This window comes from Undibacterium sp. Jales W-56 (assembly GCF_025548535.1).
In the GTDB taxonomy this organism is placed as follows: Bacteria; Pseudomonadota; Gammaproteobacteria; order Burkholderiales; family Burkholderiaceae_D; genus Undibacterium.
The window spans coordinates 688,382-803,724 of record NZ_JAJLQW010000001.1 but is presented as its reverse complement, the minus strand read 5'-3'; the positions used below and the strand labels follow the sequence as shown (position 1 = coordinate 803,724).

General features: G+C 51.8%; 103 protein-coding genes, 1 other RNA gene and 1 riboswitch (2 of these 105 running past the window's edge). Of the genes, 37 read left to right on the top strand and 67 right to left on the bottom strand.

What is annotated here, in order from left to right; genetic code table 11:
- From LPB67_RS03595 to fliL, 17 genes are all read right to left on the bottom strand, one after another.
- Positions 1 to 1,808, bottom strand: the 5' portion of a protein-coding gene (locus LPB67_RS03595; RefSeq protein ID WP_262835693.1) for an alpha-amylase family glycosyl hydrolase. 178 nt of this gene lie to the left of the window's left edge; the window shows 1,808 of its 1,986 coding nt (coding positions 1-1,808); it begins with the start codon at positions 1,806 to 1,808; its stop codon lies beyond the left edge, outside the window.
- 103 nt (positions 1,809 to 1,911) lie between these two features.
- Positions 1,912 to 4,215, bottom strand: coding sequence for a TonB-dependent receptor (locus tag LPB67_RS03590; RefSeq protein WP_262835692.1), 2,304 nt, complete (start codon positions 4,213 to 4,215; stop codon positions 1,912 to 1,914).
- A gap of 582 nt (positions 4,216 to 4,797) precedes the next feature.
- Positions 4,798 to 5,793 carry a LacI family DNA-binding transcriptional regulator gene (locus LPB67_RS03585; protein ID WP_262836152.1) on the bottom strand — a complete coding sequence of 332 codons (996 nt, stop codon included), beginning with the start codon at positions 5,791 to 5,793 and terminating at the stop codon, positions 4,798 to 4,800.
- Between the two features lie 520 nt (positions 5,794 to 6,313).
- Complete coding sequence (gene ureG / locus LPB67_RS03580) at positions 6,314 to 6,955, bottom strand: urease accessory protein UreG (RefSeq protein WP_262835691.1); 642 nt, start codon at positions 6,953 to 6,955, stop codon at positions 6,314 to 6,316.
- 64 nt (positions 6,956 to 7,019) lie between these two features.
- Complete coding sequence (locus LPB67_RS03575; RefSeq protein ID WP_262835690.1) at positions 7,020 to 7,700, bottom strand: urease accessory protein UreF; 681 nt, start codon at positions 7,698 to 7,700, stop codon at positions 7,020 to 7,022.
- 6 nt (positions 7,701 to 7,706) lie between these two features.
- Positions 7,707 to 8,255, bottom strand: coding sequence for an urease accessory protein UreE (locus tag LPB67_RS03570; protein WP_262835689.1), 549 nt, complete (start codon positions 8,253 to 8,255; stop codon positions 7,707 to 7,709).
- Between the two features lie 36 nt (positions 8,256 to 8,291).
- Positions 8,292 to 9,992: an urease subunit alpha gene (gene ureC / locus LPB67_RS03565; protein ID WP_262835688.1), complete on the bottom strand. Its 1,701-nt coding sequence runs from the start codon at positions 9,990 to 9,992 to the stop codon at positions 8,292 to 8,294.
- Positions 9,989 to 10,342: an urease subunit beta gene (locus LPB67_RS03560; protein WP_262835687.1), complete on the bottom strand. Its 354-nt coding sequence runs from the start codon at positions 10,340 to 10,342 to the stop codon at positions 9,989 to 9,991. Before LPB67_RS03560 ends, ureC begins: the two co-directional genes overlap by 4 nt.
- 8 nt (positions 10,343 to 10,350) lie before the next feature.
- The gene (locus LPB67_RS03555) at positions 10,351 to 10,653 is read right to left on the bottom strand and encodes an urease subunit gamma (protein ID WP_262835686.1); all 303 of its coding nucleotides are present in this window, start codon (positions 10,651 to 10,653) and stop codon (positions 10,351 to 10,353) included.
- 151 nt (positions 10,654 to 10,804) lie between these two features.
- A complete protein-coding gene (locus LPB67_RS03550; protein ID WP_262835685.1) occupies positions 10,805 to 11,689 on the bottom strand; it encodes an urease accessory protein UreD in 885 nt (294 codons plus the stop codon).
- 7 nt (positions 11,690 to 11,696) lie between these two features.
- Positions 11,697 to 12,395, bottom strand: a complete 699-nt coding sequence (gene urtE, locus LPB67_RS03545) for an urea ABC transporter ATP-binding subunit UrtE (RefSeq protein WP_262835684.1) — start codon at positions 12,393 to 12,395, stop codon at positions 11,697 to 11,699.
- A gap of 140 nt (positions 12,396 to 12,535) precedes the next feature.
- Positions 12,536 to 13,390 carry an urea ABC transporter ATP-binding protein UrtD gene (gene urtD, locus LPB67_RS03540; protein WP_262835683.1) on the bottom strand — a complete coding sequence of 285 codons (855 nt, stop codon included), beginning with the start codon at positions 13,388 to 13,390 and terminating at the stop codon, positions 12,536 to 12,538.
- On the bottom strand, positions 13,387 to 14,517 hold the full coding sequence (gene urtC, locus LPB67_RS03535) for an urea ABC transporter permease subunit UrtC (RefSeq protein WP_262835682.1): 1,131 nt from the start codon (positions 14,515 to 14,517) through the stop codon (positions 13,387 to 13,389). The genes urtD and urtC overlap by 4 nt, the downstream gene beginning before the upstream one ends.
- Positions 14,514 to 16,118 (bottom strand): urea ABC transporter permease subunit UrtB, encoded by a 1,605-nt coding sequence (gene urtB, locus LPB67_RS03530; protein ID WP_262835681.1) that lies wholly within the window; start codon positions 16,116 to 16,118, stop codon positions 14,514 to 14,516. Before urtB ends, urtC begins: the two co-directional genes overlap by 4 nt.
- Before the next feature lie 257 nt (positions 16,119 to 16,375).
- A complete protein-coding gene (gene urtA / locus LPB67_RS03525; RefSeq protein ID WP_262835680.1) occupies positions 16,376 to 17,629 on the bottom strand; it encodes an urea ABC transporter substrate-binding protein in 1,254 nt (417 codons plus the stop codon).
- Positions 17,630 to 17,915: 286 nt separating this feature from the next.
- The gene (locus LPB67_RS03520) at positions 17,916 to 18,776 is read right to left on the bottom strand and encodes an HDOD domain-containing protein (RefSeq protein ID WP_262835679.1); all 861 of its coding nucleotides are present in this window, start codon (positions 18,774 to 18,776) and stop codon (positions 17,916 to 17,918) included.
- A gap of 250 nt (positions 18,777 to 19,026) precedes the next feature.
- The gene (fliL, locus tag LPB67_RS03515; RefSeq protein WP_262835678.1) at positions 19,027 to 19,713 is read right to left on the bottom strand and encodes a flagellar basal body-associated protein FliL; all 687 of its coding nucleotides are present in this window, start codon (positions 19,711 to 19,713) and stop codon (positions 19,027 to 19,029) included.
- 253 nt (positions 19,714 to 19,966) lie between these two features.
- Between fliL and LPB67_RS03510 the strand changes: the two genes are divergently transcribed.
- Positions 19,967 to 21,037 carry an acyltransferase family protein gene (locus LPB67_RS03510; RefSeq protein ID WP_262835677.1) on the top strand — a complete coding sequence of 357 codons (1,071 nt, stop codon included), beginning with the start codon at positions 19,967 to 19,969 and terminating at the stop codon, positions 21,035 to 21,037.
- 99 nt (positions 21,038 to 21,136) lie between these two features.
- Entirely contained in the window at positions 21,137 to 21,598 is a 462-nt protein-coding gene (locus tag LPB67_RS03505; protein ID WP_262835676.1) for an OsmC family protein, read from the top strand.
- Positions 21,599 to 21,641: 43 nt separating this feature from the next.
- Here LPB67_RS03505 and LPB67_RS03500 read toward each other — a convergent pair whose 3' ends face one another.
- The 10 genes from LPB67_RS03500 to LPB67_RS03455 all read right to left on the bottom strand — a co-directional run bounded on the left by LPB67_RS03500 (position 21,642) and on the right by LPB67_RS03455 (position 31,651).
- Positions 21,642 to 22,253 carry a ParA family protein gene (locus LPB67_RS03500; RefSeq protein WP_262835675.1) on the bottom strand — a complete coding sequence of 204 codons (612 nt, stop codon included), beginning with the start codon at positions 22,251 to 22,253 and terminating at the stop codon, positions 21,642 to 21,644.
- Positions 22,254 to 22,272: 19 nt separating this feature from the next.
- Positions 22,273 to 22,989 (bottom strand): pseudouridine synthase, encoded by a 717-nt coding sequence (locus tag LPB67_RS03495; RefSeq protein WP_262835674.1) that lies wholly within the window; start codon positions 22,987 to 22,989, stop codon positions 22,273 to 22,275.
- A gap of 65 nt (positions 22,990 to 23,054) precedes the next feature.
- Complete coding sequence (locus tag LPB67_RS03490; RefSeq protein WP_262835673.1) at positions 23,055 to 25,028, bottom strand: ATP-binding protein; 1,974 nt, start codon at positions 25,026 to 25,028, stop codon at positions 23,055 to 23,057.
- Between the two features lie 17 nt (positions 25,029 to 25,045).
- A complete protein-coding gene (locus LPB67_RS03485; RefSeq protein WP_262835672.1) occupies positions 25,046 to 25,846 on the bottom strand; it encodes a substrate-binding periplasmic protein in 801 nt (266 codons plus the stop codon).
- A gap of 315 nt (positions 25,847 to 26,161) precedes the next feature.
- Positions 26,162 to 26,767: a glycine zipper 2TM domain-containing protein gene (locus LPB67_RS03480; protein ID WP_262835671.1), complete on the bottom strand. Its 606-nt coding sequence runs from the start codon at positions 26,765 to 26,767 to the stop codon at positions 26,162 to 26,164.
- A 210-nt stretch (positions 26,768 to 26,977) separates the two neighbouring features.
- Positions 26,978 to 28,171 carry a PLP-dependent aminotransferase family protein gene (locus LPB67_RS03475; RefSeq protein ID WP_262835670.1) on the bottom strand — a complete coding sequence of 398 codons (1,194 nt, stop codon included), beginning with the start codon at positions 28,169 to 28,171 and terminating at the stop codon, positions 26,978 to 26,980.
- 102 nt (positions 28,172 to 28,273) lie between these two features.
- Positions 28,274 to 28,732 (bottom strand): RidA family protein, encoded by a 459-nt coding sequence (locus LPB67_RS03470; protein ID WP_262835669.1) that lies wholly within the window; start codon positions 28,730 to 28,732, stop codon positions 28,274 to 28,276.
- 182 nt (positions 28,733 to 28,914) lie between these two features.
- The gene (locus LPB67_RS03465; protein ID WP_262835668.1) at positions 28,915 to 29,796 is read right to left on the bottom strand and encodes a DMT family transporter; all 882 of its coding nucleotides are present in this window, start codon (positions 29,794 to 29,796) and stop codon (positions 28,915 to 28,917) included.
- 17 nt (positions 29,797 to 29,813) lie between these two features.
- Entirely contained in the window at positions 29,814 to 30,410 is a 597-nt protein-coding gene (locus tag LPB67_RS03460) for a LysE family translocator (RefSeq protein ID WP_262835667.1), read from the bottom strand.
- A gap of 269 nt (positions 30,411 to 30,679) precedes the next feature.
- Positions 30,680 to 31,651, bottom strand: coding sequence for a threonine dehydratase (locus LPB67_RS03455; RefSeq protein WP_262835666.1), 972 nt, complete (start codon positions 31,649 to 31,651; stop codon positions 30,680 to 30,682).
- Between the two features lie 171 nt (positions 31,652 to 31,822).
- Between LPB67_RS03455 and LPB67_RS03450 the strand changes: the two genes are divergently transcribed.
- Entirely contained in the window at positions 31,823 to 33,241 is a 1,419-nt protein-coding gene (locus LPB67_RS03450) for a PLP-dependent aminotransferase family protein (protein ID WP_262835665.1), read from the top strand.
- 18 nt (positions 33,242 to 33,259) lie between these two features.
- Here LPB67_RS03450 and LPB67_RS03445 read toward each other — a convergent pair whose 3' ends face one another.
- Both LPB67_RS03445 and LPB67_RS03440 read right to left on the bottom strand, forming a co-directional pair.
- Complete coding sequence (locus LPB67_RS03445) at positions 33,260 to 34,354, bottom strand: GGDEF domain-containing protein (RefSeq protein ID WP_262835664.1); 1,095 nt, start codon at positions 34,352 to 34,354, stop codon at positions 33,260 to 33,262.
- Positions 34,355 to 34,638: 284 nt separating this feature from the next.
- Positions 34,639 to 34,812 carry a hypothetical protein gene (locus tag LPB67_RS03440; RefSeq protein WP_262835663.1) on the bottom strand — a complete coding sequence of 58 codons (174 nt, stop codon included), beginning with the start codon at positions 34,810 to 34,812 and terminating at the stop codon, positions 34,639 to 34,641.
- 70 nt (positions 34,813 to 34,882) lie between these two features.
- Here LPB67_RS03440 and cysS point away from each other — a divergent pair, with 70 nt between their 5' ends.
- Together cysS and fliD are read left to right on the top strand one after the other, a co-directional pair.
- Positions 34,883 to 36,256 carry a cysteine--tRNA ligase gene (gene cysS, locus LPB67_RS03435; protein WP_262835662.1) on the top strand — a complete coding sequence of 458 codons (1,374 nt, stop codon included), beginning with the start codon at positions 34,883 to 34,885 and terminating at the stop codon, positions 36,254 to 36,256.
- Between the two features lie 273 nt (positions 36,257 to 36,529).
- A riboswitch (cyclic di-GMP riboswitch) is annotated at positions 36,530 to 36,631 on the top strand.
- 63 nt (positions 36,632 to 36,694) lie between these two features.
- Entirely contained in the window at positions 36,695 to 38,071 is a 1,377-nt protein-coding gene (gene fliD, locus LPB67_RS03430) for a flagellar filament capping protein FliD (protein ID WP_262835661.1), read from the top strand.
- 121 nt (positions 38,072 to 38,192) lie between these two features.
- Here fliD and LPB67_RS03425 read toward each other — a convergent pair whose 3' ends face one another.
- Positions 38,193 to 39,590 carry a DUF4382 domain-containing protein gene (locus LPB67_RS03425; RefSeq protein WP_262835660.1) on the bottom strand — a complete coding sequence of 466 codons (1,398 nt, stop codon included), beginning with the start codon at positions 39,588 to 39,590 and terminating at the stop codon, positions 38,193 to 38,195.
- 518 nt (positions 39,591 to 40,108) lie between these two features.
- Between LPB67_RS03425 and htpG the strand changes: the two genes are divergently transcribed.
- Positions 40,109 to 42,028: a molecular chaperone HtpG gene (gene htpG, locus LPB67_RS03420; protein WP_262835659.1), complete on the top strand. Its 1,920-nt coding sequence runs from the start codon at positions 40,109 to 40,111 to the stop codon at positions 42,026 to 42,028.
- Positions 42,029 to 42,200: 172 nt separating this feature from the next.
- Positions 42,201 to 43,337: a patatin-like phospholipase family protein gene (locus tag LPB67_RS03415; RefSeq protein ID WP_262835658.1), complete on the top strand. Its 1,137-nt coding sequence runs from the start codon at positions 42,201 to 42,203 to the stop codon at positions 43,335 to 43,337.
- A gap of 29 nt (positions 43,338 to 43,366) precedes the next feature.
- On the opposite strand, the gene LPB67_RS03410 is transcribed toward LPB67_RS03415, so the two are convergent.
- The 3 genes from LPB67_RS03410 to LPB67_RS03400 are packed head-to-tail and all read right to left on the bottom strand — an operon-like array spanning position 43,367 to position 45,016.
- Positions 43,367 to 43,825: a GNAT family N-acetyltransferase gene (locus LPB67_RS03410; protein ID WP_262835657.1), complete on the bottom strand. Its 459-nt coding sequence runs from the start codon at positions 43,823 to 43,825 to the stop codon at positions 43,367 to 43,369.
- Positions 43,826 to 43,837: 12 nt separating this feature from the next.
- Entirely contained in the window at positions 43,838 to 44,365 is a 528-nt protein-coding gene (locus tag LPB67_RS03405) for a GNAT family N-acetyltransferase (RefSeq protein ID WP_262835656.1), read from the bottom strand.
- 57 nt (positions 44,366 to 44,422) lie between these two features.
- Positions 44,423 to 45,016: a helix-turn-helix domain-containing protein gene (locus tag LPB67_RS03400; protein WP_262835655.1), complete on the bottom strand. Its 594-nt coding sequence runs from the start codon at positions 45,014 to 45,016 to the stop codon at positions 44,423 to 44,425.
- Between LPB67_RS03400 and LPB67_RS03395 the strand changes: the two genes are divergently transcribed.
- The 4 genes from LPB67_RS03395 to LPB67_RS03380 all read left to right on the top strand — a co-directional run bounded on the left by LPB67_RS03395 (position 44,999) and on the right by LPB67_RS03380 (position 47,627).
- A complete protein-coding gene (locus tag LPB67_RS03395) occupies positions 44,999 to 45,412 on the top strand; it encodes a hypothetical protein (protein ID WP_262835654.1) in 414 nt (137 codons plus the stop codon). The two genes, LPB67_RS03400 and LPB67_RS03395, sit on opposite strands and share 18 nt — an antisense overlap.
- Positions 45,413 to 45,485: 73 nt before the next feature.
- The gene (locus tag LPB67_RS03390) at positions 45,486 to 45,881 is read left to right on the top strand and encodes a VOC family protein (protein ID WP_262835653.1); all 396 of its coding nucleotides are present in this window, start codon (positions 45,486 to 45,488) and stop codon (positions 45,879 to 45,881) included.
- Positions 45,882 to 46,072: 191 nt separating this feature from the next.
- Positions 46,073 to 46,549 carry a peptidylprolyl isomerase gene (locus tag LPB67_RS03385; protein WP_262836151.1) on the top strand — a complete coding sequence of 159 codons (477 nt, stop codon included), beginning with the start codon at positions 46,073 to 46,075 and terminating at the stop codon, positions 46,547 to 46,549.
- A 328-nt stretch (positions 46,550 to 46,877) separates the two neighbouring features.
- Positions 46,878 to 47,627, top strand: coding sequence for a DUF4386 domain-containing protein (locus tag LPB67_RS03380; protein ID WP_262835652.1), 750 nt, complete (start codon positions 46,878 to 46,880; stop codon positions 47,625 to 47,627).
- Between the two features lie 53 nt (positions 47,628 to 47,680).
- On the opposite strand, the gene LPB67_RS03375 is transcribed toward LPB67_RS03380, so the two are convergent.
- The 4 genes from LPB67_RS03375 to LPB67_RS03360 all read right to left on the bottom strand — a co-directional run bounded on the left by LPB67_RS03375 (position 47,681) and on the right by LPB67_RS03360 (position 50,335).
- Positions 47,681 to 48,445 (bottom strand): transporter, encoded by a 765-nt coding sequence (locus LPB67_RS03375; RefSeq protein WP_262835651.1) that lies wholly within the window; start codon positions 48,443 to 48,445, stop codon positions 47,681 to 47,683.
- Positions 48,446 to 48,586: 141 nt separating this feature from the next.
- Positions 48,587 to 49,192: a DUF4337 domain-containing protein gene (locus LPB67_RS03370; protein ID WP_262835650.1), complete on the bottom strand. Its 606-nt coding sequence runs from the start codon at positions 49,190 to 49,192 to the stop codon at positions 48,587 to 48,589.
- A 102-nt stretch (positions 49,193 to 49,294) separates the two neighbouring features.
- On the bottom strand, positions 49,295 to 49,753 hold the full coding sequence (locus LPB67_RS03365; RefSeq protein ID WP_262835649.1) for a glycine zipper 2TM domain-containing protein: 459 nt from the start codon (positions 49,751 to 49,753) through the stop codon (positions 49,295 to 49,297).
- Positions 49,754 to 49,861: 108 nt separating this feature from the next.
- Entirely contained in the window at positions 49,862 to 50,335 is a 474-nt protein-coding gene (locus LPB67_RS03360; protein WP_262835648.1) for a DUF962 domain-containing protein, read from the bottom strand.
- Positions 50,336 to 50,697: 362 nt separating this feature from the next.
- Here LPB67_RS03360 and LPB67_RS03355 point away from each other — a divergent pair, with 362 nt between their 5' ends.
- Entirely contained in the window at positions 50,698 to 51,195 is a 498-nt protein-coding gene (locus LPB67_RS03355) for a DNA-deoxyinosine glycosylase (RefSeq protein WP_262835647.1), read from the top strand.
- Between the two features lie 377 nt (positions 51,196 to 51,572).
- Positions 51,573 to 52,475, top strand: coding sequence for an ice-binding family protein (locus LPB67_RS03350; RefSeq protein ID WP_262835646.1), 903 nt, complete (start codon positions 51,573 to 51,575; stop codon positions 52,473 to 52,475).
- A 212-nt stretch (positions 52,476 to 52,687) separates the two neighbouring features.
- Here the strand turns inward: LPB67_RS03350 and LPB67_RS03345 are convergent, their stop codons facing one another.
- Positions 52,688 to 54,736, bottom strand: a complete 2,049-nt coding sequence (locus LPB67_RS03345; protein WP_262835645.1) for a M13 family metallopeptidase — start codon at positions 54,734 to 54,736, stop codon at positions 52,688 to 52,690.
- 282 nt (positions 54,737 to 55,018) lie between these two features.
- Here LPB67_RS03345 and LPB67_RS03340 point away from each other — a divergent pair, with 282 nt between their 5' ends.
- The 3 genes from LPB67_RS03340 (at position 55,019) to LPB67_RS03330 (ending at position 60,388) form a co-directional block, all read left to right on the top strand.
- Complete coding sequence (locus tag LPB67_RS03340) at positions 55,019 to 55,837, top strand: methyltransferase domain-containing protein (RefSeq protein WP_262835644.1); 819 nt, start codon at positions 55,019 to 55,021, stop codon at positions 55,835 to 55,837.
- 22 nt (positions 55,838 to 55,859) lie between these two features.
- The gene (locus LPB67_RS03335) at positions 55,860 to 57,641 is read left to right on the top strand and encodes a GspE/PulE family protein (RefSeq protein ID WP_262835643.1); all 1,782 of its coding nucleotides are present in this window, start codon (positions 55,860 to 55,862) and stop codon (positions 57,639 to 57,641) included.
- A gap of 62 nt (positions 57,642 to 57,703) precedes the next feature.
- The gene (locus LPB67_RS03330) at positions 57,704 to 60,388 is read left to right on the top strand and encodes a CHASE domain-containing protein (RefSeq protein ID WP_262835642.1); all 2,685 of its coding nucleotides are present in this window, start codon (positions 57,704 to 57,706) and stop codon (positions 60,386 to 60,388) included.
- Here the strand turns inward: LPB67_RS03330 and LPB67_RS03325 are convergent.
- A complete protein-coding gene (locus LPB67_RS03325) occupies positions 60,358 to 61,284 on the bottom strand; it encodes an SDR family oxidoreductase (RefSeq protein WP_262835641.1) in 927 nt (308 codons plus the stop codon). The genes LPB67_RS03330 and LPB67_RS03325 overlap by 31 nt on opposite strands.
- A 23-nt stretch (positions 61,285 to 61,307) precedes the next feature.
- Between LPB67_RS03325 and LPB67_RS03320 the strand changes: the two genes are divergently transcribed.
- From LPB67_RS03320 to LPB67_RS03310, 3 genes are all read left to right on the top strand, one after another.
- The gene (locus LPB67_RS03320) at positions 61,308 to 62,333 is read left to right on the top strand and encodes a CDP-6-deoxy-delta-3,4-glucoseen reductase (RefSeq protein ID WP_262835640.1); all 1,026 of its coding nucleotides are present in this window, start codon (positions 61,308 to 61,310) and stop codon (positions 62,331 to 62,333) included.
- Between the two features lie 290 nt (positions 62,334 to 62,623).
- Positions 62,624 to 63,814: an acetylornithine transaminase gene (locus tag LPB67_RS03315; protein WP_262835639.1), complete on the top strand. Its 1,191-nt coding sequence runs from the start codon at positions 62,624 to 62,626 to the stop codon at positions 63,812 to 63,814.
- An 82-nt stretch (positions 63,815 to 63,896) separates the two neighbouring features.
- A complete protein-coding gene (locus tag LPB67_RS03310; protein ID WP_262835638.1) occupies positions 63,897 to 64,517 on the top strand; it encodes an FMN-binding negative transcriptional regulator in 621 nt (206 codons plus the stop codon).
- A gap of 60 nt (positions 64,518 to 64,577) precedes the next feature.
- Here LPB67_RS03310 and LPB67_RS03305 read toward each other — a convergent pair whose 3' ends face one another.
- Positions 64,578 to 66,341, bottom strand: a complete 1,764-nt coding sequence (locus tag LPB67_RS03305) for a glycoside hydrolase family 44 protein (protein WP_262835637.1) — start codon at positions 66,339 to 66,341, stop codon at positions 64,578 to 64,580.
- A 400-nt stretch (positions 66,342 to 66,741) separates the two neighbouring features.
- Here LPB67_RS03305 and LPB67_RS03300 point away from each other — a divergent pair, with 400 nt between their 5' ends.
- Positions 66,742 to 67,689 carry an alpha/beta fold hydrolase gene (locus LPB67_RS03300; protein ID WP_262835636.1) on the top strand — a complete coding sequence of 316 codons (948 nt, stop codon included), beginning with the start codon at positions 66,742 to 66,744 and terminating at the stop codon, positions 67,687 to 67,689.
- Positions 67,690 to 67,774: 85 nt separating this feature from the next.
- Here the strand turns inward: LPB67_RS03300 and LPB67_RS03295 are convergent, their stop codons facing one another.
- Together LPB67_RS03295 and LPB67_RS03290 are read right to left on the bottom strand one after the other, a co-directional pair.
- Positions 67,775 to 68,638 carry a tetratricopeptide repeat protein gene (locus tag LPB67_RS03295; RefSeq protein ID WP_262835635.1) on the bottom strand — a complete coding sequence of 288 codons (864 nt, stop codon included), beginning with the start codon at positions 68,636 to 68,638 and terminating at the stop codon, positions 67,775 to 67,777.
- A gap of 246 nt (positions 68,639 to 68,884) precedes the next feature.
- Positions 68,885 to 69,901 carry a GGDEF domain-containing protein gene (locus tag LPB67_RS03290; protein WP_262835634.1) on the bottom strand — a complete coding sequence of 339 codons (1,017 nt, stop codon included), beginning with the start codon at positions 69,899 to 69,901 and terminating at the stop codon, positions 68,885 to 68,887.
- A 409-nt stretch (positions 69,902 to 70,310) separates the two neighbouring features.
- Here LPB67_RS03290 and LPB67_RS03285 point away from each other — a divergent pair, with 409 nt between their 5' ends.
- Positions 70,311 to 71,087: a substrate-binding periplasmic protein gene (locus LPB67_RS03285; RefSeq protein ID WP_262835633.1), complete on the top strand. Its 777-nt coding sequence runs from the start codon at positions 70,311 to 70,313 to the stop codon at positions 71,085 to 71,087.
- Between the two features lie 92 nt (positions 71,088 to 71,179).
- Here LPB67_RS03285 and lpdA read toward each other — a convergent pair whose 3' ends face one another.
- The 7 genes from lpdA to tagH form a co-directional block, all read right to left on the bottom strand.
- Positions 71,180 to 73,288 carry a dihydrolipoyl dehydrogenase gene (gene lpdA, locus LPB67_RS03280; RefSeq protein ID WP_262835632.1) on the bottom strand — a complete coding sequence of 703 codons (2,109 nt, stop codon included), beginning with the start codon at positions 73,286 to 73,288 and terminating at the stop codon, positions 71,180 to 71,182.
- Between the two features lie 14 nt (positions 73,289 to 73,302).
- Positions 73,303 to 74,619, bottom strand: coding sequence for a dihydrolipoyllysine-residue acetyltransferase (gene aceF, locus LPB67_RS03275; protein WP_262835631.1), 1,317 nt, complete (start codon positions 74,617 to 74,619; stop codon positions 73,303 to 73,305).
- 119 nt (positions 74,620 to 74,738) lie between these two features.
- A complete protein-coding gene (gene aceE / locus LPB67_RS03270) occupies positions 74,739 to 77,435 on the bottom strand; it encodes a pyruvate dehydrogenase (acetyl-transferring), homodimeric type (RefSeq protein WP_262835630.1) in 2,697 nt (898 codons plus the stop codon).
- Between the two features lie 542 nt (positions 77,436 to 77,977).
- Positions 77,978 to 78,466, bottom strand: coding sequence for a TssQ family T6SS-associated lipoprotein (locus LPB67_RS03265; protein ID WP_262835629.1), 489 nt, complete (start codon positions 78,464 to 78,466; stop codon positions 77,978 to 77,980).
- An 11-nt stretch (positions 78,467 to 78,477) separates the two neighbouring features.
- Positions 78,478 to 80,178 (bottom strand): serine/threonine-protein kinase, encoded by a 1,701-nt coding sequence (locus LPB67_RS03260; protein WP_262835628.1) that lies wholly within the window; start codon positions 80,176 to 80,178, stop codon positions 78,478 to 78,480.
- 56 nt (positions 80,179 to 80,234) lie between these two features.
- On the bottom strand, positions 80,235 to 81,020 hold the full coding sequence (locus LPB67_RS03255; protein ID WP_262835627.1) for a PP2C family protein-serine/threonine phosphatase: 786 nt from the start codon (positions 81,018 to 81,020) through the stop codon (positions 80,235 to 80,237).
- A gap of 27 nt (positions 81,021 to 81,047) precedes the next feature.
- Positions 81,048 to 82,325, bottom strand: a complete 1,278-nt coding sequence (gene tagH / locus LPB67_RS03250; RefSeq protein ID WP_262835626.1) for a type VI secretion system-associated FHA domain protein TagH — start codon at positions 82,323 to 82,325, stop codon at positions 81,048 to 81,050.
- 582 nt (positions 82,326 to 82,907) lie between these two features.
- Between tagH and LPB67_RS03245 the strand changes: the two genes are divergently transcribed.
- From LPB67_RS03245 to LPB67_RS03215, 7 genes are all read left to right on the top strand, one after another.
- Complete coding sequence (locus tag LPB67_RS03245; protein ID WP_262835625.1) at positions 82,908 to 83,438, top strand: helix-turn-helix domain-containing protein; 531 nt, start codon at positions 82,908 to 82,910, stop codon at positions 83,436 to 83,438.
- A 309-nt stretch (positions 83,439 to 83,747) separates the two neighbouring features.
- Entirely contained in the window at positions 83,748 to 84,593 is an 846-nt protein-coding gene (folD, locus tag LPB67_RS03240) for a bifunctional methylenetetrahydrofolate dehydrogenase/methenyltetrahydrofolate cyclohydrolase FolD (protein WP_262835624.1), read from the top strand.
- Positions 84,594 to 84,611: 18 nt separating this feature from the next.
- Positions 84,612 to 86,675, top strand: coding sequence for a M3 family metallopeptidase (locus LPB67_RS03235; RefSeq protein WP_262835623.1), 2,064 nt, complete (start codon positions 84,612 to 84,614; stop codon positions 86,673 to 86,675).
- Between the two features lie 15 nt (positions 86,676 to 86,690).
- The gene (locus tag LPB67_RS03230) at positions 86,691 to 87,335 is read left to right on the top strand and encodes a glutaredoxin family protein (protein ID WP_262835622.1); all 645 of its coding nucleotides are present in this window, start codon (positions 86,691 to 86,693) and stop codon (positions 87,333 to 87,335) included.
- 71 nt (positions 87,336 to 87,406) lie between these two features.
- Entirely contained in the window at positions 87,407 to 87,832 is a 426-nt protein-coding gene (locus tag LPB67_RS03225; RefSeq protein ID WP_262835621.1) for a DNA polymerase III subunit chi, read from the top strand.
- Positions 87,833 to 87,844: 12 nt separating this feature from the next.
- Positions 87,845 to 88,216 carry a hypothetical protein gene (locus LPB67_RS03220; RefSeq protein ID WP_262835620.1) on the top strand — a complete coding sequence of 124 codons (372 nt, stop codon included), beginning with the start codon at positions 87,845 to 87,847 and terminating at the stop codon, positions 88,214 to 88,216.
- A gap of 144 nt (positions 88,217 to 88,360) precedes the next feature.
- On the top strand, positions 88,361 to 89,665 hold the full coding sequence (locus LPB67_RS03215; RefSeq protein WP_262835619.1) for a D-amino acid dehydrogenase: 1,305 nt from the start codon (positions 88,361 to 88,363) through the stop codon (positions 89,663 to 89,665).
- Positions 89,666 to 89,923: 258 nt separating this feature from the next.
- Here LPB67_RS03215 and LPB67_RS03210 read toward each other — a convergent pair whose 3' ends face one another.
- Positions 89,924 to 90,433 (bottom strand): Lrp/AsnC family transcriptional regulator, encoded by a 510-nt coding sequence (locus LPB67_RS03210; RefSeq protein WP_262835618.1) that lies wholly within the window; start codon positions 90,431 to 90,433, stop codon positions 89,924 to 89,926.
- A 146-nt stretch (positions 90,434 to 90,579) separates the two neighbouring features.
- Between LPB67_RS03210 and LPB67_RS03205 the strand changes: the two genes are divergently transcribed.
- Complete coding sequence (locus tag LPB67_RS03205) at positions 90,580 to 91,725, top strand: branched-chain amino acid ABC transporter substrate-binding protein (RefSeq protein WP_262835617.1); 1,146 nt, start codon at positions 90,580 to 90,582, stop codon at positions 91,723 to 91,725.
- A gap of 195 nt (positions 91,726 to 91,920) precedes the next feature.
- Here the strand turns inward: LPB67_RS03205 and LPB67_RS03200 are convergent, their stop codons facing one another.
- Positions 91,921 to 92,229: a c-type cytochrome gene (locus LPB67_RS03200; protein ID WP_262835616.1), complete on the bottom strand. Its 309-nt coding sequence runs from the start codon at positions 92,227 to 92,229 to the stop codon at positions 91,921 to 91,923.
- 132 nt (positions 92,230 to 92,361) lie between these two features.
- On the opposite strand from LPB67_RS03200, the gene LPB67_RS03195 reads away from it, so the two are divergent.
- The 3 genes from LPB67_RS03195 to lgt all read left to right on the top strand — a co-directional run bounded on the left by LPB67_RS03195 (position 92,362) and on the right by lgt (position 94,425).
- Positions 92,362 to 92,598, top strand: coding sequence for a TIGR04438 family Trp-rich protein (locus LPB67_RS03195; protein ID WP_262835615.1), 237 nt, complete (start codon positions 92,362 to 92,364; stop codon positions 92,596 to 92,598).
- A 130-nt stretch (positions 92,599 to 92,728) separates the two neighbouring features.
- Positions 92,729 to 93,628, top strand: a complete 900-nt coding sequence (locus tag LPB67_RS03190) for a LysR family transcriptional regulator (protein WP_262835614.1) — start codon at positions 92,729 to 92,731, stop codon at positions 93,626 to 93,628.
- Positions 93,622 to 94,425 carry a prolipoprotein diacylglyceryl transferase gene (gene lgt / locus LPB67_RS03185; RefSeq protein WP_262835613.1) on the top strand — a complete coding sequence of 268 codons (804 nt, stop codon included), beginning with the start codon at positions 93,622 to 93,624 and terminating at the stop codon, positions 94,423 to 94,425. Before LPB67_RS03190 ends, lgt begins: the two co-directional genes overlap by 7 nt.
- 34 nt (positions 94,426 to 94,459) lie before the next feature.
- On the opposite strand, the gene LPB67_RS03180 is transcribed toward lgt, so the two are convergent.
- The 6 genes from LPB67_RS03180 to LPB67_RS03155 form a co-directional block, all read right to left on the bottom strand.
- A complete protein-coding gene (locus LPB67_RS03180; RefSeq protein WP_262835612.1) occupies positions 94,460 to 94,912 on the bottom strand; it encodes an EVE domain-containing protein in 453 nt (150 codons plus the stop codon).
- A 119-nt stretch (positions 94,913 to 95,031) separates the two neighbouring features.
- Positions 95,032 to 95,210, bottom strand: a non-coding RNA gene (gene ssrS / locus LPB67_RS03175) — 6S RNA.
- A gap of 76 nt (positions 95,211 to 95,286) precedes the next feature.
- Positions 95,287 to 95,598: a cell division protein ZapA gene (locus tag LPB67_RS03170; RefSeq protein ID WP_262836150.1), complete on the bottom strand. Its 312-nt coding sequence runs from the start codon at positions 95,596 to 95,598 to the stop codon at positions 95,287 to 95,289.
- 11 nt (positions 95,599 to 95,609) lie between these two features.
- Entirely contained in the window at positions 95,610 to 95,828 is a 219-nt protein-coding gene (locus LPB67_RS03165) for a DUF904 domain-containing protein (protein ID WP_262835611.1), read from the bottom strand.
- A 57-nt stretch (positions 95,829 to 95,885) separates the two neighbouring features.
- A complete protein-coding gene (locus tag LPB67_RS03160) occupies positions 95,886 to 99,248 on the bottom strand; it encodes a UvrD-helicase domain-containing protein (RefSeq protein WP_262835610.1) in 3,363 nt (1,120 codons plus the stop codon).
- Complete coding sequence (locus LPB67_RS03155) at positions 99,248 to 101,965, bottom strand: PD-(D/E)XK nuclease family protein (RefSeq protein WP_262835609.1); 2,718 nt, start codon at positions 101,963 to 101,965, stop codon at positions 99,248 to 99,250. Before LPB67_RS03155 ends, LPB67_RS03160 begins: the two co-directional genes overlap by 1 nt.
- 363 nt (positions 101,966 to 102,328) lie before the next feature.
- Between LPB67_RS03155 and trxA the strand changes: the two genes are divergently transcribed.
- Both trxA and rho read left to right on the top strand, forming a co-directional pair.
- Positions 102,329 to 102,655, top strand: a complete 327-nt coding sequence (trxA, locus tag LPB67_RS03150; RefSeq protein WP_262835608.1) for a thioredoxin TrxA — start codon at positions 102,329 to 102,331, stop codon at positions 102,653 to 102,655.
- A gap of 185 nt (positions 102,656 to 102,840) precedes the next feature.
- A complete protein-coding gene (gene rho / locus LPB67_RS03145; protein WP_262835607.1) occupies positions 102,841 to 104,103 on the top strand; it encodes a transcription termination factor Rho in 1,263 nt (420 codons plus the stop codon).
- 128 nt (positions 104,104 to 104,231) lie between these two features.
- Here rho and LPB67_RS03140 read toward each other — a convergent pair whose 3' ends face one another.
- Complete coding sequence (locus tag LPB67_RS03140; RefSeq protein WP_262835606.1) at positions 104,232 to 105,152, bottom strand: LysR family transcriptional regulator; 921 nt, start codon at positions 105,150 to 105,152, stop codon at positions 104,232 to 104,234.
- Positions 105,153 to 105,356: 204 nt separating this feature from the next.
- On the opposite strand from LPB67_RS03140, the gene LPB67_RS03135 reads away from it, so the two are divergent.
- Positions 105,357 to 106,061: a pirin family protein gene (locus tag LPB67_RS03135; RefSeq protein WP_262835605.1), complete on the top strand. Its 705-nt coding sequence runs from the start codon at positions 105,357 to 105,359 to the stop codon at positions 106,059 to 106,061.
- 93 nt (positions 106,062 to 106,154) lie between these two features.
- Positions 106,155 to 107,009, top strand: coding sequence for a helix-turn-helix domain-containing protein (locus tag LPB67_RS03130; protein ID WP_262835604.1), 855 nt, complete (start codon positions 106,155 to 106,157; stop codon positions 107,007 to 107,009).
- A 28-nt stretch (positions 107,010 to 107,037) separates the two neighbouring features.
- On the opposite strand, the gene LPB67_RS03125 is transcribed toward LPB67_RS03130, so the two are convergent.
- From LPB67_RS03125 to LPB67_RS03095, 7 genes are all read right to left on the bottom strand, one after another.
- Positions 107,038 to 107,463, bottom strand: a complete 426-nt coding sequence (locus LPB67_RS03125; protein WP_262835603.1) for a hypothetical protein — start codon at positions 107,461 to 107,463, stop codon at positions 107,038 to 107,040.
- Between the two features lie 215 nt (positions 107,464 to 107,678).
- Positions 107,679 to 108,380, bottom strand: a complete 702-nt coding sequence (locus LPB67_RS03120) for a YoaK family protein (protein WP_262835602.1) — start codon at positions 108,378 to 108,380, stop codon at positions 107,679 to 107,681.
- Positions 108,381 to 108,389: 9 nt separating this feature from the next.
- Positions 108,390 to 108,797, bottom strand: a complete 408-nt coding sequence (locus LPB67_RS03115; RefSeq protein WP_262835601.1) for a DoxX family protein — start codon at positions 108,795 to 108,797, stop codon at positions 108,390 to 108,392.
- A 59-nt stretch (positions 108,798 to 108,856) separates the two neighbouring features.
- Entirely contained in the window at positions 108,857 to 110,689 is a 1,833-nt protein-coding gene (locus LPB67_RS03110; RefSeq protein WP_262835600.1) for an amidohydrolase, read from the bottom strand.
- Positions 110,690 to 110,728: 39 nt separating this feature from the next.
- Positions 110,729 to 111,016 (bottom strand): XapX domain-containing protein, encoded by a 288-nt coding sequence (locus tag LPB67_RS03105; RefSeq protein ID WP_262835599.1) that lies wholly within the window; start codon positions 111,014 to 111,016, stop codon positions 110,729 to 110,731.
- An 8-nt stretch (positions 111,017 to 111,024) separates the two neighbouring features.
- On the bottom strand, positions 111,025 to 111,681 hold the full coding sequence (locus LPB67_RS03100) for a hydrolase (RefSeq protein ID WP_262835598.1): 657 nt from the start codon (positions 111,679 to 111,681) through the stop codon (positions 111,025 to 111,027).
- Between the two features lie 186 nt (positions 111,682 to 111,867).
- Positions 111,868 to 113,055, bottom strand: a complete 1,188-nt coding sequence (locus tag LPB67_RS03095; protein ID WP_262835597.1) for an MFS transporter — start codon at positions 113,053 to 113,055, stop codon at positions 111,868 to 111,870.
- A 111-nt stretch (positions 113,056 to 113,166) separates the two neighbouring features.
- Between LPB67_RS03095 and LPB67_RS03090 the strand changes: the two genes are divergently transcribed.
- Entirely contained in the window at positions 113,167 to 114,081 is a 915-nt protein-coding gene (locus tag LPB67_RS03090; RefSeq protein WP_262835596.1) for a LysR family transcriptional regulator, read from the top strand.
- A gap of 284 nt (positions 114,082 to 114,365) precedes the next feature.
- Here LPB67_RS03090 and LPB67_RS03085 read toward each other — a convergent pair whose 3' ends face one another.
- Both LPB67_RS03085 and LPB67_RS03080 read right to left on the bottom strand, forming a co-directional pair.
- Entirely contained in the window at positions 114,366 to 114,752 is a 387-nt protein-coding gene (locus LPB67_RS03085) for an OsmC family protein (RefSeq protein ID WP_262835595.1), read from the bottom strand.
- A gap of 240 nt (positions 114,753 to 114,992) precedes the next feature.
- Positions 114,993 to 115,343 carry the 3' portion of an efflux transporter outer membrane subunit gene (locus LPB67_RS03080; RefSeq protein WP_262835594.1) on the bottom strand. The gene runs 1,107 nt beyond the window's last position, so the window shows 351 of its 1,458 coding nt (coding positions 1,108-1,458); its start codon lies beyond the right edge, outside the window; its stop codon occupies positions 114,993 to 114,995.

The window sequence follows — 115,343 nt, the reverse complement described above, 5'->3', positions numbered from 1 at the left end:
GATAAATTCAGCGCGCTTGTTTGAGCCGAAAAATTCGCGATATAGACCAGTGCGTCATCTTGTCCGCCCCTGATAAACGCGAGTATTTCTGCCGGCATGCCCGCCAATAAGCGACGCGGCTGATGTGCCGCTAATTGCGGCAATGAGCGACGCTGCTGAAGCAGATGACTTAAGCTGTGCAACATGGATCCCGCGTTGCTGTTCAAGTGATGCGCGCTGGCTGCCATATCCGCATTCCATAACGGCCGGTGCAACCAGCGGCTGTCATATTCATGCCCCGCCTGCTGGCGATAATCATCATCATTCATTTGGGCAAACTCGTCGCCCATATAAATTAAAGGCATGCCCCCAAAGCACATGCTCAGACCATACAGCAACGACATGCGGCGCAGCGCATATTCCTGTTCCAAGGGAGTCTTGGCGGCGCTCAATCCTGCCAGCGCGGATGCCATGCCTACCGTGCCATGCACTGCAGCCGGATCGCTGGCCTGGAAGCTGGCGCCGCGCGCAAAACTGCCCTCCTCACCGGCGAAAAATCTGGCAACATGCGCTAAGCGCTGTTGCACATCTTGCGCCCCTGAGCTCGCTTCCGGGCGCAGCACATTCCAGCCTATGTCGTCATGACAGCGCACATAGGTCAGCCAGCTTGCCTGCTCCGGCAATTCCGGCGTTGCCTGCATGACTTGACGTATCAAGTCGGTATTTTGCTCGGCAAGCGCAACCCAGCTCGCTGCCATCAGGCTGCTGTGATAAGCAAGATGGCACTCTTTGACCAACGGCTGCTGGCTACCCAGGTAAGCGGGCAATTCGGCGGTAGGGACAATCGCTTCCGCCTTTAGCAGTACGCCCGGTGCAGCAATCTCGACGATACAGCGCAGCGCTTGCAATATCCAGTGCGCCTCAGGCTGATTCATGCAATTGGTGGCTTCGCGCTTCCATAAAAAAGCGGTGGAATCGAGACGGAATACTTCGACGCCGCGGTTCGCCAGTTGCAGCAAGGCTGCCGTGATATCGGCAAACACCGCAGGGTTGGTGTAATTCAAATCCCATTGATACGGATAAAACGTGGTCCAGACCCACTGCTGCATCTCATCGATGAAACTGAAATTACCCGGTGCAACCTGAGGAAAAACCTGTCCCAAAGTGGCTTCAAAAATCGCCGGCTGGGTACGATCCGGATAATGATAAAAATAATCGCGATAGCCAGGATGACCGCTCTTAGCCGCCAGAGCCCAGGGATGATCATCGGCTACATGATTCAGAATAAAATCGGCACACAGGCTGATGCCCGCAGAGCGTAGCTGTGCGGCAAGCTCTTGCAGATCCGCCATGCTACCAAGCTGCGGTTCTATCGCATCAAAATCCGAGACGGCAAAACCGCCATCGTTCTCACCTTGCCTGGCCTTCAGAAAAGGCAGCAGGTGCAGATAGGTGACGCCCAATTTTTTCAGATGAGGAATGCGATCCGCCACGCCGCACAAGTTTCCCGCAAAGCGATCGACATAGGCGCAGTAACCCAGCATATGCTGGGTGGAAAACCATTCTTTATTCTCGCTACGCTGCTGATCGAGCTTACGTAAGTCCGCCGGACGCCGTGCCATCATGCGCCCCGTTACCCGCAATAGCTGATCCATCCATTCTATAAAACCAGCGTCTTCGGCAAACTTATGTCCATACAGGGCGCGTAATTTCTCCAGCAATATCGGCGCCTGTTTTTGGAAACGCAAAGTAATTAAAATGTGCTGATCCGAAGGCAGTTGCGCTACCAGAGACTGAAGAAGACGATCAAAAATAGCGGGCGAACTCATGAAAAGAACCAGACTTTAAAAACATGCACAGAAAAGAAAATGGCTCTCGTCCCAAAGGAGGAAACGTGACGAGAGCCCAAGGACCGCTGGAGTAGCAGGAAAATCAGAAACTGTATTTCAGGCTCGCGCGCAGGGTGCGTCCGTTGATCGAGCGGGCAGCGTGTCCATCGCCTTCGACCTCGGTATAACCGATCGTATTCAACAGGTTATTCGCACTCAAAGATACTTGTACGCGCTCGGTCAGTTGATAATTCACAAAGGCATTCAAGACATTAAAGCCCGGCAAGGTCAAGGTATTGCCATCGTCGCCGAATGACTTGGTGGTACCGATCAGACTTGCGCCAAAAACGGCATCACCCAAGGTGTAAGTCGGTGCGATCTGGTACACCAGTTTGGCCTGACGACGCGGTGTTTTACCGATTACCGCAGTATCGTTCGCGCCGACAATGCTCGCATTGGTGTAGGTCAGGCCACCTGTCATGCGGAAAGCATCGATGCGATAACTGGCCTCGATCTCTACGCCTTTTGCATCATAGGTATTGGCCGTGAATTTCTGTGTGGTTGCTTCGAAATTCGACTCGGCGGTTTTGGCCTGGAACAAGGTCACGAAGCTGCTGAAGTCGCCGGTTTTCCATTTCACACCTGCTTCCGTTTGCTTTACGATGTTGGTACTGATCGGCGTAGTGCCGTCAAGCGGATTGCCAAACATGATGCGGTCGGCATTAAAAGCGATGCCTTCACTGATCCGTGCGAACAAAGCCAGATCGCGGGTCAGACGATAATTGGCACCGACAGAATACGAAGTGTGATTCACGCCGTAATTGATGTATTTGACATTGGCCGGGCGATACAGTTGATTGACCGCCTGGTTATACGTGCCGGTCGCATCTTGCCGGTCGTAGCGCAAGCTGCCGTCGAGATTCCAGTTGCCACTCTCCCAGCCTAGATTCGCATAGGTCGCATTGGTCTTGTATTGCGCATCGATACTGCGATTGCAGCATCCGCCAAACACATCTGTACCCTGCGCAAGAAGGCCCTGCGTCCCGGGAACGGTCTTGCTGGAATTAAGCAAGGCAGGTTTATCGCCATTGGCTTGCATCAGATACTGATTGAAATTCCAGGTCACCCCCAGGTTTTGCAAGGATGAATACAAGCCTGCTGTTGCGGCTAATTTTGCGCTTCCAAAATTAAACACTTTAGATAACTTGACGTCATTCACAGTACTTCCCAAGTCGTCAAACGAGGTATTGAATACCGTGGCGGTAAATGCTGCGCCTGTATAAGCCTTACCGGTATTTGGACCGGTGGCGTAAGTCATGCCGGTTGAGCTGTTGCCATTATCTGCCGGGAAGATAGAAATGAAGCGCCCGGTATTGGTCGATTTACGGAATTTTTCATCGAGTGTCCAGCCGTCGCCGAGCTTCAGCGACGCCTCTGCACCGAATGCATTATTCACGACATGCAAGCCATCGTTAACATTGGTCGAGATCTTGTTATTGTTTTTATCCAGCACAATATCGCGGGTCCAATAGGGTGAATAAAAACTTGCCTTACGCGGATCGATGCCTGGCAATTCGGTAATCGCACCGTTCACGGTTTTGACTGGCACCGGCATATTCATCGGTGACTTGTCGTCCAGATGCTTGAAGCTCAGGCGCACATGGCCATTCTCCAGTTCATGGGTGATATTCGCGCGAATCTGACCGCCCTCTTCGGCGGTCACACCGGCGGGGCGTGAGCTATCGCCATTGCGGTAAAAGCCGCCGATAAAGAAACGGGTTTTATCCGAGATCGGCGCGCCGTAGTCAAAGTCATAGCGGGTCTGATTGAAATCCAACCCCTTGCTGATACCGATGCTACCGCCTTTTTCACTACCGTTTTTACTCAAAAAATTAATGATGCCGCCCGGTGAATTGGTTGCCATGGTCGAGGCCGTCCCACCGCGCACCACTTCCAGATGGCTCAAGCCGCTATCGGCACGCAAGTACATATCCGGTGTGACAAACGCGATATCGCCGAATTGCAGTAACGGCAAACCATCCTCCTGAAATTGCACATAGCGCGCACCGCCAGCAGAAATAGGCACGCCGCGCACCGTCAAATTCGCATTACCCTCGCCGCCGGATGACTCGGCGCGGATACCGGGCACAGCACGCAAAATTTCAGCCGCATTGGTCGGTGCCGATTGCGCAATCTGGTCTGCATCAAGGGTACTGATGGAAACGCTGGCCTTCATCTTGGAGGTACCTAGCGGTGTGCCGGTGACGATCACTGAATTCAGGTTCAGGGAGTTTTTTTCCTTATCCTGACTGGTCGCAGCTTCTTGCGCCCAGGCAGCACTCATTTGAAAAATTGCCATTGATACGACGCTGGCCATGCGTGTCATTTTGATGCGTTGCGATGTCATTACAGTCTCCGTATTAATCATTATGTCCAAGACAAATAATCCTTGTCCCGGCGGTGTATGCACCCTTTTACTGATTGCCGGCACGTTAGCGATACAAGGTGTGCAAATCAGTGGCAAAAGACTTTCGGCAATCTTCGCCTGATTCTTTGATCGGTCGACGGCCAACTTTGAGCTAGATCTTTTGCGGTGCAGGTGTGATGAATTATCGTGCAAAATATTTTCTTTTGCAATCGATTGCAATAACGCAGTGCAGCAAACATCAAATATGGTGCAAATAAGCAATTTTTAAGCTGATTGTGTTTATTGAACGCAGGCTCTGCCGAGCCACCCGCTTACGCCATGACAGAGCAAACCAATAGGATCAAGAAACTGAGGATAAGATCAGCATTTATAGCGAAAACAAGGCTGCTGAGTCCCGTCTAAACCATGCAACAAATAAAAAATGCAAAGCGCAGAATGCTGCGATGCAGGATAAATAAATCCGGCAAATTCATCTTGAATTTCTTATCTGAATTGAAAAAAATAATATATTTTGCAAACGATTGCATTTTGCAAGAAAAATTCAACGGCAACCCGTCCAGCCTATTCTGAATAGCTGCTGGAACGCCGTATCAGTTCGGTCGCCAATAAACGGGGACTAGCGGTACGCTGATCCGCCAACACCAGTAAAGCTTCGACCAGGGCTTGCCCCGCCAGAGCAATCGGTTGACGTACCGTCGTCAAAGGCGGGTGGAAGTAACGCGCTAATTCAATATCATCGTACCCAACCACGGCGACATCGTCTGGCGCCTTCAGGCCTTTTTCTCTCAGGGTATTGATCGCTGTCATCGCCAATAAATCGCTGCAAGCGAACAAGGCATCAAATGCGATGCCCCGGCGATATAATTCTTCGACAGCCAGACGGCCGCCTTCTTCTATGAATGAGGCCGGGATCACGAGTCCCTCATCTAAGGCAATCGCATGCTTGGCGAGCGCCTTGCCATATCCCTCATAACGATGAGCGACTTCGGGCAACTGCGTATCACCAAAAAAAGCAACCCGCCTTCGGCCGGATTGAAGCAAATGCTCGGTCGCTAAAAAACCTCCCATGACATTATCGCTACCGACTGTCACATATAATTGCTGCGGCAATTGCGCGCCCCAGACCACGATAGGGACGCGGCGTGCAGCGAGCTGATTCAACTGATCATGATGGCGCCACTGACCAATCAGGATCACGCCGAGCACACGACCGGTATCATAAATTTGCGCTGCAGAATCGAGGCGCTCGGCATCGACGCGCGATAACAACATATCGAAACCGCGGTCGGTCAAGGCGTCCGCAAGACTGCCTAACATACTGAGAAAAAACGGATCCGATAAATGTTGCCGGGTCGCCGAATCGTACGGAACCACCACCGCGACCGTGCGGTTTTGCTTCAAACGTAAATTCTGCGCACCGATATTGATGGTGTAATTCAGCGAACGCGCCAATTCTTCGATCCGCTTGCGCGTCTCATCATTCACTAGCGAACTACCGCTAAGCGCTCTCGATACCGTCGAAGTAGATACGCCCGCCAGACGGGCAATATCCGCCATTTGCAGACGGCGTTGCTCAGCAGTGCTGGAGTCCGAGGTCAATTTTTTGGTTCCGGTTTGGTGGTCATCGTCATTGTATATAAACAGCCAGCGCTGCCATTTTTCACGCCACATGAAGTCAAGCGGACTGACAGTCGGCTTGACTTCATGGGTTATGATGGACTGGATTATAAAACTGATTTCCGCAAAAAAACGATGCGGTCTCTATATATCAATTTATAGGGGACTTACGCAAGACAGTCAGCTGCTTATCACCGTTCACATTAAACCCGCAGGCTGGATGCGGCTTTCAGAGGCATTTCGTGCCAGCAGGCGCAGCCAGATTGCGGGTTCGTCTTTAATATCAACATTTCATGACGCTGTTTACTCTTGCGTTTCCTCTGTGTCGCCATGTCTCGGTGGGGAGAGGTTTTGTTTTTTGCGTGTCCTGTCTATAGCAAGACCAGAAAAACCGTTCGCCACGGAAGCGCGGAGGGTGCAGAAGATTTTTGCCTTACTCCGTATCCTTGACGTCTTCATCTTATTTCTCAGTCTGATCCAGCAATCCCTGCTTGCGAATAAATTCAATGATCTGAGGCACGCCATCGCCGCTGCGCAGATTGGTAAAGATAAACGGCCGATCGCCGCGCATCTTTTTGGCGTCATGTGCCATGACATCGAGATTCGCGCCGACATACGGTGCCAGATCGGTTTTATTGATGATCAGCAGGTCCGAACGGGTAATGCCGGGACCGCCCTTGCGCGGGATTTTTTCGCCACCGGCCACATCGATCACATAAATCGTCAGATCCGATAATTCGGGACTGAAAGTCGCCGCCAGATTATCGCCGCCTGATTCCACCAGAATCAGATCAAGGTCGGGAAATTCGGCGCTCATGCGGGCAATCGCTTCCAGATTGATCGAGGCATCTTCGCGGATCGCGGTATGCGGACAACCTCCCGTCTCGACGCCCATCAGGCGCTCGGCGGGCAAGGCGTCGGCGCGCAACAGGATTTCCATATCTTCTTTGGTGTAGATGTCATTCGTGATGACGGCCATATCGTAATGATCGCGCATGGCCTTGCACAGCATTTCACACAGTGCCGTTTTGCCGGAACCAACCGGGCCGCCGATGCCGACGCGCAAAGGGTTCGAAGTGGTCGCTACTGATGTTGTTGTCATAAATAGTGGATGAAATAGTTAGAAGCAATTTAAACCATATTGAAGATCGTTTTTGAGATCTTCTTCAGGACCGATACAACCGGCTGTACTGCACTTCGTGCTGCATCGACAGCAGCGACAGTCCAGGCGACCAGTTGGATAATTCTTCGTCAGGCAAAGTTTGCGCGACACGAGCAGCCGCCTCTAGTTCAGGACGCAGCGAGAGCAACAGTCGCTGACCGGCTACCTGCCCCAAAGGCACCGACTTCACACACACCAATACCTGATTTTCCGCCCAGGAAAACAGCATCGCCAAGACGCAGGCATCAGACGGGATATCCAGAGCGACAGAGGCAAACGCGATTGCGGTTGGCAGGGGCACTTCCGTCTGGCTCTGCAACATAGCCAGCAATTCATGATCTGCAATTTTTAAATCGATCGCCAGTTTCGATAACGAGTAACCCATTTGTATGGTCTCTGCACGGAACTCCGCCGTGTCGCGCGCAGCGATAAAGCGTTCGGTCCAGAGACTAACGGCATCCATGTCGCGTTCGGCAAATGCGTTTAACAAACGCCAGAGTATCGGCGCCTCGAACTGCGCCACCACATGATGTAGCGCATCGACGATCCAGCTGCGTGCCGATGCCTCATCCTTGACCAGACCATTCTCTATCGCGGCCTCAAGTCCTTGCGAATAACTATAGGCACCGATAGGCAATGAGGGGCTGGCGAGCTGAAATAAATGCAGAAGCGAAGCGGATTGCATACAGGTTTAAGAAGTCTTATCCGTAGTGACTTGGGCTGGCCGATGGATCTTCTGACGCAAAGGCACCGGCGCTAACAAGTTATGGTGATCGTCGCCATGATGATGGTGACCGCCGCCGTACGCGCCGGACTCTGGCTCAAACGCGGCGAACTCTTCGATCACGTTGGCCCCCAAACCCTCCAGCATTTCTTTCAATACGGGGTCTTTACGAATCCGCAAAAAACCGATGCCCGCCTCGTCGCCGACTTGCGCTTGCGTGTGACGATTTCCCAGATGAAAAGCGCAGCGCAACAAGGCATGAGGCGTCTTGCATTCAACGCGGTAAGTCGCTTCTTTGGCCGCCAGCACTTTAACCACCTGAATCTCGCCAGCATCCGTCACCCCTTGCAGCAAGTCGCCATGACGCAAGACCGTACCGCGCACGGTGAATACCGCCACCTCTTCGCCGGAACTCAGGGTTGCACGTTGACGGCTTTTTTCACGCCGTTCATAGGGTAAAACCAGTTCGCCGACAATGTTGCCGGCTTGATCTACTTTGGTATTCAGGGTCAGCATGGTTTTTTTAAATGAGTTTTTAAAATACGTTTTTTATTAAAACAAAAAATAGCGTTGCGCCATCGGCAGGATTTTGGCCGGTTCGCACACCAGTAATTCACCATTCGCACGCACTTCATAGGTTTCAGAATCGACCTCCATCCTCGGTGTCGCAGCATTGTGAATCATGTCGGCCTTGCGCAAGTGTCGCATGTTTTTTACCGCGATCAGCGGCTTGTTCAATTGCAGTTGCGCGCCGATACCGGCATCCAAGGCCGCCTGCGAGACAAAGGTCACCGACGTTTTTAAAGCGCCGCCATAGGCACCGAACATCATGCGGGTATGCACCGGCTGCGGTGTCGGGATCGACGCATTCGGGTCCCCCATCTGCGCCGCCGCGATCATGCCGCTCTTTAAAATCATCGTGGGCTTGACACCGAAAAACGCCGGCTTCCACAGCACGATGTCGGCGATCTTGCCGACCTCCAGCGAACCCACCACGTGCGAGATGCCGTGGGTAATCGCCGGATTGATGGTGTATTTGGCTATATAGCGCTTGACGCGGAAATTATCGTTGCGGGCATTATCTTCCGCCAGGGAACCGCGCTGGGTCTTCATCTTGTGCGCAGTCTGCCAGGTGCGCATGATGACTTCGCCGACCCGCCCCATCGCTTGCGAATCGGATGACATCATGCTGATCGCACCGATGTCATGCAAAATATCTTCGGCGGCAATCGTTTCGCGCCGTATCCGCGATTCGGCAAAGGCGATGTCTTCGGCAATCGCCGGATCGAGATGATGGCAGACCATCAGCATATCCAGATGTTCATCGAGGGTATTCACGGTATAGGGTCGGGTCGGATTGGTCGACGACGGCAAGACATTGGCTTGCCCGACGGCCGCAATAATGTCCGGCGCATGGCCGCCGCCCGCGCCTTCGGTATGGAAGGTGTGGATAGTGCGATCCTTGAACGCGGCCAAAGTGTGTTCCAGAAATCCCGCTTCATTCAAGGTATCGGAATGAATCGCGACCTGCACATCCATGCGGTCCGCTACCGCCAGGCAGTTGTCGATGGCGGCTGGCGTGGTACCCCAGTCTTCATGCAGCTTGAGGCCGATGGCACCGGCCAGGATTTGTTCTTCCAGCGGTACCGGCAGGCTGACATTGCCTTTGCCGAGGAAACCCAGATTCATCGGGAAGGCGTCGGCCGCCGATAACATCGAATGCAAATGCCAGGGGCCCGGTGTGCAGGTAGTGGCAGCAGTGCCGGTCGCCGGACCGGTGCCGCCGCCCAGCATGGTCGTCACACCGCTCATCAGGGCTTCTTCTATCTGCTGCGGGCAAATGAAATGGATGTGCGAATCGATGCCGCCTGCAGTCACGATCATGCCTTCGCCGGCAATGATCTCAGTGGCACCGCCGATGCACATCGTGACATCCGGCTGGATATCCGGATTACCGGCCTTGCCGATGGCAGCGATCTTGCCGCCTTTCAGGCCGATATCGGCTTTCACGATGCCCCAATGATCGAGGATCACCGCATTGGTAATCACGGTGTCCATCACGTCCCGGTAATTGCGCTGCGACTGGCCCATGCCGTCGCGAATCACTTTGCCGCCGCCGAATTTGACCTCTTCGCCATAGGTGGCAAAGTCTTTTTCGATTTCAATAAACAGTTCGGTATCGGCCAGACGAATCCGGTCGCCGGTGGTCGGGCCGAACATTTCGGCATACGCATGGCGTGAGATCTTGCTCATTTGGTCTCCTTATTTTTATCGACACGGAGTTCCGCTTGAGGCTGAGTCAGTGCGCCCATGACCTTGGCGTTGAAGCCATACACCCGGCGATCACCGGCCAGCGCCACCAGTTCTACGGTACGTTTCTGGCCCGGTTCAAAGCGCACCGCGGTACCCGCTGCGATATTCAGGCGCATACCGTAAGCACTGTCGCGCTCGAATTCCAATGCAGGATTGGTTTCAAAAAAATGAAAATGGGACCCGACCTGTATCGGTCTGTCACCGCTATTCGCCACCACCACGGAGGCAGTCGCGCGACCGGCATTGAGTTCAATATCGCCCGCCTCTATCAGCATTTCGCCTGGAATCATTAGAGCACCTATGGGATAGGATGATGAACGGTAACCAGCTTGGTCCCGTCCGGGAAAGTCGCTTCTACCTGGATGTCCGGGATCATCTCGGCAATGCCGTCCATGACATCGGCGCGTGTCAAAATCCTGGTGCCGTCCGACATCAGCTCGGCCACGGTTTTGCCGTCGCGCGCGCCCTCCATGATGGCAGCCGTGATCAGGGCGACCGCTTCCGGGTAATTCAGTTTCAAGCCACGCGCTTTGCGTCGTTCAGCGAGTAAGGCCGCGGTGAAAATCAGCAGCTTGTCTTTTTCTCTTGGCGTTAATTCCATGTTTGTTCCTTGTATCTTCTGCAAATTTTTTTGCTTCGTTCTTTTCCCCTCTCCCGCATGCGGGAGAGGGGTATAAAATCGCTAATCCCATCAAAAATTTAGTTATTTATTTAACTTCCACATTACACATTCGCGTCAGCGATAACAAATACTAGGTATTCCAGATCCGCGGCACCACGCCTTCACGCCACAGCAATTCAGGGCGCACAATTTGCCACATGAGCGTCAACCATTGCCGTGCCATTTCGCTCGAATTTCCCATATACCTGGCCACGATCACGGTTTTCATTTGGGTCACGCCAACCGCATGCGGGTTCCCCGTTAAGGCGATCGCTGCTTCCCGCAATTGCTGGATCAGCGATACAGGTAATTGCTTGCCGACTGCGATCAGGCTGGCGCAAACCGTATTGCCCGCTAATGCCAGCGGGCTATGCATGGCGGATGAGCCGCCCACAATACTGCCTTGCTCAAACCAGAGCAATTGACCTTCGCGGCGAATTTCGCTGGTCTGCGTGATTTTCCCGGTGTGAAAAGATTCGCCAGAGGCAGTGCGCCCGAAGCACAGGATATCAGCGCCGATATAAGTCGCACCCTTGCCCAGGTTGATCTTGTTCTGCAAGCGCACCTGGGCCGCATCGAAAAAAATCGTCTCCTGCGGCAGCCATTCCAGCGACGCCTGCGCCGCCACATCAAGCTCGATCAATTGATGCGAGATGTGGCCATTGGCCTTGTACCACTTGGCTGCACCCGGGGTGGTGAGGAAGGCATGCGCGCCTGGCGCGAGCTTGCTTGTGATGTGCAATTCATCGCCACCGACCACGCCGCCGGGCGGATGCACCACGATTGCATGACAAATCGACGGGCCTTCCGGATACAGCGGTTTTTGCACCCGCAACGGGCCAAAATGGCTGCGCTCAAGCAGCCGCGTGGTGCCGGCGTCATCGGCAAAACCCAGCGTCAGTCTGGCCTGACAAGCGGCTTTGACGGCAGGCTCAGCAGGAACGCAAAGTATAAATGGGTCAACAATCTGATTCATGCTGAAACTATACCGCCAAGTGCTGCTTCACGTCCTCACTATCCATCTGATCGGCACTGCCAGCCGCCACGACTTCGCCGCGCGACAGGATGATGAACTGGTCCGCCAGAGCACGGGCAAAGTCGAAATACTGTTCGCACAAGAGAATCGCCATATCGCCGCGTGCGCGCAACAGACGAATCACCCGCTCGATGTCCTTGATAATCGACGGCTGAATCCCCTCGGTCGGCTCGTCGAAAATGATCAGCTTGGGTTCCGCCAGCAAGGCGCGTGCAATCGCAAGTTGCTGTTGCTGGCCACCCGAGAGATCGCCGCCACGACGATGCAGCATTTCCTTTAACACGGGGAACAGCGCAAGCACTTCCTCATTAATCACGGACGCCTTGCGACCTGACTTGACTGCCATGCCCATCAACATATTTTCTTCTACGGTCAGCCTGGCAAAGATCTCGCGGCCTTGCGGCACATAGGCAATCCCGGCGGCGGCGCGCTCATGCGGCTTGAGCCTGGTGATATCACGACCTTCCAAAATGACTTTGCCACTGGCGACCGGCAACACACCCATCAGGCATTTCAACAAGGTCGTCTTGCCGACGCCATTACGGCCTAGCAATGTCAGGCACTGTCCTTTTTCCAGCGACAGCGAGACGCCGCGCAAGGTATGGGACGAGCCGTAATATTGATTGATGTGGTCAACCTGTAGCATAAAAATCCTCTATTTATCGACTCATCCGCAATACCGCTGCGGCTGCTGGAAGCATTTCGTGCCGGGAAGCGCATGGATAGTGCGGGTTCAATGTCGCAAGGGGCGTATGGCGCACCCTGCCGCTACACCGATACGGCATCTCAGCGCCCCAGATACACTTCAATCACCCGCTCATCTGCCTGCACCTGTTGCATCGTGCCTTCTGCCAGCACCGAGCCTTCATGCAATACCGTGACTTTGCCTTCGCGGGCGATTTCGGTGACGAAAGCCATGTCATGCTCGACCACCACGATCGAATGCTTGCCGCGCAGCTCGTTCAATAATTCGGCGGTGCGCACGGTTTCGGCATCGGACATCCCAGCCACCGGCTCATCGAGCAAAATCAATTGCGGCTCTTGCATCAGCAACATACCGATTTCCAGCCATTGCTTTTGTCCGTGCGAGAGCAAACCTGCGAGCCGGTGTTCGCTGCCATGCAGGCGTATCAATCGCAGGATGTCGTCGATCTTGTCCCTCTGCTCGCTGTCGAGTTTGAAGAACAAAGTCGGCCGGACACGCTTGTTCATCTTCATCGCCAGCTCCAGGTTTTCAAACACCGTATGCTGCTCGAACACGGTCGGGCGCTGGAACTTGCGACCGATGCCCGCATGCGCAATCTGGTACTCAGCCATCTTGCTGAGATCCATGGACTGACCGAAAAACACGGTGCCGGAAGTCGGGCGCGTCTTACCGGTGATTACATCCATCATGGTGGTTTTTCCGGCGCCGTTGGGGCCAATGATGCAACGCAGCTCACCGATAGAAATATCCAGATTCAGGTAATTCAAGGCTTTGAAACCATCGAACGACACCACGACATCTTCCAGGTACAGGATCGCGCCATGCGTGGTATCGACGCCTTCCGGCTTGATACGCGAAAACGAGGCTTGCGGCTCATCGCCTTGCACCAGATCGATCAGGATACCGACGGCTTTGTCATGCACGATATCGCTCATGCTGCCTCCTGTTTCGCATCAGAAATGCCAGATCCATCTGATGCATCGGATTTCAGTTTGCGCTTGAACTGATCCAGCAAGCCCAAGATACCTTGCGGCATCAATAGCGTGACCAGGATGAATAGCAGGCCGAGCGCAAACAGCCAGAGATCAGGGAAAGCCGCAGTGAACCAACTCTTCAAACCGTTCACGGAGAAAGCGCCGATGATGGGACCGAGCAAAGAACCGCGTCCGCCGACCGCGGCCCAGATCACCATCTCGATCGAATTGCCGGGCGACATTTCAGACGGATTGATGATGCCGACTTGCGGAACGTATAGCGCACCGGCGATCCCGCACAGGATCGCGGATAAAGTCCAGACAAACAGTTTGAACCAAAGCGGGTTGTAACCGATAAACATGAGGCGCGATTCCGCATCGCGCACCGCCTGCAGCACACGTCCCAATTTGGAGGTCACGATCCAGCGACACAGCAGCAGCGCGCCGAGCAGCAATCCCAGCGTCACCAGATACAGCGCCGCCTTGGTTGCCGGTGCCGTGATTGAATACCCCAGAATGCGTTTGAAATCAGTAAAGCCGTTGTTGCCGCCGAAGCCGGTGTTATTCCGGAAAAACATCAGCATGAAGGCAAAAGTCATGGCCTGCGTAATGATGGAAAAATATACGCCTTTGATACGTGAACGGAAAGCGAAATAGCCGAACACGAAGGCCAGCACGCCCGGCACCAGCACCACCAGCGCCATGCAATACCAGAAGTTGTCGGTCATGGCCCAGTACCAGGGGTAGGATTTCCAGTCGAGAAAGACCATGAAGTCCGGCAAATTGCTTTGATACACGCCGTCGCGCCCGATCGCGCGCATCAGGTACATGCCGTGCGCGTAACCGCCCAACGCGAAAAACACGCCGTGCCCGAGCGACAGGATGCCGGTGTAACCCCACACCAGGTCGAGCGCTAATGCAGCCAGGGCATAGCACATGAATTTAGCAACCAGGCCGACCGCATAGCTGGAGATATGCAGCGCATGTCCCGCCGGAAAATTCAAATTCAGGATGGGCAGCAAAGCCAGAATGACGGTGCAAATGATGATGCCGGACCAGGCAGGGCGAGAGAATAAAGAAGAGTTCATTCTGCACTCCGCCCCTTCATTGCGAACAGGCCTTGCGGTCGTTTCTGGATAAAGATGATGATGAAAACCAGGATCGTGATTTTTGCCATGACCGCACCGGCGACCGGCTCAAGGAATTTATTCACCTCGCCCAGGCCGAGCGCGGCGATCACGGTGCCGATCAATTGCCCGACACCGCCGAGCACCACCACCATGAAAGAATCGACGATGTAATTCTGACCCAGATCGGGGCCAACATTGCCCAGCTGCGACAGCGCCACGCCACCCAGACCGGCGATACCGGAACCCAGTCCGAAAGTCATCATATCGATCTTGCCGGTGGAGACGCCGACGCAATCGGCCATGCGGCGATTCTGCGTGACGGCACGGACAAACAAACCGAGCCGGGTTTTATTCAGGATCAGCCAGACCGCCAGCACCACCAACAAGGCAAAGAAGATAATCGCGATCCGGTTATACGATAGCACCAGCGAGCCCAGCACCGTCACACCGCCCGACATCCAGCCGGGATTTGCCACCTCGACGTTCTGCGCACCGAAGATCGTGCGCACCGCTTGCATCAGCATCAGGCTGATGCCCCAGGTGGCGAGCAGGGTTTCCAGCGGCCTGCCGTATAGCCAGCGGATCACGGTGCGCTCCAGTGCAATGCCGACTGCCCCCGCCACAATAAAGGCCGCAGGCAAAGCGACAATCAGATACGCATCGATCGCACCCGGCAGAAAATGCCGGAACGCCAATTGGCAGACATAAGTCGTGTACGCACCGATCATCATCAGCTCACCATGCGCCATATTGATGATGCCCATCAAGCCGAAGGTGATTGCCAGACCCAGCGCGGTCAATAACAAGACGCTGCCGAGCGAGGCGCCATAAAACAGATTGCCGACGAACTCTGTTCTGACGATGCGGCTGTTCAGCGCATTCATGGTGTTCGCTGCTTCGATACGGATACTTTCGTCAGGCTCGATCGGCTTACCGTCGGGACCGATATCCAGCATTTTTTGCAATGCAGGTTTGATATTCGCATTGGTACTGTCTTGCAGGGCAATCACTGCGGCTTTACGAATTGCCGGATCGGTCGCTTGCAGATTGGCGGTGGCGGCGACGAGTTGCAGTAAAGATCTGATCTCGGGATCGGCTTCCTTCGCCAGTGCCCTTGTGATCAGTGGCGCTTGTTCCGGACTCGCACTCTTTTGCAATTCCAGCACCGCGGCCAGACGCAGGGAGCGATCCTGAGAAAACAGTTTTAAACCGGACAGCGCATCGTCGACCACCGCACGCAGGCGGTTATTCACCGTGATGCCGTCTATGCCATCGGGCAAAGGCGTGGTTTTATCATTCGCCAGATTGGTAGCCTTGTCCTGGTCGACGATATAGATTTGTCCGTCTGGGGTCGCATACAGCGCATCATTTTTAAGTGCGGTCAGGATCTTCAATGCCTCTTGATTCGCCATTCCCGCGATCTGGTTGACGGCAGCGATCCTGGCATCGGGATCGTCACCGGCAAGAGGTTTCAATACAGCAGGATCCATCGCGGCGCAGGCGATTACCGTGTGCAGGCAGAGCACTCCAGGCAAGATTATTTTTTTGAATTGCAACATAAATAGCGACATAAATAGTGGTATAGACGCAGGTTTCTTGGCTGAGAAATTATTCAAAAAAATGAACCCTCGGGATGACGTAAAAAAGATAAAAATCCTATCCTTCTCAACACAATGCCGGGGTTGGCGATGATTCCTTCCCCGGCATTGAAATAACTAGGTTACTAAGGTCACTCTATGGCGACGAAAACTCGCTACCGCAACAATCACAGACAGGTCGCCTATCGTCCATCTGATTGACTTCATGCGTCAGGCGATTACATCTTTTGCTTGGCCTCGTTACCAGGAATGTAAGGGCTCCAGGGTTGGGCGCGGATCGGGCCTTTGGTTTTCCATACCACGCTGAACTGGCCGTCACCTTTGATCTCACCGATCATGACGGGCTTGTGTAAATGATGATTGGTTTTATCCATGGTCAACTCAAAACCGGACGGGGCCTTGAAGGTCTGGCCGCCCATCGCTGCGATGACTTTATCGGTATCGGTTGACTTGGCTTTTTCCACCGCCTGCTTCCACATATGGATGCCGACGTAAGTTGCTTCCATCGGATCATTGGTCACGACCGTGCCGGCGTTCGGCAGTTTCTTGGCGACGGCATAGTCTTTCCATTGTTTGATGAAAGCGGTGTTCACCGGGTTTTTCACGGACTGGAAATAATTCCAGGCAGCGAGGTGACCGAGCAGGGGTTTGGTATCCACGCCGCGCAATTCTTCTTCACCGACGGAGAAAGCCACTACCGGCACGTCGGTCGCTTTCAGTCCTGCATTACCCAGTTCTTTGTAGAACGGCACGTTGGAGTCGCCATTGATGGTGGAGATCACGGCTGTCTTGCCGCCCGCGGAGAATTTCTTGATATTCGCAACAATCGTTTGATAATCGGAATGACCGAACGGTGTGTACACTTCGTCGATGTCGCTATCCTTGACGCCTTTGCTGTGCAGGAAAGCGCGCAGGATCTTGTTGGTGGTGCGCGGATACACGTAATCGGTACCCAGCAAGACGAAGCGCTTGGCGCCGCCGCCCTCTTTCGACATCAGATATTCGGTCGCCGGAATCGCTTGCTGATTCGGTGCGGCACCGGTGTAGAACACATTTTTTTCCAGCTCTTCGCCTTCGTATTGCACCGGATAGAACAGCAGGCTATTCAATTCCTTAAATACCGGCAACACCGACTTGCGCGATACCGAGGTCCAGCAACCAAACACGACTGAGACTTTATCCTGCGAAATCAGCTGACGCGCTTTTTCTGCGAACAGCGGCCAGTTCGATGCGGGATCCACGATCACCGGCTCCAGCTTTTTACCCATCACGCCGCCATTCGCATTGATCTCATCGATCGTCATAAGGGCGACGTCTTTCAGCGAGGTTTCGGAAATCGCCATCGTTCCTGACAGCGAATGGAGAATGCCGACCTTGATGGTGTCGGCGGCATACGCATGCGGCAACCAAGCCGCAGCAGCCAGGGTGAAAGCGCCAACTGCAGTCGATTTTAATAGGGTGCGACGAGACATTTGTTGCTCCTAAACGTGAGTGTGGACAAGGGAAATGCAGAATGCGGAGTGCGCATCAGGAGCTTTAGCAGATTACGTGCCAGATGGATATCGCCTGCACGATCCCGGATGCCGCAAGAACGCGGCATGCCTGTGCATTAAATTTGTGCGAACGGAGAGGAAATGCTTGATGACGCTTTATGTTGGTGCGATTTCAACCGATTAGCTGATCGCGACGATGCAGGGTATAAATAAATTTGCCGCCGATAAATAAACAAGCTCTTGGTAAGAATTGTCAACCCGGGGTTCAGGACAAAGCGCGCAGTATTAATCCCAGTTCGGCCTTGGTCTCTGCCATCAGAATCTGGCATTTTTCGAAATCGAGTTGTAGATTTTCGAGGGCTGTTGGCAAAGCTTGCCAATTAATTTCATCCAGAGAAGCCGCCACAAAATGACCGTCCAAAAAATCCGCCGTTGCCACTACATCGGTTAAACCCGGGCGATTGGTATGCGGCAATTGACTGGTACGGTGATCCATGACTGCGGCGAGGATATCCTCATCGATATCCCAATTCTCCAGAATGGCGACGCCAATCTCCGCATGCCATTGATCAATCACTTCCCACAAGGCCGTATTCGATACGAATAGACCTTGATAATGGCGCGCTCTGTTCAGGATGTAAAACTTCCCCACATCATGCAGCAGACCCGCCAGCATGGCTTTGTCGGGACTCGAATTGCTCAGGTGCCTGGCAATCACATACGACAGAGCAGCAACGCGCAGGCTGCGGGTCCACAAACCATCAAGCTGCCTGGACAAAGGTTCGTCGGCCTTATGATCGGCCAGTTGTTTCATGCCGACCGAGATCGCGATATTGCGTATCGTCGTGAATCCCAATAACAAGGTTGCAGCCCGCAAATCGACTATTTTTTTACTGGAGTGGTTGTACATGGCCGAATTACTCATGCGCAGGATTTGCGCCGACAAAACCGGCTCTGTACTGATGATACGAACAACGGTATCAGTGGACATGTCCGGATGGCTCAACGCCCGCCGGATTTTCATCGTTGCGTTCAAAGAAGTCGGAAAAATCAATTCTTTTGACGACAATTCTGCAGTTAAACCTTCAATGAACTCAAACTCGCTGTTTTTTTCTGTTCTGGTCATGAGTAGGCATCTGAGAGATTGGATGTGATGATTACATTAGCATAATTCTTTTTTTAAAAATGAGTAAATATACAATTATTCACAATAAAAATACGTTCACGCTGTTCCGTCAAACTATTGTTATTCCCTATGCACAGGTCATTTCCAAGCCTGAAAGAGTTCCATTTTTGCGTTAAATTTTGACGGGCCAATGACGCATAACATAGTTAACCGCTGATTCGTCGCTGATTCGCATATCCATCATTAAAGTTTATGGTTTATCTTGCAATAACAATTCAGTCAGCAAAACTGCCTGGATTTTGTCAGTACCCATCGCTTGATTGAGTTCATTTTTCAAATCTCGCTGCATGATGGTCAAACCTTCCGGGCTGCGCAACTCATCTGCATTGGCTTTGGCGATTGCGATCTGGAATAGCTCATGCAGCGTTTTTTTATTTTCTTTCAACCAATCCTGATCTTCCTGCGCCACTTGTATTGTCACCTGAATTCGTGTGACCTGTCCGTCCACATTGACCACCGCCTGCGGTAACGCCAGGTAACTCAAGTCTGCCGTATTGGAGGACTCCTGCTGAATATAGGCATACACAGCGATCGATAAAATCGTAAAAAAAATCAAAGTGACGCTGGCCGCATATTGTGAAAAATTGTCTTTCTTCTTAGCCGCCACGACTCTCGCTGGTTTTTTTGGCGTGTAAACGAAAGCAGCAGGTTTTTCTTTAGATGGCCCGGCTACTCTGGCAGACGGCCGTGGCGGCGGGACGAACGGCGGCTCTTCTTTGTCAATCTCAGTTGATTCAGATGCTATGGAGGCAAGATCAAAACCCCACTCATCCAGACTATCATCCGTGATCACGGACGTATTTGGAGAAGACTCCCCCACCCCCTCGAAATCCAACTTCGATGTGAGTAGTTTCTTTGGTTTATCTGTCACAGGCATGAGCTAAGCATTCCTAAAAATGAGCATTGAATGCGGTAGGGAGCATTGTAATCAGGTCGCATACATTTTCCAAGGGGAAATATTAAGCTGGATTTCCGCTTTGCCTGATGACTTGATAATGAGGGTTTATTTGTTAACAGTCCCTGATGCAGCAAAGCTTCGTTACAAACTCAGCGTACGCAATCACCGATGATTCGTTATCATGGCGTCTTTTAAAAATAATGCGCAATTACAAAGAGTTAGCGAACTACAGATGTCTTCCCAAAGCAGAAACCTCCGCATCGACAATATCAAAGCCGTTTTGATCTTTCTGGTCGTGTTCGGACATTTAATTGAACTCCATATCACCGGGGATCATTTCCTGCGTTCAGTCTGGATTTTTATCTATTCTTTTCATATGCCTATGTTTGCGCTGGTATCCGGGATGCTGTCAAAAGCCTCTTTAGATGACAGGCAGAGCAATCAACTGGTCAAAAACATTGTCATCCCATTATTTGTATTTGAAGTCTTGTATGAAAGCATAGAGCTGCTGTTAAAAGGCAGCCTGAGCGTATATAGCGCTTTGTTCGCGCCGTATTGGATGCTGTGGTATTTAATGAGCTTGTTGTGCTGGCGTCTGATGCTGCCGATTTTTGCCCGGCTTCAGTTTCCTGTTGTGATGGCGCTGGGGGTGTCGCTGGTCGCTAGTTATTCCGAGAGTAGCGGTTATTTTTTAAGTATTGCGCGCACCCTGACTTTCTTCCCGTTCTTTTTGCTCGGCTGGAAATTCGGCCCGACCATATTTGACCGCACTAAAAAACGCCTGCTGCTCATCAGCCTGCCTGTGGTGGCGATTGCCATTATCGCGTCGTTCTTACTCAAAAGCGATTTTGATTATCGATGGCTTTACGGTAGTTACTCGCTCAGCCGTTTAGGCATGGCGAACCTGACTGGAACGCTATATCAGATAGCGCAATATGTGCTCTCAGGCGTCATCGGTTTAGCCTGCCTGCATTTGCTGTCGCGCAAAAATTGGGGATTGGCGCAGATCGGTCAGCGTTCTATCTATGTCTTCTTATGGCATGGACTGGCGTTGATCGTGTTACAGGAAACTGGCGTGCTGAAAGCGATTTTCACTTTAGATAAAGCCCTGACCAGTCTCGCTGCGTTCTCTGTCAGCGCCTTGATTGTCTGGCTTGCTGCGCACCCCTGGTGCGAGGCGCTGACGCAGCGACTGCTGTTAAAGCCGATGTCGTGGTTATTGATCAAGCAATTTGATGGCAGCAAGATCAAGCCATCCAAAGAAGTGACAACAGACACTAAAGCCGCGCCTGCAGAGCCTTAGCCGATCAGGCCTTAGTAGCGCAAAACCGATATAAAAAAACCTTGCTCGAACATGAGCTGCCCTTACAATGATGAAAATCAACATGTAATTGGAGATGTCATGCACCATTATCAGGCCAGCATCAAATGGCAACGCGGCGAGCAAGTGTTCACCGATAATAAGTATAGCCGGGCGCATGACTGGCAATTCGATGGCGGCCTGGTGGTACCGGCCTCATCCTCACCTTTATCCGTTCCCCTGCCTTTATCTGTCGCGGAAAATGTCGATCCCGAAGAAGCCTTGGTCGCGGCGGCGTCAAGTTGCCATATGCTGTTCTTTTTATGGTTAGCCGGTAAAAAGGGGTTTATCGTTGATGAGTATCTCGATCATGCGGTCGGACTCATGGATAAAAATGAACACGGCAAATTAGCAATCACTAAAATCACTTTACGTCCGCTAGTCATTTTCTCCGGCGACAGGCAGGCAACCAGCGAAGAACTGGCCGCCCTGCATCATCAGGCGCATGAAGAATGCTATATCGCCAATTCTCTGCGGGCTGACATTGTGATCGAACCTGCCTGATCTGCGAAATAGATGGGTCGCCAGAAATCAGCGCCGCTGGCGATCAGCGCTCTATCCAGGCCAAGATATCCTGCCATTGAGCGACATCTTTTTCGACGCGCGAAGGGGCCACATCCCATAAAGTAGCGCCGTGAGCCGCCAGTTGTATGTAATTTTGCGTGTCCCGCAGATAGGCCAGTACCGGCAAACCCAGTTGACCGACATAGTGCGCCAGTTGATCGGCAGCACGGCTGCGCGCATTGACACGCATTCCCAGTACGGCCAGCTGGTAGCGCCGGTCATGCTTATTGAGCGTCTTGATAAATTCTTCGGTGGCAAGAATATCGAAGATAGATGGCTGCAGGGGAATCACGACTTTGTCGGCTATTTTCAATACCGCATCAAGTTTTTTTCTGCTCAGTCCGGCAGGCGTATCGAGCACAATATGGGTGGTGCCTTTGGGCGGTTTGGCAATGTGCCCATCTTCAATCTCCCAGGCGCTGATGGCGGGCAAGTTGGCGGGTCGCAAGGACAGCCAGTTGCGTGACGATTGCTGGATATCGGTATCTCCCAGCATCACCTTATGTCCTTTATGGGCAAGATAGCCTGCCAGATTCGTCGCAAACGTACTTTTACCGACGCCGCCCTTGGGATTGACCACTGCGATAACCGACATACCGACTCCTTTAGAAAACCTACATAGGAACTAATAATGCCATTTGCTGCTGCGTGAGGTAGCACCACTCACCTTCTTCCAAGCCTAACGAATCCAGCGTCAATTGTCCAACTGCCGTTCTTTGCAATGCAGCACAATGATTGCCTGCCGCGGCGAGCATACGCTTGACCTGATGATATTTGCCCTGCTCCAGCACGATTTCAATCTGCCGATCCGAGATTGGGCGGCATGTCTGCGCTGCCAGCGGGGCAGGCTCATCATGCAACTGTACACCGGACAATAATTTTTTCACTAACTCTTCGGTCACCGGCTCGGCAGTGGTGGCGACGTAGACTTTAGGAATATGTCGTTTTGGCGAAGACTGCGCATGGATAAAAGGTCCATCGTCGGACATCAGCAACATTCCCGTGGTGTCATGATCCAAGCGGCCAACCGGCTGCACATCGCGCCAGGAAAATTGCTCGGGCAACAGCGTCAACACACCGGGATGATGACTAGGCTTGCGGGAACATTCAAAATTCGCCGGTTTATTCAGGACGATATAAATATGTTCGCGATATTCCCACTCCTCCTCGAAGATAGAAAAACGCAAACCCGCGGTTTCGACCGTCGTTTTATAGCTGGACATCACCTCACCGGCAATGCTCAGCTCACCATCATCAATCAATTCACGACAATATTTTCGTGTGCCAAATCCTTGCGATTGCAAGAGACGATCTAAAGATATTTTGCTCATGGCGGGACTGTAACAGATGCCAGAAAAACTGCAAAATTTCCACGTGATGGTAATCAAACAGATATTTAAGGCGCAACTCTGGGTAAGCTCATGGTAAAAATCGTGCCTTTGTTGACGGCGCTTTCTACGGTGATGTTGCCGTCAAGCACGCCTGTAATCAGGTTATACACGATATTCAAGCCCAGGCCGCTGCCGCCCTGGCCTAATTTTGTCGTAAAAAATGGGTCAAATATGCGTCCTAAATTCGCCTCAGAAATGCCTTTGCCATTATCGGACAGCACAATTGTTAGCGTATCGGCTTCATCCACGGTTGCCGAAATACTGACCGTGCCACGCATATCGGCATCGAAAGCGTGGATAAACGCATTATTGATCAGATTGGTCAGCACTTGCCCCAAGGGACCGGGATAACTATCCATCACGATTTTGGGCGGGATATTGCACACCACTTCATGTCGCGTCTTGCGTATGGCCGGCCCCAATGTCAGGACATTTTCAGCCACAGTTTCAGCGAGTATAAACAAGCGACGGTTGGCGCTGGTCTGATCTACCGCGACTTGTTTAAAACTGACAATCAATTCAGATGCCTTACTTAAATTGCGCATCAAAATATCGGTACCCGCACGCGAGTTTTGCAAAAACTCATCCAGAGTCGAACGTCGCATCCCGTCCCGCATGGCTAGCAGAATTTCTTCCGTTTGCTGCTGAATGGTGCTGGCAACCGTCACACTGATACCGATGGGCGTATTCAATTCATGCGCCACACCGGCAACCAGTGAGCCTAAGGCTGCCATTTTTTCTGTGCGCAATAATTCATGCTGGGCACGTTGCAAATTTTCCAGCACGATGGTCAATTCGGTGTTGGCGACTTCCAGCTCATTAGTGCGCTCGGATACCCGGTTTTCCAGACTCGTATTCAGGCTAAGGATCTCAGATTCGTTATGCCGTTTTTCAGTGATGTCTTCCTGCACCAGCACCAGTAAAGATTCATCGCCCAGTTGCACCAGACGGCCGGAAATATTACATAACAGGATTTTTTCCTGGTGACCGCAATGCAGCCATGCCTCGTAGTCATGTATCTCACTGTGGCTCTCAATCCTCGACATCACAGTATCGAAATCATCCGGATTGCGCCATAAGGATCTTTGTTTTTCACAGCTATGCAAAATTTCATCATGGGTCCAGCCGAATTGCCTGACCCAGGCATCATTCACATCCACCATGACAAACAGATTCGCCTTGCGAAAGACGGTCATCGCAACTGGCGATGCATGAAAGATCGCGGTGAATTTTTCTTCCGTAAAGCGCAAGGCTGTTTCGGCACGCAAACGTTCGTTCAATTCAATTTGCAACACCTGATTCTTTTGTTCGCGCTCGGCAATCAGAGCACCGAGGTCGAGGCGCATTTTGTCCAGACTCTTGGATAAATTACCGATTTCATCGTCCCGGCGTCGTATCAAAGGTTGATCTAATTTACCTTGCGCCAGATTAGCTGTTGCTTGTTGCAATTCTTTAATCGGGTGCACGATTCTGCGTTCAAACAAGAGCAAAATAAAGCCGAAAGAAATCAATACCTGCGCCAGCAAGGCGCCAGTCATTTTCAGTAAATCTGCGATCAGATCGCTCTTTAAACGACCAGCGCTGAGCTCAACGGTAACTTTGCCGATACGTTTATTTGCCAGGCCGCTCAGACTCAGGAAACGCTCTTCACTAAATAATTCGCCGATGCGGCGTGATAGCACCTCGGCGTGTACAAATTGGTTTTGGGATTCGTCCTCGACAGTGACGCTGACGACTTCGGGATTGCGCATGACGGCTTGGACAAACTCGTTCGCGACTTCTTTATCAACATTCCATACAGGCACTGCCATTGCCCGGGCGAGCATATCGGCATATTGCGACATAGGGGTGAGTACCCGTAAATTCAGTTCGCGCTCATACCGATCCTGCACCAGAAACCTGCCCAGCACCAAGGCTGGCAACAGGATTCCCAGTGCAACACCTAAGATCAGAATTTGTCGAAGTGTAAGTTTACCCAATATCTTCTTATGTCACGCTATTTCGTTTGTTTACGCCAGACCTGGATATTACTTTCGATGAGCTTGTTCATGATATTTTGTTTATTCAGCTTGATGATGGCTTTCGCAATACGTCCGCGCATATCACCGGTATTACATGCCGATTTATGCGAAAACGTCAGGTATAAACTTTCATTGCTGATGGCTGGATTGACGGTTTTCAATCCAGTGATATTCAATTTGGCGGCATAGGCCAGACCCGGATCTTCCTCGTAAATCAGGTAGTCGGCACGCGATAAGCTCAGCATCTTCAAGGCTTGCTCCAGACCGGGAACCGTCGTGATTTTTAAGGACTCTTTGGCATAGCGATCGAATTCATCGCCAAAACTGTTATTAATCACGGTGACGCCGAGGCGGCGCTTCAAGTCACTCCATTTTTTATAAGGAAAAACAGCATTGTCTCTGGTCCAGATGACCGAACGCGTTTCACGAAATGCCGGATAAAAATAGTCCATGTAATCAAGACGAGGCTGTGTAAAAAATGCGCCTGCAATCAAATCGACACGGCCAAGTTTAGCCTCCTCCTGCACCCGTCCCCAAGGACCTGCATATTTCACCTCTATGCTGATGCCGATTTCTTTTGCGAGTAATTGCATCAGATCGGCATTGGCACCGATCAATTTATTCTCATCGTCGGGATCGCGCCACAGATAAGGCGGGTACTCAGGATTGCCGGTTGCAATCAGGGTTTTACATGCGTTTGTCTGAGGCTGGGCTTGACTCTGAATTTGAGCATAGGCGGAGCTGACTAACGATACACATACAACAAATGAAACCATGCCGCATATTTGCAAGGCAGATGCAAATCGTCTTTTCTTGATGGGATGCATTGTGCATTACCTCACAAATAGATGAAAAGCCTTGATCATGACCAAGGCACGAAACCGGCACGCGTGATCTTAGCAATAAAGATGTAGACAGGGAGAAACAACAACCGTCATGTTACAAAATAGCGACAAGACCGCACCATGCGCAATAGTACGTATATGGATAATACCTACCATGACGCAAGGCAGCGGGTACGATTCCTGATACGGTCGTGCTATTCGCTGGATATGACATTAGTCCGCCCATCCGCAATACTGCTTAAGCTGTTAGTGGCGAATAATGCTGCTGCCGGAATTTTTTACCCGATCGCCATTATTCAGCCCTGGATCATGATCGAAGCTAAAAGTATTTTTTTCACCGTTATCGTATTGCACAGTCACTTCCCATACCTTGCTCGACTTCGCCTTTTGCTCAATCTTACGACCTGCATAAGCACCGCCAGCGGCACCGGCGATCGTTGCCAGATCGCGACCACTGCCATTGCCAACCTGATTGCCGAGGATGGCACCGGCAACGCCGCCGGCGATCACGCCTAGTGCACTGCCTTCACCCTCTTTATCGTTGACGTTGACCGCAATCACTTTGCCGCAGCCGACGCAAGAATCAAGCTGTTTGGTTGAGACGGTGACTGCCTTGCTCGAAGTCGCTTTGGCGGCAGCGAGTGCGTTGTTATATTCCGTTTTGGCATCACGCAGACATTGCATTCTGGCGGCAGAAGTCGCTTCTTCTGCACAGAGTTTTTTGTCATCGGCATAGCGAGTGGAAGCATTTTTTGTGTCTATGGTGTACTGCTGTTTTGAGCTCAGCGTCTGAGCCTGAGCCCCGCTGGTGATTGCCATGGTGATTGCGACAAATAAGACAGATCGTTTCATCGGTGCACTCCAAAGTAAAAGATTAAAAGACAATTACTGGCTATATTACGGCAATGAAGCTAAACGGATTACCCATATGACAATAGTTGACAGTTTAGTCTATCGTCTGCGAATTACCAGACGAAAAAAAACGAATGCCCCGAGGGACATCCGTTTTTTTGAGAGTACCTGACTATGATTTCAGGATTTGGATTTAGCTTGGCGCCTCGTTTAAATCCTGGCCTGAATCAATTTACCGAGTTTTTCAATGCCTTCATTGATGCGTTCAGGCGACACCGTCACAAAGCTCAAGCGCAGAGTGTTGGTGGCAGGATTGTTCGCGTAGAACGGACCGCCGGGCACGAAGGCAACGTTTTGCGCAATGGCTTCGTCAAGTAATTGCTTGCTGTTGATATGCTCAGGCAAAGTCACCCAGATGAACATGCCGCCCTCCGGACGCGTCCATGTCACGCCTTCAGGGAAATGCCTGCTCATCGCAGTCAGCATCACATCGCATTGACTGGAGTAGAAACTACGTATCGTCGGGATATGCTCGCCGAGGAAACCATCTTTAATCACTTCGTAGACCACCATCTGGGTCAGCGTCGCGGTATGTAAATCGGCAGCTTGTTTGGCTTGCTCTAATTTACGGATCAGGGGGGCTGGGCCCACCACGTAACCGAGGCGGATGCCGGGTGTCAGGATTTTGGAGAACGAGCCCATGTAGATCACGCCGTTCGGATTCATGTTCAACATCTTGGGCAATGGCTCGCCGCTATAGCACAGGTCGCCATACGGATTGTCTTCAATCAGCGGAATCCCCATACGGGCGCAGGTCTCGACCAATTCCATGCGACGGTCGATCGATAAAGTGCGGCCAGTCGGATTCTGGAAATTCGGCAAGGCATACATCAAACGTACGCCATGACCTTTAGACGCCACAGACGCAGGAATCACACCATGCTCATCGGTATCGACGGATTCAAAATGCGGTCGATACACTGAGAACGCCTGCAAAGCGCCGAGGTAGCTTGGCGTCTCGACCAGAATTTTGCTGCCCTCATCGATCAACACTTTACCCAGCAAATCCAGACCCTGCTGCGAACCGGACACCATCAAAATCTGCTCCGGCAAAATCCTGGAATCCGCCGTCGATAAAGAATCGGCGATGAATTCACGCAAAGGCGCATAGCCGTCAGTCGGACCGTACTGCAATGCCGATTTTCCTTGCTGCGATAAAACCTTGTCGAACGCTGCACGCATGCGATCTACCGGAAAAGTCTCCGGCGATGGCAGGCCGCCTGCAAAAGAAATCACTTCAGGACGCATGGTCACTTTAAGAATTTCCCGGATCACGGAGCTTTGCAATTGCTCTGCGCGTTCAGAAAATTTCCAGTCTATCGGGCTAGGGTTTTCAAGTTTCATGCGGGTCTCACTGAAGTGTTTTAAACGATTTTATAATTTTATGGCGGAATGTTTAGCCGTACTTTTTTAGATACTTTTTAGATGATTTTTTTGCTGAAGGCCTTAAGCAATCTCAGCGATCAATTCAATCTCAACGCAAGCACCCATAGGGATTTGCGCCACGCCAAAAGCCGAGCGCGCATGTTTGCCTTGCTCGCCAAAAATTTCGCCGAACAATTCGGATGCGCCATTGGTGACGAGATGCTGCTCGGTAAAGTCGCCAGTCGAATTCACCAGGCTCATGAGCTTGACAATGCGTTTCACGCGATTCAGGTCGCCACCGCAGGCCGCTTGCAAAGTCGCGATCAAATCAATCGCCACCGCGCGCGCCGCCGCCTTGCCTTCTTCAGTGCTGATGTTTTTACCTAATTGACCGACCCACACCTTGCCGTCTTTTTTCGCGATATGACCGGACAAAAACACGGTGTTGCCAGTTTGGGCATACATCACATAAGCGGCGGCTGGTACTGCGACTGACGGCAATTCAATATTCAACGCTTGAAGTTTTTCGTAAAAAGACATGATTTATTCCAAAAAGTAAGGTGGCGCACCTGGTAATCAAAGGCGACTGGATAAAGTTATCAGCATTACAAACACGATGCCTGGACAATCTCCTATTGTAAGCCCCTCACCACCCGATTAACACCCCCAATAAGTGCGAAAGCGCTTGATTTAATTTGGAGAGTGATGGGTTTTAAACAAGTTCACCGTTGAATCTTCATGCGACGGCCTATGCCCACTACCACGATGACGGCGAGAGCAAATGCGACATTGCTCATGGTTAAATTTTCGCCGACTAGCACCGCGGCACCGAGCAAGCTCAAAAATGGCTGGATTAATTGCACCTGCCCCACCCGGGCGATACCACCGATTGCCAGCCCCTTGTACCAAAAGAAAAAGCCGATAAACATCGAAAACAGCGACACATACGCAAACCCAAGCCAGGCCTGCGCCGACGCCTGTATACCGTAACGCCAGCCCAGCCATACTGTCACCGGCAACAGAACCGGCATCGACAATACCAGCGCCCAGCAAATGACCTGCTGCCCGCCCATAGTCTGCGACAAACGGCCGCCTTCGGCATAGCCCATGGCTGCCGCAATCACCGCAGCAAACAAGGCGAAGTCCGCCGCATGAAAACTCCCGCCGCCCTGCTGCAAGGCAAACGCCACCACCAGGCCGCTACCGGCCAGCGCCATGATCCAGAATCCCGGCGAGGGACGTTCATTAAAACGCATCGCCGCAAATAAAGCCGTCGCCAAAGGCAAAATACCCAGTACCACGGCACCATGCGAAGCCGGCACATAACGCATCGCAATCGACGAAAATACCGGAAAGCCGACCACCACACCCAGCGCGGTAATCAGCAAACCGCGCAACTGCTGGCGATCCGGCCAGTGCGCACGCATCTGCCATAACAACATCGCCGATAAAGTCGCTGCCACCACCGCCCTACCCAATGCCACGAACACCGGGTTCAGCTCTGCCACCGCCATCCGCGTGAATGGCAAAGTCAGACTAAAAATCGCAACACCGACCGCGCCCAGCCACATGCCGCGCGTCTCTAGTATTTTTTGCGTCGTCATTATTTTTGCCTCACTTTTTAAAGAGTGAGCATCCATACGGCGGTCAGCGCTAACGCCAGACCCATGCACAGATTAAAATTGCGCAAGCGATTACCGACCAACAGCCAGCTACGCAGACTCTGTCCCATCCACGCCCACGCCATGACGCTCAAGGCGCTGGGGACGATAAACCCCAGGCTCATCCACGACATGCGCGCCACAAAATCGGCATGACCAATCGCATAGGTCGAGGTCGCCGCGACCAGCATCATCCAGGCTTTAGGATTCACGATCTGGAACAAGGCCGCCTGTATCAGGCTCAGCGGCTTGATTGCATCCGACGACGATAATTGACGCGAGAAGCACAGCTTCCACGCCAGATACAACAGATAGGCATTGCCCGCCAGTTTCATGCCCCAGACCAAGGCCGGACTTGCTTGCAGGATCGCCATACCGCCCAGCCCGACGGCCCACATCAGCAATACAAAACCGATCGGGACACCCGCCACTTGCGGCAACGCCGCACGCAGGCCATGATTAACACCGGTCGTCGCGGCAATCGCGACATTCGGCCCCGGAGTGAATGAAGCGATCCAGGCAAACGTGGTAAAGGCAAGAATTTCAGCGAACTGCATAAGAGCTTTCCAATTGAATTAAAAATTAAATGCACATACCAGGGTTGTATGCCTTCTATTAAGGATAACAACCTCAATTCGTCGTCCTTGCGAAGGCAGGGATCCAGTGTCTTTCGCAACACGTCGCTGGATTCCAGCCTGCGCTGGAATGACAAACTTCTTGAGTCTGAGAGCCCGCTATAAAATTCCATACTAGGTGGTGTATTTTTTAAACCGGCAATATCAACATGCGGGATAATGCCTATTTATTGGCATACTCCCTATAAAATCTATACGGAGTCACGCAATACTTCGGCAAATACCTCATGATCCACATTGCCCCCACACAGCGGCACGCCGACTTTTAAACCGCGCAGCTTGTCTTTATCCCGCATCACCGCAGCCAGCGCTGCGGCACCTGCGCCCTCCGCCACATTGTGGGTCGTGATAAACAATAATTTCATTGCTGCCGCGACCTCGGCATCGGACACCGCCACGACCGCATCGACATACTCAAAAATAATCGCCAGCGACGCCTCATCCGGCACCCGGCAAGCCATGCCATCAGCCAGCAGCGTCGTCACTGGCGAAGCAAGCGATCGCCTTTGCTCGAACGAGAGTTTGTACGCCAAAGCATGGCTGGAAACCACACCGACTATCCGAGTTGCCAAGCCCAGAGCATTGCGTGCGGCGATCGCTGCGCAGATGCCGGAGCCTTGCCCGATCGGCACATACACCACATCGAGCGCAGGCTGCGCCCGAAACAATTCCAGCCACGACGTCGCCACACCACGGACCAGATCACGATGCAAGGATGGCACCATGTGCAGGCCGCGCTCTTCCGCCAGTACCATTGCGTATTCCCGGCTCTCCTGGAATTCATCGCCATACTCGATCAACTCGGCACCGAGCGCACGCATGGCGGCGTTTTTTTCCTTGCTGTTCCGGCGCGGCACCACGATGGTGGCCGGGATACCGTAACGACGCACCGCATATGCAATCGACTGGCCATGATTGCCACGGGTCGCCGCTATCACACCACGCACCTCAGGCGCACGCTGCAGCAATTCACGCATATACACCAGGCCACCACGGACTTTAAATGCCCCGGTCGGCATGTGATTCTCATGTTTGAGCCACACCTCGGCAGCGGTCGCTTCACATAGCAAAGGCCATGCGTATTGCGGCGTTGGCGGCAGCGCGGCATAGACGATTTCGGCGGCTGTTTCCAGTTCAGATAAATTGGGTAAGCTAAAATTCATTGGGTCTCCTGCAACCTGGGTTCTTGCGATTGGTCGTTTTTATATCGTCTGCATGGCGCTATATTTATGCTATCCTAAGCGCAAAAACCAATACAGTACCAGTACAATAAAAAAGATAATTTCCACACTGTTACGGCAATTTTCCCAATACAGTTCTTTTGAGGACAAGCTATGAACGGCAGCAGCATCATTTCGCGCGACTCCGGCGGCTCACTGGTTGAGCAGATTGTGCGCAATATCGCGACCCGCATCGACGACAAGCTGTTGCGCAACGGCGCGCGCATGCCGTCGATCCGCCAATTCGCCGATGAACAAGGGGTATCGCGCTTTACCGTGGTGGAGGCGTATGACCGGCTTGTCGCCAAAGGTTATCTGGAGTCGCGTCGCGGCTCCGGTTTTTTTGTGCGTGAGCGCGCTTCGATGCTGACGCAGAATGACAATGTGCCGCAAACCATCGCCGGTTCGCAGCAACTCGATGTGGTCTGGCTGGTACGGAATATGTTTCGTCAATTGCCGCCGCAAAAAATGCCGGGTTCCGGCGTGTTGCCGCATGATTGGCTCGACGGCGAACTGGTCGCCAATGGATTGCGTTCGATCAGCCGGCTGAACCAGAACCTGCTGCTGCATTACGGCACACCGCAAGGATTTTTGCCGCTACGCCAGCAATTGCAATTAAAACTCGCCGAACTCGAAATCGCCGCTGCGCCCGAACAAATCGTCATGACCACCGGCGTCACGCAGGCACTCGATCTGGTGGCGCGCGAATTCACGCGGCCAGGCGACACGATTTTTGTCGATGATCCCGCCTGGTTTTTGATGTTCGGTTCATTCGCCATCCTCGGCGCGAAAGTCATCGGCATTCCGCGTTTGCATGACGGTCCCGATGTGGTCAAACTCGCCGAACTCGCGGCCCTGCACAAGCCCAAGCTCTACATCATCAATTCCGTCATGCATAACCCGACCTCGACCTCGCTATCGGCGGCCAAGGCATTCCAGGTATTGAAGACCGCCGAAGAACACAATTTCATGGTGGTCGAGGACGACATCTACTGCGACATGCATCCAGGCACAGCGGTCCAGGCCGCCACGCGGATTGCCGCATTGGATCAATTGAACCGGGTGATTTATTTAGGGGGATTTTCAAAAACACTGGCCGCTAATTTGCGCGTCGGCTTTATCGCGACCTCGCATGAATTAGCGATACGCCTGTCGGACCGCAAAATGCTGTCGACCCTGACCACGACCGAAATCGGCGAACGCGTGGTGTATAAAATTTTGTCCGAAGGCCATTACCGCAAACACGTCGATCGCATCCGCGTCAAACTCGATTCAGTACGCGACGATGTCACCAAGCGCATCGAACATCTCGGGATGAAGGTCGATTACCGCACCCCTGCCGGCATGTTTTTATGGACGGATACCGGTTGCGATACCAATGCACTGACCGAAAAAGCGATGGAACAAGGCTACCTGCTGGCACCGGGCAGTTTGTTCTCGCCGAACCAGCTCCCTTCGACCAGGATGCGAATCAATATTGCAGCGATGTCGGATCCCGGCGTGTGGGAATTCCTACAAAAAGAAGTGGCTTAAGTTGGCGCTCATACGCCATCAAACCTCGCTACCAGCCACGCTGTCATACGCATGATCATTCGCAACACGCGCTTTCGCCAGGGACGCATCGGCTCTTTGCAACATACTTGACGCGGTATCGCCCTCCTGCATGGTTGCCACGCCCATGCTGACGCTGACGCGCAACTCTTTGCCTGAATACGCCACCGGCATCGCCAATACCGTTGCGCGGGTGCGTGCCGCGATGCGATCGGCGTCCTCAGCACCCGCCTCCGGCAACAAGATGCAAAACTCTTCATTGCCGTATCGCGCCAGACAATCATAGCTGCGGGTCGCCCGCTTCATGCGGCGCGTGACTTCAACCAGGACGATATCTCCCGCATGATGACCATAGGTATCGCTGATCTGCTTGAGCTGATCCAGGTCCAGCACCAGCACCGACAGGGACTTACCCAAACGCATATGGCGCTGCAATTCGGAATCGGAGATACGCATGAATTCGCGGCGATTCACGACCCCGGTGACCGGGTCGATATTCGACTGCCGCTCCATCTCTTGTTCGGCGCTCAGAATTTTACGGCGGTAGCGATGCAGGTACGCCGAGATGGCATGGCCGGAATACGCACCGGCCAACAACATCGATGCCACGCTGATGGTATAGGCCGACAAGGCGAGCTGCTGATATGCCAGCAAACACAAAGAGGCGACCACAAACGCAATCATCGGCGCGCGCAATGCACGCAAAGGCACGGGGATCGCAATAAAGTAAATCATCGCCAGCCAGGCATCGATCAGATAATGCCCAAAATATTCGCGCGGCAAACTCGCATTCCCTGCAAACTGCGTCAGCAATACCGGCACAATCCACAGCAGCATTTGTCGTTGCAGCCCATCTGCACTGGGTGTCGACGCAAGCCGCTTTAAAGTGAAGGTCGATAAGAGCACGACCAGCATCCGTAAAACCAGTAAAGCAAAAAACGCCGTCGTCAGTCCATGAAATAAATAATCGACATACACCAGCGGCAAACTCGCCCACAGCACGATTCTGACCACCTTGCGACATTGTCCCCGGTCCTGTTTCAGGTAATAACCACGATAGCCATCGTCGCTGACATCGGGATAACGCATTTGCATATTGCTCTCCCTTTTATTATCCGGACTTACGCACCAAGAAAACCTGCGGCAGCACAAAAATACCAGGAAAATCCCTTTTACTCTGCACTCATTGCATCTCTGCGCTGATTTTTCTTTTTTACGTAAGCCTTCGTTATTTTAAGTGATGCGGTTCTTTGATTATATGGTGCCAAACGCAGAGTGCAAACTAAGCTGCAGCGCATCTGTTCAAACATTTCCAAAAACAAACAATCCGACAACATCGACAGCTTCTGTGATAGATTCTCAGTCTAATCACACAGGATTTACCTCACAGTGACCAAGCATACCTCACAGACAAGCACCACATCGGCCAGCAGCCTCTCGCTGTCGCCGGTGTTCGCATGTGCCATCTCGTCTGTGTTGCCGCACTCTTCCTGTTGCCGCTGTTGATCCAGCTTCTTTAACGCAGCCTCGTCATCGCGGATGGCAATCGACATGTGCTGAGTTATTCAACTCACCGGCTTTATTCAGCTTCGTTCGTTTTCATTTTTTTAATTCCTACTCGCTATGCAACTTTATCTCTACGACAATTGGGAGCGCCGGCTTCGCCTGTTTACGCCTTTACGCCAGGATTGGATCGGCCTGTATTGCTGCGGACCGACCGTGTATGACTATGCGCACATCGGCAATCTGCGCACCTATTTGTTTGAGGATATCTTGCGCCGTACGCTGGAATTCAACGGTCATCAGGTACGCCATGTGATCAATATCACCGACGTCGGCCATCTGGTTTCGGACGCCGATGAGGGCGAGGACAAGATGGAGAAAGGCAGCCGCAAAGCCGGAGAATCCGCCTGGGATATCGCGGAAAAATTCACCGCCGCCTTCAAAGCCGATCTGCGCAGCCTGAACATGCTGCCGCCCGCCATCTGGTGCAAGGCAACGGATCATATTGCCGAGCAAATCGATTTCATCGCAACGATAGAGCAAAAAGGTTTTACCTACATCACCAGCGATGGCGTGTATTTCGACACATCCAGACAGGATGATTACGGCTATCTGGCACGCCTCAATCGCGACGGCATCGAAGCGGGTAAACGGGTTGAACTCGGCGAGAAAAAACAGGCCACCGATTTCGCCCTCTGGAAATTCAGCCCCACCAACGAACAGCGCCAGATGGAATGGGACAGCCCATGGGGTCGCGGCTTTCCCGGCTGGCATATCGAATGTTCGGCGATGTCGACAAAATATCTAGAGCCCTGGTTCGACATTCATTGCGGCGGCGAAGACCATATTGCGATTCACCACAGCAACGAGATCGCACAGAACCAGGCATGCCACGGCACCCGCCTCGCCAATTACTGGCTGCACGGTTATTTCCTGCAAATCGATGCAGACAAAATGTCGAAATCAAGCGGCGATTTTCTGCGCCTGCAAAGCCTGCTCGACCGGCAGATCGACCCGCTTGCGTATCGCCTGCTGTGCCTGTCTGCGCATTACCGCAGTCAGATGAATTTTAGCTGGGAAGCATTGGAGGCCGCGCAAACCGCCTTGGGCAGATTACGAGATACCTACTTCGCTTACCCGACGGGAGGGGAAGCCGATAGCGATTATATGATGCGCTTCCACGCCGCCATCAATCAGGACCTGAACCTGCCCAAAGCCCTGGCCCTGATGTGGGAGGTTTTAAAATCAAGCTTGCATGATGCCGATAAAAAAGCCACGCTCAATCAATTCGACCGCGTTCTTGGATTGGATTTACTCAACTGGCATCCTGCAAAAATAATCATTCCAGAAGAAGTACGTAACTTAGTCGAGCAGCGCCGCCTCAGCCGCCTCAACAAACACTGGATTGAATCCGACGCATTGCGCGTCGAGATTCAGCAACTTGGCTATGAGGTGGAAGACACGCCGGACGGTGTACGGATTAGTAAAAGATGATCAGATTCTGTGAACCATGATAATCGGGCAACAGTTGATGCTCTTAGATCATCAGTTCCGGCCGCTGAAATTGGTGAAACAGGCAAAACCAATATGAAGACATCATCTATTTAAACCCGAACTTGAATTGAGCGATGAATTGATCAATATACTGACCGATCCATGGCTTGTAATTTTCTGTAAAAAGAATAGACTTGGGAAAGATAAATTTAATTAAAATCACGTCAGGTTGATTTGTGGTGTTAGTTAAAAAAATATCAATTAGCATTTTATGAACTGCACGGGCAAACCTGTCGAAAGTCAGGGACGCAAAACTTCCGGTCTAAGGGTAGCGTTACTAACGTCACATTTACCTACGATAGCGGGGTCGCCAGTTGAACCCCTTCTGCCTTAGCACACGGCAGCAAGAGTTCTCTGGTTTTAACAGGAGAACTGATCATGGCCGTTAGCCCCATCCAATACGCTACCAACGGATATATCGACGTCTATAAGACGGTCGGTAATTTGCTGGCGTCACGCAATACCACTGCCCCGCAACTCAATACCCTCACCGCGAGCTACCAAGTCGCTATTTCAAGTTTAGGGAAAATTCAGGCATCGCTACAGTCTTTGCAGACAGCGGCGCAAGGCATTGCAGGAGGCTCATTAAATATTTTTACTGCGGTCAGCTCGGCGCCAAGCGTGCTTTCGGCTACTGCATCAAGCACGGCAAAAAGCGGCACTTACGCACTTAATGTGACGCAACTGGCGCAATCCCAGACCTTGACCAGTAGCGCTCAAACCAGTCAAACGGCAGCCATTGGCACAGGCGCGGCAACGGTCATCAAATTCGATTTCGGCACGACGGCGGGTACCGTGTTTACTGCCAATGCAGCTGCCCCTTCGAAAAGCATCACCATTGACGCCAGCAACAATTCCTTGCAGGGCATTGCTGCAGCGGTCAACAAAGCCAATATCGGCGTGACGGCAAAAGTGGCCTTTGATGGCGTTAACTATAAGCTCGCGTTTACTTCCGCAAGCGGAGCGTCCAATAGCTTGCGCATCAGTGCTACCGGGGATGCCGCGGTACAGGGTCTGGTGGCATACGATCCGGCTGGCGTCAAAAACCTGACGCAAACTGCGGCAGCCCAGGATGCCAGCCTGACAGTCAACGGTGTGGCGGTAACCAGTGCAAGCAATACCATCACGACCGCGATTAGTGGCGTGACCTTGAACCTGACTGCGATCGGCACAAGCAATCTGACGATCGCACCGGACGCCACCCAGATTGCCAAAACAGTGGGATCGTTCGTCAGCGCCTATAACGCGTTGCAGGCCGATCTGACTGCCTCATTAAAAGACGGTAGTGCTGCGCCCAACCGGAGTGTTATTCAGACCATACAAAATCAGCTGAGGACGCTGGTGGGGTCCAGCCCATCGGGTCTGGCTGCAGGTTCATCCTATACAGCGCTGTCACAAATCGGTGTGACAACTCAAAAAGACGGCACCCTTGGCATCGACGACACCAAACTGCGCGCTGCCATCAATGCCAATCCCGCAAATGTCACAGCGCTGTTGACGAATAGCGGTGCCGGCATTGCCGACCAGGTTGGTGCTCTCACCAAATCCTTACTGGCACCCACCAGCGCCTTGTCGGTGCGCAGCGCAGATCTTGGCCGGGCTGTTTCCGCCGTCGACGCCAGTCGCGTCACATTAACTTATTCACTCACCAGTCAGGCCAACTCCCTGATTTCCCAGTACACGCGACTCAGCTTGAATTTAAATTCTTTAGCCAGCACCAGCAGCTTGCTTAGTGCGACTTTGCCGCCAAGGTAAGTAAGCGCGAAATTGTTTTATCGCTTGAGTAGCAGAGTCCACGTTGTAATAGACAGGCTCTGGCGAACGTAAAAAAACCTCCGGGATGATCTCCGGAGGTTTTTTTGTTTGTCATGCTGCGTTATTTCGTGGCGACTGGTGCGTCGCAGCCATGCTCAAGTTCCGCTTCCTTGGCAATGAATTGCGTGGCATCCAGCACACCGGCCACTTCGAGAACTTTACCAACCACCACACAAGACAAGGTGCCGCGCTCAAACTGGGCCTTTGACAAGTCCACCTTGAGCGAGGCCGGAGCGCCAGCCAGCGATTGTTGCGAGTTGATATCCAGCTTCAACTCGGCAACGGCGCCGCTCACCGCAGTGACGCTGCCGCGAATATCGGCAAACTGGCCATTACCGTGCTCACCGCGTTCGTTCCTGGACAATGCACCGGCGACATCGATGATGGTTGCCGCCACCGTGGTGCCAGTGAGTTTTCCGTGGAACACGATCTTGTTGCCGACCTTGATATCGGCCAGGGTACCATGCGCAAATTTCGCTTTCGCCGCGTCGATCACGATGTTGGCGGCACCCGGCAAGAAGTTGGCATCGGTCACGCTGACCGTGATTTGCGTGCCGCTCACAGCGACTACCTTGCCTACGCCTTTGGCATGATTCGCCGGATTGTCGCGCGAGTCGTCCGTATTGTTGTTGGCGCCAGATTCGACTTGAACCAGGCGCGCATTGATTGTTGGAGCAGCAGTACCCGCTTCCAACACGCCGTGGGCTTCAATCCTGAATCCGACCGCAATGTCTTTCAAGGCGATTGGCTTTTCCGATTCTTCACCGATAATATCAGTCGCGGTACCGACGTTGATGCGCACATTGTTGCCCAAATGCTTGTCGTTGATGACCAGGCCCTTGTCGTCAATCGACGTCACGACGCCATGTGCTTCCGCCTGGTTGCGGTCAAAGTCGTGATTGTCGCCGCCTTTTTTGTTGCTCTTGAGCACGACTGGCGTGACCCGGTTAGTGACCGCGTCATAAGTAAATTTCGACAGGTCGAAGTCGAGTACCAACTGGGTGGTCGCACCGGTATCCAGATCGAGATCGACCGGCACTACGGTAGCGCTGCCATCGCCTTTAAATACCGCGTTGATGGTGGTTTTACCATCGAGCGATGTCAGTTGCACCTTATCGTCCAATGTCACCAGTGCCTTGGTGTAATTCCCTTTGGGTACGGTCACGGATGACATGAGTTGCGCCACCGATGCCAGCGATGACAGATTGTAGACGGCCGGCTGAGGGACTTTGAAGATGTTGGTCTTCGTACCGGCGGCATCAATCAGTGTGATGTCGAGAATACCGACCCAGACTTTGGCATAGTCTTTTGCCAGATCATCAGTAATAAAAGTGGATAAGCGTGGTGCCGTTGATGTTGCCGTAACAGCAGGAGTGCTACCGCCACTACCGCCGCCGCAAGCAACCAGGATGCAGGCGCTGAGCGTCGCCACTGCAAAAGGGAGTTTCAGATTTTTCATGCATGTCCTCGAATATCGTACGATGGTAAAAAGAATCAGGAACAGTGTTCCGAACATTTCATCCGGTCTTTAAATATTTCCATGTGGAAATGTAGCATGCGTTAAATCAAAGGGACGTGAATGAAACAAAAAATTACACCTCATGCTTGTATGCTAACGCCGGGTTCAATTTTTCTTTTTTTGAAAAAAGACAAGCATACTGACGCGACTACCTGGCATGAAGTGCGTCTTCATTCGATTAGCTCAGAATTCTGTTCGCACTGGAAGAACATGACCATCCAGCCGAACATTGCAGATTTAAATGACGTTATTTGGATATTCCATTTTTCATCAAAAATAGGGAGTATTTACACAAAATCAAGGCAATATAAGCGCGGAAACCATTATTTTTAACCATACTATCTATCAGTATATAAATTCAATCAGACTCAGATCTTGAAATATCCCAACTCAGCCACATAACAGGCAGGCAAAAATCTTTCCGCTTTTCACAATTCATAAAATAGTTTGAGGGAAATATGTCCGACCAAAAACAAACCCTGGGCTTTCAGGCCGAAGTCAAGCAACTGCTGCAGTTGATGATCCATTCGCTGTATTCCAACAAAGAAATTTTCTTGCGCGAATTGATTTCGAACGCCTCCGACGCTGCCGACAAACTGCGCTTTGAGGCGATCAATAACGATGCCTTGTTTGAAAACGACTCCGACCTGAAAATCAAAGTCAGCTTCGACAAAGCCGCCCGCACGATTACCATTGCCGACAACGGTATCGGCATGACGCGTGACGACACGATTGCGCATCTGGGCACCATTGCCAAATCGGGCACCAAAGAATTCTTCGGCAAACTCTCCGGCGATCAACAAAAAGATGCCGCCATGATCGGTCAGTTCGGCGTCGGCTTTTACTCCGGTTTTATCGTCGCCGACAAGATCACGGTCGAATCGCGTCGCGCCGGCACCGCCGCCGACACCGGCGTACGCTGGGAATCCGAAGGCGCTGGCGACTTCAGCGTAGAAGATATCAGCAAAGCCGATCGCGGCACTTCCATCACCTTGCACCTGCGCGAAGGTGAAGATGAATTCCTGTCATCGTGGAAATTGAAATCCGTGATCCGCACCTATTCTGACCACATCTCTTTGCCTATCCTGATGCAAAAAGAAGAGTGGGATGAAGAGAAAAAAGAACAGGTACTCAAGGACGAACTGGAAACCGTGAACCAGGCCAGCGCCTTGTGGGCCCGTAGCAAGAGCGAGATCACGCCTGAGCAATACGAAGAATTCTACAAACATATTTCGCACGATTACAGCGCCCCGCTGACCCACACGCACAACCGCGTCGAAGGACGCAGCGAATATACGCAATTGCTATACATCCCGGCACGTGCGCCATTCGACATGTGGGACCGCAACAAGCGCGGCGGCATCAAGCTGTACGTCAAACGCGTCTTCATCATGGACGATGCCGAGCAATTGATGCCGGTGTATCTGCGCTTCGTCAAAGGCGTAATCGATTCCAATGATTTGCCGCTCAACGTCTCGCGTGAAATCTTGCAGGAAAGCCGCGACATCAAGGCCATTCGCGAAGGCTCGACGAAGCGTGTCCTGGGCATGCTGGAAGAATTAGCGAATGCTGAAGGCGATGAGGATTCACAAGCCAAGAAAGATAAATACGCCAGCTTCTGGACCGAGTTTGGCCAGGTACTGAAAGAAGGTATAGGCGAAGATGCGGCGAATAAAGAACGCATCGCCAAGCTGTTGCGCTTTGCCTCCACCCACAACGACAGCGATCTGCAAAACGTCTCGTTCGAAGACTACCTGAGCCGCGTTAAAGAAGGTCAGGACAAGATCTACTACGTGACAGCCGAAAGCTATGCCGCAGCCAAGAATAGCCCACACCTCGAAATTTTCCGCAAAAAAGGCGTCGAAGTCTTGTTGCTGACCGATCGCGTCGATGAATGGATGCTGTCTTTCCTGAATGACTTTGAAGGCAAAGAGCTGGTCTCGGTGGCAAAAGGCGATCTGAACCTCGGTACACTGGAAGACGAAGCCGAGAAAAAGCAGCACGAAGAAACCGAAACCCAGTTCAAGGATCTGGTCGAGAAGATGAAAACCGCGCTGGTCGACAAAGCCAAGGATGTACGCGTGACTTTCCGCCTGACCGATTCTCCTGCCTGCCTGGTGGCGGATCAGAACGAGCTGTCCGGCAACCTGATGCGCATGCTGAAAGCCGCCGGTCAGGCTGCGCCAGAATCCAAGCCGATTCTGGAAGTCAATCCCGATCATCCTTTGGTGCAGCGTTTGAAGTATGAAGAGAAAAAATTCGACGATTGGGCGAATATCCTGTTCGATCAAGCGATGCTGGCAGAAGGCGGCGCATTGGCCGACCCAAGCAGTTTTGTGAAACGTCTCAATGAAATGTTATTGAATGTTGCCGCTTAAATGATGGCGCAACAACGCTGACACCGATAGCCAACCCACCGATGCGGTGGGTTGATTGTTTCCGGTGTGTCGTTTTATGTTACTCAGGCTGGATGAATTTGCTTAAGCCTCCCCCGCAAGGCCCGCAACACAGGTAATATCACCGCATCGCAACAAATCCCCTCATACCATCATGTCAAAACAAGAAACCGTCCTCATCCTCCAAGGCGGTGGCGCCTTAGGCGCCTATCAGGCAGGTGTCTATGAGCAATTGCATGCGCACGATTTCCAACTCGACTGGCTGATCGGCACCTCGATCGGGGCAATCAACTGCGCGCTGATCGCTGGCAACCCGCCCGAGACGCGGGTACAGCGACTGCAGGCATTCTGGCAAAGCCTGTCGCCGCCGGTCCAGCCGGATCAGGCCTGGTCGATCTTTTCGCCCTGGTTGCAGCAATGGGGCAGCGCCGCTGATGCCTGGAATAGCTGGAAAAATTCTTCGGAAACCTTAGGCACCTTGACCAATGGCGTACCGGGCTTTTTTAAACCGCGCGTCGGTGCCGGCTGGGATCTGAACGCCAAGGTGCCATTAAATCAAAATAGCTTTTACGATACCGGGCCGCTCAAAGAAACGCTGAAAAAATACATCGACTTTGATTACCTGAACCAAGGCCATATACGACTCAGCGTGTGTGCGGTCGAGATCAATAGCGGCCAGATCAAAACCTTCGACAGCAGCAAGCAACGCATTGGCCCAGAACACATCATGGCCAGCGGCGCCTTGCCGCCGGGTTTTCCGCCGGTCGCGATTGAAGGCAAGATGTATTGGGATGGCGGCATTTATTCCAACACACCGCTCGAAGTATTTTTGGAAGACACCGTAGAACGGGATGCCTTGTGCTTTATGGTAGATCTGTGGGATCCGACTGAGGCGGCGCCGCAGACCATGAACGCGGCAATGGCACGCTACAAGAGCATTCAATATGCGAGTCGCTCGAAAGAGCAGTTAGAAACACGTCAGCGTATTCAAAATCTGCAAAAAGCCATTCGCCACCTGACTGACCATTTATCCGTTGCCGAGCGTAAAAAACCGGAAGTACAGGAGCTCATCAAGATGGGCTGCGAGCACACCATCAATGTCGTGCACCTGATTATGAAGGCCTTGCCCGAGGATCAGTATTTTAAGGATATCGATTTCAGCAGCGAGACAATACAAAAACGCTGGCAAGCAGGTTTGCACGATGCGACGCGCGCACTGAAACATAAGGCGTGGCTGCAGCCTTTGCCTGCACATGCGGGCCTGGTGATTCATGAATTGGTGCAGGAGTAAAACGTCTGCAGTGCTCCTGGAGCCAGCGACTACATTGCAATATCCTTTTGCATAAATACACTGAACGGGTCATCCCGATAATCACCGAATGTGCCGCATACGGCATACCCAGCTTGCGTATACAGGCGGAGTGCCTGGCTATGACGCGGACCGGTTTCGAGCTTCACCGACCGGCAGCCAGCCTGGCGCGCGGCGGCTTCCAGCAAAGTGAGAATCTGCCTCGCCAATCCCTGGCCACGCTGATCCGGATGCACGTACATGCGCTTGATCTCGCCATACTCCGGAGTCAAGACCACGGCGCCGCAAGCGACCGCACGCTGTGCGGCATCTCTGGCCACCGCACATACGAGTTGCGACCCAGGAAGTGACGTCAGGTCGAGCGAATACACGCTCTCGGCCGGATACAAGCTATGCTGATAGGCGTCCAGTTCAGCAACCAAGGCGAGCACATCGGCCTGATCCGGCGATTCAAAATTAATGCTAGCCATTACGCGTCTTGATCAGATGGATTTGGCATAAATCGTGGTTGCGCATAGACCGCCCTGCGGCCACAAAGCATAGTCGGGAATGCGTCCGCACATCTGCCAGCCGAGGCGCTCGTACAAAGGCTCGGCACCGCCGCCTGTCGCCGTATCCAGCACCAATACGCTCTTGCCCGCGGCACGTGCCGCCTGTTCGGCAGCCAGCATCAGGGCCGCCCCCAGCCCATGCGCGCGGGCGCGACGATGGACCAGCAATTTGGAAATGTCGGCACGATGCGGTTGATTTTCCGGCTGACTCAGCACGGCTTGTACCGTGCCGACGATCACACCTGACGCCTCTCTGGCAACCAGCAAGATACGCTCCTTGCGCAGCACGCTGGCAGCAATGTCCTGCCAGAACGCCTCCGCCTTGGCAAGGGATAAGGGTTGCATAAAACTCACCGATGCGCCGCCATCCACGCAATCGATCAAGACATCGCACAGCGCCGCGATATCCGCATGCTCATTGAGTGCATGCAATTGCTGGATGGAATTTGTTGAGAACATTCGAGACTCCTGATGGGATGAAAACTGCACTACCGGTCAAGACATGCCGGCAGTTTTTTAAAGCGATGCCGTGTTAATTGCAACCACATAACGCACCGGCTGCTTGCTGGTATTTTGAAAAGTAATCGCGCTGTTCTCATCCATCGCCAGGCAATCTCCGGTTTCCAGACGATGATGCGCATCATTGACCATAATCTCTAAAGATCCTTGCAATACCCAGATTTGCTGATGTATCCCGACCTCACGCAAACCCGCTGCATAGGACACCCTGGCACCTGCGGGAAATTCCACTTCAACCAACTGTATCGATGAGCGAAAATGCGGCGGCGAGATATTCCGGCGACGATAGCCCGATTGCGGATCGGTCCATTGCAACTGCGCCTCGCGTCGCACCAGCGGATTCGCATCCGGTTGCGGCGCTTCAAAAAACGAGGCCAGCGTTACGCCCAGGCCAAACGATAACTTATCCAAAATCACCGCTGTCGGACTGCTCTCCCCCCGTTCAATCAAAGAGATCATCGAACGACTGACATTCGATTTCGTCGCCAGCGCATCCAGCGACATGCCCCGCTCCGCACGCAAACTGCTGAGGCGATTCGCGATGCGTTGATTGATGTCGGGCTGTGGGAGTGATTGAGCTATTTCTCTCATAATGGATTTATTTTCCAATTTATTGGATATCGTGTCAAATACTTTATTTCAGGACCGACACAAAGTAGAAAATTGCTTACCATCATTCATATCGACCCCGCAGACTGGATGCGGCTTTCCGAGGCATTTCGTGCCAGCAGGCGCACCCAGCTTGCGGGTTCGTTTTCACACTCCATGCAGCGAATGCCTTTTGCCCTTTTCTCTGCGTCTCCATGTCTCCGCTGGCGAGAGGTTTTGGCTTTTGCAGAAATTCTCTATTTTTTTAAAATCGCCAAAAAAATAAAATGCCAATCTCTCCGGCAACAGCGAGAAAAATATGTTCCACAAGAACATGTACCAACGATTGCTAAGGGCAGCGGCTCTTTATTCTTACTCAAACGTCAACATAATGAGTAAAATGAACCGGCATCCATTAACAGTCCAGCGTTGGAGTAAGGATTGCCCCTCAATTCCCTTCCCAGGAGAACGCATGTATATCCCACCCGATTTCGGCACGGTGACCCCGTATTTTTTCGTAGAGAACGCAGAGTCATTCGTGCGTTTTTTAATCCACGGTTTAGGCGGCATAGAACGCCTGCGTTCTATGCGAAGCGATGACAAGATTGCGAATGCGCAAATACTCATAGGCACAACTACCGTGATGGTCAGCGAATCCTCAGCGGCGTATCCGCCGATGCCAGGTTCGTTTTATCTGTACGTAGCCGATGCCGATCTGAGCATGCAAAGCGCGCTGGCCCATGGCGCAACCCTGGAGATGAAAGTGCAAGACATGCCGTATGGCGACCGGCAAGGCGGCGTCAGGGATGCCCACGGCAATATCTGGTGGATCTCTCAGCGCCTGGTTCATGCAGCGTATTCTGAATAATGAACGCTTGACTAGTCTTGGGATGCGCGATGGACATCGATGCGCACCGACGGGCAAAGATCAAAAATGGGGGGGGTAATCGGCGCGTGTTGGATTGGATGATGCGCATGGCGCACCCGGCGGTTGAGGCACGCTAGACTTGCTTCGGTTAAGATGCTTGCATTTTCCATCCCTAACCTGAGAAAAACATGATGAAAATTGATAAAGACACTGCTGTCACCCTGCGTTTTACCGTCACCGAGAGTAATGGCAAGGTGATTGAAAACGGCAAAACCCCGATCGCTTATTTACACGGCGGCTATGACAACCTGCTCCCCAAAATAGAAGAAGCGCTGCAAGATCAGGAAGCAGGCTTTAAAGCCACCCTGGACTTGGCGCCAGAAGACGCGTTCGGCGTGCGTGATGAAAGCTTGCTGCGCACGATTTCCAAGAAGGATTTCCCTCCTGGAGTCAAAGTAGGCGCCTCAATGCAAGGATATAACGATGCGGGCGAAGAACAAATTTACACCGTCCTCAAAATCAAGGGCGATCAAGTCATGCTTGACGGCAATCATCCGCTGGCGGGAAAATCCTTGCGTGTAGGCTTGCAGGTGTTAGGCGTGCGTGCAGCCACGGCTGAAGAAATTGCCCATGGTCACGTCCATGGCGACCACGGCCATCAGCACTAACATCACAGGGGCAGCATAAGAAGATGCCGCCACCTTAGCCTGCGGGTGCGCCGTGCGCACCGGTGGGTAAAGATCAAAGCGGGTAGTGATTGGCGTGTATTGGTCTGAATTAGTCTGAATATGGTGCGCATGGCGCACCCGCGATACGCAACTTAGGTTTGTTTAATAGTCGAAGAATGATGGCAAATATCTGCGCCAAAAAATTTGTGTCTTACGCGTTGTAAATCCCCGAAGTACCCGCAAACGCTTCAGGAGGCCGCTAAATTTGTCCAGTAGTTTGCGGCTTACATTCAATTCACGGCAATACCAAACAACTCCAATACACCAGATGACTCTTTCCGCTATCGAACGCTCCCCGCAACGCTACGCCCGTCTCGGCGGCATTTTGTATCTGGCGATCATCCTTCTCGGCATGTTTGGGGAAATATTCGTCCGGGGTACGCTCGTCGTTTCTGGCGATGCGACGGCTAGCGTCAATAGTATTTTGCCTGCGCAATTTCTGTGGCGCGCTGGCATTGCTGGCGACCTCATGATGCATGTATTTGATGTGCCGGTGATCGTGATCCTCTACTTTTTGCTCAGGCCGGTGAGTCAGAGTCTTGCGCTGTTTGCTAGCTGTATCAACCTGGTTCAGACCGCTGTCCTGGCGACGAATAAACTCAATCTGCTGGTGCCGCTATTCCTGATGGAGGACAGCGCTTACCTGAACGCGTTTTCACCCGAACAGCTGCATGCCTTGTCTTACCTGTCGATTAAAGCGCATGGGTATGGCTTCGGCATCGGGCTGATTTTCTTCGGCGTGGCCTGTCTCGCCCGCGGCTATCTGATTTTCAGGTCCGGGTATTTGCCAAAATTTTTGGGAGTTCTGATGCTGGCTGCGGGGTTCAGTTATCTGATCAATAGCTTTGCCTTGATTTTGGCACCGGCATTCGCGACTGCGATTTTCCCCGGCATCTTGATGCCTGCCTTTATCGGCGAACTATTTTTTTGCCTGTGGCTGATTTTTAAGGGGGTGAATCTCAAGCAATGGGAGTCGTCGCTGGCAATGTCACGGCATGCTGACGCTGCAGCGAACTAGCGATACCCGCACTTCAGTATAGCGCCAGCTACCTTGGCAATATTGGCGCAAACTCACCACAATTTTGCCAGCGGCAAAACGATGCCGGTAAATAGCGATAAATCCGGTGATGCCGTATTGAGTCCTTTTGCGACACCAAAATCGATCGTCATTTTATGGCTGGGACTGTAAGCCAGGGCAAGCAATAACTGCGATGTACTATCGGTGCCGCTGCGGCGGGTGCCGCTCAGTTCGGCAGTTGCGCTCCATTTTTCAGAAATCGGCGTAGAGAACGAGGCAGACAAACCTGTTTGCGTGCTCGATGTGTCAGGATCGGCGATGCCTAAATGGACAAAATTCAAATTGGCGTCCATGTGGACTTTACCGATATCCTGGCTGTAGATGCCGTTGATGCTGTAGTCGGCTTTGCCGCTGCCGATAGTGTCTTTGGCGGTGGGTACCTTGATACCGAATTCCAAACCCAGTGCGCGGCTGTCATCGATCAGGAATGCGCGCTTCAGCACTAGCGTCGTGTCGCCCAGGCCGCGTGCACGATTGCCGCTGTCGTCTCTGGCTGAGACCGCTGCTTCGCCGCCAATCAAAATACCCCACTGCGGATTGAATGCGAGTTTGAGCTGGTATGGCAGGCTATCGCGCCGCGAATCGCCTTGCTTGCTACTCAGCAAACCCATTTCCAGTTCTACCTGCCCTGCCAGCGGTAACTGCGCGGGGCTCGATACCGATGGGCGATACGGCGTAATCCCGCTATCGTCGTCGGCGATGGCCATCAGACTTACGCCGGCAAGGGAAATCGCGCTCATCCATTGAAGAAAAGACATAGTTACCTTCTGTTTGAAAATCAAAATTGAATCCGCAATCTGCATGCGCCTTACAGCCGTAAATCGGGCCAGCAGCCGCATGAAACCTGCGTAATGTACCCGAGTATAGTTTTACGGAGTTCTTTTTGAAAGCGCAACACCTCAAGACAATAAGCGAATCAAACTATCAGGATGCGTCGTCCAACCCAGCAATCCGGCCAAGCCCATATAGAAGCCAAAAGCTGTCGGCACCAGCGCCACCCAGTACAGCCATTTTTGATGCGTCAAGGCGGTCACTGCAAGCAATGAGATCGCAATCGCGATTAAGGCATCCGACAAATCAAACTGATCGTCTTTGAAATTGGCGGCATCGTAATCTTTTTGATCTTGCTCGGCTTGCGCTTTCAATTCCTGTTTTTTGCGTAACTGTTCTGCCGCGACTTTTTCATAATCGGCGGTGACGGCTTGGTACGCCGCCTTGTCTTCAGCGGATTTGGACAACGCGGCTAAACGCAATTGCGCGATCGTCGATCTGGCGACTTCTTCACGGATATTCCGTGCCTGATAAAACGCCCAGTGATCGAGCTTGTTGGCCTGCGCCTGCTGCATCGATTGCACGATATTGTCATCTTTGACTTTACAGATCCCCATGAAGGTCGCCAGGATCGCGACCGTGATCGCAACCAGCATATTCAAGCGCATCGCGGCACGATCCGAGGGTTTGGCTTCTTCGAGTTGATCGACGGTTTCTAGCGGATCAATATCCATGGTGCGGTGTGCCTTGATAAAATCCGGTTGGATTAAATGAAAAAAGACCTCGCAATTGACGAGGTCTGCAGAGGTTTTTATTCAGTCGATGGCGATCGATGATTAATGCGTCACCCGGGTGGTTCTGCCATTCGACAACAGCCGTACACGATCGCCGGCACGGAACAATTCATCCGCATCCTGGGTAATCGCTTTCATCTCACCGTTATCGAGTCGTACGGTAATTTCATAACCTTTGCGGTTATTCATATTGGCTTCAATACTTTGGCCTATCATGCCGCCAGCGACTGCGCCCAAAATACCGGCCGCCAAAGAGCCATTGCCATTGCCGATACTGGAACCTGCCGCAATGCCGCCCAGAGCCGCGCCCGCTGCCGTGCCGACGCCGCTTTGACCTTTATCGATCAGCACTTCACGCACGGATTCGACCACGCCCATGCGAACCGATTGTTCGTTCTGAACCTGGCTGGTGCGATAGACATTGCTGGAAGTCGGTGTAACGGCGCAGGCGCTCAATACAGCCGCAGCAGTAACGACAGTGAGAACAAGATTTTTTTTCACGATACTCTCCTTACAGGTATTTGGACTTATCATTGGACACGTCATGTCGCTAAACGTTCCGGATACGGGCAGATTGTCGCGCAGATCATTACGCGGAACTGTAACAAATTAATACGAAATTTTCAGCCTGCGATATAAAAATCCGAGCACGAACAAAGGGCCGATCAGCAAAAACCGCAAATCATCGAAGAAAGACGGTTTTTTACCTTCTATCTTATGGCCGATAAACTGGAATATCCACGCCACCACAAATACGCCTATCGACAACGGCAACACCCAAGTTGCTGGCAAAACATAAAGTAGGCCCAGCATCAGCGCCGCCATCAGGCTCATGCCGATCGCCAGCGGAACCGATAGGGACACATAATAAATCAGCGCCAGCAAAGCAGCACCAATCGCAAGCACAGGATGCAGCGCCCAGATCAGCCCCAATACCGTCCACATGATTGCAGGCACGCAGACAAAGTGGATATATTCATTGGTAGGATTGCGATGGCTTTCGGCGTATTTTTCCAATAGCTGATCAACCGTGCGGCTAGCAGCACGCTGCTCTGCCCCGGTATGATTGGTGGATTTGCTCATGGCTGGTCTCCTCTGTCTTAATGAACTGTTGTAATAAACTATTGTTATCTGATGATTCTAATCCACAAATTGTTCTTAACAAAACGAACGCTTTTATAAAAATGAAACTCTCTGCCGACTTACCCGGTTTGCTTCCCGTCATAGATGAACCGAAACACTCACCGATCTTGCTTGGATACGCAATTTGACAGCTCTGAGATAAAATTTCATCTTGTTATCTCTGTGCCTGTTACCTATCCGTATATCCATTTTTCGACCCCAGAAATGTTAAAAACAGGCTCGCACTCCTCGATTACTGTGCCACTTCAACGCATCAGGAACGAGGCCGTCGTTGACGGGCGGTTAACACCGGAATTCTCATGATGATGCGAAAACGAAGCTTCGATTCGGTTGTCGATGAACATGTTCGTTTGCTGGTATTGGGTAGTTTGCCCGGCGACGCATCGCTCGCGCAGAGTCAATATTACGGCCATAGGCAAAATCGATTTTGGCAATTGATGTCCGAGGTCATCGACGTTGATTTACCCTCATTGGACTATCCGGAGCGGCTCCAGGCCTTACTGAAAAACGGAGTCGGCTTATGGGATGTGATTGCCGAGGCCCGACGTGACGGCAGTCTTGATAGCAACATCCGAGACCAGGCCAATAACGATCTCGTCGGGCTATTATTCGATCTTCCCCGCCTGACCACCATCGCATTCAATGGCGGCACTGCTGCGCGGCTAGGATTAAAGACCTTGCAGGAGCACGCGAACCGTTATCGAATCATCAAACTACCATCGAGCAGTCCTGCCCACACACTGCCATACAGTGAAAAATTGAACGCCTGGCTGGCATTGAAAGAGTTCCGCCGAAACTGATCATTACCGGGAATAACACGGTGCCTCAGTAGTTACAGAGAAGAATGAGTGCAATATCCCCCGCCAGAATCTACGCCGACGACGCAATTAGTGTCACGCAACGATGCTGTTCTCACAAATGCGCGTACTAAAGCGCATATTCGCATAAAGGCAGCGTCGCCAGCCCATTGCACATTGCCAGAAAGAGAAAATTCTTTAGCAAGTGCGATTATCTGTTCTTGTTTTATGTCGATAAATTTTACATTTTTATAATTATTTCAATAGAATTTATATAAGCCATTGATAAATAAAGGGAAAATAAATGGAACGAATCGTGCTTATATAGTCAGGAGAGTACCTCATGACTTGTGAAGCTCCCATTTTTTAAGGAAACAATCATGAGATTCAGATCCGACAATCCAAAAAATATTCCTAGCATGCGTTCATTGCTAAGGTCGGGCCGGCTGGCATGGAGTTTGGCAGGAGCAATTTGCTGCGCTTCGCCAGCAATAGCAACGCCGATACTCGGCCCTGATTTAGCGAGCTTTGCTGTTCTGGGCGCCAGTGGGGTGACGAATGTCCCTGTCAGCATCATCGGCGGGAACCTGGGATCAGCACCAAACGCCTCGGTCGGCGGCGGGTACATTTTCACGTCGGGATCGCTACAAGCAAATACCGCTACGGCGCAGCAGGCGCAATTGGATCTTGACGCAGCGATCATTACGCTTTCTGCCTTTGGAGTCGGGACTACTGTTACAGGTGGGAATTTTGACGCTTGGCAAGCTCTTCATGGCGGCGTTTTTCTACCCGGAACTTATACGATTCCCGCAGCCCTCGTGAATCTGACGGGAAACCTTATTCTAGACGGAGGGGGAAACAATAATGCGGTGTGGGTCTTCCAGTTTCCGAGCACACTGATTACCTCGACCACATCAAACGTCTTGGTGCAAAATGTCGGCAACGGTGCGAATGTCGGAGTATATTGGAATGTCCACAGCGCGGCTACCATCAACGGAACGACTTTCGCCGGCAATGTCCTTGCGCACGACCTGATCAGCAGCGACGGTAATCTGACAATGAATTGCGGACGGCTCCTGTCAGCAACCACGCAGGTAACGCTTATTCAGGACAGTATTTCGATCACTGGTTGCAATGGAAGCAGCGGCGGTTTCGACCAAGGCGTAGACATCGGATCGGGAGGAACAGGCGGATCGAATGGTCATGTCGTACCCGAACCTAGCACGCTTGCAATACTGGGATTCGGACTCGCCTTACTTGGCGTTGTTCGTCGCCGGGTTTGAGATCCGCAGTAATTTCTTTCCGGCGGCGACAGTCATTTCGCTGAAGGCTAAATTGTCCGCACCGGCTTTTAAATTCGGCTAAATTTTCAACTCAAAAAAATGTCATTCCTGCCAAGGCAGGAATGACAAAACAATACTTTTGTTCTTTTTTGTTCTTAGCTGAAAAGCACCTGGCTCCCGGCCCGGTATTGGATGGACACTATCCTGATTGCTTACCAGATAATCACGCGTTTTTCCGGTGCCAGGTACATCTTGTCGCCTTCTTTCACGCCAAATGCCTCATAGAATCCAGGCTGATTGACCATCGTGCCATTGGCGCGGAATTGACCTGGTGAATGCGGATCTGTTTTGACTTGTACAATCTGCTGGGCATCGCGCATTTTGCTACGCCATACCTGGGCAAAGCCCATGTAAAAACGCTGATCGCCTGTCAGTCCATCGATGACCGGCGCTTCTTTACCGTTCAGCGATAATTTATAGGCTTTAAATGCGATGGCAACGCCTGAGTTGTCCGCAATATTCTCACCGAGCGTCAGTTGACCATTGACGTTATAGCCAGGTAGCGGGCTGTAGCTATTGTATTGAGCAACCAGCATGTCGGTCTTGGCCAAAAAGTTTTTACGGTCGTCCCTGGTCCACCAATCACGCAGATTACCGTCACCGTCTGACTGACTGCCTTTATCATCAAAGCCGTGGCTGATCTCATGGCCGATGACTGCGCCAATCGCGCCGTAATTAACGGCATCGTCGGCCCGCATGTTAAAGAATGGCGGCTGCAAAATTGATGCCGGGAAGACGATTTCATTCATGGTGGAGCTGTAATACGCATTCACCGTCTGTGGCGTCATGCCCCACTCTTCCCTGTCTATCGGCTTGCCAAGTTGATTGATGCGGCGGTTGTAGCTGAAGCTGCTGACACGCATGACGTTACCGACCAGATCGCCGGCAACGACGGTCAGTGCAGAATAATCGCGCCATTTATTCGGATAAGCAATTTTTGGCGTGAACTTAGCGAGTTTGGCTTGCGCTTCCTTTTTGGTTTCCGGACTCATCCAGTCCAGGGTATCGATGCTTTGCTTATACGCTGCCAGCAAATTTTTTACCAATTGCTCCATGCGTGCTTTACGCTCTGAAGGGAAATACTGCGCTACATATTGTTTACCTACAGCTTCGCCGAGCGCCCCTTCAACCGAGGCGACAGCGCGTTTCCAGCGCGGGCGCATTTCGGTGACACCGGTAATCGCGGTGCCATAAAACGCAAAATCCGCATCAACAAACTCGTGGGATAAATATTCTGAGTAGCTACGCAATAATTGCCATTCAAAATACGCTTTCCAGGTTGCCAGATCGGTTTTATCGAGTACCTGATTGAAGCCGGTGATATAGCTTGGCTGATTGACGATCACATAATCCACTTTGTTGGCGATGCCTGCCGAAGACAATGCGGTTTTCCAGTCATAGCCTGGCGCGATGCTATCGAGTTGCGTAATCGCCAGCTTGTTATAACGCTTGACCGGATCGCGGTTCTCTACCTTGGTCCACTGGACTTCGGCGATCGCTGTTTCCAATGCCAGGATCGCTTTGGCATGACTGGCAGCGTCTTTTTCACCGACCAGGCTGAGGATTTTTTCTATGTGTTTTTCGTATTTTGCGCGAATCTCTGCCAGTTTAACGTCATCTTTTTTCAGATAGTAATCGCGGTCAGGCAAGCCCAAGCCACCTTGGGTCACGTAGGCGGCGTATTTAGTCGATTCCCTGGCGTCTTGTCCGACATACATCGCATAAGGCGCCGCGACACCGATCTGGTTCATGTGTGCGATCAGGGCTGGGATGGCTTTTTTATCCTTGATTGCACGTATCGCTTGCAGCTCACCGGCTAAGGGCTTATAGCTCAGCGATTCCAGCTTTTTTTCATCCATGTAACTGCTATAAAAATCGCCGATCTTTTGTTCATCCGAGCCCGCTTTTTTCTTGCTGTCTTGCTGAGCGGCTTCAATCAAACCCTTGAGTTGCGGCAATGTGTCATCGCGTAATTTGGCAAACGCACCCCAGCTCGATTTGTCTGCAGGTATCTCGGTGGTTTTAAGCCATTTGCCATTCAAGTGCGTAAAGAAATCGTCTTGCGCACGGACTGCCGGCTCAATGTAACCGATATCGATCCCTGAGATCGGTCCGGTTTGTGTTGCTTTAGGGACGTCGGCAGCAGAGGCGAAACCGGCGAGCAAGCTTAAGGTCAGTGCACTTACAAGATGTCGTTTCACAGCATTGTCCTTTTTGGGGAAGAGTCAAAAAATCGGCGGGTAGCCAAAGCGAAATCTAGCATACGATAATATTCGTCACAAAAGGTTCCAATTACCCGGATTATTCCGATGCGGCTGTGCACCATCTCGCCATGAATTGCCACGGTTTCCAGAGAAGCACTATGGTGACATACGGGGTTTTTTTACAAAAGCGGCTGATGATAGCTAGCCTAAGCGACGATTTTTTTAACAGACCGGCGAAGAATTCACTATTTTTCCATCTGTACTGGGTAAAATGCAAAGATGCTGATCAAAAGAAAATCCATAGAAGCCGAAGCCAACCATCGCTCAGGCCCCAGAGCTGCAGCGACCGCCAAGGCTGCCCGCAAACCCAAGTTTGCCCCCATCACCCTGTCCGAACTCGACGGCGTACGTTATCTGCACTTTGGCACCGAGTGGGTACAGGGTGCGATGCGCATGCGCAAACCCGATTGGATAGAACTCGAATACGCGCAGCAAATGATGGCGTGGATGCTGTTCATCAACGAACCGCGCCATATTGTGCAGCTAGGCCTGGGAACCGGCGCGCTGACCAAGTTTTGTTATCGCCAGTTTGAGCACGTCAAAGTGACGGCGGTCGATCTGAATCCAGCGGTGATTGCGATTTGCGAGAGTATGTTCAAACTCCCGGCGAACGATGATCGACTGCAGGTGATCGAAATGGATGCCCTGGAGTTCGTCAATGATCCGGCCAATCTTGAGCGCTTCGATGTCTTGCAAGTCGATTTGTATGATGCAACAGCGCGCGGCCCGGTGCTCGACAGTGCTGAATTCTATGCGGCTTGCGCCGCCTGCCTGACACCGGATGGCGTGCTGACAGTGAATTTATTTGGCGACCATCCCAGCTATGCCAGGAATTTAAAAGCCCTGCGTTATGCATTCGGTCAGGTGCTGTGCCTGCCGCAAGTCCATGACGGCAATGTGGTGGCGATCGCATTGAAGACAACGGTCAAACCCGACTTCAGCGTTTTATCGCAGCGCGCCGACAGTATCAAAGCGCTGAGCAAGTTGCCAGCCAAATCCTGGGTCAAGGGTCTCCAGGCAGCCGCGGATCCTGCATGAATTTTTTTCTGAATTGAGCGATATGACTAAATCGGCACATCAAACTTTGAACATGCAGCAAATTTTCACCTGGCTGATGGCTGACGGCATCATCCTCAAGGAAAATGCAAAGGCTGAATTCAATAATGCGCAGGCGATTCTGCGGAACGGTCCGGCAGCCATGCATACGCTGACTGCATTGGCGCAAGTGAAGTTACACTCGGCGAAGCTACCGCATCAGCAATTAACCCTGGACTGGCTGACCGAGTGGACCGCGCATAAGGTCAAGCTCCCGTTTTACCGGATTGATCCTTTAAAAATTGATTTCACCCGGGTCTCGGATGTGATGTCATCGACCTATGCGACCCGCTTCAATATCCTGCCGGTAGAATCTACCCAGGATAGCGTGACGATTGCGACGACCGACCCGTTCAATACCGAATGGCAGGCTGAGATTGCCAAGATCACCCGTAAGGAAATCCGCCTGGTGCTGGCCAATCCGCTGGATATCTCGCAATACATCGCACAGTTTTTTTCATTGGCGAAATCAATCAAGGATGCAAAAAAAGCGAGCAATAACGATGCTGCCTTACGCAATAATTTTGAGCAGTTAGTTGAATTAGGCAAAGCCAACAAGCAAGTCGATGCGAATGATCAGCACATCATCAATATCGTTGACTGGTTATGGCAATTCGCGTTTGACCAACGTGCATCGGATATTCATCTGGAACCGAAACGCGAATTGGCCGTAATCCGTTTCCGGATCGACGGTGTCTTGCATCAGGTTTATCAAGTGCCGGCAACCGTCATGATCGCGATGACTGCGCGTATCAAGTTACTGGGCCGGATGGACGTGATTGAAAAACGTCGTCCGCAAGACGGCCGTATCAAAACGCGCACGGCGGATGGGCAGGAAGTTGAGTTGCGTCTCTCAACCTTGCCGACCGCTTTTGGCGAAAAAGTGGTGATGCGTATTTTCGACCCGGAAGTCGTCGTAAAAACCTTACCGGAACTCGGCTTCCCGCCGCTCGATGCGATGCGCTGGGATCAACTGACCGGTAAGCCGCATGGAATTATCCTGGTCACCGGACCAACCGGCTCGGGCAAAACCACCACGCTGTACACCACACTCAAGGCATTAGCGACCTCCGATGTCAATGTCTGCACGGTCGAAGATCCGATCGAAATGGTGGAACCTGCATTCAACCAAATGCAGGTGCAGACATCGATAGACCTGAATTTTGCCGATGGCGTGCGCGCCCTGATGCGGCAAGATCCCGACATCATCATGGTCGGTGAGATACGTGACCTGGAAACGGCCGAGATGGCAATTCAGGCCGCCCTGACTGGTCACCTGGTACTCTCTACTTTGCATACCAACGATGCGCCATCCGCGATTATGCGTCTGCTGGAACTGGGTGTGCCCTACTACCTGCTAGAAGCAACCATGATCGGCATTCTGGCGCAACGTCTGGTCAGGACTCTGTGCCGACATTGTAAATCTGCCGATGGCGACATGCCGGATGCCATATGGAAGAGCCTGACCGAAGAATGGGGTATTCCTAAACCTGCGACCGTTTATCGTCCGGTCGGCTGCCCCGAATGCCGCTTGACGGGCTATAAAGGCAGAACAGGTTTATATGAATTGCTGACGGTAACGCAATCGTTCAGTCAATTAATTCGCCCTGAATCGGATATCCATGCACTCAGAGCGCAGAGTATTTCCGACCAGATGAAGCCCTTGCGTATCGCCGGTGCATATAAAATCATCGAGGGACTGACTACCGCGGACGAGGTGCTCAAAGTAACCTCGTCGCTGGTGTAATCGTCGCTTGCTCCGCCTATTTCATGGATATCCGAACCGCTCAGGATCTTTAAGGACTCTTAATGCCCGCTTTAGCTCAGCGCATTCGCCATAGTTTCAAGTCAAATTTGATTGTTCAAGTACTGACCTTGGCTATTGCTTACGCCTTGCTGGGAAGATTGTCTTTACTGCTCGCAATACCTCCCGGTTATGCGATTGCCGTGTATCCGCCGGCGGGACTGGCATTAGGCATCGTATTGACGCAAGGCTACCGGCTGCTGCCCGGTGTGTTTCTAGGTTCCTTCCTGGTTAATTTTTCTATCGGATTAGAGAGTGGCAATCCATTCTATGTCTCTTGCATCGGATTACCCTTATTGCTGGCTAGCGGAGCCAGTCTGCAAGCGTATGCCAGTACCTATGTCATCCGCGCTAAACTCCGGAATAATCTGGCACTAGATATAGATCGCGATATCTTCCGTTTTTTTATCTGGGGCGGTTTAGCCGGCTGCCTGATCAGTTCCACTATTGGCATTTCTGCCCTGTATCACCTTGATGTGATCTCATCGGAGCAAATTCTCGGCAATTGGCTCACCTGGTGGACAGGCGACACTTTGGGCGAGCTCACCATTACCCCTATCGTACTGATCCTGCTGGCCAGGCCACGTAAAATCTGGCTCTCACGCCGTCACAGCGTGATGCTGCCCTTGGTGATTTGTTTATTGACTGTTTTTATCGCGTTTGTTTTTATTCGACAACGAGAAGAACAAAAACAGCACCTTGAGTTCCGCCTCGAAGCAGCGCGCCTGAGTCAGAGCTTGCAAAACAAACTTGATGTACATGCGGATACTGTCAAGAATATTGAGCGATTTTTTGCCGCATCCAAGAATGTGACGCGCACTGATTTCAATGTCTTTACTGAACATACCTTACAAACACATAAGGCGATTTCTGCTTTACTGTGGATTCCGAGAGTGGCACATGAAGATAGGCAAAGGTTTGAAGAAGCGGTATTGCAGGAAGGATTTATCCATTTCCAGATCACTGAAAAAAATCCTTCAGATGAATTCGTCAGAGCCAGGAATTACCAGGAATATTTTCCGGTTACCTTCATTGAGCCATTTGCCGGCACTTTACCCTATTTTGGTTATGACCTGGGCACCAGCCCCGTCAGCCGCAATGCCATCGAAGAAGCGCGCGATAGCGGCAGTATGGCAGCCACTAATCCGATCGCATTGATCAGTGAAAAAGACTCTCATTCGTCCGTTATGTTATTCGCCCCCATCTATGCACAAGGCAAGGCGCTGACAACCAGGGAAGATCGTGAGCGCGCATTTAAAGGTTCGGCCGTCAGTGTCGTCAGCATCAAAAACATGGTCGCCGACCTGCTCGCTCCTGAAGAAAAAAAACTCTTCCTGCTGAAGTTTTACGACCTCTCTTATCCTGGAGTGAATGGTATTTTTTACGACACGATTTCTGAAATCAATTTGAAATTCTTGTTCCAATCGACGATTGATTTCGGTGGCCGGCAATATGCGTTTCTGGCACAGCCATCACGTAATTATTGGGATAGTCATGTCTCCTGGATCACCTGGTCCACGATGATAGGCGGCTTGATGTTTTCCGGTTTGCTGGGTATTTATCTGCTGGTCGCAACAGCGCATACCTTTAATGTAGAAATACTGGTTGCGCAACGGACCAGCCAGTTGCATGACAGCGAAGAGCGTTTGAGTGCAATCCTGTCGAATGCCGCCGAAGGTATTGTGACTACGGATATGCGTGGATTTATTGCCTCGGCAAATCAATCGGCTGAGGCATTATTTGCCTACCCCCCTGGCACTCTGTTTGGTCGCAATATCAGGGACTTATTTCCTGACGCAACCTCGAACGCCTATCTGCAAAGTTATTTTTCTGATGAGTTTGTGCATCATGGTATACCTATACGCATCGAGGTCACTGGCAGAAAGCGCGGCAATATCGACTTCCCTCTTGAACTGGCTTTGGCCAAAGTAGAATTGGGGACGCAAAATTTATTGGTCCTGATTTTGCATGATCTGTCAGAGCAAAAACGCATAGAAAAACTGAAAAGTGAATTTGTCTCGACGGTGTCGCATGAATTGCGTACGCCATTGACATCGATCCGCGGCGCACTTGGTTTGCTCATGGGCGGGGTCAGCGGTACGCTACCGGAATCCATTAAAAAATTGATACAGATGGCGAACGATAATGCTTCACGCTTGACGCTGCTGATCAATGATTTATTGGATTTTGAAAAACTTGAATACGGCGGCATGCAATTTCAAATGGAGAGGATTCAATTGCATGATCTGGTCAAATCCATTGTCGATGCAAATCTCGGTTACGCCCAGAATTTTTCAATCAAGTTGTTGTTCGAGACAGAACAGGTCGCCGATATGCCGGTCAATGTCGATACACAACGCTTCACGCAAGTGCTGTCTAACTTGCTGTCCAACGCCATTAAATTTTCCCCTAAAAATGGCCAGGTCGCCGTGGAAATTACCCGTTTAAACGACTGGGTCAGAATTGAGGTGATTGATTACGGCATCGGCATTTCTACCGAATTCCAGAAAAATATTTTCCAGAAATTCAGTCAGGAAGACGCCAAGGCAGCGCGTAAATATGCAGGTACCGGACTAGGCTTAAGCCTGTCTAAATCCATGATAGAAAAAATGGGAGGGGAAATCGGTTTTACCAGCGTTGAAGGGCGCGGCTCCCGCTTCTACCTGGATTTGCCTTTGGCAAGCAGCTGATTTTTTGCTGCGCTCACACCGCTCTGCACGGTTGAATATATCAGACGCGCACCCAACTCCAATTTCATTCTGTGATTCAGCAAACGACGCGATTCCGACATGAATGTCAATAACATCGGAGATACTTGCTGAGCGAGTTCGTTGCGAGGCAAACGCGGCGGACGCGCTAAGTCAAAGGCATCCGCAACCAGATCAAAATATGCCGCCATCTTGATATCGCTGTCATCCACCGTATGATAGACGCGATTGACACAACCACGGAATAATGTCAGACGGATCAAATGCGCCAGATCGTCTGCGTGAATGTGATTGGTGTACACATCATCTGCCTCAAGCAAAGCGGGCGTCCCTTTAGCCAGGCGCTCCAGAGGCAGACGGTCCGCGGCATAAATGCCGGGCACGCGCAAAATACTGAGCCGGGACTGACTGCGTCTGGCCCACTGTCGCAAATGACTCTCCGCATCAACGCGACGCTGCGCTCTGGCGTTTTGCGGATGCAGCGGGCGAGTCTCATCGAAGACCGCTCCGCCGCAATCGCCATAGACGCCCGTCGTGCTGACATAAACAAGTACGCTCTTGTCAGGTAAAATGGCGGTCAAATTTCGGGTTCGCTGATCATATCTGCCGTCGGTACGCGGTGGTGCCAGATGGACAACATGCGACGCCAACCCTGCCAGACGCCTGAGTGTATGCGCTTGATCAAGATCGGCTGTAATCGGTACGGCGCCTGCGGCACGCAGTTCTGCCTGTCTGCTGGCCTGGCTGGTGACAGCAAATACGCGAAATTGCTCCCTTAGCAAAGGGAGCAGGCGCATGCCAACGTCTCCACAGCCGAGTATCAATAAACGGGGTTTGGCGAAGCGGATTTTGGCTTTTTTTTCCACAGTATTTTTCATCGTAATCATTTATTCGGGATAGTATGACTTTTCAAGTAACCGTTACTCCAAGTGGTCGTCAGTTTAGCTGCGATGAAGGTGAAACCGTTTTAGCTGCAGCCTTACGCTCAGGCATAGGTCTGCCTTATGGCTGTAAAAATGGCGCCTGCGGCTCGTGCAAGGGTAAAGTGATTGCTGGCAGTGTAACTCATGGAGTTCATCAGCAAAAAGCCTTGTCCGATGAAGAACAAGCGCAAGGCGGCGCCTTGTTTTGCTGCGCCCGACCGGACTCCGACATCAGCATTGAAGCACGCGAGATCATTGTAAGCGGCGATTACCCTTTGAAAAAAATGCCTAGCCGCGTCGCTAAACTAGAACAACTCTCTGACGATGTGATGCTCATCGCGCTGCAATTACCCGCGAATGAAAGACTGCAATACCGTGCGGGCCAGTACATCGAATTCATGCTGCGCGATGGTAAGCGTCGTAGCTACAGTATGGCAAATGCACCGCATCTGGACGAGCAAATTACTTTGCATGTGCGCCACATGCCGGGCGGTCTGTTCACCGATCAGGTATTCGGCACACTGAAAGAGCGCGACATCCTGCGTTTCGAAGGACCGCATGGTACTTTTTTCCTGCGCGAAGATTCTGAAAAACCAATGATCTTGCTAGCATCCGGCACTGGTTTTGCGCCGATCAAAGCCCTGGTTGAACACCTGATTTATGCTAAATCGACACGCCCGGTAACTTTGTACTGGGGCGGCCGTCGGCCGCAAGATTTGTATATGCATGCACTATGCCAGGAGTGGCTCACTACTCTGCCGAACCTGACCTACATACCTGTTGTATCGGATGCATTGCCTGAAGACGGCTGGACCGGCCGGACTGGCTTTGTGCATCAGGCCGTGATTGCCGATCATGCGGATTTGTCCGGCTATCAGGTGTATGCCTGTGGCGCACCGGTTGTTGTGGATTCTGCCAGACGTGATTTCGTCAAACTGTGCCAGTTGCCGGAAGACGAGTTCTATGCGGACTCATTCACTTCGGAAGCGGATCTGGCGGCTTAAATTTAGTCGTTTAATTCAATCGCTTAAAAAACTGAAAAAAATTTTGACGCATTGCAAAAAACGTCCTACTATCCGTTTTATGAAAAATTTTACTGACATGTCTTCACCGAATATCGCGCGACGTCGTAGCTCGCTCTGCGAGCCTGGGCAGATGTGTCAGTGAACGTGCGCGTCAGATAAAACCGCACAGCATATCTAAGCCACAGGCCTCACCTGTGGCTTTTTTATATCTGCTCATTTTATCCGATCTACTTTAGTCATAGTCCTTCACCCTTATCAGGAGTTTTGAAATGGAATTCAGTCAGTACAATGTCAATGCCCTCATGTACATCACACCAAGGCCGGACCTGGTTTTTACCGAAGGCAAAGGAATGTGGCTGACTGACCATAAAGGGAAGCGCTACCTCGATTATTTGCAAGGCTGGGCCGTGAATTGCCTGGGACATTCACCGCAATGCATACAAGACGCCCTGGTCGCCCAATCAAAAAAACTTATCAATCCCTCGCCCGCTTTTTACAATGCGCCGGCGATTGAGCTCGCCAGCCTGCTGACGGCCAATTCGTGTTTCGATCGCGTATTTTTTGCCAATAGCGGTGCAGAAGCCAATGAGGGCGCCATCAAACTCGCGCGTAAATGGGGGCAAAAAAATAAGCACGGCGCTTTCGAGATCATCACCTTCGATCACGGCTTTCACGGCCGCACCCTGGCAACCATGTCCGCCTCTGGCAAACCCGGCTGGGACACCATTTTTGCACCGCAAGTCACCGGCTTTCCCAAAGCCGACCTGAACGACATTGCATCAGTCGAAAAGCTAATCTCCGAAACAACCGTAGCGGTGATGCTGGAACCAGTCCAGGGTGAAGGCGGTGTCTTGCCGGCGAGCCGCGAATTCATGCAGGCTCTGCGCGCATTGACTAAAAAGCATAATGTGCTGCTGATCGTCGATGAAGTCCAATCTGGCATGGGACGTACCGGCGAATTATTCAGCTATCAATTATCCGGCATTGAACCCGACATCATGACGCTGGGCAAAGGCATAGGCGGCGGCGTACCGCTGGCAGCATTGCTCTGCCGTGAAGAAGTAGCATGCTTCGTACCGGGAGATCAGGGCGGCACCTACAACGGCAATCCGTTGATTACGGCGGTTGGGGTAGCAGTGCTCCAAGAATTGCTGGCACCGGGATTTTTGGCCTCCGTCCATCAAAAAGGCGATTACCTGAGTCAGCAACTACTCCAACTCTCTGAGCAATTCGGTCTGCAAGGCGAGCGCGGCGAAGGCTTATTGCGCGCGCTCAGACTCGGTAGCGACATCGGACCAAAAATCGTCGAAATCGCCCGTGATATGGAGCCCGTCGGTTTATTGCTGAACTCGCCGCGCCCCGACCTGTTGCGCTTCATGCCGGCATTAAACGTCAGCACCGAAGAAATCGATCAGATGATTGCAATGCTGGCGCAAGTGCTGACACAGCTGAAGAAATAAAGGCTTGTCTAATTTCCGTACTGCGTAATGCCTCAACATTACGCAGTGCTTCCCTCTCTTGTGCGACAAGAAAGACAGCGGCATGTACCTTCCTTCCCACTTTAAGCAAGATGACCCGGCACTGTTATTAGAGGTGATGCGTCGCTATAACTTCGTTAGCCTGATCTGCGACATTGACGGTAGTCCGTTTGCCAGCCATATCCCGGTGCTGGCGGAAGAACGCGATGGACACATCTTCATCGACGGTCACGTGGCGCGTGCCAATCCCCAATGGCAAGCGATGGAAACCGGCGTCAAGACTCTGGCGATTTTCCACGGTCCTCACACATATGTTTCACCTGGCTTATATCAACCCGGTAATCGGGTACCGACCTGGGATTACATCAGCGTCCATGCAAGCGGCGACGCAGTAGTGATGCATGAGGCGAGCGATAAATTATCCGTGCTGGCAAAACTGATCGCGCATCATGAACCGGATTTCCAGGCAAACCTGGATCAAATGCCCGATACTGCCAGAGACGGATTGTTAAAAGGCATCGTCGCCTTCCGCATCAAAGTCGACCGACTTGAAGGCAAGTTTAAACTCGGCCAGCATCGATTAGCTGACGATGTTCCGCATGCCAAGCAAAAGCGGTATCAGGCTGGCGACGATCATCAGCGCGATATCGCTGGGTGGATGCAACGTCTGGGGTATTGGGAATAATAAGTGCAGGCAAGTTCTTCGCTTCGCCAATGAATCTACCTGCTTATTACCTATTAACATCTATGGCTTCAAAACAAAATGCAAGACTGAGCGCGCCGGCATCAGGTAACTGAATTTATTCGCCTTGATGCCGCTGACGCCGGTCTGTGCTGTGATTGCGGTATTCGTGCCACTGACGCCCCATACTTGCGCGGAATTCAAGCTGACCGGATTAGTGACTTGAAAATTTGCTGCCAGTGCGCTGGCGAGCCGGTTGATCGCGATGATGTGCAGCGTGCCAGGATCGGCCTCACTCACTGCGGCATATACGGCAGCATTTGCATTGCTGCTGGAAATCGCCTGTACCGATATCTCGGGAAAGCTCGACATTCTGCCATCGTAGTTGCGGAAAATTTTAAAACCGGAGGTGATGAAGCCTTCCGCATCGCCGAAATAAGTCGCCAGATGCACGCCCTGCCTGCCAAACGTGCCCAAGGCATCGGCTTGTGCAATCGCACCGGTGATGTCATCTTTACCGCCAAAGTTATATTCGCTAATCGCCAGCTTGGTATCAGGATAAAAATCATTGATGGCCTGCTTGAGCTTGGTCACGATTTGCAAGCCGCGGCCATCGGTAAAACCGTTGCCGGGTCGGGTAATCCAGCTCGGCTCTACATAGCTGGCATCCCACAGACTGCGGACGGCCTGCACGCGGTCGTTGGCGTTATATGCTGCTTGCGGATAGTAGTGGAACGAGAACACATCCAGCAAGCGTTGATTCGCTTGTTGTGAGGCGGTTTTCATCGCCGACAGATAGGCATTCGCCATCGTCATGCCGTTGTAGCGATAACGGTCTCCAGTCGAGTTACTGACAAATGGCTCTACATTGTAATTAGCCCAGTCGGCAGGCTGGTGCGATTGCGTACCGTCCCAGACCGCCCACAAGCTGAACAACCCGAGATATCCGCTGAGCGCCGGGCCATACGTTTGTGCCGAGCGATCTATTCTTTTGATGGTGGAAGCGAGTGCAATATTTTTTTGTACGACATCGGCAACCGTGGTCAATGCAGGATATAAATTCGGATGAGTGCCGCTACCATTGTTGGGATCTGCCCAGTGATGCCAAAGGTCAGGTTCGTTATCCAGCTCATAGCCCTTGATGCCGCTTGCGGCTTGTGAATTACCATATTTCTGAATTAAAAAATTCAACTCTTCATCAACATAAACCACCTCATCCGAGAGTGCCGGCGTGGTCGATAAGCTACCGGAACTGGCTGGTTTGTCGTTGACGATTGTGAGCCAACGGGTCGTATCGATATTCGATGGTCCTGCTGTGCTTTGCCACAAATCGTATCCCTTGCAGGTACTTGGCGGAGTTAAGTTGACGATGTCCTTGGGAAGCTTGCCGGCAGCGGGGAGCTGTAATAAGGAATAGGTATTTAAAGCCAGCGATTGATCATGGAAGTTGACCAGCGCCGCACCGGGGGCATAATAGGCCAAACCAGCCGTGCCGGACGGATTGCCCGCGCCAGTGATCGCACTCACGGCTGCATTCGATGAATTACACCAGTCTTCACCGGAATTACTGACGCCGTTTTCCCAGTTATAACTGGTCATGGAATTACCGCCCAGACGCCGCGATACCAGGTTCAAACTTTGCAATGCCGCCTGCCCGCCCTGATTACTCCAGCCCGGCCGGTTGGTACCATCGGCATAAGCGTTGTAGCCGTAAATCAGAGGGCTGATTGGCTTGCGCTCCAGGCTAGTATTAATCGTAAAACTGATGCTTTGCGCATAAATGCTTGTTCCGCTCAGGCATAAGTTCAAAAGTACCAGAATTTTCATCACATTGTTGCATCTCATCGCATCCTCGGATCTATCTGAATTGCCTGTACATATTGCTATTTTTATTTCCATACGGAAACTTAAGATCGCAATTATGCGCCGAGATTCTTGATTTTAATTGCCCGGCATTAATTATTTTTCTTTACGGTGGATTTTTGCCGAACAACAAATCAAGGCAAGATAACTAATTTGTATTTACGTAGACCGGGCCGTGCTGTATCGCTATGGGGGGCGTCGTACCTGAGATCGAGGTAGCTAATCTGCCACAGGCAATTTTTACAAGACAAGATCAGCAATCGGAAATAGTCTTAAAATGCTATACAGACAATTGAAACCAGAAGAGATAGCACGTCTGAAATAGTTTATTCTCGGTATGTATATATAAATTCAGGAGGCGGCGATGCTAAAAAGAAGCGTACAACTGGCAGGCGTTCTGTTCCTTGCTTGTATTTTCTTTCTGGCCGTCCTTGTCGCCACCACTTGGGCGCCTGACCAGCCGGTCGCCAATTTGACGCAGAAATGGGCTCCGGCGCCTTCCACTTTCATTAATCTCCATGGCTTGAATGTACATCTTCGCGATCAAGGCCCCGCCTCAGATCCTTTGCCGATTGTGCTGATCCACGGGACCTCCTCCAGCCTGCACACGTGGGAAGCCTGGGTCGATGTGCTGAAGACCCAGCACCGCGTTATCACCATGGATTTACCGGGCTTTGGCTTAACGGGACCCAACGTGCAGGACGATTACAGCAACCAAGTATATGTGCACTTTATTCTCGATCTGATGGATAAGCTAAGCGTGCAGCGTTTTATCCTCGGCGGTAATTCGCTGGGCGGTGAAATCGCCTGGCAAGTAGCCGCCAGCGCACCGGAACGCGTGGCCAAATTAATATTGGTAGATGCGGCGGGCTATGCATTTACGCCAGAATCTATTCCATTGGGCTTCAGGATTGCGCGCACGCCGGTACTGAATAAATTAGTCGAATTGACTTTACCCAGAGACATGATGGAAAAAAGTATCCGCAATGTTTACGGCAATCCGGAGAAAGTCACACCGGAACTGGTCGACCGATACATCGCGACCACTCTGCGCGCAGGCAACAGGCATGCGCTGGTCAGGCGTTTTGGGCAATTAGATGGCGGTGCCAGTGCCGATAAAATTAAATCGTTGCACTTGCCTACTCTGATCCTCTGGGGAGGAAAAGACAAATTGATACCGGTCAAGTATGCGCAAGAATTCCATCGCGACATTCCTGACAGTCAGTTACAGATTTTTGATCAGCTAGGTCATGTACCGCAGGAAGAAGATGCCGCGCTTACTGTGAAGGTAGTGCAAGAATTCTTACGCTAGCCTGTTGCCAGAGAAACTGACTGCATTGCTGACAGCCCCGGTCCCTGCCCTATTTTGGTCACATCTGCGCTCAACAAATTTGAACTCAGATGTCTGAAGTATCTTCTGCAATCAGATGAATGCTTGACCGCTCATCGATTTGCACATCGGAACCAAGCGCCCATGTTTCCGAAAGGCGCTGGGTATCGTCAATTAAATCCTGGGTGGTACCGTCACTCACGAGTTCGCGGCTGTCCATCGATTTTTTGCCGGCATCAAAGCTCGCCATCATCAACAGCTTGTAACCCTCGATGACGTTCTGGGACACGCCTTCGCCGTTGAGATATTTCATTCCCAGATTAAATTGCGCGCTGGATAAACCCTGCTCTGCGGCCTTGGCATACCAAAACACCGCTTTCTTATCGTCGTGAGGTACACCATTGCCATTTGCGTACATGGTTCCCAAACGATATTGGGCATGTGGATTGCCTTGGTAGGCGGCTTTTTGGTAGGAGATCAGTGCCTGTTTCAAATCCTGTCTGACACCCTCACCCGCAGAATATAAAACGCCAAGATTCAGGTAGGCCACCGGGTAACCCTGGGCTGCGGCTTTTTGATACCAGTAAGCGGCTTTTTTTGAATCTTGAGGTAAGCCCAGCGCATTGCTGTACATTAAACCCAAGTTAGTCTGTGCACCGGCATGGCCTTTATCAGCCGCCTTGCGAAACCAGTCCAGGGCTTGCTGGTAATCTTGCGCAACGCCTCCCCCGTGGAAGTACATAACGCCAAGCTTGGTCTGCGCCAGAGCATCGCCCTTATCAGCTAGCTGGGTAAGCGCAATCAAATCGGGGGCAATAGATTTTTTCTCAGTCCCGGTCGTGTGCAGGCGATTAATCAGTCCGTCACCCAGAGCAGTAGTGAAGCTCGCAAAACCGACCAGGAATAATAGTCCTTTTTTGATACGTGTCATTGCCGTTTCCTCTACTACAAAGTCTGGACAACTTGAATCCGCACTATTCACTAAAAAAATTGAGCAATGAAACGGCGAACTAAGCACGCACTCAACAAACCACGGAGGGCAAGCAGTCAATATGCAAGCCGGCACAGATTTAAGTCAAGCGAGACTTCACAGTATCAAAAGGATGTAACACAACTATTTAGAATAAGTAACAATTTGTAGTCAAATTGTGAGCAATTCTATTTTGAAGAGAATGTTTTACGTCGCAACGCGCACTGTATTTCGGCCACCTTGCTTGGCCTCATACAGCATGGCATCCGCCCGCTGAAACCAGGATGACGCCGTTTCAGAGGGAGTTATTTTTGCCACCCCAATTGACACCGTGACAGGACAATCTGCACACAACGGGGATGATTCAACCTTGGCTCTAAGTTCTTCTGCCAGAACGCTAGCCGTTGATATGTCGGTTCCCACAGCAATGATGACAAACTCCTCGCCGCCATAGCGAAAAACACCATCCGTGGCACGTAATCTGGTTCGTATCAAATCACAAAGTTTTTTTAATACCTGATCGCCAACTGCATGCCCAAATTGATCGTTCACTTTTTTAAAATGATCAAGATCCAATAACAGCAGGCACGACTCAAGAGGCTTCTCCATTTCATCATCAGAAAACGCCTCTAAGGCCCGATCTAATGCACGTCGGTTGCCGGCTCCCGTAAGAAAATCATGCTCGGCCTGCAGATTCAATTCATGATGCTGAAGATTTGTCCGGTACGAAAAAATATACGAAAAAAGATTAATCAATACTAAAGTGACTACAACCGATGACAAATCGAGCAAATTCATTTGCCGATTCAAAATCCATACTATTGCGCTCAAAGAAAAGGTATTGATCAGCAATGCATGACTTGCTTTCAACATAAAGTAAGCCGCAATCATCGTGGGATATACCCAATAAACAATCGACGCTCCCTTGATAAAAACTGCAGCGAGCATGCCGATTGAATAAAAAATCGTCACGATCAAACTAGCTCGCTGGACCCGACCGGTACGCCAGACAAATAGGAAGATAGCGATCATCCCGGAGACGATCGTCAGATCGACTATCGCCAATGTCCAGTTGGCCTGGAAAAGACGAATAAGTCCAAATGGAAGAATACTGGGGATACTGAGCGCGCACAGCATCAAAAGGATGATTTCCTCTTTTGATCTGTTTCTTTTTTTGACAGAAAAATCAAAATTGTCTTTGTCGCTTGCACGAGTTCTTTGCATCACGCCAACCTGTCAAAAAGTGAATCTGGCAACTCCTGGCACAGGTGCACAATCAAACTATGATCCCGTTGCTTTGGAGTTTTTTGTCGCTTTGATTATGGATGAAATTGCCCAGAAATGCATTAATACATTAGTGTATGAAATCATGTGATGTGCCGATTTAGCAAATCAGGTAACAATAACTTACATTGCCGGATATTAATGTTGGCGAATAATAAAAAGTATAATGGCAGAATTCAATTTAAATCGATAACGTAAATTCCTAAACTTCTTAGCCTTTAATCAAATTCAGCTCAATTATTTTTACCTCCTTGAGTTAGGCTGCCAATCAACGGCATGCTATCAAACAACCCCTCCTTGCCACACTCACGACAGACAGCATGGAAATTTCGCACGGAAGCACGTCTTTATGTACGCAGTTAAAAAGATCTATCGCTTCTTACTCTTTTTATCGCTGATGCTAGTTGCGAGCTTAACTGCCGCCGCAACTATGCCTCTTTTAATTGCCGAATCAAGGGATGAAAACGGCGACATCGCACCGATACGCCCTGAAAACCAAAAATTGATTGACTACTTCGAGAGAGCTTTGGATCTACAGTTTGAGATACGTCGCTACCCTCTACCCCGTCTGGTGGAAAGTGTGAAAGCAGGAGAAGGGATAGGTTTTGGCCTGTCCAAGAGCCAAGAGCGGCTCAAAGTGATGCGTTTCTCGGAAGCGATATTTACCGATTTTGTATGGGTTGTTGCACGCAATGACTCGACATTAAAATTCAACACGTTACAAGACTTACAAGGTAAATCAGTCGGCATTGTCAGGGGTATTCGTTATGGAGAAAAAATCGACAGCATGCGCGGTAGTTTTTTTAAAGTGGAAGAAGACCAACCACAAACGAGCTCAAGACTGAAAAAATTACTCTCTGGCCGCATGGATGTCATGTTGTTCAATTCTCGTGCAGCTAATGCAAAAGAATTAGAAATCGAATTGAATCAGTATGTCAAAGATAAAAACCTCCGGACCTCATCGCAAATGAAATTCGCGATCAAAGTATTTTCCAAACCTTTTTTGGCGGACGATATTCACTTTACTGCGGGTTTACAAAGTGACCGCGATATCATTGAGAAGATTAATCTTGCCATCATCAAAGGGCGCAGATCAGGCGAACTACCGCAATTATTCAGGCAATAGGGTTAATTGTTGACTGTTTTAAATAAAAAAACCTGAAGCAACATCCGCTTCAGGTTTTTTTCTTATCGAACTCGCATTGCCGGTGACGGGATTTATTTCTTGCGCATCGGCGGCAAATCCGTACACACGCCTTTGTACACCTCTGCTGCCATACCAATAGATTCGCCCAGGGTCGGATGCGGATGGATAGTCTTACCGATATCCACCGCATCGGCCCCCATTTCGATTGCGAGGGCGATCTCACCTATCATGTCACCGGCATGGGTACCGACAATGCCGCCGCCGACGATGCGCTTAGTCTCTGCATCGAACAGCAGCTTGGTGAAGCCCTCGTCGCGGCCATTCGCCACTGCGCGGCCAGATGCCGCCCAAGGGAAATGCCCCTTCTCGAGCTTGATACCCTTGGCTTTGGCGTCGTCCTCGGTCATGCCTACCCATGCGACTTCGGGATCGGTGTAGGCTACCGACGGAATCACGGACGCATCGAAGTAGGCTTTTTCTCCGGCTGCGGCTTCGGCTGCGACATGCGCTTCATGCACGGCTTTATGCGCCAGCATGGGTTGGCCAACCAGATCGCCGATCGCAAAAATATGCGGCACATTGGTGCGCATTTGCTTATCGACATTGATGAAGCCGCGGTCCGTTACGGCGACGCCGGCTTTATCCGCCGCAATTTTCTTGCCGTTCGGGCTGCGGCCGACGGCGACCAGCACCAGATCGTAGACTTGCGGCGCAGGCGCGACTTCGCCTTCGACTGCGGAAGCGAAAGTCACTTTAATACCTTCCGGCAGCGCTTCTACACCGACGGTCTTGGTTTTCAACATGATATTGTCGAAGCGTTTTTCATTGTGCTTCTGCCAAACCTTGACCATGTCGCGATCAGCGCCCTGCATCAGGCCATCCAGCATTTCAACCACATCAATACGAGCGCCAAGAGTCGAATACACGGTCGCCATTTCCAGGCCGATGATGCCGCCGCCAATCACCAGCATGCGTTTCGGTATTTGACGCAATTCGAGCGCGCCGGTGCTATCGACAATGCGTGGGTCAGCCGGTACGAAAGGCAGGTTCACGACAGACGAGCCAGCCGCGATAATCGCCTGTTTGAACTGCACGGTTTTTTTGCTACCGTCAGCCGTCGTCACTTCAATATGGTAAGGACTGAGGAACTGGCCAACGCCCTGTACGACATTGACTTTGCGGGCTTTCGCCATGCCGGATAAGCCGGTCGTCATTTTTTTGATGACGCTTTCTTTATAGCCGCGCAGCTTGTCGATATCGATGGTCGGTTTTGCAAAACTGACGCCATGCGCGGCCATTGACGCAGTCTCGTCAATCACGGCAGCCACGTGCAACAATGCTTTGGATGGGATACAGCCGACGTTCAGGCAGACGCCACCGAGTGTCGAATATTTTTCGATCAAGACAGTGTTAAGACCAAGGTCGGCAGAACGGAAAGCTGCGGAATAACCGCCGGGACCGGCGCCCAATACCATCATGTCGCAGGTGATATCTACCTGACCGGTATAGCCGGAAGCGGCCGGCGCCGCTACTGCGGGCGCCGTTGCAGGTGCAACTGGTGCGCTGGATACAGCCGTAGCAGCCGCAACTGCGGCTTCAATCAATAGCAGTAGCGTGCCTTCAGCGACTTTGTCACCAACTTTGACTTTGACTTCTTTGACGACACCGGCATGGCTGGAGGGAATTTCCATGCTGGCTTTGTCGGATTCCACCGTGATCAAAGACTGATCGACCTTGATGGTGTCACCGACTTTCACCAGCAACTCAATCACTTCGACTTCCTTGAAATCGCCGATGTCGGGCACTTTAACCTCAACGACACCGACCACTGCCGGTGCGGCAACGGCAACTGCCGCGGATGCCGCCGGAGTTGTTGTCAGCGCTGGCGCCGCTGCTGCAACGGGCGTAACTGACGGTGCAGCTACCGGAGTCGCACTTGCACCTTCGGCTTCAATCACCAGCAACAAACTGCCTTCGGCGATTTTGTCGCCGAGTTTGACTTTCAGTTCTTTGATTACGCCGGCGTGACTCGACGGGATTTCCATGCTGGCTTTATCCGATTCGACGGTCACCAGGGATTGATCGACTTTGATGCTATCGCCGACTTTGACCAGCAATTCTATGACTTCGACTTCTTTGAAATCGCCGATATCGGGAACTTTAATTTCGATTGTACTCATCGTATTTTCTCCGCTCACAGCAAGGTTTTACGCAGATCGGCCAACACCTCGGCCAGATACGCTGTGAATTTCGCGGCCATCGCGCCGTCGATCACGCGGTGATCGTAGGACAGCGACAAGGGCAACATCAGGCGCGGCGCGAATTGCTTGCCGTCCCAGACCGGTTTGATCGCGGATTTGGACAAACCCAGAATAGCGACTTCCGGCGCATTGATAATCGGCGTGAACGCGGTGCCGCCGATACCGCCGAGCGAAGAAATCGTGAACGTGGCACCTTGCATGTCGGCCGGCTTCAGCTTGCCGTCACGCGCCTGTGCCGACAGCTCGCCCATTTCAAGCGCGATTTGCGATAGGGTTTTCTGATCGGCGTTTTTGACCACAGGCACCACCAGGCCATTCGGGGTATCTGCGGCGAAACCGATATTGTAGTACTGCTTCAGGATCAGGTTTTCACCAGCCGCATCGAGGGACGCATTAAAGGCTTTGAATTTCTTCAAGGCAGCCACACTGGCTTTGATCACAAACGCCAGCATCGTCAGCTTGACGCCGGATTTGACCAGGGCTTCGTTCGAGGATTTGCGGAACTCTTCGAGGTCGGTAATATCGGCTTCGTCGAATTGCGTGACATGCGGAATCATGACCCAGTTGCGGTGCAGATTCGGACCGCTGAGTTTTTTAATCCGCGACAACGGCAATAACTCTGTGGTACCGAATTTGCTGAAATCGAGTGACGGCCAAGGCAACAGGTCGAGTCCAGCGCCGCTGCCGTTTTTCGCCGCAGGCGTAGAGACGGCAGATACTGCCGTGCTGCCTGCCATGATGCCTTTGACGAAGTTTTGTACGTCTTCCTGGGTGATGCGGCCTTTCTGACCGGAACCTGCAACACGACTCAGATCGACGCCGAGCTCACGCGCGAATTTGCGTATCGATGGCGATGCATGGGCTTTGCCTACATTGGCAGTAGCAACGGGTGGCGCTGCCGTAACAGTGGTGGGAGCGGCGACAGGTGCTGACAGCGGTGCAGCGGCAATTGCGACCGGCGCTGCCACTGCTGCGGGTGCCGCTGGAACTGGAGCGGGTGCAGCGGCTGCGGCACTGGCTTCAACCAAGACCAGCAAAGAACCTTCAGCAACCTTATCGCCGACTTTGACTTTAATTGCGGTCACCACACCCGCATGACTGGATGGGATTTCCATGCTGGCCTTATCTGATTCGACCGTGATCAGGGATTGATCGACTTTGATGCTATCGCCGACTTTGACCATCAGCTCAATCACTTCGACTTCTTTGAAATCACCGATATCCGGTACTTTGACTTCAATTGCGCTCATAAATTAGCTCCGTTATTTCAGGTAGGGTGCGCCGTGCGCACCTTGATTTGGTGCGCACGGCGCACCCTACGTTTTCCTTACAACAGGGTGGTGTGCGTGGCGCACTCTACCTCATGCTGTTACACAGTCACCGGATTGGGTTTATCTGCATCGATACCGTATTTGGCGATTGCCTGCGCCACCACCGATGCTGATAAAGCGCCTTCATCCGCCAAGGTTTTGAGTGCAGCAATGACGACGAAATAACGGTTAACCTCAAAGAATTCACGCAGTTTGGCACGCGAATCGGAGCGGCCAAAACCGTCGGTACCCAGGACTTTATAGCTGCGGTCTTTAGGAATGAAAGCACGCACCTGTTCAGCAAAAGTACGCATGTAATCCGTTGAGACCACGATAGGGCCCGTGGTGTCTTTCAGGCATTGCGTGATGTAAGGTAGGCGCGCTTCCGCAGTCGGATGCAGCATATTCCAGCGCTCCGCATCCTGGCCGTCACGGGCCAGCAGAGTGAAGGATGGTGCGGACCAGACGTCGGCAGCGATGCCCCAGTCGCTCTGCAGCAACTCGGCAGCGGCAATCACTTCACGCAGGATGGTGCCGGAACCCATCAGCTGTACGCGATGCTTGGTCTTTTCTGCCGACTTCTGCAACAGGTACAGGCCTTTGATGATGCCGTCTTCCTGCCCGGCTTTCAGGCCAGGGTGGCTGTAGTTCTCGTTCATCAGGGTAATGTAATAGAACACATCCTCCTGGTTGGTGACCATGCGACGCAGGCCGTCGTGCATGATGACCGCGACTTCGTGCGCGAAAGTCGGATCGTAAGGCACGCAGTTCGGAATGGTCGAGGCCAGTACATGACTGTGACCGTCCTCATGCTGCAAACCTTCGCCGTTCAGCGTGGTGCGGCCTGCGGTGCCGCCCAGCAGGAAGCCACGGGCGCGCATGTCGCCGGCAGCCCAGGCCAGGTCGCCGATACGCTGCAGGCCGAACATCGAGTAATAGGTATAGAACGGGATCATCACGCGGTTATTCGTCGAGTACGAAGTCGCGGCGGCGATCCACGAACTCATGCCGCCCGCTTCATTGATGCCTTCCTGCAGGATCTGACCGGCCTTGTCTTCGCGGTAGTACATCACCTGATCCTTGTCGACCGGCTCGTACAGCTGGCCGACCTGGCTGAAAATACCGATCTGGCGGAACAGGCCTTCCATACCGAAAGTACGCGATTCATCGACCATGATAGGCACCACGCGCGGCCCGACGCTGGCGTCGCGCAGCAAAGCGGTCAGGATACGCACATAAGCAGCGGTCGTTGAAATCTCGCGGCCTTCGGCAGTTGGCTCCAGCATAGCCTGGAACGCGGTCAGTGGTGGAACCACCAATACTTCATCGGCTTTTTGACGACGCTGTGGCAGGTAGCCGCCGAGCGCTTTACGGCGTGCATGCAGGTATTGCATTTCCGGCGTATCGTCGGCTGGCTTATAGAACGGAATCGCAGGCAGGTCGGCATCGGCAATCGGTAACTGGAAACGATCGCGCATGGCCTTGATCGCCTCGTCGTCCAGCTTCTTGGTGTTGTGCGCCGTGTTGCGCGCTTCGCCGGATTTGCCGAAGCCGTAGCCTTTAATACTCTTCGCCAGAATCACGGTCGGCTGACCTTTGTTATCCTGTGCGACTTTAAAGGCGGCATAAATCTTGTGCGGATCATGACCGCCGCGGGTCAGACGCCAGATATCGTCATCCGACATTTTGCTGACCATTTCCAGCAATTTAGGATGCTTGCCGAAGAAATGGCTGCGCACATAGGCGCCGTCTTTGGCTTTGTAATTCTGGTATTCGCCGTCGACGGTTTCCATCATGACTTTTTGCAGAATGCCGTCCTTGTCTTTCGCCAGCAATTCATCCCAGCCTGCGCCCCAGATGACTTTGACCACGTTCCAGCCGGCACCGCGGAAATCGGATTCGAGTTCCTGGATGATCTTGCCGTTGCCGCGTACCGGACCGTCCAGACGTTGCAGATTGCAGTTAACCACGATCACCAGATTGTCGAGTTGCTCGCGACCTGCCATGCCGATCGCACCCATCGATTCCGGCTCGTCCATCTCGCCGTCACCGCAGAAAGCCCAGACTTTGCGCTTCTCGGTATCGGCGATGCCGCGTGCATGCAGGTACTTCAGGAAGCGTGCCTGATAGATCGCCATCAAGGGACCCAGGCCCATCGACACGGTAGGAAATTGCCAGAAATCCGGCATCAGTTTTGGGTGTGGATAAGACGACAGGCCCTTGCCATCGACTTCACGGCGGAAGTGCAACAACTGCTCTTCGGTCAAGCGACCTTCCAGAAAGGCGCGGGCATAAATACCAGGCGATGAGTGACCCTGGATGTACAGCAAATCGCCGCCATGATCTTCGGTCGGTGCGTGCCAGAAATGGTTGAAACCTATGCCCAGCATATTCGCCAGCGAGGCGAAGCTGGATAAGTGACCACCCAGATCGCCGTCCAGACGATTCGCCTTGACCACCATCGCCATCGCATTCCAGCGCATCATGGAACGCAGTTTTTCTTCGATTTCCAGATTCCCCGGGCAATGTTCGCCCATATCTGCCGGGATAGTATTCACATACGCGGTGTTGCTGGAAAACGGAATGTGGGCACCGCGACGGCGCGCCAGATCGACCATGCGCTCCATCAGGTAATGGGCACGTTCCGGCCCTTCGTTTTCGATCACCGATTCGAGCGCATCGAGCCACTCGCTGGTTTCCATCACATCGGGATCATTGACGGCTTGCGCCAGAACTTGGTCTATCTGGGGTGACATAACGCGGTCTCCTGTTAATGCGCTTTCTAAGTGAAGCGCGGTGGCGAATCGACAAATTAGTGCTTGTATTTACATCATATTAATTGCGTGCGAAAGCATTCTAACAGGACTTTTTAATTTTTCAAATAGCGATATACGATTTCATAATGCGATATTTTGTGTGCGGCGCAACATATCGACTTTAGACGACCGAATGCTTTGGTCGTGATTAGGCCGCTTGGTAGGCATAAGCAATTGGCCATAGGCCAGACCAATGCCGCCAACCGCACATCACGGATAAAAGAGGAAGAGAATGGTGGGAAATGCCGCCGCTCAGATGGTCATTTGAAAGCATCGTATTTGCGGCAACCAACGGCGCGCAAGCGAGGCTGTATGTGAATGGCGAAATAGCTGGTAGCGTCCGGACGACGATCAATGAATGTCGAGCAATTGCTTAAATGCGTATGCCAGATATTTTATTTCTACTTGCAATAAAAATTCGCGGTTCATGAGTGACGAAAGTCCCGGTACACCGGAAAATGAATGCCACCGGGATGCGACGCTTACTTCGCCTTCTTGGCTTTTAAGAATACCGGCCCCCAGATCGGATGGCCGATTTCGCTGGGCAATAAGTCAAAACTGGGATCGAGTTTCAGGGCGCGCTCGAATTGCTGGCGGCATAGTTGCGTCCTGGAAGTGACGCAATACGAGAATGCCATGGTTTTTAAGGCGTTTAACTGGATGGCCTTGTTATGCCCACTCCATATGTCGGTAGAGCCGCTCAGCTTCTTGATGGCGCCGTTGTAATCGCCGTCGTTATACAAACTCAGCCCCTCTTTTAATGCAATGGCATCGCCGTTGCTGGCAGGCGGCGGCACTGCTGCGGGTGATTCAGGCGGAGTTGCGACGGCTTGCGGTGCCGGTTTGACTTCCTTGGGTTTGACTGCCGGCTTTAATGGCGCCGTTATTTTTTGCAGGCTCTCGCACCCGGGCATGCTGATGGCAGCGACTGCGAGCAAACATATATGACTGAATTTATAAATGGTGTTCATGGGGATCAAGCTTATTTGTTAGCGAACTCATATTCAATACGGCCGACGGCATCTTTCTTGACGTCCACTTCTGTTACAAAATCCGGGAACCCCGGATTCGTCACCCTGATTTTATGCTTTCCCAAAGATAGATTTAACTGTTTTAAAGGCGGGCTCGCTCCCGCTTGCACGCCATCGACAAATACGGTGCCCCAGGGTTTGATGGCTAGCTTTATATTGACCTTGCGGAGCACCTTCTCTTCCGACGCCGGCGTAACCGCTTTATTCAGGTCGGTCAGCCGTGCCTGTGCCGCGTCGGCGAATTGGCCTTTGGGGTATTGCTGCAAAAACGCGGCGAGCGCTTTTGGCGTAACGTTCGGGGCGTTCTCTAATGTCGTCCAGGCTATTTGCTCCTCGCTCAGCTCTGGCGTACTGGCTGAGGCTGATTGCGCCTGGGGTGGCGTCACCGGATCGACTGGATCGGCTTTCGCCTGTACTGTTGGTTGCGGCTCTGGGATTGAGGGCGGCACAGGTGGGATCGCCTGCTCGGGACGCATGGCAAGATAAGTCCCAAGCCCGGCTAACAATAACACGCCCAGCGCTGCTGCCAGCTTGTGCGGCGTTCCGATACGGCTCTTGGTTGCCTGAACGTTGCGCGTATCGGCGGCGGCATCAAGATGGCTAAAATTAGCCTGTGCCACCTTGGTGTAGGGCGCATTTTTAATGCGGGCGATTCTTGCCACCTCGTCAGCGGGATCGTCAATACCGGAGCGGCCGGTCTGGAAATTGCGCGCAGTATCCAGCTCGGCGATCCCCAGGGACCGACGGAACGCCTCGACGCTCTGGGGCCGGTCTTGCGGCTGTATCGCCAGACTGCGATCAACTGCCATCCGAAACTGTTGGCTGAATCCCGATTCCGTCAGACCTTGCAGCGGCGCTAAAGAATCTTTCACGACACGGGCTACCGAGATCGGCGGCGACGCTTTGACAATCGTGAAATAAATAACCGCGGCCAGTGCATAGATGTCGGTCCAGGGCCCCTGCTCCATTTCGCAATCATCCGAATACTGCTCTACCGGCGCGTAACCCGGTTTTAAAATGACCGTGATGCCTTGCGTCATATCGCCGATGATCTGGCGTGCAGAACCGAAATCCAGCAGTACCGCGTCGCCGTTTTTTTGCACGATGATGTTATCCGGCGAGATATCCCTGTGCAGGATTTTGGCGCGATACAGTGTGTCCAGGGCTTCCAGAATTTGTTTGATAATCGATTTCAGCCAATCCTCTGTAACCACCTCGGGTCGGGTATTGACGATGTCTTTCAGCGTCTGGCCGTCGTAATAGCGCATGACCATGTAGGCGGTTTTGTTTTCTTCCCAAAATCGATAGACATGCACCAGGGATGGATGATCGAACTGGGCTAACAGACGTGCTTCGTTAATGAAGCTTTTTAAACCTGCATCGAAGGTTTTTTTGTGACGCTCGGCCCGCACTACCACACTGGCATCGGAGGTACGTCCCGCCAATGCCCCCGGCATATACTCTTTTATCGCGACAGTGCGTTGCAGGGAATGATCGAATGCCAGATAGACGATGCCAAAGCCGCCCTCACCCAGAACGCCGGTGATCTCAAAATCGTTGAGCCGCGTGCCAACGGCGAGACAATTCTCGCCAGGAGCGTGAGCTGACGCTGGGGTTGACATTGCATCGGCGAGTATTTTTTCTGTGTTCAAGGCTTATCCGAAAGATATAAACGTTTTACGGTAATCAGATTGTTCATGGATGGAGCTCAGCTTGTCATATTTGGCATCCTGTTTGCCGCCGTATCTGCCTCTTTTAAACATACGGCGAAAGCGGAAAAATTATCCCTGTCGATCTTGCTTGTACTGTTATTTTGCCCGGCAATGATCGCCATCTGGCTCAGCCACGCATCGGTGTTTGGTGCGCTAACCAGCGTTTGCTCCATCTCATCTTCATGCACCCATTCCCAAAAGCCGTCGCTACACATGAGAAACGCATCGCCTTCCTGCAAGGTGATCGCCTCCGTGGTGATTTCAGGGATACTATCCCCTTCAGCCCCTATGGCTGCAAATAATACGCTACGTTGCGGGTGCTGCCGCAACGTAGCGTACTCGGCATAGCCGGCGTCCACCATCCTCTGCGCCTGGCTGTGATCTTTGGAGATCGCGATAATTTTCCCGCGCCGGAACAGATAGATGCGCGTATCACCGAGATGCGCCCATAAAGCGCAGCGGTTGCTCCGATCAATCAGGAGCGTCGCCACGGTCGCACTCATCTGCTGTTGTTTGAGGTTGCCCGCTTTCTGCTGCGCGACTGTATGTATCGCCCAGTCCACATACGAGCGCAGCGCCCGTGCGCTGAATGAGGCCTCTTGTAAAAATTTTCCTATGATGCTGTCGACCACCAGGTTCGCGGCGAGCTCGCCGCCTTCATGACCGCCGGTGCCATCGGCCAGGACGAAGCACGCCAGATCGTCGGCAAGCGCACTGGCCAGTGCATCTTGATTGGTCTGTCTATCACCGATGCCGGTGATTTGAGCGATGTCCAGGTGCATTTTATGAATGATCGTGAGAGAGCTTAATCAGGAAGCCTGTACATCGTGCCTGACACGCTCAACTTCCTTTTCATACGCCGCCAGAAATTCTTTGCCGAACAGGGATTGAAATTCATCTTTTGATTCCAGTGAAATCGTGTTGAACACTTCAGAAAAATGATCCCACATTAATGCCTTGCGACGTGCCGGATTGATCGAGTCAAAAAAACCGGGCGCCCCGACGCGCTGCTCAAACCGGCTGGGCTGCAATTTATGGGTCAAGGCATCCATGGCAGCCTTCATTCCCGCTACGACGCCGAGCTGGTGCGCCTGCAAATCAAGGAAGGCATCTTCCATCGCCTCTTCCGGCGCCATAAAACCCGGCATTTTCTTGCGCAACATCTGCGTCAATACGGTGTCGCTATCCGGGAAAAATTTCAAAGGGTTATTTTTTCGCAAAACCACCATGGTGAGTTCTGCGTTCACTTCGCGCTTGACCAGGGCGCGCTGGGAAATCAGTCCCATGGTCCCCTTTACCGAAGTTGCCATCAGCTTGCCCAGGGTTTCCATCAGCTCGACCGTCAGGCCGGAAGACAGGTTCAAATCAGGAAGCCCTGCGCCTTTCAAAAATGCCTGCAGTAATTCGTCGGCATCGGCTGCCGACCTGGCGGCGTCGCCGGATCTTGTCATCGCCGCTGGCTCAGTGCTCCCGGCATGGAACGGGGCCGCAGCAACTCTTGCCTGCGCCGCCGGCGGCATGGATGAGGCGGCTACCGCTGGGGCAGATGAAGTAAGGGACTGGCCGTCACCTGCCTCGGGGCGCAGCAAAAACTGGGGCGGCTGGCTTGTCGATCTGGCGCCGGCGCTCGCCGCTGCCTGTTTCGGCAATGGCGCGCTGACGGCCGGGCGTGCGGCTATTTTCTGGCCGGAGATTGTGCTGAGCTTGTCCGCCTCGGTTGCCGCCGCCTGTGCCTGCACCTCGGCGGCATGGACGCTGATTCCATCGACGTCCTCTACGACACAGACGCTGAGCAGGTACAAGCCGATTTGAATCTGATCGCCGGCATGAATATCGTAGGCACGCTCGGCCTCAATTTCTTTGCCATTAAGCTGGATGGGATTGGCCAGGCTGAGATTAATGAGTTGATGACGCGTCCCGTCACTCCAGACTTTCGCCTGCGAGCGGGACACAAAGTGTTTGGGATCCGGTAACACGAAGAAATTGTCGTCGCTGCGTCCTATCGTCGCCTGATCCGCACCAAAAATAGCGGACAGCGGCTGCAGAGGATTTTCATCATTGTATGAAACGACGGCAATTTTAATCATAATTAATTATCCAAAAACGAGATGAGGAGGCCAGCAAACCGAAACAGGTCCGTCGCCATCCGGGATGACGGCGCGTGACCTGATCGCCATTGCCGCTTATTTATCTGTCTAATTTATCTGTCTATTTTTTCGATCAAAGCAGGACTGCAGGCCACTTATCGTGGCACTCAGGACGATTCCCGCATCTTGAAATCAATCCCAAAATACCACTCATATGAAACATTGCTTTAGAGTACCGCAGCTTACCTGATTCTCAGCAAATCAGCGACAGGCCCGATGCAAAGTCTGACGATTCAACGCTAGTTTTACGACAGTTTCTGCGACCGTTAGGCAGGTTCGACAAGCATTGCCGAACCTGCCTGCGCGATTACATCATAATGTATTGAGCAATAGCCTATGTCATGGTTGGTAATTTGGTGCTGGCAATTTAGTGTTTTATCACTATATTTTTAATATGGCCCGAAGAACCGGTTGCACTGAACTTCAAACAGTCCGCCGGGTCAGAACCAGGCTAAAAACCCAGGTATGATGCTATAGTCGGCATATTCATTAACAATATGCCATCTTTTTGTGAGGAGTTTAATGAGTGATCCAGTCTCAGGCGAACCGGTTCTGTTTGAAGCAACGGGGAGCTTTCAATATCAGGAACTGATCGAATCCCGCTTGGGGCAGCCAATCGCGCCTGAGTTATCGGTCGCAGACGCAGAGAGACTGGCCAAGTCTCCCGGAGCAAAACTGCTGGCCGCCAGAAATGCCCTAGGCTGGTCGGTCGAGCAAGTCGCCTCTCAGCTTAGACTGGCGCCGCGCCAGATCCGCTCGCTGGAAGCAGACGACTACGCTGGCTTGCCAGAACCTGCCGTCATCAAAGGTTTCGTGCGCGCTTATGCCAAATTGCTCAAACTCGATCCCGCTCCTGTCATTGCCTTGCTGACGGCCGATCTCAGTCAAACCGCAATGGATGCAGCGACGAGCCGCGACGCCAAATCAATGCGCACTGCCGCTAAACCGGACGATGCTAAAACCCGTGCCAAATCATTCAAACTCCTGCTGTCGGTAGCCGCAATAGGATTGCTGGCGCTCTTGTGGCTGGTCTTTAAGCCGCTAAAAGGCTGATGCCTGTCCGATCGATGTTGGCAACGCTTCCCATACTTCAAATTCACATAATCCCCTTATTTCCACATAAAAAACATCCTGATCCGCGCCATTTATAAGCGCATATAAAAATATACTCAGGTGTAGTATATTAAATGACGCAAAGGAAACTCTTTCTTATTCTGCGTCCCCTGCGGTTGTTTTGCCCGACTCCCATAGCTATATCAGCCTCGATCGTCGTCCCGCATCTGCGTCGCCACGGTGTAATGTTCCGCGCTACCCACCGCATAATTTATAATCTCGCCTTGATCTTCTTTTGCAAAGCCCACCATGACAGCCCACATCATCAGCGGAACCCAACTTTCACAACAAATTCGTACCGAAGTCACACAACGTGCCGCCGCCTTGACCGCCCAAGGCAAGCAACCCGGTCTGGCAGTGATTCTGGTCGGAGAAAATCCGGCCTCACAGGTGTATGTGCGCAACAAGGTCAAAGCTTGCGAAGATTGCGGGTTTTATTCGGTATTGGAAAAATACGACGCCGATTTGAGCGAAATCGCCCTGCTCGCGCATATCGACCGCCTCAACCGGGACAGCAAGATCAACGGCATCCTGGTGCAATTGCCGCTGCCGGCGCATATCGATGCGAATAAAGTGATCGAAGCCATCGCCGCCGACAAGGACGTCGATGGCTTCCATATCAGCAACGCCGGTTTGCTGATGACCGGACAGCCGCTGTTCCGCCCTTGCACGCCCTACGGCGTGATGAAAATGCTGGAATCCATCAACTATCCGGTGCGCGGCGCGAATGCCGTGGTGGTCGGTGCATCGAATATTGTCGGTAAGCCGCAGGCGATGTTGCTCTTGCAAGCGGGCGCTACCGTCACCATCTGCAATTCCAAGACCCGCGATCTCGGCGCGCACACCCGCAATGCCGACATCCTGGTCGTTGCCACCGGCAAACGCAATATCGTGACGGCCGACATGGTCAAACCCGGCGCCGTGGTACTCGACGTCGGCATGAACCGCGATGACGAAGGCAAATTGTGCGGCGACGTCGATTATGCGAACGTTAAAGAAGTGGCTGGCTATATCACGCCGGTACCGGGCGGCGTAGGCCCGATGACGATCACGATGCTGCTGGTCAACACGATAGAAGCTGCAGAACGCATTTAAATACATTAAGGCCAACAGATGACTCAACAAAATCCCCTGCTCGACTTCAGCGATTTACCGCAATTTGCCGCAATCAAACCCGAACACGTCGGTCCCGCCATCGCCAGCCTGCTGGAGCAGAGCCGTGCGGTGGTCGCCGCCCTGGAGGCGTCTGCCGCACAAGTCAGCTGGGAAAATTTTGTCGAGCCGCTGGAAAATGCCACCGAAAAACTCGGTCGCGCCTGGGGCATCGTCGCTCATTTAAATGCAGTCGTTGATACCCCTGAATTACGCGCCGCCTACAATGAGAATCAGCCATTGCTGACCGAGTTCTGGACATCCCTTGGACAGAACCTCGCCTTGTTCGACAAATACAAAGCGCTGCAAGCCAGCGCGGCATTCGCGCAATTCTCGCCGGCCAGAAAAACCATCGTCAACCATGCGATCCGTGATTTCCGCTTAGGCGGCGCAGAACTGCCGGACGACAAAAAAATCCGCTATGCCGAAATCCAGGAAAGACAAGCCGCCTTGTCCACCAGGTTCTCGGAAAACGTACTCGATGCGACCAATGATTACGGCCTGTTCATTGATAACATCGACGAATTACAAGGTTTGCCGGAAGACGTCTTGCAAGCAGCTAAATCCGCCGCAGAAAAAGACGGCAAGACAGGGTATAAATTTACTTTGCACTTTCCCTCGTATTTCCCGGTCTTGCAATATGCGGACAATCGCCAATTGCGGGAAACGATCTATCACGCGAATGCCACCAAGGCCTCCGAATTAGGCAGCAAACCTGAATGGGATAACACCGCCATCATTGCGGAATTGCTGGAGTTGCGTCAGGAAGAAGCGAGCTTGCTTGGCTACCATAATTTCGCGGAAGTATCGCTGGTGACCAAGATGGCCGAGACGCTGGCAGAAGTCAGTCGTTTCCTGCTCGATCTGGCCAGGCGCGCCCGTCCATTTGCCGAAAAAGATCTGGCTGAGCTGCGGGTATTTGCCAGAGAACAGCTGGGTATCGCCGATCTGCAAGCCTGGGATACCACGTATGCCTCCGAAAAATTACGCGAACAGCGTTACGCCTTTTCCGAACAGGAATTGAAACCGTATTTTGCCGAGCCGCAAGTGATTGCCGGTTTGTTTAATGTGATCCAGACCCTGTTCGCGGTTGAAATCAAACCGGACACGGCACCGGTCTGGCATCAGGACGTCAAGTTTTATCGCATAGAAAAAGACGGCAAACTGGTCGGCCAGTTTTATCTCGATCTGTACGCACGCAATGGCAAACGTGGCGGCGCCTGGATGGATGATGCACGCGGACGCCGGCGCACTGCGCACGGCATACAGACGCCCGTTGCCTATCTGACCTGCAACTTCAATGAGCCTGTGACGGTGGATGGCGTCACCAGGCCCGCCCTGTTCACCCATGATGATGTGATCACCTTATTCCATGAGTCTGGACATGGCTTGCATCACTTGCTGACCCAGGTTGATGAGTTAGCGGTGTCCGGCATCTCCGGCGTGGAATGGGATGCGGTCGAATTGCCGTCCCAATTTATGGAGAATTTTTGCTGGGAATGGGATGTCCTGCAAGGCATGACGGCGCATGCCGACACTGGTGCGCCCTTACCGCGCGAGCTATACGACAAAATGATCGCCGCCAGGAATTTCCAGTCCGGGATGCAAACTCTGCGCCAGGTCGAATTCTCCCTGTTCGACCTGCGCCTGCATGACGAAGTCGGCACCGGCAGCAAACGCGACGTGCAAGGCATTCTGGATACCGTGCGGCAGCAAGTTGCGGTATTTACACCGCCGGACTTCAACCGCGTTCAGCATTCGTTCGGCCATATTTTTGCCGGCGGCTATGCGGCAGGTTATTTCAGCTATAAATGGGCTGAAGTGTTGTCAGCCGATGCTTATGCTGCTTTTGAAGAGGCAAGCAAGGCAGAAGGCAGTACACTATCGCGTAGCGTAGGTCAAAAATTCCAGTCGGAAGTCTTAGAAGTCGGCGGCTCACGCCCCGCGCTGGAATCCTTCAAAGCCTTCCGTGGCCGCGAACCTACCGTGGATGCTTTATTGCGCCACCATGGCATGGCAGCTTGAATATTGGAGACTCATATGAATCATCACACCGCAAGTACCGCAGGTAGCACATTGAAAGCCGTTTTTTTGCTCGCCAGCCTGCTGATGGCAGCAAGTGTGCATGCCCAGATGTATAAATGGGTAGGCGCCGATGGCAAAGTCACTTATAGCGACGTGCCGCCGCCCTCATCGGTCAAACAGGTCCAGTCCAAATCTTATGGCAGCGACACTCCGGTGAGTAATCTGCCGCCCGAATTAGCCGCCGCAGCAGCTAAAAATCCGGTGACGTTATACACGACAACGAATTGCGCGCCTTGCAATGAAGGGCGTGCCTTTCTTAAAGGGAGCGGCATTCCTTTTGCAGAAAAAACCGTGAAGACCAAAGAAGATGCGGACAAGCTGAAACAAGTCAGCGGCGATACCCAACTGCCGCTACTCGTGATCAGCAATGCGAAATTCCGCGGCCTGGACACTGGCGAATGGCGTACCGCATTGACCAATGCCGGTTATCCTGAAACCGACCAGCTACCCAAGGACTATCGTTACTCGGCCGCAGAATCCGCCGCGCCGGCACCGGCCCCCGCTGCGAACAACGATGGTTCGGATGATAATGCCCTGGTAAAGAAAAAGCGTAAAGCACAGCCGCCGCCAGCCAGCGCCGAGTCCGGTTTCCGTTTTTAAGACCATTCAATCCGCTGAACAATTTGAACAATGCCATACCGCTTACCGCGCTTGCCTGGACATGACACCCAATGACCCGAATCGACTTTCATAGCAATGTTCCGGATAAACTCAATTACACCTGCCGCCTGATCCGCAAGGCCAGGGCGGCGCAGTGTAAGGTTGTGGTGTTTGACAGCAATAAAGCGCAGCTTGAAGCATTGAATAATGCGCTGTGGACGTTTTCGGAAGCGGATTTTTTACCCCATGTGATGGCGGGCAATCCGCTGGCGGAGCAGACGCCGATCATTCTCACTTATGACGATACGGCAGCATTACCGCATCATCAAATCTTAATTAACCTGACCGACATTTCACCCAGTCATTTTGATCAGTTTGAGCGCATGATAGAGATCATCTCGATGGATGACAGCGCCAGGCTCGCAGGTCGCGAACGCTATCGCTTTTATCAGCAGCAGGGACATACCTTGTCTCACACCACGGCCAAAACGACATAAGTTACTTTCCCCATGAGCAATCAAATCGATACCAGCATCCCCGTCCTGACCGAAATCATTCAACCCGGGCATGAATTTGACTTGCTCCATGTCGATCATGCCGACATTGGGGAACCAACGTCCGATCAGTCGCAACAAGCTGGCATCAGTGAGGACGAGTGGCAAAAACTCGAACAGACCTTGCGGGAAAATGTGTTGCGCCAGGTATTGGCGCGGGTCGATTTTGTCCTGGAACACCGGGTAAGAGATAGCCTGGCCGATGTATTGCAAACCGCAGTCGAAGGATTGGCGCTAGAGATCCGCGGCGGTTTGCATAAAACCATAGAAGAAGTCATTACCCGCGCTGTCACGCAAGAAATTGCCAAAGCAAAAATTTCAAAGTAATCATTTTCCTTCTAAATTTTTTGTTTTATAAACGTCGCACAAATAATTTCTTTCAAAAATAAAAATATAGCGCCAGTTATTGAACACATTAAAAATCAATAACTTTCTACAATCTCGCTATCGCACAATAGGAGATTATCCCCCATGAAGGTTATCGTTTTAGGCGCAGGCATTATCGGCACCACTTCCGCGTGGTTTTTAAAAAAAGAAGGCCATGACGTTACCGTCATCGAGCGCCAGCCCGGTGCCGCGCAAGAAACAAGTTTTGCCAACGGATGCCAGATCTCCGTCTCCCATGCCGAACCCTGGGCCAATCCTTCTGCGCCGCTGAAGGTCTTGAAATGGTTGGGCAAAGAAGATGCGCCGCTCTTATTTCGCCCTCGTGCCGACTGGCTGCAATGGATGTGGGGGCTGAGCTTCTTGCGTGAATGCACGCCCGCCCGCACCGCTGACAATATCCGCCAGATCGTGGCGATCTCCGAATACAGCCGTCAGACTTTACAAGCGGTACGTAAAGAGACCGGGATCGCCTACGATTGCCTGACCAAGGGTATCCTGCATTTTTATACCGAACAGAAAGAATTCGACGATTCCTTACCGGCCGCCAAATTAATGCGGGATCTCGGTTGCCCGCGCGATTCTATCAGCGCCGATGAAGTGGTCCGCATCGAGCCGGCACTGGCGCGCATCCGCGACAAAATCGTCGGCGGCGACTATACCGAAACCGATGAATCCGGCGACGTCTACAAATTCACCAGCGGCTTAGCCAGCAAAGCTGCCGAAGCCGGTGTCGATTTTCAATACAACACCAGTGTCACCCGTTTGCTGACCGAGGGTAGCGGCGCCAGCGCCAAAATAGTCGGGGTAGAAATCATCGATGCCTCAGGCCGCCATCAAGTTTTGCGTGCCGATGCTTTTGTCATGGCGATGGGCAGTTTCTCACAACCGCTGCTTAAACCGCTGGGCATCCACCTGATGATCTATCCGGGCAAAGGCTATTCTGCGACCTATCAGATTACTAATCCGGACGAAGCGCCGACGATATCGCTCACCGACGATGGCTACAAATTGGTGGTGTCGCGACTTGGCGACCGCTTACGTGTGGCGGGCACTTGCGAAATCAATGGCTATGGACGCGATTTAAACACGGCCCGCTGCGAAGCCATCACGCGTCGCACCCGTGAGCTGTTTCCCGACGCCTGCGATTATGAGAACCCGGTCTACTGGACCGGCCTGCGTCCTTTGACCCCTTCCAACGTGCCCTATATCGGTAAAACTAAATTCAGTAATCTGTACCTGAATACAGGCCACGGCACCCTGGGCTGGACCATGGGCGCCGGTTCCGGCCGCGCGATTGCGGACATTGTCTCGGGCCGCATGCCCGAGGTCGAATTCGCTTTCACTGGCATGACCAGGCGCAATCCTGGCGGCATATTACTGCCGGCCTGAATTGATGCAGCGATCACGTAATATGGATGCGGCTTGCAGCGGCTTTTCGGCTGCAAACCCGCATCAGATCAGCGGATTCATTTTTCATCTTACGTCACCCATGCCGATCAATCCCAACCCACCAAAATATCCGGATACATCAGACAATCAAGTGAATTCCGGATAATTGTCATCCGACTGCATAGCGCCTGCGTTAAGTACACAAGAGCCACCAACATACCTGCGCCACTGTTCCGGTGAATGCATTGAAGAATCAATTTATTTAGCAATTCGCACCGGCAATTCGCCCGCCTTTTCATCGAACACAATGCGCGTTGCAAATTTAGCGCGCTTCATAGGGAAACGAGAATGGAAATGACGGACATTGCCGGAACCGGAAATGACGCGCCGCACAAATTGGTAATAGGCATCCATGTCGATCACATGCACCACCAGAAAATAATCGTATTCGCCGGACACAAAATAGCATTGCATCACCTCGGCTTCCTTATTCATGCCTGCTTCAAATGTGTGCATGTGCTCGTCGGACTGGTTAATCAGCGACACCTCCAGAAAAGCCAGCATGCCATATCCCAGTGCGAACGGATCGACCATCGCGACTTCTGCACTAATCACGCCCGCTTCGCGCAATTCTTTGATGCGCCGCAAACAAGTCGGCTGCGAAATATGCAGCTTGTCGGCGAGTACCCTGGTGGGTATCTGGTTATCCTTTTGCAGCAAGTTCAAAAGCTTGCGATCCACCTTGTCAAGTGCTCGATATTGGGGCATATAAAAATCGTCGTATTTACCAAAAAAACAAACAAAATAGCTTTGCGAATTAAATTTTCTGTTGTACCTTCTGGCTATTCAGTTATCTGAATAAGTCAGCGATGCAGTAATGTTGTCCTACTTTTTTAAACCTTAGGAGTATGTTCATGTCGTTCAAAACTAAAATGATTCCACTGGCTGGCGCGATTGCTTTCGCATTTGCTGGTGCTGCGGCAGCCGAAGATCTGGTAGTAAAAATCGGTCACGTTGGTCCTATTTCCGGCGCGATTGCTCACTTAGGCAAAGACAATGAAAACGGCGCCAAGATGGCGATCGAAGAACTGAACGCCAAAGGCGTGATGATCGGCGGTAAAAAGGCAAAATTCGAACTACTGGCTGAAGATGACGGCGCAGATCCAAAGCAAGGTACAACCGTAGCACAGAAACTGGTCGATGCGAAAGTAAACGGCATCATCGGTCACTTGAACTCTGGTACTACGATCCCGGCTTCCAAAATCTACAACGACGCTGGCATTCCTCAAATTTCCCCATCTGCAACAAATCCAAAATACACGCAACAAGGCTACAAAGGCGCATTCCGCGTAGTAGCGAATGACGGCCAATTGGGCGGCACTCTGGGTCGCTATGCTGTGCAAATCAACAAAGCGAAAAAAGTCGCTGTGATCGATGACAAAACAGCGTATGGCGAAGGTGTTGCGGCTGAATTCATGAAGGGCGCAAAAGCCAAAGGTGCTGAAGTTGTCGTAACTGAGCATACAACAGACAAATCCACGGATTTCAGCGCGATCCTGACCACCATCAAAGCAAAAAATCCAGACGTGATTTTCTTCGGCGGTATGGATGCAGTTGCTGGTCCTATGCTGCGTCAGATGAAAGCACTGGGCATCACTGCTAAGTTCATGGGCGGCGACGGTATCTGCACGACCGACTTGGTCAAACTGGCTGGTGACGGCATTGGCGAAGGCCAGGTAGTTTGCGCGGAAGCAGGCGGTGTGTTGGAAGCACAGAAAAAAATCAGTGATGACTGGAAAGCTGCTTACAAGAAAAAATTCGGCTTAGAAGTTCAGATCTATGCACCGTATGTATACGATGCAGTCATGACGATGGCTGATGCAATGGTACAAGCGAAATCTGCTGAACCAGCCAAGTACTTGCCATTCCTGGCGAAGATCAAACACAAAGGTATCACTGGCGACATCGAATTTGATGCTAAAGGCGATATCAAAGACGGTACTCTGACTTTGTACACCTACAAAGGCGGCAAACGTGAGATCGTTCAGGTTGTGAAGTAATCACAGACAGGCTGGTTCGCCAGCCTTCTTCAAAAAGCGCGACAGTCTTTGACTTGTGGCGCTTTTTTATTTGTGTCTGCAATCAATTTTGTCACTCACCTCTGGATGTCGGCGGACATAAAAAAGCCCGACTTCTCGGGCTTCTGTGGTATTTGCAAAGATCCAGCGCATCAGGCTAAGCTGAACACGCCATGCTTACTTGGAGGCCAGGACCCATTTAACCAGAGTACGGGCTTCCGCTTCTGTGACTTGGGGATTGGCTGGCATTGGGATCGCGCCCCATGTGCCACTACCGCCGGCCATGACCTTTTTGACTAACTTGTCTTCTGCTGTCTTATCGCCGGCATATTTTTTCGCCACATCTTTATACGCAGGACCGACAACCTTAGTCGCAACAGCGTGACATGCCATACAGTTTTTTGCTTTCGCCAAATCCGCACTTGCCATTGCAGAACCAGATGCAGCAATGGCCAAAACCGCACTCATCAACAAAGAATATTTCATTGTTTTTTCTCCAGGTTAAATACAACACATCTCATTTTACTGCGTTTTGTTTCTTAAGAAGCAAACGATCTCAGTCAACATGCGGTTGACCATGGCGCGAATTACTTCTACTATTTATCGAAAGGAATTATTATGCCCATCATTATTGTTATCGCGCTGTTGTCCCTGCTTAAATTTCTGGAAGTCGGCTTCCTCGCAAATTTCTCCTGGTGGTGGATAGTCGGGCTCGCCTTTGCCGCCTTTCTATGGTTTGAATTTTTTGAACGCATGCTGGGTCTGGACAAGCGCAAAGACCATGCGCATTTTGAGAAAATCAAGAATGAGCGCGTCAAGCGTGCTTTTCAAAATAAGAAAAACAATAAACGTTGACCCTCTACGCATCGGCGTAGCAGCAATTATCGAGCTACTCTCCAGGCATTCCCGCACATAAGAGGGAATTTGTCTTGCTCTATACCTATAGCAAAATATATGATTCATCCATCATTCAGATGCGGTGAATATGAATCTCGAATTACGACAATTACGCTACTTCCTGGCAGTCGCCGATGAAATGCATTTTGGCCGGGCCGCTGCCAAGCTGCACATGACGCAGCCGCCGCTTTCGCAAGCCATACAGGCACTGGAGGCGACCTTGGGCGCAGCGCTATTCACCCGCAGCACGCGCAGTATCGCGCTGACGGCTGCCGGGCTTGCTTTATTGCCGGAAGCGAGACGTATCGTGTTGCAGACCCAGAATTTGCCACAACTGGTGCAACGCGCCGCGAATGGCACTAGCGGCCACTTGTCACTGGCCTTTGTCTCGATCGCTGACTACAGCGTGTTACCGCCTTATCTGCGTGAATTTCGCCATCATCATCCCGCAGTTGCGATTGAACTGCGGGAAGCGACCAGCGATGTTCAGTTTGCGGCATTGGAGCGTGGCGAAATTGATGCGGGTTTGATGATCCCACCGATACCGGATCACCTGGCGCACCTCCTGGATTATCAAAAAGTATTATCAGAGCCATTAATCCTGGCGATACCAGACTCCTTGAACCGACATAAAAAACCGGCTTCACTGCAAGACTACAAGCAACATCCATTGATCATTTTTCCGCGCAAAATTGCCCCGGCTTTGCATGATTTGATTCTTGGTTGCTTTCGTGAAGCAAGCCTTACCCCGGAAATCGGCCAGGAGGCCATACAAATGCAAACCATCATCGGACTGGTCTCGGCTGGCATGGGGATCGCGCTTGTGCCACAATCTGTCTCGAATTTAAAACGTCCCGGTGTCGCCTACCTGAATTTACCCGAAACAAGCGTCGCGGTTGAAATTGGTGTGGCCTGGCGCAAAGATAATGCGTCGCCGGTATTACGCGCGTTTTTGGACTTGTTACGAACGAAAGATAAACCATGTTGATACACCCGAACCCCGATCCGGTAGCCTTCACATTAGGCCCTTTGTCCGTGCATTGGTATGGACTGATGTACCTGGTCGCGTTTGTCCAGTTTGTCTTGCTGGGCCGCCTGCGCATACGCTTGCCTCATGTCGCCGCCATCGGATGGAAGAAAGAGGACATCGACGACATGTTGTTTTACGGCGTATTGGGCGTAATTCTCGGCGGCAGAATCGGGGAGTTCATTTTTTATCGCCCCGATGAATTATTCAGTAACCCGCTGGAAGTATTCATGGTTTGGCACGGCGGCATGTCTTTCCACGGCGGTTTTATTGGCGTCCTGATTGCGATGTTTTTGTGGTCGCGCCGCAGCGGCCGCCACCTGGCGGACGTGTATGACTTTATTGCGCCGCTGGTTCCGCTGGGTTATGCCGCAGGCCGTATCGGTAACTTTATCAATCATGAATTGCCCGGACGAATCGCCTCTGCCGACCTGCCTTGGGCCATGATGTGGCCAGGACTGGAGCATCCGGTCCATCCTTCGCCGATTTATCAGGCATTGGTTGATGGGGTCTTGCTGTTTATCGTTCTATGGTGGTTTGCCAGCAAGCCAAGGCCGCGCCTGGCAGTCGGGTCTATGTTCGTTCTGCTGTATGGCTGCACCCGCTTCTTTACTGAATATTTCAGAACACCCGACTACGAGCGTAGTGCATTTGGCGTGACGATTTCTGCCGGTCAAATGTTATCTGCGCCGATGATCATCGGTGGACTCGTGCTGTTGTGGATCGCGTATAAAAAACCCGGCATATTGGGCAAATAAATCGAGCATTGATTTTGCTGAGGGTGCAATCAGATCAGGCGAGTAAATCCTGGATGATTGTCCATTCGGCTTTGGTGACAGGGGTGATCGATAATCGGCTGCCTTTTTGCAATACGACCATATCAGCTAAAGCCTCGTTTTTTCGCAATTCAGCCAGACTGAGTAAACGTGTTTTTCGTTTCGCACGGATATCCACCATCATCCAGCGCGGCGTCTCGGGCGTTGCCTTGGGATCGTAATATTTGCTATCCAGGTCAAACTGGGTGTGATCCGGGTAAGGCGTGCTGACCACCTCGGCGATACCCGCAATACCGGGCTCAGCGCAACTTGAGTGATAAAACAAAACGCCATCCCCTATCTTCATCGCATCACGCATGAAATTACGCGCCTGATAATTACGCACGCCGAACCACGGGATAGTCTTTGCCTTGAGCGCGTCATCAATGCTGATCTCATCAGGTTCCGACTTCATGAGCCAATAAGCCATAAGCAATTCTCACCGATAAATTAATGTATCAACACGCGCTAGCATACGTTGCAGAACCATCGAAATCAACGCCATGAATGAAAAAAGCATCAGCAACTTTCGCTGCTGATGCTTAAGAATAAGTCCCCACCAATGCCGCTATGCCGGCATCCTGAACCTGGCGGTTCAAGTTGGCTACAGTCAGTTCAATTTCGGGTTCATCGGACTAGCGACGCTCACGCCCATCGAACAATTTCTACAGCCTATGCACATAAATGGTTCAAGGAATATATGGCATTGGCGAACACGGTAGGGAATTGAAGTTTACTCCTATCCGCGGCTTCGTACAGCTTTTTTTAGATTATTTTGATTGATTAAAGCAATACAAGCACGGTTCAAAATAGATTTTCTTGAGGGGTTAAAGCCTTATCCAGAACTTCGTGCATGTTATTAATTTTTTGCTTCACTTCCGCAATCGACAAACCCGACAAAGGACCTTCCGGCGACTTGGTCGATAACAGCTCAGCCGTTACGCCCAGTGCTGCCATCACGGCGATTCTGTCGTTGCCCTTGATCTTGCCTGCATCGCGGATCGCACACATTTTATCGTTGAGATAGGCAACCGCAGTCAGCAAGGCTTTGTCTTCACCTTCTTTGCAGCTCAATTTGTAAGCCTGCCCCATGATATTGACATCGAGTTGTATCACAGTATTTTCCTTCATGCGGCTTCCTTGTCTGAATCGTCTTCCGCCGGCAAATGCGCCAGCAAGGCGGTCACTCGAAGATGCGCCTCATCCATGCGTTGATGCATTTCACCGTTCTCTTCCGTCAGAGCGACGATATCACGCCGCAGCTCCGCATTTTCGCGACGCAAAAAATCCGTCAGCTCTGCCAGCCGTGCGACTTTTTCAGCAAGTAATTCAAATTCAGGATTCATCTCATCACTTTGGTTAGACCACACTCTAGTCGTTAAATTATAAATGGAAATCAGACCCTACAGCATTTCTATCAATTCGCCATCGCTTAAAATTAAAGCAGCCTTGATTCTTTTACTGCCCATCAGCCCTTGCAAGGCATCCGCATAGGTCTGCAACTGCGTCCTGTAGTCGCGACGCTCACTGCTCAGCAAGGCACGCTTATAGTCGAGTATCCAGACCTCATCTGCAAAAACCACGACCCGATCCAGGCGCAAAACCTGTTGTTGAAACAAAACATCCATCTCATTACGAGCGTACAAATAGCACCCTGGTTTGAAATATTTCTCCAGTCCGGGCCGGGCCAAAATCGACTGTGCCTGCTGCCGTATCGTCGTTGCAACACTGCCCGGACAAGGCAGCCATGCCGCAATCGATTCTGGCTCGGGTACGCGAATAGGCCAGGCCTGCACCTGATTCGTCAGTCGCTCCATTAAGGCGTGCAAGGCAATTCCCTCAAGCTGAGCGTCGGTCGCAGCAGGCATTACCTCGCCATCAGGCAATGCCAGATCCGGCGGATTAAACAGCGGCAAACTAAATTCGCCCTGCGTTTGCACCAGCAGCGTCTCGCATTGTTGCAGTGCTAGCTGCGTCACCTGACTCAGGCGCTCGTACCAACTGTCTTTGATGATGCCGGGAATACCTTCCTTGATTTCGCCAGAATTGATCTCTGACTCTGTACTTTGCCTGGTACTTTTAGCCGCACTCCTGGATCTCTTATCGCTGGCGATACCGCTGACGATCAGCAAGTTTTTTGCCCGGGTCGCAGCGACGTAGAGCAAATTCCAGTTTTCCTGTTCCGCCTGCTGCTCTTCTTGGGCAAACAAGGCATCCCGGGCAGCGCCGCGCTGATCCTTGCGTCCGAACGCAGAAAAATGCCGCGCCTCTCCTGGTTGCAAAGGCCATTGACACAAGATGCCGGTTTGGTCTTTCACTGGTTCGCTATGATTAGCATCGACCATGACTACCACGGACGCTTCAAGTCCCTTGGCGCTATGGATGGTCAGGATACGCACGGCATCTGCCGCGCCATCTACCGAAGATTCGTCGGGCGCATCATCTTCGCCGCCCTTTTGAAACACTGCCAGCGCCGCAATAAATTTCGGCAAACTGGGATAACGTCCCGCATCCATATTCAAAGCGAGTTCGATAAACGCATGGATATTTCCGAGGATCTGATATCGCTCGGCCGGATTCGCATATTGCGCATAGCGTGCCAGCAATTCGCCTTCATGCAAGATTTTATCCAACAGATCATGCACCGACAGATCATGCGCTGCCTGCATCCAGGTTTGCAGCAAGGGATAAGCGCGGACAAATATCGCCTGCTTAGCTTCCCCGCATAATGCCTGCAAGCGCTTCCACCATGATGCTTCCGAGCGTTGAGCCAGCACAATCAAGTCGTCATCGCTGGCTGAAAAAATCGGCGATTTAAGAATATGCGCCAGCGCACGATTGTCGCCCGGCGTCATTAAGAACTCCAGCAAGGCCAGCAAATCGGCAACCTCCAAAGCATCCAGCAAGCCGCCGCGGCGACTGGACACAAACGGGATTCCGGCTTCCCGCAAGGCATTTTCATACGACGACAAATGCGTGCGGCGCCGTACCAGCAACATCACCTCGGACCAGCGCAAACCAGCAATCTGTCGACGCGCTAGCAACAAGGCTTGCGCAATCTGCCGCCCTTCTTCCAACCGTCGACTGTCTTCATCCTCGATCAATGGCGTGGTGAACGGATTACGCAGGAGATGCGTCTGCTGACCGAATATCGCCAGACTATCGTCCTCATCAGATAATACCTTGATCAAAGGCAGTCGCCACACCTCACCATGCGCAGCCGAGGCGCTGGTTTGCGGTGCGTAGATCCGATTTTCGCGCATACTTTCATTCAATACGGAGACGATCTCCGGCGCATTCCGGCGGGTTTGATTGGTCCGTAACAGAGACGCGCCTTGCTGCGCCAAGAATTGGCGTGCAGCAGCGAACACGCGCGGTTCGGCACGACGGAAACGATAAATCGATTGCTTGGGATCGCCCACGATAAATACCGTGGGACGATCCGCATCGTCGCCATAAGCATCTAACCAGGCCTGTACGATGTTCCATTGCAGGGGATTGGTATCCTGAAATTCATCCAGCAAAATATGCTTGTAGCGCGCATCCAGCCGGCTATGCAGATAGGCTGCATAGTCTTCATTGCGGATCAGGCGGAATGCCTGCCATTCCAAATCGGCAAAATCAAACACGCGCTGATCTGACTTTAAGGATTGATAGTGCTCCAGATAGACGGCACCGACTTTGAACAGCGCCTCATTGATCGTCAGTACCGTTTTTTCGACGCTGCGTCGCTTCAATAATTTCAAGGTATCGGCGATGACGGTACATTCATCATCGAAACTCGCAACACTGTCCGGCCCCAACCATTTTTCAATCGCTGATAACAAATTCTTGGTTTTCAGATTCGAGCGATTTTTACCGTCCCTGTCAAAAAATTCATTGCACAGCGCATCAAAATTCTCAAGGCTGGCAGCGCCTGATAGCGCCGTTTCTATGGCATTTGCCCGTTTTTGATTGGTTGCCGTACCTTGTCCCAGACAGACGGCGATTGCACTGATGCGCTGACAAAACTCCTGGTCATCCCACAATGCTAAGCGAGGATCATGCTCTGCATCGGCACCGCATAATTCGCGTAACCATTCGAGCGGATTGCCATCCAACCCGTCCTGATTCGATGCCCACCATTCAGCCCGCTTATCGAGGAAAGCATCGAGCATCTTCTTGGTATTAAAGTCGCCTAATTCCTCATACAGCAACAGCAGTGCTGCGCGCGTGTCCTGATGCCCGGCGTCTTTCAGCGATTGCATTAATTGTGCATAGGCTTCTCTTTGCAAATCGGCGGTTGCCTCTAATAAACTAAAGCCATGCGGCACACCGGATGCCAGCGGCGCCAATTGTATCAAGCGTCCAAACCAGCTGTGAAAAGTATCCATCGCCAGCGATTGCGGGCTGGATAGAACCTTTTCATACAAGCGACGGGCGATCGGCAAATTCCGCATCACATCAGCCTGCGCAACGCCGCGCTCCAGCAGCAAACCGGTTGCCTGCGCTTCATCTGCCAGCGCCAGTTGGCGCAATAAATCGACCAGACGCTCACGCATTTCCTGCGCCGCTTTACGGGTGAATGTGATCGCGAGCAGTTCACCCGGTTCAGCACCGGCAAGCAGCAAACGCAGCATGCGCGCGACCAGCAGCCAGGTCTTGCCGCTACCGGCACAGGCTTCAACGACCACGGAAGATTGCGGCTGGCATGCAGCGGCCGTAAAACTCAGCGCATCGGCTGGCAAACCGTTAATTTCATACGCATGTGCGCTCTGCAAAGTCATCACCACGCTCCCTTGCGGCAGAGTCCGCGCATTTCGCAATACTGGCATACCGATTCTGTGCCTTGCGCAGGTAAAGCGGCATCTTGTCTGATGGCGTGCATATGGTCTTTAATCGCGACTTCCAGTAAATCGGTCCACTGCTTGAAATCCTGGCTGGCAGCCTCACCGATTTTGCCGCGCTCGAGTTCCAGTCCGACGTAGCTGGCGGCAACGATCTGCTGGTTCGCTAACAAACCGTAGAATGGTAATTGTTGATCCTCACCGTCCTTCAGGCGTTTGCTTAAAGAAGACAATGGTTTGGTTTTGTAATCGAGTACAGCGCGCTCGCCTTCGGCATTGATGTCTATCCGGTCGATGCGCCCACGCAGGGTCACGCTTTGTTGCTGACCACCGGCATTCCAGTCCAATGTATGCTCACGCCATTCTTCACCCAGCTCAAAGCGCCATCCATCGGCTTCGCGCTGGTCTGCCCATGCTACATACGATGGAATTACCTTCGCCCAGCGCACGCTATAACCAAGCGCAGCCGGACTGTGCTGCAAGATCTGGTTAAAACGCTCCGTCGAAATATCGCTGAGCAATTGCACCCTGTCACTCACTTCCTCGGTCGCAAGACGATCATGGTAGGTTTTTAAAATCGCATGCAGCCAGTCGCCGTAATCTCGCTTTTCCGGCATATCGGATAATTCATCAATCGCGTCCAACTTCAGCATGCGTCGCGCAAAAAATTGATAAGGGCACGCGATCAGGCTGCTGTAGCCGCTCGCCGACAAGGTAGCCGGTGCCAACATCGCCGCTGCGGGTTTTGGCTGCGGCACGCTAAGTGCATTCAAAGTCTGTAGCGGCAGCACGGGATGATGCGCGCCCAGTCTGGCCTGGCCTGTGCGCTCAAGCGCCAGATCCAGTTGCGCCAGCCAGGGACTGACGGGATTATGCTCACCTTGCAGTTGGCCTTGCCAGGACAAGACGATTTCAGGATTCGACAACAACAGTTCGGTGAAATCGCGCAACTGTTGCTGCTGTCTTTGTTCGCGGGTGATCAGGCCGCATTCGCGTCGCACCGCATTGGTAAAAAATAACACCTCCTGTGCCTGCGAAGGTAAATGCGCGGCATCCGCCCCGACCAGCAAGACCGCGTCAAAGCGACGCAACCGCGCACCGTTCAACGGCAGCATGAATACCCGTTTATCGTTCCTGCTGCTGATATAAGGTGCATTCTCCAATTGCAGATTGATGAAAGCGCGCCACTCGGAAAAAGAAAATGGCGCTGTCATATGCTGACAATCTTCGATCAAGGCCTGTAATAAGCTGACGATTTGCGAACCTGCGCTATCTGCCTGCAGATAGACGTGGACGCCGAGTTCAAACAGCATTTGCAGCGTACTCTTGCTCCACTCGGACAAATTTTTTCGTCCACTGAACTGGTTCGCCTGACGAGCCAGGATCGCAATCCATTGACGTGCATCCGGTTTGGATTCCAGCAAAGATAATATCGAGTCCCAACCGCCCAACACATTGGCGCGCCGCAGGCCCAGCTCAATTTGCATGACCAGATCGGACTTATCCAGCGCGGCATCGAGAGCAGCAGGCATCGGCAAATACGGTGACTTCAATAAATCGATTAACGCCATCGTATCCGCTTTGCTGGCCACGACTTCGAACCACGCCGCAATCGCTGCCGCCGCACGGGTAGTAGATAGCTTCCAGCCCGTTTCATCGGCGACCAGCACATTTGCGCGTTCCAGCAAGGCACGGATGCGACGGGCGACCGCCCTGTCCTGTGCGATGACGGCAATGCTTTGATGTCCTGCGACCAGCCAGTCCACGATGGTCTGCGCGCCCTGTTGCGCCTCATCTTCCAGCGAAGCCGCTTCGCATAAGCGGATATGCGACATCGCCGCCGACTCCAATAAAAACTGCTGCTGACCAGGACCAGTTTCATCGAATAAATTCGGCCAGGCCGCAGCGCAGATAGGCGGCACACTGACCGGGCGCCAATCCAGCAAAATCGTCATCAGTTTTTTCTTCTTTGCATACGCATCCAGAAAGGCCCGCTCCATCGCATCCGGTGCGGTCGGACTAATCCAGACCAGCGGCTCTTGCGCCTGCTGCGCGATGCGCATCCATTGCTGGTGTCCATGCACGATCGCATCGCGTTCATCGAGCTGGCTCTGCCAGATAGTCCAGACCAATTGCGCTTCTTCGGACAAGATTTTCTGGCTGGGCTGAGACAGTTGCGCCAACGCCGCATGCCAACGCTGCATGGTGCCCTCTTTATCCGATTGCACCGCAGGCAGCAAGGCTTGCGTCAACTCATCGGAAAGATTAAGCAAGGTTTGCGCTAAAGGCAGCAGATCGGTATTGCGCCGGGCGGTAAATAATTTTTTGAGCCAGGCATGTTGCCGCAACTCCGCATACAAGCCCATCAGGCGCTCGCTCGACGCGCTGATTTTGACCCTGTCTTGCGGCGGCAACATCTGTACCCAGGCGAACATGGTATTGATACGCGGCGGGATAAAGTTGCCGTGCAATTCCTGGCTCAGCGCTTTCAGAAATAGCTGGGCATGCTCGAACGTGGGAACCACTACCCGCAGCGCCGACAAATCGAGCGCGGAGGCCACGCCCCAATCCGGCGAACGCAATTCCTGCAAAAAAGCGGCGGCGGCCTGTTGCCAAAAGTTGCCAGATGCGGGAATCAATTGGTGGATGTTACGCATGAGACTGAGGCTGAGTGTGACGCATAGGGTTACGCAGTGGGTAAGGCATGAAGTTTCAGGAAGTTTGCCTGACGAACAAGCATTTTATGCGAGAGCCAACACAATTTGAGGGCCTGATGACACTTTTCTAAAAAATAGGTTATTATTTGACCCATAGTCTGCCACTAGACATCATCAAATCCAGCGCTGCATTATGCAACACCATTGATTTTGTGCAGATCGCCTCCAGATTAAAGCTGTGTTTAAAGTTGTTATATCGGAAGCGTTATCGTCGCGATGTAGATCAAATATCCTACAAATCGATTTCAGATTAAACTCCTGTGGCGCTGTAACCCCTTAATTTTTCCCTCGAATGAGGATTCCATGAGCGAAAACATCAAATATGTAAGCGATGCTTCCTTTGAAGCAGACGTATTGAATTCTGACAAACCAGTCCTGGTCGACTTCTGGGCTGAATGGTGTGGCCCTTGTAAAATGATTGCTCCGATTCTGGAAGAAGTGGCTAAAGAATACGACGGCAAGATCGTCATTGCGAAACTGGACGTCGATGCGAACCAGGCTATTCCGGCTAAATTCGGCATCCGTGGCATTCCTACCCTGATCCTGTTTAAAAACGGCGCGGCGGCAGCACAAAAAGTCGGCGCGCTGGCAAAAGGTCAACTTACCTCTTTTATTGATAGCAATATCTAATATATTCAAGGTAAAATACGGCGGATTAAGGACGGTACTTCGGTACCGTTCATCCAGCCGCAATAATTAGTCAGCTAAATAATTAAAATTTGACTCTGCCTATCAGCAGAAATCTCCAAAATACCATCCTGTAGTTCACCTCTGTTCACTCCCCCACCTACCTATCCCATCCCGGGACACTCAACATGCACTTATCAGAATTAAAGGCGTTACACGTCTCAGCCTTGCTAGAAATGGCCATTGGTCTAGACATTGACAACGCAGCACGGATGCGCAAACAAGAACTCATGTTCGCAATCCTGAAAAAACGCGCAAAATCCGGCGAACAAATTTTTGGCGATGGCGCCCTCGAAGTATTGCCGGACGGCTTTGGCTTCTTGCGCTCGCCCGATGCCAGTTACATGGCATCCACCGACGATATTTATATCTCGCCTTCGCAAATCCGTCGTTTCAACCTGCACACAGGTGACTCGATCGAAGGTGAAGTGCGTACACCCAAAGACGGCGAACGCTATTTCGCCCTGGTGAAAGTCGACAAGGTCAATGGCGAATCGCCAGAAGCCTCCAAGCACCGCATCCTGTTTGAAAATCTGACACCGCTGCACCCGAACAAGCCCTTGCAGCTTGAACGCGAGATGCGCGGCGAAGAAAACACCACCGGCCGCATCATCGACATGATTGCGCCTATCGGCAAAGGCCAGCGCGGCTTGTTAGTCGCCTCGCCGAAATCCGGCAAGTCCGTGATGCTGCAGCACATCGCCCATGCGATCACCACCAATCATCCCGATATCACGCTGATCGTCCTGCTGATCGACGAACGCCCTGAGGAAGTCACCGAAATGCAGCGTAGCGTACGCGGCGAAGTGGTCGCATCGACCTTCGACGAACCAGCCACGCGTCACGTACAGGTCGCCGAGATGGTCTTGGAAAAAGCCAAGCGCCTGGTCGAAATGAAAAAAGACGTGGTCATCCTGCTCGACTCGATCACCCGCCTGGCGCGCGCCTACAACACCGTGATCCCGGCCTCCGGCAAGGTGCTGACCGGCGGTGTCGACGCCAACGCGCTGCAGCGTCCGAAACGCTTCTTCGGCGCCGCGCGCAACATCGAAGAAGGCGGCTCGCTGACCATCATCGCCACGGCGCTGATCGAAACCGGCAGCCGTATGGATGATGTAATCTATGAAGAATTCAAAGGCACCGGCAACATGGAAGTCCACCTCGAACGACGCCTGGCCGAGAAGCGGACTTACCCGGCAATCAACCTGAACAAATCCGGCACCCGTCGCGAGGAGCTGTTGATCAAGCCAGATCAGCTGCAAAAAATCTGGATCCTGCGCAAGCTGTTGTATAGCATGGACGAAATCGAAGCGATGGAATTCATCCTCGACAAAATGAAGGCGACCAAAAACAACGCAGAGTTCTTCGAAATGATGCGTCGTGGCGGATAAAGCAGCGTCATTGCTGCAAGTGGGTCTTAATCGATAAGATGAATGAGTTAGATAAAGTTAATCTCTATCACCACCACTAGCCTGATGAGCCATCTTGACAGATGGCTCTTTTTATTTGTGTCGCAGCTTTATGCAGATGGTAAATGACGACATAGCTGCTCAAACCAGCCATCCTGCTCTGCCCGCTTGATCCACCAGTTCAGCGCTGCACCCGGCTCACCGCTGCGCCAGGCAAGATAAATCGTTTCCTCCGCCTTTGGTTCTTCGACTTGCTTCACAATCAAACGCCCTGCCTGGATCGCCTCACGGGCGCAAAACTCCGGCAAGAATCCAAAACCTATCCCCGCCAGTTGAAAATCCAATTTGGCGCGCATGGTTGGCACGGTAATCGCATCCTGACCAAATAACAAGCCGACCGTTCGCGCAGGTAACAAGTGCGCAGAATCCGCCACAGTGACTGCACGATACTGCTGAAAATCCGACTTGGTTAATATCGACGTTCGCTCAGCAAATGGATGATCTGGCGACACCGCAAACACAAACGGAATTTTGCCAATTGCTTTAGCAGAATAACCGCCACCCGACGGCCCCTCACCGGCAGCCCCCAGCAGGATATCCACACGACCGTCCAATAATGCCTCCCAGGTTCCGGACAACGCTTCTTGCACGATCCGCAGGCGCGTCTGATTTGCGACGCCACAGAATGCCAGGATGTCGTCCTTCAACACGATCGGAGAAAACAAAGAGTCCATGCCAATCGTCAATTCGGTTTCCCAGCCAGTTGCAACGCGCTGCACTCTGCGCTCCAGATCGCCGGCCGCCTTGAGCAAATACCGCCCTTCTTTCAGCAACTCTTTCCCCGCCAGAGTCAATGTGACTTTAGGCCCAAGTCGCTTAAACATCTGCACACCCAACTCCTCCTCCAGTTTGGCAACTGTATAGGAAATCGTCGATGGCACGCGAAACATCTCCTTGCCCGCAGCAGCGAACGAGCCTCGACGGTCAATCGCATCCATGATTTGCAAGGCATCCAGGCTGATTTTTAACATATGGCCCTCTTGTTACGAATTCGATCCATTATTATTTTTTGCACAAAAATTAATCATCGATTTTTTTGATCATATAAAGGCAAATTTTCCGTTTTTCATTTAAATAATACAACACTATACTGCAAGACATCGAAGAAATAGCAGTAATAAAAACGTTTCTTAACTTCGATTAAATCGACCATACAACTTAATCAAGGAACTATCATGTTAACTATTCGTAAAAGTGCTGATCGCGGCGATGCTAACCACGGCTGGTTAAAATCCAAACACTCATTCTCGTTTGCCGAGTATTTTGATGAACAACATATGGGGTTCGGTCCATTGCGCGTCATCAATGAAGATCGTGTTGAAGCAGGTCGTGGTTTTGGTACACATGGTCATCGTGATATGGAAATCATTTCATATGTCCTTGATGGCGAGCTCGCTCACAAAGACAGCATGGGTACTGGCTCGGTGATCCGTTATGGCGATGTGCAGCGCATGAGTGCCGGTAGCGGTGTGCGCCATAGTGAGTTCAACCACTCGTCATCGAACCCGGTTCATTTTTTACAAATCTGGATAGAACCGAACGTGAAAGGCCTCGCACCAAGCTATGAAGAAAAACATTTCGATACCGTATCGAAACAAGGTGCATTACGCTTAATCGCCTCACCCGACGGTCACGATAATTCCGTTTTAATTCATCAAAATGCCTCTATTTTTGCGGCGATTCTCAATGGCGATGAACAGGTCACGCAACCGCTGGCAGCGGGACGACTTGGTTATGTGTACGTAGCAAAAGGTCAGTTGCAGGTGAATGGTTTATTGCTGGAAACCGGTGACGCCTTAAAAATCAACGATGAGGTCGCCATCACATTGAGTCAGGCAATTCAGGCAGAAGTGCTGGTCTTTGATCTGCCAGTGCATTAAGACCCAACTCCGTCCTTCCCGTGAAGGTGAATCAAAGAAGGACGGCTTCTGATGCACTGATGAGACAACCAGAATCAACTCAAGAGTCATAATATGTCCAACGAATCTTGTATCCTGGCAGAGTATACGAAGACGCTTAGTTTGCCGGAGCTTGCCATCACCCATGCGCGGCAACAATCGCCAGAGCCTCATATCATCAGAATTCCGCAGAGCAATCATCATTCGGTGATCGTCCAGCTGGAAGAGTTTCGATCGCATAAATTATGGCGTGGCGAACAATTGGTCTATCACGGCAGTCATGCCAAAGGCAGTGTCGCGATCACGCACCTGCAAGATGACTGGCGCTGCCAACACCTCAGCAGCTACAACAATCTGCGCATCACCATTCCAGCGGATACGTTGGATCAGCTAACCGACGATGTGGGACAAAAACGCATACATCGGCTCGTAGAAATGCGCGGTTACGATGCCACTATCTATCATTTGGCACAGTTGTTTTTACCGATGTTGGAACAGCCGGATAGCCGCAATCAGTTATTAACCGACCATGTGACGCAAGCCTTTCTCAGCCATCTCGTACAAGGTTACGGAAATGGACGCCACGAAAAAACTCGAGGTGGCGGCTTGGCGCATTGGCAGGAACGTCGGGCAAAAGAATTTATGGCAGCACATCTGGCGCGTGGCATATCACTTGAAGAAGTGGCCCGTCATTGCGGCTTGTCTCGTGCCCATTTTTCGCGCGGATTTAAACAGAACACGGGCATCATGGCGCATGTGTGGCTGCACCATCTACGCATCGATAAAGCTAAGCACATGCTGGTTCAACCGGATTATTCACTTCCGGCGATTGCATTGGAATGTGGCTTTGCCGATCAAAGCCATTTAACCAGGGCGTTTAAAAAAGTAACAGGAACACCGCCGGGCGTATGGCGCAAGCTGCAATTCTAATGCGCTGAAAAAATACTGCTGATAGCCTTTAAGACTGCTTTTTTTCATCCGACGGTGCGGGCAAAAAAGCGAGCGTACGTCGCAACTCACCATGCGCAATCGCGACTTGCGGCGCATCATGCAGCATCGCCAGATAACGTTGACGAAAATCCGCGTCACTCGCCGTACGTGGGCCGATCAATTGCTCCAACGTCAAACGAAATGCCATGGCCGTCGCTGCATCGACAGGCGATTCATCATCAAGACGCTCATCCAGCTCCACCATCATGCCCGACAGCTTTTGCAGCCAGGCAAAATGCGGATGATTCGTCACCAGACTTAAATGCTCAAGCGGACTAGAAACCACACCATAATATTGGGTCTCCACTTCGATCATTAGCTTATGCAAGGCACGCAGCGCCTTCACAAGCTGAAGCAAATCTCCGCGCCAGTTACGATCTTCTGATGACGCCATACCCATCTCTTTCATAGTTTAGCGGCGTCGTTGGCAAGATACATTCAGCGATTATCACTGGATGTTTATTCTTCATTGAAAAATAGAGAAACACACATACTCCCCCTATTTTTTAAAAAATATGCCAAATTCCGCATTATTTATATCATCATTATTTATATACTCATCAGGAGTATAAGTAATTACTTAAATTCATTGCACACTTGGCCTGTCTGCTATCCAGCATCCGTAAGCACTCTGTTTTCCATCAGCGCCAATCCGGCAAGTATCAGAATCGGCAATAGCAGCGCCCAGAATCCCATCAGCAAATACGCATAAGCCGCCATGATCGCCCCAATGCCAAACGCCAGCACCGGCCAGATAAATTTGCCGCATCGCGCACGCGTCGCCGCATCTGCTGCACCTCGCGCAATATCCACTGCGTCGATTACAATTTGCGTGACATTTCCCGTCATCAGCGACGTCGGTGCCAGTTGCGGCATGAGTAGCCTGGCATTCGCGCTATGTACGCCCATCGCAATAGCACCAAGCATACCGGCACTAATCGCCAAAGGTGTCTGCACAGCGCCAATCGGTGATGCCAATAATCCCAACAGCATAAAGCCAACCAGAAAGGTCAACTGCAATAACATCGCAAGCTGCAAGACTGGTCGCTGACGCCGTCCCATCGCCGTGATAAACAGCCGTGCGACGACTACGCCACTAATAAACGCCGGGAATGCCAGAAATTTGATCAGCAATGAACCAGCACCTGCGGCGCGCGACATCTGACTCAAGCCTGCACCAATCAGCACAAAGTTACCAGTAACATGCGCAGTGAATAATCCAAACAACGCCACAAAACCCAGCGTATCAACATAGCCTGCTAAAAATCCCAGGCCAACGCCTTGTATTGTGTCTTTACTTGCTGGTGTCATGTTGACTCATCAATGTGAAATGAATGGATTTCTTACTGCAAATTTGCCCGGACCAGATAAAGCAATCGTAGCAAATGCAACTATCAATAACCAGCCAAATTGCCCTTGCTCGACGCTCCAGTCGGCATGGACTAGCAACATGGATACCAATAACAAAAATAAAAACGGCAAGCAAGCTAATCGAGTCCAAAGTCCCAGAATCACAAACAAGGGACACACGATCTCCGCGAACAAGGCGCATAACAAAGTCAGTGTTGCGCCAAGGTGCAAAGGATCATCGATATGTTGCAATTCCGCCTGCCAGTGCAGCAATTTAGGCAAGCCATGAACATACAAAACCAATATAGCGCCACTGATACGTAAAAAGAGCAAACCCAGATCAGGTGTTTGCAGAATTGTCGGCACTGTCAATTTCATCATGCGTTTTATGCGTATTCAATGAGGAATAAGATAGGAAATAAAAGTGCAGCGAACAATCAAAATGCAAAACAACTGCATCCCAGCGCACCCCAGAACCCACCGTGATCCGATATGGGCATAGAAGATCGCCGCGCAACATCATGCGCATGTCCATGTACGCCGCATGCACTGGCGCATTGGTGCGGCAAGGCAAACGCGCGGTAATGCCCGGACACTTGTTTAACGGGTGACCAGTCAGGCAGAACCGGAATCGCTGGCGGCGCATGTGAGGTAAACTCTGCGGCCGCATAGACAATCTGGCCACCAACCATCGTCAAGACCGACTCCAGGGATTTGATACTGTCTTCATCAATGCTGAAAAAATCAGCACTGAGCACAGCCAGATCGGCCAGCTGTCCGACAAAAATTCGCCCTTTTTTGCCTTGCTCGCTAGAGAACCAGGCGCTGCCGACGGTCCATAGTTCCAGCGCAGTCTCACGCGGCAGCACAGCGCTGTGATCATACAAACGCATCCCGCCCACGGTGCGCCCCGACACCAGCCAGTATAAGGCGGTCCATGGATTGTAACTTGCCACACGCGTCGCATCGGTGCCGCCGCCCACGGGAATGCCGGCCTCCAGCATGCGCGCAATTGGCGGTGTTTGTTTGGCAGCGTCCGATCCATAGCGATCGACAAAATACTCGCCCTGAAACGCCATCCGGTGCTGGATCGCGATGCCGCCGCCGAGTGCCCGAACGCGGTCGATATTGCGCAGGGAAATCGTCTCCGCATGATCAAACATCCAGTGCAAGCCATCAAAGGGAATGTCGCGATTTACCTTCTCAAATACATCCAGCATACGGCTGATCGACTCGTCATATGTCGCATGCAAACGGAAAGGCCAGCGTTGAAAAACCAGATGCCGGACCACGGCTTCCAGCTCGTCCTCCATCCCAGGTGCAAGATCAGGTCGTGGCTGTAAAAAATCTTCGAAGTCTGCCGCCGAGAAGACCAGCATTTCGCCCGCGCCGTTATGCCGGTAGAAGTCGTCACCCTGGCCCGGCGTGACCATCTCTGTCCATTTTTTAAAATCCTGCAACTCCTCGCCTTTTCTTTGTGTGAACAAATTATAGGCAATCCGTATCGTCAATTGTTTGTCACGCGCCAATTGATCAACCACCGCATAGTCATCAGGGAAATTTTGAAAACCGCCGCCAGCATCAATCGCACTAGTCACACCAAGCCGGTTTAATTCGCGCATAAACTGGCGCGTCGAATTGATTTGCAATTCGCGCGGCAGGGTCGGACCTTTGGCCAAGGTCGCATACAAAATCATTGCATTCGGTTTAGCAATCAGCAGACCGGTAGGATTGCCGGCAGCATCGCGCTGTATCTCACCACCGGGTGGATTGGGCGTGTCTTTGGTATAGCCTACCACGCGTAGCGCCGCTGCATTGAGCAGAGCCCTGTCATATAAATGCAGCACAAATACTGGCGTATCCGGCGCTGCTGCATTGATTTCCTCCAGCGTCGGCATGCGTCTTTCTGCGAACTGGAATTCAGTCCAGCCGCCAACCACACGTACCCATTGCGGATGCGGTGTGCGATCCGCCTGCTGCTTCAACATCCGCAATGCATCGGCTAATGAAGGCACGCCTTCCCAGCGTAATTCAAGATTGTAATTGAGACCGCCACGTATCAGGTGCAGGTGTGAATCATTCAGCCCAGGGATCACAGTCCTGCCTTGCAAATCAATGACCTGAGTCGCGCTGCCACGATAACGCATCACTTCATCAGCGTCACCCACGGCAACAAATTCCCCCCCTGCAATCGCCACGGCCTCTGCTTGCGGCTGGGCTTTATCGATCGTATGAAAACGGCCGTTCAATAAAATCAGATCAGCATCCATTGAGGTCTTCTCCTATCAACTCATCATCGCATGGCAAGACTAACTCAGTTTATCGCTTTTCCATTGCACTTGATCATCTGATGCAAGAGTCTCCGTCGCGGATGTCACACCGGTGATTTTGGGCAAACACTCCTGATGCAGCCAGGCCGCACTGATCGGCTCCTTATGCAGCAGCCGTTTGGCAAAAGGCACGACCTGCTCACCGACCAGCATCCCTAGCAAACCGAGTAAAGCAACAATCGGAGGTGCGGGCGACTTAACATTGAGCAAGGCATAAATAACCCCCACCAGGATACCCGTACTGACCGCGACGAGATAAATTTTCATGGCTGCACCTATCCAGTCACTTTCCGACTTTGCGGCATTTTATGAACCATGGTTTTAGCATATTCCACACCGACCGCATAAGCGCCGGAGTGCTCCTGCACAATATCAATCGTACCCTCATAGGTCTCTTTACGCGCCCAGTCTCTCTGCATTTCCAGCAAGAATTGTTGCCATGTCACAGGCACCGCACCTGCTTGTATCAGACGCTGCACAGAAAAATTATGTGCCGACACTGAAGTCCCGCCAGATGCATCTTCGACGAAATACACTTCATAGCCAGCCGCCATAGCTTCTAGCGCCGGAAAGTTCAGGCATACCTCGGTCCACAATGCAGCAATTACCAGTTTTTTACGGCCAATGCGTTTCACTTCGGCTTTCACATCCGCAGAGTCCCAGGTATTCATGCTGGTACGCTCATAGATTTTTTGATCTGGAAAAACATCCAATAATTCTGGCCAGATATAGCCAGAAAAACCTTCCGTCTCGACCGATGTCAGAATCGTCGGCACCTTGAATAATTTGGCGGCTTTCGCTAAACCGACGACATTATTCTTCAATAATTGACGATCAATATTCGATACGCCAAACGTCATTTGAGGCTGATGATCGATCAGAATCAGGGTGCAATTTTCCGGGGTAAGTAATTCATGCTTAGGATTTGACATTTCTGCTCCAAAATTGAAAGTTGATTGAGATCAAGAGGCGCGGATCAACGAATCCGTTCTCCGCATAACAATACCGGTGTGCCCTTGCAGTTTGCTGGCATCGAATAACGGCGTCTTGTCTGAACGTGCTTTTTTTGAAGATTTGTGCGGCAACATCCGTGCCTTGCAGGGCATGGAATATCGCAATCATTTTTTGCAAACAAAACAAACCAGCGCCAGCAACGGAAATGCGCCTCCAGCGACCGCGATCCACGGCCACCCACCGTTAGCATATACCAGACCAGCAATGCTAGAACCAATCGCACCACCGACAAAGATGCTGGTCATATAAATCGCATTCAGGCGACCTCGACTAGCCACATCCAGGGCATATATTTCGCGCTGCCCAAGCACCATATTCATCTGAACACAAAAATCTAGAAATATTCCTGTAGCGACCAGGCCTGGCACACCAATTGGCTGATGGACCAGATTGGGAAAAAAACTCAGCGTAGCAAAGCTCATCGCAAAAAAGCTGGCAATTCGGGTGTGCCCCGCATCGGCCAGGCGGCCGCTGATCGGTGCGGCCACTGCGCCAATTGCCCCGACTAAAGCGAATAAAGCGATTTGTGTTTGAGAGTAATGATAGTGGCGCGCCAACTCCAGCGGCACCGATGTCCAGAACAAACTAAATGAGGCAAACATCCCCGCCTGATATAAAGCCCGCTGACGCAATACTGGCATGGTATTGAACAAAGTAAGCAGCGAACGTAGCAGCCCGGCATACGTGGCTTTGTGGTCAGGCTGGCGTGTTGGGATGATCATCCAGAATAGCAGTGTCATTCCCGTCATCACCATTGCCGCCATCGCGAAAACGGCGCGCCATCCAAAGTGGTCCGCAATTAAACTAGACAGGGGTCTAGACAGCAAAATACCAAGCAATAGTCCGCCCATAATGCTGCCGACTGTACGTCCGCGCGTCGCTTCGGGAGCCAGATGCGCAGCAAGCGGAATCAAAATTTGGACAGATACTGAACTAAACCCAATGAATAAAGATACCGCTAAAAATACATTGACCTGATGCACCGTCGCCGCAGCGGTAAGACTACCGATAGATACGATAGCAGTAAACATCATCAGACGGCGACTCTCCACCAGATCAGTCAATGGCACCACGAAAAATAATCCCAATGCGTAACCGGTCTGGGTCAGCGAGACAATCAAACTGGCGACGGCTGACGACATGCCAATATCACTGGCAATCAATTCAATAATCGGTTGCGCATAATAAATGTTCGCCACAATGGCACCACAGCAAAAAGCAAAAAATATCACCATGCCACGCGAGAGGCCTGAGACAGATGCAGAGGCAAGCGCCTGTACTTGAGTCGTCATAGAAACACCTTTATTGAGTAAATTTTGACATTTCCATCATAACTATTGCAAAATAATCCGAGAATAGATTAAATTTGCAATTCAGCTTTGCAATCAACGCAAAGGTAAATAATGGACAAATTACATGCAATCCGGGCCTTTATCGAAGTGGCGAGTGCAGGCGGCTTCTCTAAAGCAGCACGCAACATGGGTCTGGCGACCTCCTCACTGACACGCCTGCTCGACGCACTGGAAGAGTCGCTGTGCACGGCACTCTTAACGAGAACGACACGCCAGGTCACACTGACTGATGCAGGAACTACCTACCTCGAACAAGTGAGCAAGATTCTTGCGGATTTAACGCAGGCTGACGAGAGTGTCGCGGATAATCGGAGTGAACCTATCGGCAACTTAAGAGTTTCTGTTCCCGTGACGTTTGGGCGATTACGCTTATCACCGTTCTTCGCGAATTTTTTACAAGCCTATCCGCGCATTACTCTTGATATTGTAGTGTCCGACGCCTATTGCGATCTCGCCAAAGATCATATTGACGTCGCCATACGGATAGGAGCGCCTGAGAATGATCCCAATCTTATTGTCAGACGATTTGCCATTAACCAGCGATTTGTCGTCGCCAGCAAAGACTACCTTAACCATATCGGTACACCAACTCATCCCCACGATTTAACATCGCACGAATGTGTCCGCTTCAATTACGGAAGCGGCAGGCAGTATTGGAATTTCCAAAAAAAGACCCGCAAAGTACAGGTAGAAATCAAAGGGCGCCTGCTCGCGAACAGCCTAGACACCTTGCACGAGGCAACCCGAAAAGGTGCCGGTGTCGCATTACTGCCTGAGTGGCTGGTATCAGATGAGATCAGCGCAGGGACAATCATCCGCTTATTTGAAGACTGGAAAATTTCTCCGCAAGCTGAAGAAGCCTATGTGTATGCGGCCTATCTGCAGAATCGTCGCTTCTCTCGAAAGACAAGTGTATTCATCGAACAAATTGAACATTATCTCAAAGAGAACGTCCGCAATGCCTGAACTTCCAATTCAGTAAAATCTGGAGTGAAATAAAATCTTATTCTTGAACAATATGAACGCTCGATCTTTTCCAACTTGCAGCAATACGTTCAGCAATTTCTATTCATTTGTCCACTGCTCATGATAGAGCAACAATTATCCAATCAGCAGCCAAGAGAGGAAACGAATCGTCACGTCCGTGTTTAGTGTACTCAAGCTTGAGCGAAATTGATCGGATAAGTTGGCCGTTACGCTCTTCATATTTCAACGGGTCTTAATTAACAATATATGGACATTTGGCGAACTTACTGGAGTTGTGTCTGGATTGCCGTGCCTTGCCGGATGGTTTTGGTGACTGGGGTTTTTTCGCAGATTTCGGCTAAACGACTGCGCTGCTCTGCTGACAGGTTTTGCCCAAAAGCGATGCTGCGTTCTATGGTTTCTACACCGTTGTCGTCACGGGAAAATCGGGCATCGACTTTGATGCTGCCGAGTTCCCAGCCCTTTTTGTCCGCGTACATGCGCAGCGTCAGCGAAGTGCAGGAAGCCAGTGCCGCCAGCAGCAATTCATAGGGTGCGGGGCCGGTATCTTGGCCGCCGTTATTTTTCGGTTCGTCGGATGTCAGGTGGTGTGTACGGGCACGTATCTCTTGTGCGTAACCGGAGATGTTGTGCAGGTGGACGCTTGCCATGTATTCTTCCCCATTCAGTTGATGTGTGTTTAGTCTGGTGCAGGTCGATGGTGGATTGTAGAAAGATTCGCTTACGCTCACAAGATTACTCATCTGCATCCACGGGATTTTGTTCTATCGTTAGCTGGTCATGTCCCAGCGGGAATGATCGCCGCCATTCAACATGCACGGCGCAAAAAAGAGGAGCGAAGCTGTCATGCAGATTCGCTCCTCATCTTTGTTCCTATTTTTTAAAACCACTTACTTTGCCGCGAGACTCTGCGGTTTAGCCCAGCCGCCGCCAACGGCTTTATAGATGCCGACCACAGCAGCCAGATGCGCACGCTGGGTGTCGATCAGACTAGATTCCGCCTGCAACAAATCACGTTGCGCGCTCAGCACTTCCAGATAGCCGCTATAGCCGTTCTTGTAGCGCAATTCGGCCAAACGCAATGAGTCTTTCAAGGCGATGACGCGGCGGTTGCCTGCGGCGTACACTTGCTCATTGGTGCTGGTGTTGATCAGTGCATCATGCACATCGCGGAACGCCCCTTGCACGCTTTGCACATATTGCGCCAGTGCCTGACTCTTGCGCGCTTCGGCACCGGACAC

Coding starts and splice junctions, on each gene's coding strand:
- LPB67_RS03410 (WP_262835657.1), bottom strand. CDS start 43,825: ATGGCTAGCATTAATTTTGAATCGCCGGATCAGGCCGATGTGCTCGCC.
- LPB67_RS03585 (WP_262836152.1), bottom strand. CDS start 5,793: ATGGCGGATATTGCCCGTCTGGCGGGCGTATCTACTTCGACGGTATCG.
- LPB67_RS03510 (WP_262835677.1), top strand. CDS start 19,967: ATGTCTTCCCAAAGCAGAAACCTCCGCATCGACAATATCAAAGCCGTT.
- LPB67_RS03130 (WP_262835604.1), top strand. CDS start 106,155: ATGTCCAACGAATCTTGTATCCTGGCAGAGTATACGAAGACGCTTAGT.
- LPB67_RS03360 (WP_262835648.1), bottom strand. CDS start 50,335: ATGAGCAAATCCACCAATCATACCGGGGCAGAGCAGCGTGCTGCTAGC.
- LPB67_RS03195 (WP_262835615.1), top strand. CDS start 92,362: ATGCCCATCATTATTGTTATCGCGCTGTTGTCCCTGCTTAAATTTCTG.
- LPB67_RS03455 (WP_262835666.1), bottom strand. CDS start 31,651: ATGAATTTTAGCTTACCCAATTTATCTGAACTGGAAACAGCCGCCGAA.
- LPB67_RS03085 (WP_262835595.1), bottom strand. CDS start 114,752: ATGGCAAGCGTCCACCTGCACAACATCTCCGGTTACGCACAAGAGATA.
- LPB67_RS03340 (WP_262835644.1), top strand. CDS start 55,019: ATGCTGATCAAAAGAAAATCCATAGAAGCCGAAGCCAACCATCGCTCA.
- LPB67_RS03165 (WP_262835611.1), bottom strand. CDS start 95,828: ATGAATCCTGAATTTGAATTACTTGCTGAAAAAGTCGCACGGCTGGCA.
- LPB67_RS03375 (WP_262835651.1), bottom strand. CDS start 48,445: ATGTCTTTTCTTCAATGGATGAGCGCGATTTCCCTTGCCGGCGTAAGT.
- LPB67_RS03390 (WP_262835653.1), top strand. CDS start 45,486: ATGTATATCCCACCCGATTTCGGCACGGTGACCCCGTATTTTTTCGTA.
- LPB67_RS03460 (WP_262835667.1), bottom strand. CDS start 30,410: ATGCAGTTCGCTGAAATTCTTGCCTTTACCACGTTTGCCTGGATCGCT.
- LPB67_RS03325 (WP_262835641.1), bottom strand. CDS start 61,284: ATGAAAAATACTGTGGAAAAAAAAGCCAAAATCCGCTTCGCCAAACCC.
- urtB (WP_262835681.1), bottom strand. CDS start 16,118: ATGTTGCAATTCAAAAAAATAATCTTGCCTGGAGTGCTCTGCCTGCAC.
- LPB67_RS03560 (WP_262835687.1), bottom strand. CDS start 10,342: ATGATTCCAGGCGAAATGCTGATAGAGGCGGGCGATATTGAACTCAAT.
- LPB67_RS03200 (WP_262835616.1), bottom strand. CDS start 92,229: ATGAAATATTCTTTGTTGATGAGTGCGGTTTTGGCCATTGCTGCATCT.
- LPB67_RS03295 (WP_262835635.1), bottom strand. CDS start 68,638: ATGACACGTATCAAAAAAGGACTATTATTCCTGGTCGGTTTTGCGAGC.
- lpdA (WP_262835632.1), bottom strand. CDS start 73,288: ATGAGTACAATCGAAATTAAAGTTCCCGATATCGGCGATTTCAAAGAA.
- rho (WP_262835607.1), top strand. CDS start 102,841: ATGCACTTATCAGAATTAAAGGCGTTACACGTCTCAGCCTTGCTAGAA.
- lgt (WP_262835613.1), top strand. CDS start 93,622: ATGTTGATACACCCGAACCCCGATCCGGTAGCCTTCACATTAGGCCCT.
- urtC (WP_262835682.1), bottom strand. CDS start 14,517: ATGAACTCTTCTTTATTCTCTCGCCCTGCCTGGTCCGGCATCATCATT.
- LPB67_RS03315 (WP_262835639.1), top strand. CDS start 62,624: ATGGAATTCAGTCAGTACAATGTCAATGCCCTCATGTACATCACACCA.
- urtA (WP_262835680.1), bottom strand. CDS start 17,629: ATGTCTCGTCGCACCCTATTAAAATCGACTGCAGTTGGCGCTTTCACC.
- LPB67_RS03480 (WP_262835671.1), bottom strand. CDS start 26,767: ATGAAACGATCTGTCTTATTTGTCGCAATCACCATGGCAATCACCAGC.
- LPB67_RS03160 (WP_262835610.1), bottom strand. CDS start 99,248: ATGACTTTGCAGAGCGCACATGCGTATGAAATTAACGGTTTGCCAGCC.
- LPB67_RS03190 (WP_262835614.1), top strand. CDS start 92,729: ATGAATCTCGAATTACGACAATTACGCTACTTCCTGGCAGTCGCCGAT.
- LPB67_RS03550 (WP_262835685.1), bottom strand. CDS start 11,689: ATGAATCAGATTGTTGACCCATTTATACTTTGCGTTCCTGCTGAGCCT.
- LPB67_RS03285 (WP_262835633.1), top strand. CDS start 70,311: ATGTACGCAGTTAAAAAGATCTATCGCTTCTTACTCTTTTTATCGCTG.
- LPB67_RS03245 (WP_262835625.1), top strand. CDS start 82,908: ATGAGTGATCCAGTCTCAGGCGAACCGGTTCTGTTTGAAGCAACGGGG.
- fliL (WP_262835678.1), bottom strand. CDS start 19,713: ATGCCTGTGACAGATAAACCAAAGAAACTACTCACATCGAAGTTGGAT.
- LPB67_RS03380 (WP_262835652.1), top strand. CDS start 46,878: ATGACTCTTTCCGCTATCGAACGCTCCCCGCAACGCTACGCCCGTCTC.
- LPB67_RS03265 (WP_262835629.1), bottom strand. CDS start 78,466: ATGAACACCATTTATAAATTCAGTCATATATGTTTGCTCGCAGTCGCT.
- LPB67_RS03405 (WP_262835656.1), bottom strand. CDS start 44,365: ATGTTCTCAACAAATTCCATCCAGCAATTGCATGCACTCAATGAGCAT.
- aceE (WP_262835630.1), bottom strand. CDS start 77,435: ATGTCACCCCAGATAGACCAAGTTCTGGCGCAAGCCGTCAATGATCCC.
- LPB67_RS03330 (WP_262835642.1), top strand. CDS start 57,704: ATGCCCGCTTTAGCTCAGCGCATTCGCCATAGTTTCAAGTCAAATTTG.
- urtD (WP_262835683.1), bottom strand. CDS start 13,390: ATGAGCGATATCGTGCATGACAAAGCCGTCGGTATCCTGATCGATCTG.
- LPB67_RS03400 (WP_262835655.1), bottom strand. CDS start 45,016: ATGAGAGAAATAGCTCAATCACTCCCACAGCCCGACATCAATCAACGC.
- LPB67_RS03140 (WP_262835606.1), bottom strand. CDS start 105,152: ATGTTAAAAATCAGCCTGGATGCCTTGCAAATCATGGATGCGATTGAC.
- LPB67_RS03445 (WP_262835664.1), bottom strand. CDS start 34,354: ATGCAAATGCGTTATCCCGATGTCAGCGACGATGGCTATCGTGGTTAT.
- LPB67_RS03205 (WP_262835617.1), top strand. CDS start 90,580: ATGTCGTTCAAAACTAAAATGATTCCACTGGCTGGCGCGATTGCTTTC.
- LPB67_RS03520 (WP_262835679.1), bottom strand. CDS start 18,776: ATGACCAGAACAGAAAAAAACAGCGAGTTTGAGTTCATTGAAGGTTTA.
- folD (WP_262835624.1), top strand. CDS start 83,748: ATGACAGCCCACATCATCAGCGGAACCCAACTTTCACAACAAATTCGT.
- LPB67_RS03115 (WP_262835601.1), bottom strand. CDS start 108,797: ATGAAATTGACAGTGCCGACAATTCTGCAAACACCTGATCTGGGTTTG.
- LPB67_RS03570 (WP_262835689.1), bottom strand. CDS start 8,255: ATGCTGACCCTGAATACCAAAGTAGATCAAGCCGGCAACATTGTCGGC.
- LPB67_RS03465 (WP_262835668.1), bottom strand. CDS start 29,796: ATGACGACGCAAAAAATACTAGAGACGCGCGGCATGTGGCTGGGCGCG.
- LPB67_RS03350 (WP_262835646.1), top strand. CDS start 51,573: ATGAGATTCAGATCCGACAATCCAAAAAATATTCCTAGCATGCGTTCA.
- LPB67_RS03095 (WP_262835597.1), bottom strand. CDS start 113,055: ATGACGACTCAAGTACAGGCGCTTGCCTCTGCATCTGTCTCAGGCCTC.
- LPB67_RS03110 (WP_262835600.1), bottom strand. CDS start 110,689: ATGGATGCTGATCTGATTTTATTGAACGGCCGTTTTCATACGATCGAT.
- htpG (WP_262835659.1), top strand. CDS start 40,109: ATGTCCGACCAAAAACAAACCCTGGGCTTTCAGGCCGAAGTCAAGCAA.
- tagH (WP_262835626.1), bottom strand. CDS start 82,325: ATGATTAAAATTGCCGTCGTTTCATACAATGATGAAAATCCTCTGCAG.
- LPB67_RS03505 (WP_262835676.1), top strand. CDS start 21,137: ATGCACCATTATCAGGCCAGCATCAAATGGCAACGCGGCGAGCAAGTG.
- ureC (WP_262835688.1), bottom strand. CDS start 9,992: ATGAGCAAGATCTCACGCCATGCGTATGCCGAAATGTTCGGCCCGACC.
- LPB67_RS03210 (WP_262835618.1), bottom strand. CDS start 90,433: ATGCCCCAATATCGAGCACTTGACAAGGTGGATCGCAAGCTTTTGAAC.
- aceF (WP_262835631.1), bottom strand. CDS start 74,619: ATGAGCGCAATTGAAGTCAAAGTACCGGATATCGGTGATTTCAAAGAA.
- LPB67_RS03120 (WP_262835602.1), bottom strand. CDS start 108,380: ATGACACCAGCAAGTAAAGACACAATACAAGGCGTTGGCCTGGGATTT.
- LPB67_RS03135 (WP_262835605.1), top strand. CDS start 105,357: ATGTTAACTATTCGTAAAAGTGCTGATCGCGGCGATGCTAACCACGGC.
- LPB67_RS03320 (WP_262835640.1), top strand. CDS start 61,308: ATGACTTTTCAAGTAACCGTTACTCCAAGTGGTCGTCAGTTTAGCTGC.
- LPB67_RS03450 (WP_262835665.1), top strand. CDS start 31,823: ATGAACGGCAGCAGCATCATTTCGCGCGACTCCGGCGGCTCACTGGTT.
- LPB67_RS03290 (WP_262835634.1), bottom strand. CDS start 69,901: ATGCAAAGAACTCGTGCAAGCGACAAAGACAATTTTGATTTTTCTGTC.
- LPB67_RS03470 (WP_262835669.1), bottom strand. CDS start 28,732: ATGTCTTTTTACGAAAAACTTCAAGCGTTGAATATTGAATTGCCGTCA.
- LPB67_RS03500 (WP_262835675.1), bottom strand. CDS start 22,253: ATGTCGGTTATCGCAGTGGTCAATCCCAAGGGCGGCGTCGGTAAAAGT.
- LPB67_RS03300 (WP_262835636.1), top strand. CDS start 66,742: ATGCTAAAAAGAAGCGTACAACTGGCAGGCGTTCTGTTCCTTGCTTGT.
- trxA (WP_262835608.1), top strand. CDS start 102,329: ATGAGCGAAAACATCAAATATGTAAGCGATGCTTCCTTTGAAGCAGAC.
- ureG (WP_262835691.1), bottom strand. CDS start 6,955: ATGACAACAACATCAGTAGCGACCACTTCGAACCCTTTGCGCGTCGGC.
- cysS (WP_262835662.1), top strand. CDS start 34,883: ATGCAACTTTATCTCTACGACAATTGGGAGCGCCGGCTTCGCCTGTTT.
- LPB67_RS03255 (WP_262835627.1), bottom strand. CDS start 81,020: ATGCACCTGGACATCGCTCAAATCACCGGCATCGGTGATAGACAGACC.
- LPB67_RS03180 (WP_262835612.1), bottom strand. CDS start 94,912: ATGGCTTATTGGCTCATGAAGTCGGAACCTGATGAGATCAGCATTGAT.
- LPB67_RS03355 (WP_262835647.1), top strand. CDS start 50,698: ATGATGCGAAAACGAAGCTTCGATTCGGTTGTCGATGAACATGTTCGT.
- urtE (WP_262835684.1), bottom strand. CDS start 12,395: ATGCTACAGGTTGACCACATCAATCAATATTACGGCTCGTCCCATACC.
- LPB67_RS03090 (WP_262835596.1), top strand. CDS start 113,167: ATGGACAAATTACATGCAATCCGGGCCTTTATCGAAGTGGCGAGTGCA.
- LPB67_RS03235 (WP_262835623.1), top strand. CDS start 84,612: ATGACTCAACAAAATCCCCTGCTCGACTTCAGCGATTTACCGCAATTT.
- LPB67_RS03440 (WP_262835663.1), bottom strand. CDS start 34,812: ATGTCGATTGCCATCCGCGATGACGAGGCTGCGTTAAAGAAGCTGGAT.
- LPB67_RS03590 (WP_262835692.1), bottom strand. CDS start 4,215: ATGACATCGCAACGCATCAAAATGACACGCATGGCCAGCGTCGTATCA.
- LPB67_RS03495 (WP_262835674.1), bottom strand. CDS start 22,989: ATGAGCAAAATATCTTTAGATCGTCTCTTGCAATCGCAAGGATTTGGC.
- LPB67_RS03125 (WP_262835603.1), bottom strand. CDS start 107,463: ATGGCGTCATCAGAAGATCGTAACTGGCGCGGAGATTTGCTTCAGCTT.
- LPB67_RS03415 (WP_262835658.1), top strand. CDS start 42,201: ATGTCAAAACAAGAAACCGTCCTCATCCTCCAAGGCGGTGGCGCCTTA.
- LPB67_RS03230 (WP_262835622.1), top strand. CDS start 86,691: ATGAATCATCACACCGCAAGTACCGCAGGTAGCACATTGAAAGCCGTT.
- LPB67_RS03105 (WP_262835599.1), bottom strand. CDS start 111,016: ATGAAAATTTATCTCGTCGCGGTCAGTACGGGTATCCTGGTGGGGGTT.
- LPB67_RS03485 (WP_262835672.1), bottom strand. CDS start 25,846: ATGGTTTCATTTGTTGTATGTGTATCGTTAGTCAGCTCCGCCTATGCT.
- LPB67_RS03370 (WP_262835650.1), bottom strand. CDS start 49,192: ATGGATATTGATCCGCTAGAAACCGTCGATCAACTCGAAGAAGCCAAA.
- LPB67_RS03335 (WP_262835643.1), top strand. CDS start 55,860: ATGACTAAATCGGCACATCAAACTTTGAACATGCAGCAAATTTTCACC.
- LPB67_RS03425 (WP_262835660.1), bottom strand. CDS start 39,590: ATGAAAAATCTGAAACTCCCTTTTGCAGTGGCGACGCTCAGCGCCTGC.
- LPB67_RS03225 (WP_262835621.1), top strand. CDS start 87,407: ATGACCCGAATCGACTTTCATAGCAATGTTCCGGATAAACTCAATTAC.
- LPB67_RS03385 (WP_262836151.1), top strand. CDS start 46,073: ATGAAAATTGATAAAGACACTGCTGTCACCCTGCGTTTTACCGTCACC.
- LPB67_RS03555 (WP_262835686.1), bottom strand. CDS start 10,653: ATGGAATTAACGCCAAGAGAAAAAGACAAGCTGCTGATTTTCACCGCG.
- fliD (WP_262835661.1), top strand. CDS start 36,695: ATGGCCGTTAGCCCCATCCAATACGCTACCAACGGATATATCGACGTC.
- LPB67_RS03155 (WP_262835609.1), bottom strand. CDS start 101,965: ATGCGTAACATCCACCAATTGATTCCCGCATCTGGCAACTTTTGGCAA.
- LPB67_RS03305 (WP_262835637.1), bottom strand. CDS start 66,341: ATGAAAATTCTGGTACTTTTGAACTTATGCCTGAGCGGAACAAGCATT.
- LPB67_RS03575 (WP_262835690.1), bottom strand. CDS start 7,700: ATGCAATCCGCTTCGCTTCTGCATTTATTTCAGCTCGCCAGCCCCTCA.
- LPB67_RS03220 (WP_262835620.1), top strand. CDS start 87,845: ATGAGCAATCAAATCGATACCAGCATCCCCGTCCTGACCGAAATCATT.
- LPB67_RS03310 (WP_262835638.1), top strand. CDS start 63,897: ATGTACCTTCCTTCCCACTTTAAGCAAGATGACCCGGCACTGTTATTA.
- LPB67_RS03475 (WP_262835670.1), bottom strand. CDS start 28,171: ATGAAACTTGAAAACCCTAGCCCGATAGACTGGAAATTTTCTGAACGC.
- LPB67_RS03100 (WP_262835598.1), bottom strand. CDS start 111,681: ATGTCAAATCCTAAGCATGAATTACTTACCCCGGAAAATTGCACCCTG.
- LPB67_RS03215 (WP_262835619.1), top strand. CDS start 88,361: ATGAAGGTTATCGTTTTAGGCGCAGGCATTATCGGCACCACTTCCGCG.